The organism is Myxococcus sp. AM011 (assembly GCF_013372595.1).
Classification (GTDB): Bacteria; Myxococcota; Myxococcia; order Myxococcales; family Myxococcaceae; genus Myxococcus; species Myxococcus eversor.
On sequence record NZ_JABXEM010000007.1, the window covers coordinates 1 to 82,955 of the forward strand.

Sequence of the window (82,955 nt, forward strand, 5' to 3'; positions counted from 1 at the left end):
GACGTTGCTCGTCGTCGGCACGGGGGTGGGCGGCTTCTTCTTCGTGAAGCACCAGGAAGCGGAGCGCCGTCGGACGGAGGTGGTTCCGGTCGCTGCGATTCCCGAGGCCGTGCAGGCGGTGCTGCCTCGGTGGAAGCTGAAGTACCTGGAGCTGGAGGGCACCGGCGCGGAGCGGCTCGCGGAGGGTCAGAAGCAGCTCGCCCGTGACGAGCGCTTCGCCTATGCGGAAGCGGAGGAGTCCTTCCAGCAGGCGCTGCTCCTGGACCCGCGCAGCGACGAGGCCATCGCCGGCTATGTCCAGGCGCTGGCGCTGGGACGAGGCGCCGGGCTGGACGACTCCACCTTCGCGGAGGCGAGCGCGCTGGTCGAGGCCTCGGAGTCTCGCGCGGGGCGCACCCCGCTGCTGCTGCTGGCTCACGCCAACCTGCTCCTGACGCGCTCACGGCAGGCGGAGCCGCTCAAGCAGGCCAAGGAACTGGCGGACGAGTCGCTCAAGCAGGCGCAGGCGACGGACGCGCAGAAGGCCGAGGCCCACCTGGTGCTGGGCCGGTGTTTCCTGTCGTCCTCGGGGGCGCTGGCGCGCAATCACTTCGACTCCGCGGAGAAGCTGGCGCCCGAGCTCAAGCGCATCCAGTACTACCGCGCGCTCGCGCACGAGTCGGCCGGCGAGTACTCGCTCGCGCTGGACACGCTGCGCAAGCGACTGAAGGCGGACCCCAGGGACTGGGACAGCCTGTCGGCCACCTCGCGCATCTACCAGGAGGTGGGTGAGCCGGGCGAGGCGCGCAAGCTGTACGAGGCGCGCGTGAAGGCGGACCCCGGGGAGCTGCGGGCGCTGCTGCCGCTCGCGGTGTTGCGCTACCAGTCCGAGGGCAATCCCGCCGCGGGCGTGCGCGAGCTGCGCGCGCTCTTGAAGGCCCGCGAGCGCCATGGCGACCGCGACGTGGCGGAGGTGCTCGTGCACCTGGCCGCCGCGGAGCGCGCCGCGGGCAACAGCGAGGCGGGGGTGAAGTTCGCGGAGGAGGCGCTCGGGTTGGCGAAGGAGCTGCCCGAGGCACACCTCCAGGTCTTCCTCGTCGCCCTGGAGCAGCGCGACGCGGCGAAGGCCCGCAAGCACCTGGAGGGCTTCAAGGGACGGCTGGAAGACCGCGCCCTGGAGATGGTGCTGGAAGGCCGCGTGCTGCTGCTGGAGAAGAAGCCCGCGGAGGCGCTGGAGCGCTTCCAGGAGGCGGTGTCGCGGGATGAGCGCAGGCTGGACGCGCAGCTCCTGGCGGGCGTGGCGGCGGCGGGGGCGAAGCGGCGCGAGGATGCGTTCCGCGCGCTGAACCTGGCGCTGCGCGCGGACCCGATGCGGCTGGAGCCTCGGCCCCTGGTGACGCGCTTCTGGATGCGGCCGTCGGAGACGGTGAAGGGCGTGGAGGACGTCATCCTCTCGCTCGCGGTGAACGCGGACGACCCGGGGCCGTACCTCTACGAGGGCCTGCTGCGCTTCCACCAGGGAGAACTCGACGCGGCGGACCGACACTTCCGGGACGTGCTGGAGTCGGACGCGAACAATGCGGGTGCGCTGGCGTACCGGGCGCTCATCGCGCTGCGACGAGGGAACCTGAACGAGGCGCGTGCGCTGTCGACGCGCGCGGTGTCCGCGGGGCGGCAGTTGCCGGTGGCGCATCTGGCCCAGGGACTGGTGCTGGGGGAGAGCCGTCAGGTGGAACCCGCGAAGCGCTCCTTGCGTGAGGCGCTGGGGCTGTCTCCCACGCTGCTGTCGGCCAAGGCGCGGCTCGCGGAGCTGGAGGCGCCGCAGCGGCGTGCCGACGCGCGTGCTCAGTTGGTGAGCGTGGTGGGGTTGGACCCCGCGTACCTCCCGGCCAAGCGGATGCTCTACCTGTTGGAACGGTGAGGTGGATGTGAAGGTCCTGTTGCTGGGTTCCGGAGGCCGTGAGCACGCGCTGGCGTGGAAGCTCTCCCAGAGTCCCCGGCTCACGCGGTTGTTGTGCGCCCCGGGCAACCCGGGCACGGCGAAGCTCGCGACCAACGTGCCCGTGAAGGCCGACGCGCCGGACGAGGTCGTGGCGCTCGCCCGGCGGGAGCGGGTGGACCTGGTGGTGGTGGGGCCGGAGGCACCGCTGGTGGCGGGCGTGGCGGACGCGCTGGCGAAGGCGGGCATCCCCTGCTTCGGGCCGGTGGCGGGCGCGGCGCTCATCGAGGGCTCCAAGGCCTTCGCCAAGGAGATCATGGCCGAGGCGGGCGTTCCCACCGCGGCCTTCCGCACCTTCACCGACGCCGCCGAGGCGGAGGCCTACGCGGTGGCGCAGGGCCGCATCGTCGTCAAGGCGGACGGGCTGGCCGCGGGCAAGGGCGTCATCGTCGCGCACGACGTGGACTCCGCGCGCGAGGCGGTGCGAGCGGTGGCGGCGCTGGGCTCGTCGGGGCAGCGCATGGTGCTGGAGGAACTGCTGGAGGGCGAGGAGGTCTCCGCCATGGCGCTCTGTGACGGCGAGCGCTACGTCATGCTGCCGCTGTCTCAGGACCACAAGCGCGTGGGAGATGGAGACACCGGCCCCAACACCGGCGGCATGGGGGCCTACAGTCCCGCGCCGTTTCTCGACGAGGCGCAGCTGGCGGAGGTGGGGGAGAGCGTCATCGCCCCCACGCTGGCGGTGCTTCGCCGTCGTGGGCTTCCCTTCAAGGGCGTGCTGTACGCGGGGCTGATGCTCACGCGCGGCGGGCCCAAGGTGCTGGAATTCAACGCGCGCTTCGGAGACCCGGAGACGCAGGTGTTGATGATGCAGTTGGGCGAGGACCTGCTGCCGCTGGTGGATGCGTGCGCGCGCGGCCAGTTGGAGCCGCGTGTGCTGGTGACGGCGCCGGGCGCCTCGGTGGGCGTGGTGCTGGCGGCGCAGGGCTATCCGGACGCGCCTCGCAAGGGGCAGCGCATCGACGGGCTGGACGCGGTGCCGACGGACGCCACGGTGTTCGTCGCGGGCGCGGAGACGCGGGACGGCGCGCTGGTGACGAGCGGCGGGCGGGTGCTGACGGTGTGCGCGCGGGGCGAGGACCTGTCGCGCGCGCGGGAGCGGGCGTACGCGGCGGTGGAGGCGGTGCGCTTCGAGGGCATGCACTTCCGTCATGACATCGGCGCGAAGGGGATGAAGGCCGCGCCGTGACGCGCATCTCCCGCTATCTCCTCAGTGAGCTGCTGGTCCCCCTCGGTGTGTGGGTGGCCTTCATGTTCCTGCTGCTGTTCGTGATGCAGTTCCTGCGAGGCACGGACGTGCTCCTGGGCTCGTCGGTGACGGTGCTGGACCTGGGTCGGCTGGTGGCCTACCTCACGCCGCACTTCCTGATGATGGCGCTGCCCATTGCGTTCCTGCTCGCCATCCTGCTGGGGCTCGGGCGACTGGGAGAGGACCGCGAGCTGACGGCGCTCCAGGCGCTGGGTGTGGGCCCCACGCGCCTGCTCTTCGCTCCGATGGGCGTGGCGGTGGCGCTCAGCGTGTTGATGCTCATCATCACCTCCACCGCGCAACCCTGGGGCCTCACGGGCGTGAAGGAGCTGGTGAGCGAGGTCATCCGGAAGAACGTCGTCGGCGACGTGAAGTCCGGCACCTTCTACGAGGACCTGAGTGACTTGACGCTGTACGCGGAGCAGGTGTCCTCCCAGGATGGCAAGTGGACGAACGTGCTGTTGCACGATGACCGCGAGGCGAACTCACCCCTGCTGGTGCTGGCGCACCGGGGCCAGGTGGGCACGTCCAGCGGTGGAGAGGTGCTGCGCTTCGCCCTGGAGGATGGCGAGGTGCACCGCTCCGGTCGCGCGTCCGAGGACTACAGCGTCATCCACTTCGACCGGGCGGAGATCAGCGTGGGCGTGGGCGCGTCCATGGGCAAGCGGGGCCGCTTCACCTCCGCCAAGGAGGAGCTGACGCCGTCGGAGCTGCTCCAGGCCGCGAGCGAGGCGGAGGCGAGTGGTGGGGATGCGCGCGGCTTCAGGATGGCGCTGCACAGCCGCCTGGGGGGCGCGCTGGCGCCCATCGCCTTCGCGTTGCTCGGCACGCCGCTGGCCATCGGTCGCCGACAGGCGGGCCGCGCGTGGGGCTATCTCCTGACGCTGGGCGGTTACGTCCTGTACTACCTCTTGAGCCGCGCCTTCGAGCAGCTGGGCCAGCAGGGCAAGCTGCCGGCGCCGCTGGCGGGACAATTGGCGAACGTCATCTTCATGCTGGTGGGCGCGGTGGCCCTGTACCGGGTGAGCCGCTCGGGGACGGTCCGGTGAGACTGACGCTCTTCGGGTACGTGCTGAAGACGTACATCCGCTTCGCGCTGGGCATCCTCGGCGGGCTGGTGCTCGTCTTCGTGGTGGTGGACTTCGTCGACCGCGCGAAGACGTACACGGGGCCGGGCTGGGTGATGGATGCGGCGAAGCTCTACGGCTACAAGGCGCTGATGGCGGTGCAGCAGCTCGGGCCCGCCGCGCTGCTGCTGGCCGCGGGCACGACGGTGTCCGCGTTGCGCAAGCAGGGCGAGGTGACGGCCATCCGCGCGCTGACCTTCGGTCCCACGGCGCTGTACGCACCCGTGCTGGCCTTCGGACTCATGGCGTGCACGGGGCTCATCGCCTTCGACGAAGTCATCGCGACGCACGCGGGACGGCGCGTCGATGAAATCACCACACAGCGCTTCAATCGCTGGGGCGACTGGCGCTTCTACTACACGCCGAAGCAATGGTTCCGACGCGGCGACCACATCTTCTTCCTCCGCGCGGGCAGCGCGCAGGAGGGCTTCCAGGACGTGTCCATCTTCACCCTGTCGCGGGAGTTCAAGCTGGAGCGGCGGCTGGACGCATCGCGGATGGAGTGGCTGGACGGGACGCGCTGGCGGCTGACGGAGGTGGTGGAGCGCTCCTTCGCCGGAGAGAAGCACACGTCGGTGAAGAGCCTGGAAAGCGCCGAGTACGAGCTGGGCATCGCCGCCTCGGCCTTCCGCATCCGGCCAGGACGCCCGGAGCAGATGCGGGTGCGGGAGTTGCGCGAGCAGATTGTCGCGCGCCGCGAGGTGGGTCTGGCGACGAAGCAGTTCCAGCTCGCGCTGCACAATCGCTTCGCCTATCCGCTCGCGGCGCTGCCGGCGGCGCTCCTGGGGGTGGGGTTGGCGCTGCGCACCAATCGCCGGGGGCACCTCACCGCCGCCATCGTCGAGGGCCTGCTCGTCGCCGTGGCGATGTGGGGGTTGATGATGGTGTGCCGCACGTTGGTGCTCACCGAGCGATTGACCCCCCTGGTGGCGGCGTGGACTCCCCCCGTCCTGCTGGTGCTGGCGGCAGGGGCGCTGTGGCTGCGTCGCGAGGGCTTCCTCCACCTGCCCCGCCGTTGGCTCGCGGTGAGGTAGCGTGAGTCCATCCATGGACCATCCCTCCCAGCCCCGGCTGGAGATCTTCCTTCGTCGCGCCGTGGCTGGAGTCCTGCTCGTCTGGGCGGTGGGCCTGGTGCTGGCCGAAGTCGTGTTGCAGGTGGCCGCGTCCGCGGCGGTGCTGCTGGCACTGGTGCTGGCGGCGCGGCGTCAGCTGAAGCTGGCCTCCGACGTGCGCGCCTACGTGCTGGCCAGCGTGGCGCTGTGCGCGTGGCAGGTGGTGTCCCCCGGGCTGGCGCTGCTGACGGGCGCGGCGAGCGGGTGGCCTCGAAGCTCGCGCTACGGACAAGTCCTGGACTCGGTGGCGGGCGCCGCCGTGGCGTGCGTGGGCTCGGTGGGCGTGCCGTGGCTGGCGCTCGCGAGCACGGTGGCGGCGGGGTGGTTGTTCGACGCTGCGCTGGGCATGTTCCAGAACCGGGTGCGCTGGCCGTGGGAGCCCTTCGCGTTCCTCAAGCTGAATCCGGGCCGGCTGCACGAGAACTTCGGCACGGAGGCCTCTCCGCGCTACGCGGCCGGGGGCATCTTCTTCCACCGGCTGCGCTTCGCGCATGGCGCGATCGCCGCGCTGGGCCCCGCGCTCGCGGTGCTGGGCAGCTCCGAGGTGGCTCGGCGGCGCATGCTGGCGGGCGCGGTGGTGCTGGGTCTGCTGGTGTCCATCTACAACGCCTTCGCCCGCGCGGCGCTGGGCGCGGCGCTGCTGGTCAGCGTGGTGGCGCTGCTGCTGCTGGTGAGTGGCCTTGCGCGCAAGGCGGGCCTGGCGCTCATCGCGGTGCTGGTGGTGGTCGTCCTCACGTCACCTGCGTGGCGCGCGCGCCTGGAGAAGGCCGTGGGCAACATCTACGGCGGGGAGCGCGAGCTGGCCATGAAGGTGGGCTGGAGCCTGGTGCGCGAGCATCCGCTCCTGGGCGTGGGCTTCGGCAACCACAAGGCCGCCGTCCTCGCGAGGCAGGGGGAGTCTGGCATCACCGACTTGCTGGCCACCGACTCGCACAACCTCTGGTTGACGGTGTGGGCCGAGACGGGGCTGGTGGGCCTGCTGCTGACGCTGGCGGTGCACGGCCTGCTGGGCTGGGCTCTCATCCGTCGCTACCGCGCGGGCTCGCTGGCCGCCACGGGCGCGCTCTTGTCCTTCGTGGGCTTCCACATCCTCGCGATGGTGCACTACCTGCCGTTCCACTCCAGCGTGCACCTCTCCTTCGCCCTCATCTGGGGCCTGGGGCTGTGCGAGGGCAGTGACGTGCTGCGCGGGCGTCCGGCGCCGCGCTAGCGGGCCTGCGCTCCCTCCGGTTCAGCGAGGAGGCAGCGGGCGCGACTCGAGCACGCGCCGGTACACGGCAACCGTCTTGCGCGCGCATTCGTCCCAGGTGAAGCGCGCGGCGCGCTCCCGGCCCAGCTCCACCAGCTCCGTGCGCAGGCCGTCGTCTCGAAGCACTCTCAGCGTCGCCTCGCGCCAGGCCACCGCGTCGTCCGGTGGGAGCCTCAGCGCCGCGCCGCCCACCACTTCCGGGAGCGCCGTCGCGTCCGCGGCCAGCACGGGACAGCCCGCCGCCATCGCCTCCAACGCGGGCAGCCCGAAGCCCTCGTACTTCGACGGCAGGAGCAGCGCCGCCGCCGCCCCGTAGAAGAGCGCCATCTCCGATTCGGGCAGCTCCTCCAAATCAATCACGTTCTCGTGCAGCCCCAGTTCGTGCGCCACCGCGCCCTTGCCCGCGAGCAGGACGATGGGCACCGGCAGGTCCGCCGCGAAGTGCCGCAAGAGCTCCAGGTTCTTGAAGGGCTTCGCGTTGCCCACCGCCGCCACGTAGCGCGCGGGCAGCTCCTGTCGCTCCCGGAACTCGCGGGCCTCCGCGGCCGAGGGCGGCTGGAAGCGCGAGTCCACGCCATTGGGAATCACCTGCAGCCGGTAGGGCGACAGCTTGAGGTGCTTCGCCAATTCCTCGCGGGAGAATTCGGACACCGTCACCAGCGCGGAGGCCCGCCGGGCGCGAGGCCCCACCACCACGCGGTAGTACAGGCTCTGCGCGGGCGAGTACTGGTGCGAAAGCGCCATGTGGTTGGCGTCATGCAGCGTGGCCACCAGCGGGCCGCTCCAGAACAGGGGCAGGGCGAACGACGTGGCGTGGAAGACGTCGGGCGACAGCCGCGCCAGGTCCGCCGCCAGCGCGGGTTGCTCCACGGGAGAGAGGAACCCCGCGAGCGCGCGGTGCATGGGCAGGCGAGGCGCGAGCGCTCCCAGGTCCGAGGGCAGGCCCTCGGGGGGCACCAGCGCGGAGAAGCGCAGGTCCGGAGCGAGCGCGGGGACTCGCCGCGCCAGCTCGAGCGCATAGCGGGCAATCCCGTGCAGCCGGCCGCGCACCATGCGCAGGTCGAGGAGGACATGAGCCACGTCTCCCGCGTACCACACGCGCGGCCTTCATGGGGGCGGGCAGGCACCCGCTTCGTGTTGCTGTCGGCAGGAGGCACGCCCGATGCTAGAAGGCCGGCATCGTGAAGGTCGCCCTGGTCCACGACTGGCTCGTCACCCACCGCGGGGGGGAGCGTGTGCTCGACGCGCTCTGCGAAGCGCTGCCCGACGCGGACATCTACACGCTCATCCACCGGCCCGGCAGCCAGTCCCCGGCCATCGAATCCCGCCGCATCTTCACGTCCTTCCTCCAGCGGATTCCGGGCATCCACGAGCGCTACCGCCACTTCCTGCCCCTGATGCCCCGGGCCATCGAAGCGCTGCGCCTCCAGGACGACTACGACGTCGTGCTCTCCTCCAGTCACTGCGTGGCCAAGGGCCTGCCCGTGCCGTCGGGGGTGCCCCACCTGAGCTACGTGCACGCGCCCATGCGGTACATGTGGGACTTGTTCGACGACTACTTCGGCCCCGGGCGTGCCCGTCTGCCGGTGCGCGCCGCGGCCCATGCCGTGCGCCCCTGGCTCCAGCGGTGGGACCGCGCCTCGGCCCAGCGCGTGGACCACTTCGTCGCCAACAGCCACCACGTCGCCGGCAAGCTCCAGCGCTTCTGGGGCCGCGACGCCACCGTCGTCCATCCCCCCGTGGACCTGGAGCGCTTCACCCGGCTGCCCCTGGAGGGCGGAGGGCAGGGCGGCTACTTCCTGTGGCTCGGCGCCTTCGCCCCCTACAAGCGGCTGGACATCGCGGTGGAGGCGTTCCGCGCGCTGGGCGCTCCGTTGTGGGTGGTGGGCACGGGACAGGAGGCCGCGCGCCTCGCGTCGGTGGCTCCCTCGCCGCACGTGCGCTTCCTCGGCAACGTCTCGGACGACGCGCTGCCGTCCCTGTACCGGGATGCTCGCGCGCTCATCTTCACGCCCGAGGAGGACTTCGGAATCACGCCGCTGGAATCCCAGGCCACCGGCCGCCCCGTCATCGCCTTCGGAAGGGGCGGGGCGTTGGAGACGGTGAACAGCCGCACGGGACTCTTCTTCTCGGAGCAGACACCTGCCTCGCTGATGGACGCCGTGCGGCGCTTCGAGACGTGGGAGGTCGGCTTCAAGCCGGAGGATGCCCGCTCGCAGGCCGAGCGCTTCGGACGTGCTGTCTTCCAGCGCGCCATGTTGTCGGAGGTGGAGTCCGTCCTCAGGGTGTCGAGGAAATCCCCACGTCTCGCCACGGCGGTGTGACGCCGCTGTCATCCCGGGCCCGGTCTTTCACCGTCACGTCCTGTCCACCTCCTGTCACTGTCCCCCGGCGGCAGGGGTAACTCGTTGGTTTCACGGGATTTTCCGTGTTACGACGCCTGCGAGTCAGAGGGAGTCGGGCGGGACGCGTGCTCGTTGTACCGGGGTGCGAGTCTTGCAAAGGGGTGGCGCCCCGTTGACCAGGTTACAGGAGTCCAGGCGTGTTCAGTCGTCTCCAGCGCTTCTACACGTCCATCAAAGTCTTCGCGGACATGGTGATGCTCGCTGTGGCGTTCGCCTTGGCGTACGTCACGCGGTTCTCCGGCATCGTCCCCGTCACGGAGGGAATCCCTCCCTGGGAGGACTCGCTCGTCTCGCTGCTGATGGTGCTCGTCATCTTCCCGGCGGCCTTCAAGCAGTCGCGGCTGTACGCCACGAACCGCTCCCGGACGAACACGGGGGAGGTGTTCGAGGTCTTCAAGTCCACCATCACCGCGACGCTCATCCTGGTGGCGGCCACGTACTTCGCGCGGGAGCGGTACTCGCGCCTCACGCTGGTCATCTTCGTCGTCTATGCCTTCGTGCTGGTGACGTGCAGCCGGTTGGCGTTCCGCTACGTGCTGAGTGAAATCCGGCGCAGGGGACACAACCTCAAGTCCATCCTCGTCATCGGCGCGGGAGAGCTGGGCCAGCGCGTCGTGGAGACGGTGGAGGGCCACCGGGAGCTGGGCTTCCGGGTGACGGGCCTCTTGTCGCTGCGGCCGGAGAAGGTGGGCCAGTACGTCAACGGGGTGCGCATCATCGGCCACGTGGACGACGTGGAGCGCGTGCTGGACGCGCAGCCGGTGGACCAGGTCATCCTCGCGCTGCCGCTGCAGGACCAGGCGCACGTGAAGCGGCTGATGGAGCAACTGGCGCTGCGCACGGTGGACGTCAGGGTGGTGCCGGACCTCTACCAGTACATCACCCTGTACGGCGGGCTGGAGGAGTTCGGCGGCCTGCCCATCATCCGCCTCCAGGGCGACCCGATGGAGGGCTGGAGCCGGGTCTCCAAGCGCGCCTTCGACATCCTCTTCTCGCTGCTCGCCATCCTCGTCACCGCGCCGCTCATGGCGGCCACGGCGCTGGCGGTGCGACTGTCCAGCCGCGGGCCGCTGCTGTACCGACAGGAGCGCATGGGGATGGATGGCCGCACCTTCCACATCCTCAAGTTCCGCACCATGCGCGTGGACGCGGAGCACTCCGGCGCGATGATGGCGCGCAAGGATGACCCGCGCCGCACCGTCATCGGCACCGTGCTGCGCAAGTACTCGCTGGACGAGCTGCCGCAGTTCTTCAACGTGCTGACGGGCGACATGAGCCTCGTGGGCCCGCGCCCCGAACGCCCTGTCTTCATCGAGGAGTTCAAGCGGCAGATTCCGCGCTACCACCTGCGGCACAAGGTGAAGGCGGGCATCACCGGCTGGGCGCAGATCAACGGCCTGCGCGGTCAGACGTGCATCGAGAAGCGCATCGAGTACGACCTGTACTACATCGAGAACTGGTCGCTCTTGATGGACCTGAAGATTCTCGTGCGCACCGCGCTGGGCGGCTTCCTGTCGAAGAACGCCTACTGAGCGAGCAGGCGTGCCCGGGCCACGGATTTCCGTGGCCCAGGCCCCGTGTCCGGCACGGTTTTCCGTGAGCCCGACGCGAAGTGGAACGCGGCCTCTACTGGATGTTCCAGACGACGGTGCCGGTGCACGTCGTATTGCTGTAGCAGCCGGCGCGAACCTGCACGGCGCCGGACGTGGTGGCGGTGAAGCTCATGCTGGATCCGCGTCCGCCGCACGCGTCGTCATTCCCCGCGGCCTGGGTGGCGCCGGTGAAGAGGCGCAGGTACGTGTCTCCGGTGAAGGTCGCTCCCGAGGCGCCGCAGGTGCCCACGGTGAGGACCTGGCCCGCGGTGACGCTGATGTCGCGGTTGGTGGTCGCCTGCTGGGCGTGGTTGGTGTTGCTCCCGCTGAAGGTGAACGAGCCGGACTTCGCGGGCGGAGGCGGCAGGGAGGAGAGCTCCCAGACGACGGTGCCGCCGCAGCTCGCGCTCGAGTAGCAGCCGGCGCGCACCTCGTACTCGCCCGCGGTGGTGGCGGTGAGGGTGATGCTGGAGCCTCGTCCTCCGCATGCGTCGTCGTTGGCGGCGATGGAGGCCCCCGAGGGATTGAAGAGGCGCAGGTACGTGTCCCCTGTCGTCTTCGCGCCCGTCAGGCCACAGGTGGCCACGGTGAGCAGTTGGCCGGCGGCGAGGGTCAGCTTCTTGTTGGTGGTGTTCTGCTGCGCGCTGTTGGTGTTGGTGGCCGTGAACACGAAGGAGTTGGCAGGCGGAGGAGGCTCCTCCGGGGGCGGCTCGCCGTTGCCGTTGGGGTCGGGGCACCCCGCGGTGGGGAGCGCGCACGTGGGCAGGAGAGCGCCCAGATGACTGACGACGGCCTGGATGGGAACGCCCCGGTTGGGGCAGTTGGCGCAGTGGTGCAGCGAGACGACCAGGTGGTCCGAGTAGCCGACCACCGGCGAGCCCGAGGAGCCGCCCTGCGTGTCCGCGTAGTAGCCCACGTCGTTGGGACCGCCGGCCTGGCAGGCTGCTTCGTTCAGGCTGTAGACCTCCGCGAAGCCCGACTCGTCGCGCGAGTCCGTCGAGGTGACGGCGATCTTCTTGCCGTAGCCCGCCGGGTGCTGGGGAACGTAGATGCGCTCGTTCACCACCGCGCCCGCGCCGCGAAGCTGGAGGTAGCCGAAGCTGCGCGTTGGATTCACCGCGAGCCGCACCAGCGCGTAGTCGCGAGGCGCGTCCGCCTGGACCAGCGTGCCGCCAGCGATGACGTGGCCCGGACAGCCGAACCAGCTCCCGCAGCTCGTGGCACAGGTGGCGCCCTCGGCCATGAATTCGAAGTCGGTGTTCTGCGCATCGCTGGCGGTGCCGATGCAGTGCTGGTTCGTGAGCACGTGGCCCTGGCTTCCCACCAGCCAACCGGTGCACGCGCTGGAGCCGCCGATGAGCAGGCGCGCGACGGGACGGGCGCGGCCGTAGAGGGTCGGCTCGCTGGTGGCGTAGCAGGGCGCCCAGCCGGTGTCGTCCGGGCCGCACACGGCCTTGTCCAGCTCGGACGTGAAGCCCTTCTCCGCGTTGGTGTAGCCGCGCGCGAAGCGGTCGATGGTGTAGCCGTGTCGGTTCAGGATGCCTTGGCGCGCCTCGGAGTCCTTGCCGTGCAGCTCGATGATGGCCGTGTCACCGGGGATGTGCACGGCCCAGAAGCCGTCGCGCGCACCCGGGTGCGTTCCGTCATACCGCCGCGAGCGCGTGCCGTCCGGCGAGCGCACCACGACGAAGTCTCCTTCCTCCAGCTCCAGCCGCTCGAAGTGCGCGGCGATGTACGCGGCCCCCTCGTGGGTGATGACGTCGGTGTGGAGCGGCCCGCTCCGCGCGCGCAGTGAGGTCGACGCATAGGGATGCGCCGACTCGAATCGCCGGTACACGTCCTCGCCGACCTTCGTGGCGCGCTGGGAGGCGGGGGAGGCCGCCACCTCGCACACGGGGGCCGAGGCCAGCGCGGTCGGCACGCCGGATATCAGCGCGACGACGAGACCTGCGAGCTGGATTCGTTTCATCTGTTCTCCTGCGGGAATGGGACTGCGCAGCTCAGGCTGCACCGCCGGTTATACCGACCCTCTCCGTGGGCCCCGCGTCGCTGTTGTTAACTCGGTTGCAGGAACGAGAGGATGTGTGGGGCGGGTGGCGTTTGTGCTGGGGAAGGGTTGGGGATGCGGAAAGGACACCGCCTCGCGGGGAGGGCGGCCGGCGGAGGCCCGTCTGATTTCACACGGAGCGCGATTGTTGCCGCCGGGTTGTGTGCGAGCCGCCGGGGGGCCGGGCCGAAAATGACGCAAGGAGAGGCGGGGAGTCGGCCCCGAGTGGGGGCGAAGCCGTCTAGACTCCGGGGGGCATGGCGGAAAAGCTCGGAGCGATACTGGTCCGTAAGGGCCTCCTCACGCAGGCGCAGCTCGACGAGGCCCTGAAGGCCCAGCTCATCTACGGTGGGCGGCTGGGCTCCATCCTCGTCGAGCTGGAGTTCCTGGACATCGACACCCTGGCGATGGTGCTGGGGGAGCAGACGCGCTACCCGGTGGCCCAGGAGGCCGACTTCGAGGCCGTCACCGACGCGACGCTGACGTTGCTGCCGGCGGCGCTCGCGGAGAAGCACCTGGCCTTCCCGTTGGCCCAGGAGGGGCGCCGGCTGAAGGTGGCGATGGCGAGCCCCTTCGAAATCCAGCACACGGACGCGCTGGGGTTCATCACGGGCCTGCGCATCCTGCCGCACATCACTCCCGAGCTGCGGCTGTTCCAATACCAGGCGCAGCGCTACGGCATCCGCCGCGAGTCGCGCTCCATGAGCATGGGCATGGCGCGGCGCGCGGCGCAGCCTCGGGGCGCGGCGGCTCCTCCGGCACCGGCGCGCGGCGGGGTGATGGTTCCTCTGCCCGACGTGGCTCCGCCTCCGGCGCCCGTGCGTGCGGAGCCGGGGACGGAGGGAATCTTCGGGGGGCTGGCGCCCGGACAGTTCCTGAGCGACGACGCCGAGGACGTGGCGGCGGAGGACGTGCAGTGGAGCGCGTCGAGCGCGCCCGTGGCGGGGAATCCGGGTGATGGGTTGGTGCCTGGTGGGAGCGCTCGGCCCGATGCGGGGCCTCCGGTGCTGGCGCCCGCGGGGGCGGCGAAGCCCTCGGGGCCACCTCAGCTCGCCTCCGTGGACGCGGCGCGAGGGATGACGCGACCGGAGGGGCCGCCCCGGCTCGCGCCGGCGGGGCCTCCTCGGTTGGCGCCCCCCGTGATGTCTCCCTCGCAGGACGCTCCGGAGGAGATTGAACCCGAGGAGGAGTTCGAGGCGGCGGAGGAGATAGACCCCACCGAGGAACTGGAGTTGGTCGATTCCGAGGAGGAGGTGCTCGAGGGCGTCATGGAGGAGGTGGTGGAGCCTCCCGCGCCGCGCAGCCCGGTGTTCGCGGGCCCGGGAGCCTCGGTGGCGGACGGGGCCGGGGGGAGTCCCACGCAGCCGCCGGGAATGGTGTCGCGGCAGTGGTCTCCGCACCAACCGCCTGGGTTGAATCGGGCGCCAGGGGCGGGTGGTGGAGCGCCGCCTCCGCCTGGAAGCGCCGGAGCGAGGCCTCCTCCGTCGGTCGTGGGGCCGCCGGGTCTGGCTGGGGCGGTTCGGCCTGGCGTCGGTGATGCGTCGGTCGTGGGGGCTTCGGGTGGGCCTGGTGCATCGCGACCCGGCGTCGGTGATGCGTCGGTTGTCGGGGCTTCGGTTGTGTCTGGAGCGCCATCACTGGTGCCATCGGGTGCGCCTGCGAATGCCGGGGCCGCTCGGCCTGGGCAGTCCTTCGAGCAGGCTGCGCCCGTGTCGGGCGCGGTGCCTCCGGGGATGGTCGGCCCTGGTGGCAGGCCGCCTTCGGGGACGGGGGTGCCCTCGGTCCCGCAAGGCCCAGGTGCGAGGCCTCCTCCAGGAGCGGCCATGGCGCCGGCTCCAGGGCCGCAGGGAACGATGCCTCCGGCTGCGCGTCCACCGTCGGCCATGGGGACTCCTGTTGGCGCGGGACCCGTGCCGCCCGGAATGGTGAGCACGCGGCCTTCGAGTGCTGGCATGCCCCCGGTGCAGGGGTCGGTTCCGCCGGGAATGGCGGGGGCACGGCCTCCGTCGAGCGCGGGGATGCCGCCGGTGCAGGGCGCTTCGGGTCCTGCTGGTGCCCCCGTGGGGCCTGGGCCTCAGGGGCCCGTGCCGCCAGGGATGATGGGAGCACGGCCTCCGTCGAGCGCGGGGATGCCACCGGCACCGGGACTCACGAGCGCTCCTGGTGTGTCGGGTCCGCAAGGTTCCGTGCCGCCAGGGATGATGGGAGCACGGCCTCCGTCGAGCGCGGGGATGCCGTCGGTGCAGGGCCCTCCGGGGCCTGCTGGCGTGGGTGCTCCTGTGGGGCAAGGCCCGGTTCCTCCAGGGATGGCGGGGGCTCGTCTTCCGCCTGGTGCTCCCGTTGTTCCTGGTGGGCCGCCAGGGTTGGTTGGCGCGCAGGTTCCGCCAGGCATGCTGGGCGCGCGTCCTCCGTCGAGCACGGGCATACCGAGCGCACCGGGTGCTGTTGGCTCGAGTGGTCCCATGGCGTCGGGACCTCAAGGTCCTGTGCCGCCGGGGATGATGGGGACGCGGCCTCCGTCGAGCGCGGGAATGATTCCCTCGGTGCCGGGGCCGCAGGGGCCTGTTCCTCCGGGGATGGCGCGGCCTCTCTCGGGGCCAGGACCGCAAGGCGCGGTGCCGCCTGGCATACGGCCTTCGAGTTCGGGGCTGCCCGCGGTATCGGGTCCTCCTGGCGCGGTGCCTCCAGGGATGGCGGGAGCGAGGCCTCCCTCGGGAACGGGCCTTCCCGTCGCACCAGGTCCGCAGGGAGGACCTCCTGGGGCGAATGTGGCAGCGGGAGGGCGCCCGGCCTCGGCGGGGAGTGGTCCCATGGGGCAGCCACCTCCGGGCATGCAGCGTCCGCCGCAGGCTGGAGCTCCACCGCTCATGCAAGCGGGAGCCGTGCCTCAGGCTGGCGGCGCTGGGTTTCAACCGCCGGGCATGGCGCCGAAGGGCGTGCCTCCTGCAACGGGGGCGTCACCTGCGGCGGTGGCTCAGCCCAACACGGCACCGACGCCCCCGCGCGGGACCGACGTCGTCATTCCGGTGCCTCCCGGTGAGAGTTCTCTGCTCGATGCCGAGCGGCCTGGCGAATCGCGACTGGCAACGGAGTCTGTTCCTCGGGTGGAGGACACGACGTCTGGCCTCGCATCCGTCGCGGGTGAAGGAGCGGTCGGCCTTCCGTCGCCCTCTGGCTCGGACGCCAGACTTGCCGGGACGCGCGAAGTCCGCGTGACGGACGCGCCCGGGTCTTGGAGCGCGCTGAGTGAGGGAAGTACATTCGCTGCCGCCGCGGCGGTTGTCGCCGAGCGTGAAGGCAGTGCGGCGAGCGTGACGACGGGAGCATCAGCGTCTCCGAGCGTCGCGAGCGAAGTGGGTGCGCCCGAGGTCGCTGCATCGGCGGTTGCGCCGCGCGAGGACAACAAGGTCACGTCCACGTCGTGGAGCATCACCCGTGAAACGAGTGCGGATGAACTTGAAGCGCTGGCGGTTGCCGCGCGTGAAGCCGTGAAGAAGGCGTCCACGTCGTGGAGCATCGCGAGTGAAGCGGGTGCGGTTGATGCCGGCGCGTCGGTGGGTGCCTCGCGCGAAGCCGCGAAGCCCGCGTCCCCCATGTGGAGCATCATCCGTGAAGCGGGTGCGGCCGATGCCCCCGCGCCGAGGATTGCCGCGCGTGACGGCGGGGCGGAGGCGGCGACGTCAGGGAACATCGCCAGTGAGGCGGGCGCGCTCGATGTCGATGCCTCGATGGTTGCCTCGCCTGACGGCGTGACGGACGCGCCCTCCTCGGGGAGCCTCGCGAGCGAAGCCGCGCTACTCGATGTCGCGTCGTCAGTGCCCGCCACGACCGAAGGTTCTACCCCAGTCGTCGCGGCCGAGGCCTTCGTGTCGTCGGATGGCAGCGAGGGGCCTGCAACAGAAGGTGCTTTCGGGCTGCCAGAAGGGGTGCACGGAAGCGCTGCGTTCGAGAAGCCCGTCTCGACCGCATCCGCGACTGCACTCCCCGCCACCGAGCAGCACGTGGTGGTCGCGAATCCAGAAGTCCTGACGCCCGCGCTGGCTCATGAGGCAACCGCGGCGTCGGTCGCGAGTGACGCTCTCTCTCAGGCCGGTTTGCTCGCCGCCCCGGTGCCCCTCGCGACCTCAACCGAAGTCACCAGGTCCGAGACCGCGTCAACTCGCGGCGTGGATTCCTCCGAGACCACCCCGTCACGTGATGTCCTGGTCCCCACCGTCGAGACAGTCGCCGCCAGTGCGACCACAGGTGCCGTACCCGAAGAGCCCACCACGCTGCTGATTGCTTCGACCGAAGCGCCTCCATCCCAGACCGCGACCTTCGAGCCCGGCGCGTCGACCGGAGACGCCAGCGAGCACGTCTCGTCCGAGACAGCAGGGACCTCGTCCGACGTCGTGCTCGTCGCTCCTCAAGTGTCGCCCGAAGTCGCGGCCTCCGAAGGCGCGGCGCCCAGGGCTCCGGAACCAGACACCTCCACCGAACCGGCGTCCGCGCACGCAGGGCCACCGTCGGCAGTGGAGCAGGGCGAGGGACCGCTTCCATCAGGTCCACGAGGCTCGACGTCCACGGACCCTTGGGGCATGGCGGACTCGTCCGACGCGAATCCCTCCCCATCGAGCGAGCAGTCTCCCTCCGCCACGGAGGCGACGAGCGTCGCCTACCTGGACCTGGGCCTCGAATCAGCCTCGACGCTCGATGTCAGTCCCACGGGCTCCGTGGACTCCTCTCACGGCGCGCAAGACTCCAGCTCCACAATCGAGGGTGAGCCCTGGAAGCTCGTGAGGTCCGTGCCGAGCAACACGGGCCGTGCCCACGAACAGCACGAGCCCCCCACGTCGGACGCTGCCCTTCAGCCGAAGGTCATCACGGGCGATGAGGATATCAGCGAGTCGCTCGAGCTGGAGGCCGCCGGCAGCATGCTCGCGTCGCATGGCGAGCCGTCTTCACACGTCGGAGCCACGACTCAGCGCGGTGCCGACACATCGCTCACCACGGTGCTCCCCGATTCCGCGAGCAAGCCTTCCTCTGTCGCCGCCAGTGATTTGGAGACACCCGACCTCCAGCATTCCAGTGACCCCAGAGGCACGGAGTCCGGCTCCACCGCACGAGACGACGCCTCAAAAGAAGCCGGACCGTCATCCACCATCGCCATGGAGTCACAGGTGTCCACGGAGGCCACCGTCGTCTCACTGGACGCGGTCCGTGCGGCGAACGCGGAGTCCTCGGGGGCCCTCATCCCTGGGCCATCCGGGTCCGTGGAGCCCGTGCCCTCCACGCCGGCACTTCGTCCCGTTGCCACGCGGCGCGCGCCCATCGAGCTTGATGACCTGCCCGCCACGGATGACTCGCCCATGCAACTCGCCTCGACCTGGGAGTTCGTGGGGTGGCAGGGCTCCGATGGCAGCGGCACCATCGGTCATGTCGCGGAGAACACGTGGGATGACCGCGCGGTGGACCTCGACGGCGCGGTGCCTCGCGCGGCGCCGGCGGGAGCCTCCTCGAGTGAACTGCCCCTCGCCTCCGCCTGGGACTTCATCCAGCAGCCCTGGCAGCCCCAGGCCCGCGAGCAGTCGGAGGCGCTGACCGCGCTCCTGGCCGCGTCGGATGCTCCCACGGGGACGGGAAGCGAGGGCCCTACGGTGTCGGCGGAGCAGGTGCTCACGGCCCTGGAGGACGTGGGAACACAGGGCGTGCTCGGCAAGGTGCTGCTCGCGTACTGCGCCGGACGCTTCCAGCGGGCCTTCCTGCTGGGCGAGAGCTTCGGGCTCGTGCGCGTCGGGCATGCCTGGGGACCGGGAAGCGACAGCCCCCAGGTCTCCGCGCTCAAGGTGGACCTGGAGGCGCCCTCGCTCCTGATGTCCTCGCTGGGGCAGCTCGGGCCCAGCAGCTTCGACACGCCATCCTGCGTCCAGGACGAGGCCATCTTCTCCGCGCTCGGTGGCCCGTCGTCGCGCCTGCTCGTCATGCCCATCCGCGCTCGCGGGCGCCCCGTGGCCTTCGTCATCGCGGACTCGGGTGGCGAGCCCGTGGCCACCACGACGCTCGATGAATTGACGCGCGTGTCCGCCAAGGCGTCGGAGGTCTACGACCGTCTCCCCGCGTCACGCGCGGACTGAGCTTCGCGGTAGCGCCGCGCGAGGTCCGTCATCCACGGGCCTCGCGCTCACCCCCGCCACTCCCGACGAAGCGTTCATCCCGACACCGGGGCCCGCCGGCCATTGACCGGGGCGCGGGCTTCGCGCGGACGGGCGGCGAAAGACGGCGAGGGCCCCGGAACCATCGGCTCCGGAGCCCTCGTCACCGCGGATGTTCGTCTTCCGCGCTCAGCTGCAGCCGCTGGTGGCGCCGCAGTTGCCGCACTTATAGCAGGCGCCGCTGCGCACCATGATGGCGCCGCAGGTGTGGCAGGGCGGGGCGTCCGCCTGGTTGAGCCACGTCGCGCGGGTGTTCTGCGCGGGGAGCGACAGCGAGGCCACCTGCGCGGGCAGCGCGGGCTTCGTCGCCGGCGCGTCCGCCGGAGCGAGGATGGCGTCCTCCACCGCGTCCTCGTTCGGCAGGAACTTCAGCTCCAGCCACCGGAAGATGTAGTCGGTGATGGACTTGGCGATGGGGATGGCGGGGTTGCCCGTGAAGCCGCTCGGCTCGAAGCGCGTGTGGCTCAGCTTGTCGACCATCACCTTGAGCGGCACGCCGTACTGGAGCGCCAGGGAGATGCTGGTGGCGAAGCTGTCCATCAGCCCGCTGACCACCGAGCCCTCCTTCGCCATGACGATGAACAGCTCGCCCGGCGCCCCGTCCTCATACATGCCCACCGTGAGGTAACCCTCATGGCCGCCAATGGAGAACTTGTGGGTGATGGAGCGCCGCTCGTCCGGCAGCCGGCGCCGCACCGCGCGAGGCTCGGGCTTCACCGCGGGCTCGACGACGGCGGCGGCCACCGGGGCCTTGCGCGTGTCCTTCACCGACTCCTTCGACGTGTTCAACGGCTGCGTGCGCTTGCACCCGTCACGGTACACGGCCACCGCCTTCAGGCCGCGCTTCCACGACTCCATGTAGGCCTTCTCGATGTCCCCCACCGTGGAGTCCGACGGCATGTTCACCGTCTTGGAGATGGCGCCGGAGAGGAACGGCTGGCAGGCCTCCATCATCTGGATGTGGCCCATCCAGTGGATGCTGCGCGAGCCGTTCGCCGGCTTGAACGCGCAGTCGAACACCGACAGGTGCTCGGCCTTCAGATGGGGAGCGCCTTCAATCGTGTCCGCCTTGTCCAGGGCGCTGATGATGTCCTGCGCCTGCGTCTGCGGATAACCCAGCTTCTCCAGCGCCTGCGGCACCGTCTGGTTGACGATCTTCAACATCCCGCCGCCCACCAGCTTCTTGTACTTGATGAGCGCGATGTCGGGTTCGATGCCCGTGGTGTCGCAGTCCATCATGAAGCCGATGGTCCCCGTGGGCGCCAGCACCGTCACCTGGCTGTTGCGGAAGCCGTGCACCTCGCCGAGCGCCAGCGCCGCGTCCCACGCCGCCTTCTGCGCCGCGTGCAGCTCCGACGTCACGCCCTGCGAGGGGACGTTGTACGCCGCCTTGCGGTGCTTGCGGATGACGCCCAGCATCGGTTCCGCGTTCTTCGCGTAGCCGGCGAACGGGCCCTGCTTCTCCGCCATGCGCGCGCTCATCGCGTACGCCTCGCCGCACATCAGCGAGGTGATGGCCGCCGCGTAGTTGCGGCCCGCGTCGGAGTCATACGGCAGGCCGGACGCCATCAGCAGCGCGCCCAGGTTCGCGAAGCCCAGTCCCAGCGGCCGGTAGTCGTGGCTGTTCTTGCCGATGCGCTCGGTGGGGTAGCGCGAGAAGCCGACGATGATCTCCTGCGCGAGCAGGAGCACGTCCACCGCGTGCTTGAAGGCGGGCACGTCGAAGTCGCCGGCGATGTCGCGGAAGTGCATCAGGTTCAGCGACGCCAGGTTGCACGCCGAATCGTCCAGGAACATGTACTCCGAGCACGGGTTGGACGCGTTGATGCGCGCCGTGCCCGAGCACGTGTGCCAGTGGTTCACCGTCGTGTCGAACTGCATCCCCGGGTCGCCGCACAGGTGCGCGGCCTCGGCGATTTCGCGGAACACGGCCCGCGCCCGCAGGGTCTCCAGCGGCTGGCCATCCTTCACCGCGCGCGTCTGCCACGGCCCGTCGCTGACGACGGCCTTCATGAAGTCGTCGGTGACGCGCACCGAGTTGTTCGAGTTCTGGAAGAACACCGACGAGTACGCCTCGCCGTTGAAGGACGGGTCATACCCGGCCTCGATGAGCGCCCAGGCCTTCCTCTCCTCGTGGGACTTGCACCGGATGAACTCGAGCACGTCCGGGTGGTCCGCGTTGAGGATGACCATCTTCGCCGCGCGGCGCGTCTTGCCGCCGCTCTTGATGACCCCGGCGAAGGCGTCGAAGCCGCGCATGAACGACACCGGACCGGACGCGGTGCCACCGCCGGCCAACAGCTCCTTGCTGCCCCGGATGCTGGACAGGTTGCTGCCCGTGCCGCTGCCGTACTTGAAGAGCATGCCCTCCGTGCGCGCCAGCGTGAGGATGGACTCCATGGAGTCATCCACGCTGTTGATGAAACACGCCGAGCACTGCGGCTGCGCCTCCACGCCCACGTTGAACCAGACAGGCGAGTTGAACGACGCCTTCTGCCGCAGGAGCAGGTGCGTCAGCTCCGCGTGGAACGTCTCGCGGGCCGCCTCGGTGGAGAAGTAGCCCCCCTCCACGCCCCAGCGCGCCAGGGTGTCCACCACGCGCGCCACCAGCTTGCGCACGCTCGTCTCGCGCTCCGCCGTCCCCGGCGTGCCGCGGAAATACTTCGACGCCACGACGTTCGTCGCCAGCATCGACCAGGAGCGGGGGACCTCGATGTTCTTCTGCTCGAAGACCGCCTTGCCATCCTCACCGGTGATGCTCGCGCTGCGGTACTCCCACGCGAGCTCGTCCGCCGGGTCCACCCCAGGCGTCGTGAAGTAGCGCTCCACGCTCAGCCCCGTCGCGGCGACCTTCACCTTGCCGCGCCCGGCCCGCCGCTCCTTCCCGCTCACCATGGGCTTCGCACTCAGCTCCTTCTCCATGTCGCCACCCTCCGAATTCACTCTGGGTTGGAATGCAAAATTTTGCGAAACGCTAAGGGCGCGAGATTCCGAAGGTTCCAGGGACGTCACACGGACTGGCGTGGACGACTCCGGAGTGGACTCGCGAAGCGTTTCGTGGCGGGGCAGGGGCCCCGGACTCCAGATGGGGAGATTGCCTGGCCGCTGGCCGGGCGGCCGGATCAATACGTGTTTAGGCGCGAGTGATCAAGAACCGGACTGACCCTATTAGTAGTGCTGGGAAGTGTCGCACACACTACTAAATGGGGCTCTGCAGGCGAGCCTCGGTGCGGGGGAAAGGCGTAGCGGCCTGTAGCACGCGCGACCGCGAGGGCGAGATCTAAGGCCGCCGTCGCGCCATGTAAATAGGGGCTCTACCTTTACTGATAACAACTGGCGAGACATGTAGCGTCACTCCGGCGCAAACGAGCGTGATCACTGGGGGACGTTTGCTGAAAGTCTGTGCATCAGCCCTGTAGCTCGCTAGGGGCGGAGGTCCGATTCGTCATCTGGCCGCCTGTTCGGTGCGTTGTCCGGCGGACAGGTGGGGGTCGATTTCGGCGGACCGGCGCGTTAGGAGGCGCTCATGCCTCCTCCGTTCCAGAGCCACGTCTTTGTCTGCACCAACCGCCGCCCGGATGGGAATCCGAAGGGATGCTGCGCCTCCAAGGGCGCGGAGGAGGTGCGCGCGGCCTTCAAGGCGGAGCTGGACAAGCGCGGGGTGAAGGGGCGGATGCGCGCCAACGCGGCCGGGTGCCTCGACACCTGCTCCTTCGGCGTCTCCGTGGTCGTCTACCCGGAGGGCACCTGGTACGGCGGAGTGAAGGTGGAGGACGTGCCCGAAATCGTCGAGGAGCACCTCATGAATGGCCGCCCGGTGGCGCGGCTGGTGATGCCCTTCGCGCGAAAGGAGAAGGCGGAGAGCTGACGACTGTCGGCTCCCCGCCCTCGGGTGTCGCGAAGCTGGCTCAGGGCGACGTGATTGCGGACCTGCTCCGCTTCAGCGCACGAACTCCCACGCGTCGCCCCAGTGGCTGCCCGTGCCCGGCGCGTAGTACGGCGCCGAGCCCTGGCACCAGCCCGAGTAGGGGAAGGGCTTGCAGCGGTAGACGCTCCCGTTCGTCCCCTGGACGAGCGTTCCCGCCACGTAGTTGGAGATGCCATTGGGATACGTGTACTCCGCCGGGTCTCCACCGCCGCCGCCCGAGGGCTTCTCGATGTCCAACTGGAAGCTGTCGCTCGCCTCGCGCGAGTAGACGCGGTTGCCGGTGGCGCTGTTGACGGGGTTGACGACGCCGGTCGACTGCAGCTCACCCACCTGCACGCGGCTGGAGCTGGCGTTCACCCGCTGGGCCAGCAGGTACATCCACGTGGCCGCGGGCGTGGCCGAGTCGAGCTGGAGCGGGTGCGTCTCCGCGTCACTCCCGCCACTGTTGAACAGGCGCAGCGTCACCTTGCTCCGGGCCGGCAGGTCCTCGCGGGCCTGCACCGCGCCCAGCTCCTTCCATGACGTGGGCGGCGGCGGCGTGTTGCTGAACTTCACGTCGCTGCACGAGTAGAAGGCCTCCGGGCTGTCAGCGCGCTGCCAGATGGCATAGATGACGTGCTGCCCCGTGCGGCCCTGGGGGAAGGGACACGTGAAGCGGTAGCGGTTGTTCGACTGCAGCGCGTTCCCCGTCAGCGTGCAGAAGGGGGTGGCGTCCAGGTCGCTCCACTTCAGCGGCAGCGCCGGGTTGTAGCCCTCCTTCGTGACGTACAGGTGGAAGTAGGCCGTCGCGTGCAGCGCCGTCGCGTGGAAGATGAACTCGAAGCGGTTGCTGGCGTCGGGGGCGATGAGGGGCGCGGGCCAGTCCGTGCGCGCCAGGTCCAGGCCCTTGTGGCTCTCGTTGGCGGCGCTGCACAGCTTGCCGTCGGCGATGAGCTCACGGTGCCGGCCGTTGGCCGCGCCCTGCCGCACGCCGTTCCAATCATAGAGCGCCTGCGTGCCTCCGGATTGGATGGCGGCCTTGCACGCCGCGGACTTGGGCGACTCGGGACCCTCCTTGAAGCAGCTGTAGACGCGGCTGAGGGGGACCTCCATGGAGCCGTGCGCTGACGCCAGACTGGCGGACAGCAGGGACAGCACGACGAGTGATGACGCGAGGGGCCTGAACATTGTGGGTTTCCTCCGGTGCGGATGGATGGAGGAAGGAAGGCCGGAAATCGGGTCAACGCTTTGAAAACGAAAAAGCGGCGACGCGGTCCGCAGAGGGAACGCGCCGCCGCTTGCCCGGCGTTCGGCTGGAACTGTCGACTGGCCGACTACCGGCGGCGACCCATCAGCCGGAGGATGGCGAGGAACAGGTTGATGAAGTCCAGGTACAGCGTCAGCGCGCCGACGATGCTCACCGTGGCGGCGCTGCTGTAGCCGCTGTTGGCGTGCATCTCCCGCAGCTTCTGCGTGTCGTACGCCGTCAGGCCCGCGAAGACGAGGACGGAGGCGCAGGCGACGACGAAGGACATCATGTCACTGCGCATGAAGATGTTGACGACGCTCGCCAGCACCACGCCGATGAGGCCCATGAAGAGGAAGGTGCCCCACGCGCTCAGGTCCTTCTTGGTGATGGTGCCGTAGAGGGCCATGGCGCCGTAGACGCCCGCCGTCAGGAAGAACGCCTGCGCGATGCTGCCCGCCGTGTAGACGAGGAAGAGGATGGCGAACGTCATCCCCGTGAGCGCCGAGTAGCCGAGGAACATCGTCGCGGCCACCGGGCCGGACAGGCGCGGCGCGAGGAACGACAGCGCGAGCACCGCGCCCACCTGAGCGATCATGAAGCCCAGGCGCCAGTCGATGACCGTGCGCAAGAGCGTCTCGTTGCTCAGCGTCAGCAGGGCCATCACGCCCGTGACGAGCAGCCCCGCGAACATCCACCCATGTACACGCGTCATGAACGCGCGCTTCGACTCCTGCACCAGCACGGAGTGGGCCGAGTCGCTCTCGGCCGTCTGCCATCCGGAAGTTTCCCAGGCCATGAATCGTATCCTTTCGCGCCGGAGCTCCCGCCCGGCGGCGGCACTGCTTATAGCGTCTTCGTCCGGGGCGTGCCCGGACCCCGTTGGAACCTTCCCTTAAATCGCCTTCCACGCGAGCAAAAGCTTCGAGGCGACCTCGGTGGTGATGAGGGGCAACACGCCGCCGCCGCCCACGATATTCACGATTTCCGCCATGGAGCCCCGGCACACGCCCCCCCAGGCAGGCTGCTTCGCCAGCCCCACGGAGGCATATGCCGAGTAGTCGACGAAGAACGAGGTGGGAAGCACCGTCCCGTTCGGCTCGCAGAGCAGGTGGTCCTCCGGAGGCGAGTCGACAATCTGCTGCACCACGAAGCCACCACCCGTCGTGTCCGACGCGGCGCGAGCACACAGCTCCGGCCAGGCGAGCAGCTCGCCATACGCGGCCGTCACCCGCTCCGAGTAGGGCACCGTGCCCTCCGAGCGACCGAGGAATACCGCCTTGCCGCCGTAGTCCCAGGCCCGCTTGAGCACGAAGCGGGCGGGCGTCCGCGCGACTTCGGCGACCAGGTCGTCCAGTCGCCCACCATCCGGACCCGTGGCGGGCCCAGCGCGGAAGACCCGCGTCCACGGCACGGAGGTCCGCACCGCCTCCAGCTCGTCGTCGGTGAGGCCGGCGGCCTGGGCGAGCGCGGGCTCCGCGAGCGCCTGTGAGAGCCGGGCGAACGTCGACTTCGCCTCCACCTGCGACGCGGGTGGGTTGAGGAACACGGCCTTCTTGCCGGGCACGGTGGAGAGGAAGTCCTCCACCCACGGAGACGGCGACTGCTCCAGCCGCCGCACGAAGAGGTGGCGGTAGACGAGGTCGTACTTCTTGCCGCGCACCTCGAAGGCGTCGTCGCCGGAGACCTCGTCCGGATGGACCACGTCCGCGTCGGCGCCCATTTCACGGAAGCGCTCGCACAGCCAGCGCAGCTCGGAGATCTGCGCGTCGTTGCGGCGGCACAGCAGGGCCACCGTGTCGGGGAACTTTCCGGGCCGCTCGGCGGCGTAGCCATCCAGGAGCGCGCGGTACAGCGCCAGTGCGTTGCTGCCGTTGAGGGCCAGCAGCGAGGCCAGCGCCTTCTCCGGGTAGCGGAAGTGCCGGGCCACCACCTCGATGAACGAGCGGGCCGCGATGTCCGAGTAGCCCTGCATGGCCGGAATGGTCGCGTTGACTTCCAGCGCCCAGGGCTTGCCGCCCGACACGAAGTAGTCGACGCGCGTCGTGGCCAGCCGCTCGGACTGCCGCCAGGTGCGCTCCGCGAGCGTGCGCTCGAGCGGGGACAGCGCGCCCAGGAGCTCGTGTGCGTCGGGTCCGTCGAGCGTGGCGCGCGCCATCTTCACCGTGGCGGAGGACAGGCGCGCGGACAGCTCCGCGCGGCGGCGGATCTCCGCGGCATCCAGGATGACGGGCGTGGCGGTGATGGGGATGGGCCGGGTGGTGCCATCCAACTGCGTCACCGCCAACCCCCGCTTGTAGGCGAGCTGTGACAGCTCGGGCGCGAAGTGGCGTGCCTGGTGTCGCAGCACGTCGATGAGCTCTTGCACGGGTCTTTCTGTCCCTCGGCTTGCCCGGGACTCGCCCGGGAGCCGGTGAACCTATTCCCGGCGGCCCCCACCGTCCATCCGCGCGAATCCCCACGTCCCGCCCCAGGGCACGCCTCCTCGAGGTCTTGGCCGCCCGAGGCCTCGTCCATCACACCTGCCGTGTGTGTCCGCCTGGGGTGCGTCGTGCCGGCCGGAGGCGTGCGCTCACCTGGTCCGCCCATGGCCTGACATCGTCCCACCGCGCCGCGTGCGCTGGCATGTGTGTCATTCCATGTGACTTGCACGCGCGCTCCGTCTGGCTTACAACCGCATTGCGTTTACCGCTGGAAATCCCTCCCCCGTGAGCCGCTCCCTCCCTCCAACGTCTTCGTGTCTCGCCCGGTCTCGCCTGCTGGCGCTGCCGCTCGTGGCCGTGTGTGCGCTGGCGTACATGGGGAACGTGCTGCACTTCGCCCTGGTCCAGCACGCGACGTGCTTGGAGCACGGAGAGGTGGTCCACGTGGAGGAGGGTGGCTCGCACCTGGCGCCCGTCGTGGAGGAGTCCTTCGACGACGTGCGGCTGGCGTCCCGTGAGGATGCGCCCGCGAGTCATGGCGCCGAGGCGCATTGTCTTCACATGTTGATCCGCCGAGAGGCCCCGCCTCCGGTGGAGGGCACGTCTGTCCTTGCGCGCGTGCCCACCCGTTCCTCGCCGGCGCTGGCGGTGTTCCGCTTCCAAGCGGAGCCTGTCGCCCGGTTGCACCTGGCCCCCAAGGCCTCTCCGCCTCGCGCCTGAGACACCACCCAGGGTACGCGTCCGTCGCTCCCGGCACAGTCATGCCGTGAGGAGGCCGCGGTCCGTGGCCTCTGACTGACGTCCGGTTCCGCGAAAATGGAGCCGTGCGCCAGCCACCGCGCGACGCGCCGCCGGATGGCTCGTTTCCCCTGCGTGCACGCTCTCGCCCTCCGTGTCGCGCGCGTTCCGCGCGATTCCCACCCCGCCCCCGGTGTCCGTTCTGGCTCCGCCTCCCTGGGCGGGGTTCGTGGCGGCGTTGGTGGCTGGGGACCTGATGTCCATCCACGTGGAGCTACACACATGAACAAGAAGCTTCTGGCCGCCCTCCTGATGTCCACCGCGCTCCTGTCCGCCGCCTGCGGCGATGATGACGAGGCGCCCGAGGAGAATGTCGACGTCGAGGGGTGCGAGCACCTGCGCGAGGGCCCGGCCGTCGCCGTCCTCGCCACCCTCACGGGCACGCCTCCGACGGTGGCCAACAACCACCGCCGCTACGACATCACGCTGGTGGACGGCACGGGCGGCCGCTCTGGCTCGGTGTCGTTCGCCGCGTCGGAGGCCACGGACTACGTCTTCTTCACCAGCGCGGACGTCCCCGTGTCCATCACCGACAGCAGCGGCGCGGCGGTGGAGATCGAGGAGAGCACCAAGAGCTCCGAGACCTGCACCGAAATCAAGGGGCGGCACATCGTCCCGCTGACGGTCGGCACGCACACCCTCACCTTCGGTCCCACGTCGGCGGCGTCCGTCAACCTCGTCATCGAGGAGGCGTCGCACGAGGGCCACGAGCACTAGCCGCGAGCCCGGGGCGCGTTGCCCCGGCGCTTCACCCCGAATCCGGGGTCGGCCCTGGCGCCGGCCCCTCCTGGAGACGAAGAACATGGGAGCCTTTCAGCAGTTCCTGACCGAGAAGCAGATTGCCTCCGACACGCTGCTGCGCCTGTCGCGCCAGTTGGAGGCCCAGGCCGACACCGACCGCGCCTTGAAGCGCAAGCGCTCCGACAAGCGGCGCGACAAGGACACGCAGGGCAAGAGCTACGCGGAGCTGTCACTGGCCAAGCCGAAGAGTGGCAGGGGCGTGAGCGAGCAGCAGCTCCAGGCGGCGCTCGCGGACCTGCCGCTGCCGCGTCGCGTGCGCGGCAAGCTGGTGCGGGCCGTCAACGCGGTGCTCACCAAGAAGGGGAGTGGCGCGGTGGACCCCAAGGCGCTGTTCGGTGACGCGGCCGTTCGCGCCGGCCCCGCGAAGAAGTCCGCGAGCTGAGTCGGGAGGCCCACGTGTCATTCGCCGAAGCCCCACCGATTCTTCCTCGAGACGTCCTCCGGGACGCGGACCGTTTGTTCGACGTCTCCATGTGGTGCCTCGGGCAGGACGTGCGCTGCCCGGAGGGCAACCTCCTCATGCGTCGCGGCCTGGTCCGCCACGCGCGGCCCGAGGGGGTGGAAGGTCAAAGCGCGTACTGCGTCGCGTTGCCGGACGGAGGTCGGCTGTCGCTGTGGGGCTTCGGCGCGTTGTGCGAGTGCGGTCAGGCCGTCTTCGTCCCACGAGACGGCTTCACCCCTCGCTGGTTGGAGCGTGCTCCGGAGGGCCCCGCGTATCGGGCCTGTGAGCTGGGCACGTGGCGGGCTCCCGCCAGTGTGGAGGAGCGGCGCGAGGTCCGTCGGAGCCTGACGGGGCTCGCCGAGTGGTTCGCCGGGCACGAGGACTGGGTGGTCCGGGAAGTAGGGCTCGAGTGGAGGCGCGCCTGCGTGGCGGCTCGGCGCAAGGCGCCTCCTGTTCCACCGGAGACGCTGGCCGCCGCGTGGTGGCGGCTCGGCACGCGCATCCGCTCTCTGGATTTGGGTTTCAACGGCTGTGGCGCCTCGGGTTCCGAGGCACTGGGAGGACATCATGCTGTCGCGACTGCTGCGCAACGATGAGCCATCCGTCTACGTCCAGGCCGCATGGGAGGACGTCGAGGACGAGGCGCTTCCTCGTCCCTTGCTCCGTGAGGGGCTGGGTACATCTCACCTGAAGGTGAGCACGCGGGTGCCGCAGGCCCAGGCCTGGTTCGACCAGGGCTTGAGCCTGCTGCATCTGGGCTGGGGGCCGGAGGCGCGTCGCTCCTTCGCGGAGGCTGCCCGGTTGGACCCGGAGCTGGCCATGGCGTGGTGGGGCCTGGCGCTGACGCGAGGGCCTGGAGCGCGCTTCGCCAAGGCTCGGGCGGAGGCGATGACGCGCGCGCTCGCGCTGAGCGAGGGCCTGCCCGACGTGGAGCAGCGCTACATCGTCGCGGCCAGCCTGCTCGCGGAGAAGGGGCCTTCCAACGGGCGCCATGCCTTCGTGAGGGAGATGGAGGGGCTGGTCGACCGCTACCCCGAGGACGCGGAGGCAAGGCTGTTGCTGGCCGGTTTCCTCGCGGACGGGTACGAGCCGGACGGTCGCCCCGGACAGGGACAGCCCTACGCGCAGGCGCTGCTGAGGGAGTTGTTGCGCACGCATCCGGACCACGCGGGTGTCCACTTCGCGTGGGTGTGCACCATGCTCCCGAGCCTCCGGCCCGAGGCGGCGAGGGAGAGCGCGCTGCGGCTCCCGAAGCTCGCGCCTGGAGCCAGCTTCGCGCTGCTGGTGTCGGGGCGTCTGCTGGGCCGGCTGGGCGAGACGGATGCGGCCTACCGTGTGCTGGAGGCCGCGGTGGAAGCGGACGACGCGTACCTCGCGGCCGCGTCGCTGCCCACCGTCTTCGCGCCCTGCGCGGAGCTGGCCATGCGGCTCTTGAGCCAGGGCTGCGCGGAGGCGGGGCAGTACAGCGACGCGCAGACGTGGGCGCGGCGGCTGCGTCAGCGCGTGGAGTCCGCGGGCGGCGAGGCCCAGGCCGTGCTCTTCGCGGCGACCACGCTGGTGTCCACGCACCTGCGCTTCGGGTTCTGCCGTGCGGCGGCGGACGTGTCGCTGGAGCTCGCCGGCGAGCTGACCGTCGCCGAGCAGGCGCTGCGCGACGGGGTCCGGTTGTACACGCGGGGCATCAACGCGCTGGACGCGGGGCGACTGCCGGACGCGGAGCGCGCGTGCGCATCGCTCGAGCTGCTGCAGCCCGTGTTGTCCGAGGTGCGTCGCTCCGAGAACCGCGCCCTGTGCCCGCGCGATGTCTCCCGGGTGCTGGAGGTCGCGGAGAGCGAGTTGCGCGGCGCGCTGGAGTCGCGTCGTGGAGATGGCGGTCGCGCGGAGGCCACGTTGATTCGGGCGTGGCGCATGGAGCGCCGGCTTCGCGCGTCGGGCCCGGCGTCGTTCTCCCGGCCCGCGCGGGAGACGCTGGCTCGTGCCCGCATGCGGGGTGAGCGCGAGGAGAAGGCGTTGGAGCTGGCCCGGGCCCTCGTCGAGGAGCGCCCTGGTTGTGGCCACTTCCGGCTGCTGCTGGCCGAAGCGCGCGCGGCGCTGGGAGAGCGCGTGCTGGCGGTGCAGGACTTCAACGCGTTCCTCGACCGATGGCGTGACGCGGACTCGCACCTGCCGGAGCTGCGGCGCGCGAGGACGTACATCGACGGACGGGGCCGCGTTCTGCGCCTGGTCCACACGTCCGAGGCGCCGCTCCCGGTGACTCCTGGCTTCCGTCCCCTGGAGAAGGTGTCCTGTTGAGTTCTTTGGAACGAAGTCTCGCCGCGCCCTCGCGTTGGGATGGGGTGGGGCAGTTGCTCTCCGCGCTGTGTGTCGTCCACTGCGTGGTGCTTCCCGCCGTGCTTGGGCTCCTGCCCGCCGCGGCGGCGCGGTGGCTGAGCGGGGAACAGACGCATCAGGGGTTGCTGGCGCTGGCCCTGATGGGAGCGCTCGCGGCCTTCATTCCGGGATGGAGACTGCACCGTCGCCGGGTGGTGCCGGTGCTCGCCGTCAGCGGACTGACGATGCTGGCATCGGGGGCGTTCCTGGTGCCGGAGGGCGAGGGCTGGGAGCTGGGGCTCAATCTGGGGGGCGGGCTGTTGATGGCGGTGGCACACGGGCGCAACCGGGCCCTGTGCCGCGAGTGTTGCCCGCCCGAAGTCCACTGAGCGGAAGCGTCGGGCCTGGGGCGTCCGATGCGCCCACCGCTTGACGGGCCGGAGTCGTTCGCGCGAGGAGAGGGGGCATGCCCACCTTCCGTCTCACGCAGGACCAGGCCGCGTTGCTCGTCGTGGACATCCAGGAGCGCCTGTGCGCGGCCATGGACCGCGACGCGTTGGACAGGATGCTCGCGCGCACCAGCGCCGCCGTCGAAGGCGCCCGGGCGCTCGGCCTCCCCGTCATCATCACCGAGCAGTATCCCCAGGGCCTGGGGCCCACGCACTCGCTGCTGCGGCTGAAGCTGGGGAGCTTCAAGGCGGTGGAGAAGCTGGAGTTCAGCGCCGCCGTGCCGGACGTGCTCGCGCTGCTGGGGACTCGCAAGCAGGTGTTGCTGGCCGGCATGGAGACGCACATCTGTGTCTTCCAGACGGTGCGCGACCTGGCGGAGCGGGGCTACACGCCGGTTTTGCTGGCGGACGCGGTGATGTCGCGTTCGACGGAGGACCGGCGGGTGGGGTTGGACCTGTGCCGCGATGCGGGGGCGACGGTGGCCACGGTGGAGGCCGCGCTGTTCGATTTGCTCGGGCGCGCAGGCACGCCCGAGTTCAAGAAGGTCTCCGCCGCGGTCCGCTGACGCCTAGAACATGGGAGGTTTTTCTCCATCCCGGCGTGGCGGCAGCGGCGGGCGAACGGGCAGAGGCGCCTCCTGCTGCTTGGAGATGGCGGGGAGGGAAGGCGACAGCGCTCCGACGTAGAGCATGCCGTGGGTGCCCTCGGGCGTCGGCGTGTCGAAGGACGTGATGGACGGCGACAATCCGGGGAGTGCCGCCACCTTGCCCGAGGGCGTCGAGCCGATGAGCCCGCACTGGAGCTTCCCCTCGCGATCCAGGTCGCAGCCCCAGCGCGTTCCCTGGGCGTAGCTCATCTCCAGCACGACGAGGTGTCGGGACTTCAAGAGATGCGCCATGGGCGTGAAGTCCTGGTCCCAGGGAGTGCCGGCGATGGTGCGCGTATGCGTGTTGCCGGCGAGGATGACCTGGACTTCGGCCCGTTGTGCCTCGCGGCGCTGGTTCCAGAAAGCGGCCTGCAGACCATCGCGTTTGCTTCCGCCAGCCAGGTCGGTGTCATACGCCAGGAGCGTCACGCTCAGCCCGGCCATGCGCATGGCGCGGACACGGTCGATGAGGTCCATGATGGCGCGGCTGCTGCGGCCATCCTGGTAGGGCCGTTGCCAGAAGCGCCCTTCCAGGAGCGCATCCTGGTCGGAAGGAGCGCCCGCGCTCGCGAGGTAGCGGTCCACCCGTTCCTGCTCGGTGCGGGGAATGGACAACCCCAGTGCCACGGGTAGCCCCGCCTCGGCGACCTGGCACACCAACTCGCCCACCACCGCGGGAGCTTCACGCGAGCCGAGTTGTTCGCCCACCAGCAGCGTCAGTCCAAGGTCCAGTACTTCCGGGAGCCCGCGCATGGCTTCGCCGCAGGGGCCTGCTTCGGACGCCTCGTCTTTCCACCGCGTGAGGTAGAAGTCCGAGTCGCGCACGGCCTTGGGGCGCGGCTCCTCTCGCACGTTGCCGCTCACCACCTCCAACGAGGGGGTCGACTCCAGTCGCAGCGTCAACTCCCGCTCGAGGTCCAGGTCGCGCGTGCCGTTCGTCAGCGTGCGCAACTCGATGCGTTCGCCGCGCGCCATTCGGAGCGGTGGCCCCTGGTCGTTGAAGGGGCTCACGTCGTGGAGGACATAATAGATGTATTCGATTCTCCACCAGTTATCGACCTGGTTGACGTCGTTGCCCATCGCGTTGAAGGTCATCCGGAAGATGCGGACGACGGATTGCCGTGGGCCCACGGAGATGCCCGTCACCACGAAGCGCACGTAGCGGTCGTTCCCCGTGTCGCCCCTGTCGTGGGTCTTCCACTTCGTGAGGAACTGGGTCGGATCCGTCGTCTCCTCGATGGCGTATCCTCGAGAGGTGAACAGCTGCCGGGTGACGGCCAGTGCTTCTTCCAGGGGCTTCTGGAAGACGTGCTCGAACTTCGGCGTCTCGGACTCCACGGTGCGGGGCCCATGCGCGCAGCCCACGCAGGTGGCCCAGAACAGCCAGCACATCGCCAAGGCACGGAAGCTCATGTCGCGATCCCCTCCGGAAGCGCCTCGTCGCTATCGAGGCTGCTTCCGGTAACGCGATGTCACCGGACCCATATCGAGCCGGGTGGGAACCTCGTTCACCGTGCGCGCCGCGCGAGTTGGATGAGTGCGCGCGCACCCATGGCCAGGCCCACCAGCATCGCGGCGACCACGGTCTGCGAGCCACCCACCGGGAAGTCGAAGAAGTAGGCGAACATGTAGCCGCCCACGCCGGAGACGATGCCCGCGAGCGTGGCCACGAAGAAGGTCCACGGCAGTCGCAAGTCCAACATCAGCGCGGCGATGGCGGACAGCGTGGAGAAGGCGAACACCGGCAGCGCGCCGAGCGCCCGGGCGCACACGCCCACCATGACGCCGATGGACACCATCAGCACGCCATCCAACAGTCGGACGGGCAGGCCCTGCACCAGCGCGCCGATGCGGTCGAAGCTCGCGAAGGTGATGCCCCGGTACCACCACAGGTGGATGACCATGACCAGGATGCTGGCGATGGCCACGGTGCGAAGTTGCTCGGGTGTCACCAGCACGGCGGTGCCGAAGAGGATGCCCTGGATGTCGTGGGACTCCTGGGCGATGCGGTCGCCCACCAGCACGGCCGCGCCACCTGACAGGGCATAGGCGAGGCCCAGCAGGCTCTCCCGAGTCAGCCGCAGCCGGGTGGGGTCCATCATCAGCAGCATCGTCGCCAGGAGCGCGAGCGCGGTGGCGCCGATGACGGGCTCCACCTCGAAGCCCAGGTGGATGCCCATGTAGAAGGCCAGCGCCACGCCCAGGCCCGCGGACTGGGCCACCGCGGCGCTGACGAACACCATGCGCCGCAGCACCACGTAGACGCTCAGGAAGCCGAGCACGCCGCCGGCCAGGAGGGCGCACAGCAACGGGTCTCGAAATAGCTCGAACCCCTCGATGAACTGCTGCCACTGGGATGGTTCAGCGAGCATCGGATCCACGGTGGGGTCCCTCGGGGGCGCGGTGGCAGTACTCGTCGCCGTACTGGCGACGGAAGGCGGGGTGACAGAACACGGTGCGCGCGTCGCCCACGACGAAGGCGGACGTCTCCCGGTCCACGAAGAGCAACACGTCCGCGTGCTCGGCGGCGACCTCCAGGTCGTGGCACACCACCACCACGCCCAGTCCTCGTTGGCGCGCGAGCAAGCACAGCCGCTGCATCGTCTCGCGCTCCGCCACCGCGTCCATGGCGGCGGTGGGCTCGTCGAGCAGCACCATGTCCGCCTCGGTGGCGATGAGCCGGGCCAGGAGCGTGCGCTGCTTCTGGCCCTCGGACAGCTCGCGGTAGGGCCTGTTCGCGATGGCCTTGGCCCCGGCGGTCTCCAGGGCCACCTCCACCGCGTCGCGGTCCGCCTTGCGAGCGAACGGCCACAGGAAGCTCCAGTTGCGCAGCCGGCCCCAGGCGGTCAGCTCCCGCGCCCGCAGCGGCAGCAGCGAGTCGATGCCGGACGTCTGCGGCACATAGGCGCTGCGCATCTCCGGATGGCCTCGGGCGATGGTGCCCGACACGGGGTCGATCATCCCGAGCAGCGTCTTGAACCACGTGCTCTTGCCGGAGCCGTTGCGGCCCACGACGGCGACGAACTGGCCACGGCGGATGACCATGTTGATGGGCGGCAACATGGCCTTGTCGTTGTAGCCGATGACCAGCTCCGTGCAGGTGAGCAGCGGCTCGCCGAAGGTGAAGGTCGGCGGTACGGCGTGGCTCGCGGCGTCCGGGCTCACGGGTTCATCGGTCTTCACGTCGCACCTCCGCTTGGGGCTTCAATGCCGTGAGCTCCTCGAACAGGGCCTTGCGCGCCGCCTCGTTGGAGACGGTTCCCAGGTCCAGCACGCCATCCGCGCCGGGCGTCAACGCGGCCCAGTCCAGGCCGTCGAATACGGTGGGGGGAACCTCGAGCGTCAGCGCCAGCTTCACGCGGGGCTTGTGCTCGCGGTCCGATGGCACGTCCACCTCGCCCGCCAACGTGAAGAGCGGCGTGGCCTCCTCGCCCTCCGCGCCACCCTCGGACACCACCGTCATGCGGAACGGTGTCTCCGCGAGTCGTGGCGTGGCGCGCGAGTCCCGCACGACGCCCGTCAGCGTCACCGACGTCACTTCCCAGACGCCTCGGGAGATGGCGGTGCGAGACAGCTCGCAGTCCGGCTCGCACTCCACCGGCGTGGTCTCCGGGGTCAGCAAGTTGAACTCGCCGTCCACGTGCAGCGCGGCGACGAGCGTGGAGGAGGAGCCACCTCCGCCCAGCTCGGCTTCGATGTCCTCGTAGTCCACGAGCGCGCCACCGTCGCTGTGACAGTGGCCGTTGTGGCACAGGCTGTAACCCGGTGGCGGATTGGCGGGGTCGAACGTCGTCGGCCCTCCGCCTCCCGCGCCACCCACCAGCTCCACGTGGGAGATGCCCAGCGCGGCCGAGCCCAGGCTCACCTGATAGTCCGACGCGAGGCGCTGGAAGCCATTGCCCGCGTCGCGCGAGGCCACGGGCACGTAGCTGGCGGTGACGGTGGGCTCCAGCACCGCGAAGCCCTCACCCGAGTCCAGCGCGCAGCCGGACAGCAGCAAGAAGGGGAGCAGCAGTCGGGTCCGCATGACTCAGCCGCCCTTTCCGCCGGCGAGCCCCTTCTCCAGGCTGCCGACCAGCTCGTTGATGTGCTGGACGTACGTCTCACCCGAGCGGAAGTCCGTGCCGCCATGGAGGATGACGAGCGGCGCCGGAATCATGCCCGCGAGCATCTTCGCCTCCCGGTCGTTGTAGTAGCTCTCGATGAGCACCATGCGGGCCTTGCGCTGCCGGGCGAGCACGAGGACTCCGGCCACGTGGGACGGATTGGGTGGGATTCCCGGCTTGGGCTCGAGGAACGCGATGGGCTCGAAGCCCAGCCAGTCCGCGAGATACGCCGTCGTCCGGTGGAACGCGATGATGGGCGCGCCGCGCAGGCCGGCCAGCCGCTTCTCCCAGCCGACGCGCGCGGCATCCAGCTCGGCGGTCAGCTTCGCCGCGTTGGCGCGGTAGGTCGCCGCGTTCTTCGCGTCGAGCTGCGCCAGTCGCTCGGCGATGCCGCGAGCCACCGCCGCGCCCTGTCGCGGGTCATAGAGGTAGTGGGGGTTGCCGCCGGGGTGCACGTCGCCCTCGCTGCGGTCCACCTTGGTGGCGGGGACCTCCAGCAGGCGGACGAACTGCGAGGCATTGAGGAAGCCGGGGTTTCCCACCTGGATGCGCGGGTTGCGCGAGCCCGTCTGGAGGTTCGGCAGCCAGCCGATCTCCAAATCCAGGCCCACGCTGATGAGCAGGTCCGCGTTCCTCAGCGCGAGCGCGAGGCTGGGCTTCGCGTCCACGCGGTGCGGGTCCTGGCTTCCCAGCGCCATGGACTGCACCTGGACCAGGTCTCCGCCCACCGCCTTGGTGATGGCGGCGAGGTCCGGAAGGGTGGTGACGACATTGACGGCCGCGCGCGCGGGTGCGGCGGCGAAGAGGCAGAGGGCGGCGCACAGGGCCGCGACGAAACGAAAGTGGCGCATGGGGCAGGGCTCCCGTGAAAGAGGTTCAGAACGCATGGGCGCCGTGGGCGCCCGTCACCAGTTCGAGCGCGAGGAAGACGGAGTAGTCCGCCTCATCGCGCCAACGGGCCCGGTCTCTCGCGGCCTGCACGCGCAGGCGGGAGAACTCGGTGGGCCAGAAGGTGAGGTTGGCGGAGATCCGGTCCCGGTTCTTGGTCCACTCCGGGTCCAGCGGATCCAACGCCACCTCGCCGCCTTCGCCCTTCGCCGGCGTGCCCAGTTCGTAGCGCGCGGCGGCGGCCCAGCGCTGGGAGAAGCGCCACGCGAGCTGGGCATAGGTGTTGATGTCTGTCAGCACGTCGTCGGGCACCTGCCGTCGCCGGTACAGGGCCTCCACCTGGAGGGTGACGAGCGTGTTGCTGGCCTCGGTGATGGGCCGGTAGCGCAGGTACACGTCGGTGCCGAAGACATCCGTGCGGTTGCGATAGCCGGTGGGATTGGGGCCGGTGGCGGCGGACAGTCCCCACATCAAGGACAGGTCATCCGACAGGGGGAAGAACTGCTTGAGGATGCCCGTGGCCTGGAGGTCCAGCGGTGAGAGGACGCGGTCATTCGACGCGCCCAGGAAGCTGCGCGCGGTGGCTTCTCCCGTGGCATCGGTGAGGCTTCCGGTCAGCTCCACGTACCAGGGCAGCGGCGTCAGCCAGGACAACTCCACGCCCAGGCCACGGTTGCCCTCCGCGCCGAAGACGCGGCTCATGGCGAAGGGTTGATCCACGAAGTCCCACGCGTGCGGGTGCGTGGCATTCAGCCGACCGAAGCGCGTGAGGAACTGGCCCGCGCGCGCCTGGAGGCTGCCAGGGAGGGCCAGCGTGGTGCCGTAGGCCTCCTCGATTTCGACGCCGAACTGGCTGTAGACGATGTTCGCGTCGAAGCGGAAGTACGGGTCCACCACCGAGCCGATGGACAGCTCCAACTGCTGGAGGTTGAAGCCGTTGCGCGTGGGGTCGTGCGCACCGCCCTGGAGCGGCTCCTTGGACGTGAAGGCCGCGGCGGCGATATCCAGGATGAAGCTCATGTCCAGGAAGTTGGTGCCGCTGGTCCCTCCTGGAATCGACAGCGGCAGGCCGCCTCCGGGCGTGGAGTCCGGCGCGGAGGACGTGCCGGCGGGAACCCCCTGCTGGGTGTCGCCACCGAAGGCCTTCTCGATTTCGGCCATCTCCTCGGGCGTGAGGCCCGCGGGGACTTCTTCGGGTGGACCCGCGTCGGCGCCGACTTCCGACTCGGGGACTCCCGCATCGGGAGGAAGGGGAGGAGAGGATTCCTGCGCCGAGGCGGACGCCGCGGAGAACAGGGCTGCGATGGACACGGCGATGAAGGCGCCGTGCAGACGAACGAAGACGGATGACACCGGGAATGCTCCTCGAAACCGGGACGCACGCGTACGCGTGCACCTCACTGCGAGACCTGACCACACCTGCTGGACGCGACTCAGGCGTGCGCGGGTGGCGAGGACTTGGGCGCGGTGTCGAGGACGGAGAGCGGAGGGGCGACGCGCGGAGGCGCGGTGGAGGGACGGCTGACCGCGAGCCGGGGCAGCGTCCACGACGACGGCGAGGTGAAGAACAGCTCGTCCCGCGTGCTCGACGTCAGCAGCGGGCACGCCTCATGGGTCAGCCGTGTCGCGTCGAGGTTCGACGAGGGGAGGGCGGACAGCTGCGCCAGCTTCTCGGGCGCAAGCCGTGCCTGGATGGAGCCGGTGCCCCGGGCCGTCTCCTCGAACGTCTGATGCTCGGGGCAGAAGCGGTGGGCGTGCGCCTCCCGGACGTGGAGCAGGGCCCCCAGCGGCTGCAACGCCCACAGCGCGACGAGCAGCGTCGCGATGCCACGGACGAAGGTATGTGCGCGCTGGATCATCGGAAGAGAGGACGGTTCAGGTGCTCTACTGACGGCACCTGGGAGAGTCAAGGCAGGCTAGCACGGCGGTGGGACGGACACCTCTGTCACCGCATTCACCGGGATGGTCCTCGGTGCCCGGGCGGTTGGAGACACCTGTATGGATGAAGGACAGCCGGACGGACGATTCATTCCGGTGGCTCGGCTCGCCGCGTTGGACGCACGCGGTCGCGCCGTGGTCCAGGTGGGAGACACCCGGGTGGCGCTCGTCCGGGTGGACGGGCGGCTCCATGCCTTGAGCGACACCTGTCCTCACCGAGGCGGCTCGCTGCACGAGGGGGAGCTGGACGGGCACCTGCTCCATTGTCCCTTGCACGCCTGGCCCTTCGATGTGCGGACGGGGCGCTGCCCCTGGCGTCCCGACGCGAGCGTTCGCATCTACGAGGTTCGGGTGCGAGGTGAGGAGATCCTCGTCGCGGCATCGGATAGCGTCCCTCCCGCTGAACGCCCGCCCCTGTAGGAGTCCTTGCCCCCGTGACTTCGTCCAAAGCTCGCACCCGCAACGCCCCCGTCCCGCCGCCCGCCACAAGCGTGCCGGACCCCGCCGCCATGGCTCGCGCGGTGGAGGCCTTCCTGCACGCCGCCGGGCTGCCGTTGGACGACGCGAACCTGGTGGACACCCCGCAGCGCGTGGCCGACGCCTGGAGCCGTGAGTTCCTGGATGGCTACGCGAAGACGCCCGAGGAGGTGCTGGGCAAGACGTTCCCCACGCCGAAGGGCTCATCGCGAGAGCTGGTGGTCGTCACTCACCTGCGCTTCGTCTCCATGTGCCCGCACCACCTGCTGCCGGTGACGGGGCTCGCGCATGTCGCGTATGTGCCGGGCAAGCGGATGGCGGGCTTCGGCAGGCTGTCCTCGCTGGTGGACTGCTTCGCGCACCGGCTCATCCTCCAGGAGGACCTGGCGCGTCAGGTGGCCAGCTCCCTGGCCCGCGTGCTCGGCAGTCCCGCCACCGCGTGCATCATCGAAGCGGAGCAGTCGTGCTTGCGCATGCGAGGCGCCAGACAGCACGACGCCATCACCCACGCGGAGGCCTATGAGGGCGAGCTGCGGCGGGATGGCTCGCTCCGCCGCGAACTGTGGGCACGCCTGGGGACGCGGCGATGAGTGGCCCTTCCGCGCGGACGGACCGCGTGGAGCCGGAGCGGGTGGAGCGGGTGTGTGAAGCCCTCGCGAGCATCCTCGTGGAGGGGCAACTGCGGCGCGACGCGGACACGCTCGCGGCCTATGGGCGGGACGAGTCCGACAGCGGCGTCTTCCCACCGGACGTGGTGGTGTTTCCGGAGAGCACCGCCCAGGTGTCCGCCATCTTCAAGGCCTGCGTGGCGCACGGGGTGCCCTTCACGCCGTGTGGCGCGCGCAGCGGGAAGAGCGGGGGCTCGCTGCCCCTGAACGGTGGCGTGGCGGTCAGCCTGGAGCGGATGAATCGCATCCACTCCATCTCCGCGGAGGACCTCACGGCGGTGGTGGGACCGGGCGTGGTGACGGGCGACCTGATGAAGGCCGTGGAGGCACAGGGCCTCTTCTATCCACCGGATCCGAACTCCTGGGAGTTCTGCACGCTGGGCGGCAACGTCGCGGAGAACGCGGGCGGTCCTCGCGCGCTCAAGTACGGCGTCACGCGCGACTATGTCATCGGCCTGGAGTGGGTGCTTCCGGATGGAGAGGTGCTGCGGGTCGGCCGCCGGACAATCAAAGGCGTGGCCGGCTATGACCTCGTGGGCCTCTTCGTGGGCTCCGAAGGGACGCTCGGGGTCGCCACCGAAATCACGCTGCAGCTCATTCCGCTGCCACGAAAAGTGCTGACCGCCCTGGTCGTCTTTCCGTCCGTGCTGGACGCGGCGCGGGGCGTCTCCTCCGTACTGGCCGCGGGCATCCTTCCGCGCTGCCTGGAGCTCATCGACGACGTGGCCCTGCGCGCGGTGGACGGCCGGGGCTTCCAGTTCCCGGAAGGGGCGGGCTCGGCCGTCATCGCCGAGGTCGACGGGTACAATGAAGAGGGGCTGCTGGAGGAGCTGTCACGGCTCGGCGACATCTGCGCACAGCAAGGCGCCACGCAGACCCTCGTCGCCCGGGACGAGGGCCAGCGGGAGAAGCTGTGGGCCGTGCGGCGGGTCATCTCTCCAGCCCTGCGCGCGCTCAAGCCCCACAAAATTTCGGAGGACATCGTCGTCCCCCGTTCGAAAATTCCCGAAATCATCTCGCGCCTGAAATCGATGGGCGAAGAGCTGGGACTCACCGTGGCCACCTACGGCCACGCGGGCGACGGAAACCTCCACGCCAACATCCTCTATGAAGGGCCGCACCAGCGCGCCCTGGTGGATGAAGCCCTGCGCCGCATGTTGGTGATGACGGTGGAACTGGGCGGCACGATCACAGGCGAGCATGGTGTGGGCCTCGCGAAGCGGGAATTTCTCGCGCTGGAACAAGGCCCCGCGCTGCTCGAACTGCAGCGGCGGCTCAAGGCCTTCTTCGACCCATCAGGGCTGCTCAATCCCCAGAAAATCTTCCCCGCGCTCAAGCGTTCTACGTGAGTAGCCGTAGCGTGACCATCGCCGGGGGAGTTCGCGCTCCTCAACCATGCAAGTCAGCGGAAGCGCGAGCCTCTCGTCCGCCACGGGCCGGCGTTCGACAGTCGAAATGACTTTCGGCGATGGAATGAGAAACCCTTTCGCTCGTTGGGCGTCCTAGAGACAGGTGGACGCGAGTCGGCGGGGACAGCGCGTCCGGCATCGAACGGAGGACGGGAAATCATGGCCAACTCGACGAAGTTTGCGGCGGAGGGCCTGTCGCAATACCTGCGTCACCTGGGGGGACATCACCAACTGACGCGCGAGCAGGAATACGAGCTCGCGGGTCGTGCTCGCAAGGGCGATGAGTCCGCGCGACAGACGCTCGCGACCTCCAATCTGGCCTTCGTTGTCGCCGTGGCGAAGAAGTTCGCCAATCGCGGCGCGCGCCTGGATGACCTCATCCAGGAAGGCAACGTGGGCTTGATGAAGGCGATTGAGCACTTCGACCCGAAGAAGAACGTGCGCTTCGCGACGTATGCGGTGTGGTGGATTCGCGCCTACATCACCCGCTACCTGAAGGATAACCGCAGCCAGGTCCGCGGTGGCGAGGCCGAGCGGGGCAGCATGGTGGACTTCTCGCTCGACGCCTCCATCGACGAGGAAGGGGAGACCACCTTCCTGGATCGCCTGGAGGACAACGGGCCGTCGCCCCAGGACGTGTTCCTCTCCAATGAGCAGGACACGGAGATCCAGGACGCGCTCACCAAGGTGCGCAAGCGGATTGGCGACCTGGGCTGGGACATCCTCACGGAGCGCCTGACGCAGGACAAGCCGCTGACCCTGGAGGAGCTGGGACAGCGGTGGGGCGTGTCGCGCGAGCGTGTGCGCCAGGTGGAGCTCAAGACGAAGACGTTCCTGGAGCGCTACCTGTCCGCCTTCAACGAGAACGAGGAGCAGGCCGCCGCCGACGCGGCGTGAGCCGACCTCCTCCTCCCCACCTGGGGAGATGTGCGGACTGAGCGGGACTGGCGGGGTCTTCCACCCTTGCCGGCCCCGCTCTTGTTTTTTGCCCGAAAGGCTGCCTGCGTGGTTTGCGTGCGGCCGAGCGTGCGTGGTAAGCCCACCGCCCATGCGCCTGATTTTACTTGCCTTGTGCATGCTCGTTGCCTCTTCGGCACGGGCGGCGGACGCCGAGGTGTTGACCCGCCTGGATGACCTGCACGCCAGGCGTGCGGACGCCGCGGTGGTGAAGGAGCTGGAGGCGGAGTTCAAGAAGACGCTGGCGGCGACGCCGGACGACTTCGAGGTGCTGTGGCGCCAGGCACGCCTCCTCCAGTGGCAGGCGGACGGGGCTGGCAGCGAGAAGCTCAAGAAGGTGCTCGGACGCCAGACGTGGGACGTCGCCGAGAGGGCCCTCAAGCTGGCCCCCGCCCGGGTGGAGGGCCACTACTACGCGGCGACGGGCATCGGCGCCTACTCTCAAGCAGTGGGGGTGGTGAAGGCGCTGGGCGAGGGGCTGGAGGGCAAGTTCAATGAGCGCGCGGACGCGGCCATCAAGATTGATCCGGCCTTCAACTGGAGCGCTCCGTTGCTCGTGAAGGGCCGCTACTTCTACGAGCTGCCCTGGCCGAAGCGAGATTTGAAGAAGTCCGCCGAGTATTACGAGAAGGCCATCAAGAAGAACCCGGAGATGCTGCGCGCGCATTACTTCCTCGCCGAGACGCTCCTCAAGGACGACAAGGCCAAGGAGGCGCGTGACGCCATCCAGAAGGTGAAGCAGGGAAGCGTCGCGTATGACCCTCCAGAGGGTCAGCGCATCCAGGAGTGGGCGAAGAAGGTCGAAGCCGACATCGAGGAGGAGCTCAAGTGAGAGCAGAGAATCAGGTAGCACCTTCGGCGTCGGCCGCCGGAGCGCAAGAGGGAAACCTGGTCCAGTTGCTGATCCAGCGCGCGCAGAACGCCTCCAAGGCGGGTGTGACGCACAAGAAGGACGGCCGCTGGCAGGACGTGACGTTCGGCCAGGTGCTGGACGACGTGAAGGCGCTGTCCGCGGGCCTGGTGGCCCAGGGCGTGAAGCCTGGAGACCGGGTGGCGCTGTTCGCCAACACCAGCCTCCAGTGGATCATCGCGGACCTGGCCATCACCGCGGCGCAGGCGATCACCGTGCCCATCTACTCGTCCAACCTTCCGGACGAGTTCCGCTATGTCATCAAGCACTCGGAGACGTCGTTCGTCTTCGTGGACAATGACGAGAAGGATGCCAAGCAGGCGGGCCGGCTGACGCGCGTTCGGCAGAAGCTGGCCGAGTGTCCCACCGTCACCAAGGTCATCGTGTTCGAGGGCGCGGTGGCGGGCGGCCAGGAAGTCTCCCTGGCGGACGTCATGGCCCAGGGCCGCGAGGCGCACCAGGCCAACCCGGGCGCCTTCGAGGAGCGCGTGGCCTCCGTGAAGTCGGAGGACACCAACTGCCTCATCTACACCTCCGGCACCACGGGTGATCCGAAGGGCGCCATCCTCACCCACGGCAACTGGACGTACCAGGCGCACGCGGTGCAGGCCATCGGCATGATGGAGCCGACGGACGCCGTCATGCTGTTCCTGCCGCTGGCGCACGTCTTCGCCCAGGTGGTGAAGGCGGCGTGGCTGAGCATGGGCTTCCGGCTCATCGTCGCGGAGTCGGTGGACAAGCTGATGGCGAACATCGTGGAGACGCGTCCCACGGTGCTGCCGTCGGTGCCGCGCGTCTTCGAGAAGGTCTACAACACCGTGGTGTCCAACGGCACGTCGGCTCCGGGCCTCAAGGGCCGGCTGACCCGCTGGGCCTTCAAGCTCTTCGACGAGTACGTGGATGCGATGCAGCAGGGCCGGCCGTACGACACGTTCGCCTTCACCCTGGCGAAGAAGCTGGTGTTCACCAAGGTGCGCGGCACCCTGGACGAGAAGCTGGGCGGCAACATGCGCCTGTTCGTCTCCGGTGGCGCGCCGCTGTCCCGGAAGATCGGCTACTTCTTCGACCTGCTCGGCTTCAAGGTGGTGGAGGGCTACGGCCTGACGGAGACGGCCGCTCCCACCAACGCCAACCGCCCGAACAAGATCAAGATTGGCTCCGTGGGGCCAGCGATGCCGGGCACCGAGGTGAAGATCGCCGCGGATGGAGAGGTGCTCGCCCGTGGCCCCTGCATCATGAAGGGCTACTACAAGAACGACACGGCCACCGCCGAGGTCATCGAGCCGGACGGCTGGTTCCACACGGGTGACATCGGCGAGCTGGATGCCGACGGCTACCTGCGCATCACCGACCGCAAGAAGGACATCATCGTCACGGCGGGCGGGAAGAACGTGGCGCCTCAGAACATCGAGAACACGCTCAAGACGTTCCCCATCCTGAGCCAGGCCATGGTGTACGGCGACAAGCGCCCGTACCTGGTGGCCCTCATCACCGTGGCGGAAGACGCGGCCAAGAAGCTGCTGGAGGAGAAGGGCGCCCCGGTGGGCAGCTACGCGGACAACGCGAAGCGGCCCGAGGTCCACGCGGCGGTGAAGGCGGTGCTGGACAAGATGAACGCGGATTCGCCGCCGTACGCCACCATCAAGCGCTTCACGGTGATGCCCGCGGACTTCACCCAGGAGTCCGGTGAGCTGACGCCCACCCTGAAGGTCAAGCGCAAGGTCTGCAGCACGAAGTACAAGGCGCAGATCGACGCCATGTACGACAACGTGGCCGTCATCGACTGAGCGTTCGGCTCCTCGCCCCCGGTGCGGTCGACCGGGGGTGTGCCCCGCAATGTCAACGCCCGCTCGGCCCCATGAAGATGGGGTGGAGCGGGCGTCGTGCTTTCCGGCGGGAACTCCCCGGAGCGGGACTACGCGTGGGTGCTGGGCGTGGAGGACTTCACGTCCTTGTCCACGTTGCCGCCGCCGGCGAGCGTCCCGGTGCCCTTCTTGTCGGCGCCGGGGGTACCGGTCTCCTCCTCACCGCCGAAGCCGCGCTTGAAGTTGCGAATCGCGCTGCCCAGGGACGAGCCGAGCTGCGGCAGCCGCGTGGCCCCGAAGAGGAGCAGCAGCACAAACAGGATGAGAAGAAGTTCCATCGGCTTCAGCCCCAGCATCACGGCTCCTTCGCGAAAACGGGGCGAGCATAGCGGGGGGAGACGTGGACCGCCAGCAAGAGCGGAGGCCTCATGCCTGGAGGGCCGCTGGAGTGCCAAGCATGGCGCCCGGCACCGCGGTGAGGGTGATGAAGAGGGCGCTACCGGACGGATCCGTCTCCACGCCCACGCTTCCCCCGTGCGCCTCCACCTCCTGGCGGGCCAGGTAGACGCGCAGGGGATCCTCCAGCTTCTTCTCGCGGAAGGCCCGCTCCTCGCGGCGGAAGACGACGGAGGCGTCCTCGTCGGAGAGGGGGACGCCCTCCCGGCGCACCTCCACCCGCACCCTGGGCGCCCCTGGGTAGATGCGCAGGTAGATGACCTCGCCGGGCTGGGAGCGGGAGAGCTGGTACAGGATGAAGGCCTCCACGGCATGTTGGATTCGCGCTCCGTCCACGGCCACATCGGGCGGGGCCACGCGCGGGTCCAGGTCCAGGACGAGCGCCACGTTGGCCGCGGTGGCCGCCGCGCGCTGGCGCTCCACGGCCGCGTCCAGCAGGGGGATGAGCGACTGGCGCTCCGGCTCACAGGCGAGCGAGCCCAGGTCGGCGCGGCTGGAGTCGAAGAAGTCCTGCGAGAAGGACAGCGAGCGGTCCGCGTTGCGAAGAATCGTCTCCAGCCCGCGTTGCACCTTGGGCTCCAGCGGGTTGCGGCCGTTGAGCAGCAGCGCGGCATAGGAGCGGATGTTGGCCAGTGAGCCGCGCAAGTCGTGGGATGCCATGCCCAGGTAGCGCACCCTGCGGCGCGCGTCGGACTCGTTCCAGCTCACCGGGAAGGTCCACAGGAGCCGCCCTCCGTCGCCCAGGAGCTCTTCTCCCGCGAGGACGACGAGGTCTCCCTGCTCCCAGACGCGCATGTCGCCGGCGCGGCGGTGGAAGCCCGCGGCGCCCAGCAGGGCCTCCACGGACGTGGCGCCCTGAGGCAACTCCTGGATGCCCAGATGCTCGAGGACCAGGCCGCCCAGCAGGCGTGGAGGCCCTTGCGTGGGGACGAGGACGAGGCCAGGCGCTTCCGCCGTGCTGCCAGCTCCCATCTCCCCAGGGCTCCTCACGTTTTCCACCTCCTGTCCAGCAGGTCACGGAAAGGGTGGGGCGTCACTGTCGGTTTTGCAACGTGCACCCCGCTCGTATGCGGGGAGCGCACTTTCTTGCGCCGCTGCATGGGAGGATGGTGGAAGAATCCCCAGCGTCGCACCGAGGGAGACTGCCCTGACTCCGCCTAACACACAGCCTGATGGTGCCCCCGTCGTCCTCGTCGTGGACGACGACCCTGACATCCTCGAAGCCCTCTCCGAAATCCTGGAGGCCGAGGGGTTCGTCATCCGTCGTGCCCGCAACGGGAAGGAGGCGCTGGAGCGCCTCGAGCCTGATCCACCCCACCTCATCCTGCTGGACTTGATGATGCCGGTGATGGACGGCTGGGAGTTCGCCCAGCGCATGCGCCAGAAGCCGCCGGCCATCGCGGGCATCCCCCTCATCGTCCTCAGCGCGGACCGCAACGTGGGCAGCAAGGCCCAGGACATTGGCGCCGTGGGCCACCTGGCCAAGCCCTTCGAACTGAATGACTTGCTGGAGATGGTGCGCCGCTCGCTGAACCCGTCCACGGTGAGCAGCACCAGCGCGTGATGAACACCTCGTATCGCGCTGCTTGACCTGTCAGGGGGGCGCCATTACGGTCCCCTCCACCCGTCTTGATTCTTCAATCAACGACCAGGCCAAGGAGCGCGTCATGACCGCGAAGGACATCATCGAGACCCAGATTCCGGAAGTTCTCACCGCGAAGCCGGAGCTGGCGAAGGACATCAACGCCATCATCCACTTCGACATCTCCGGCGAGGGTGGCGGGAAGTGGACGCTGGACCTGACCAAGGCCGACGGCTGGGTCACCTCGGGCATCGAGGGCGCGTCCAAGATGACCATCCTGGTGAGCAACGAAGACTTCGTGAAGATCCGCGAGAAGAAGCTCAACGCCCAGATGGCGGCCATGCAGGGCAAGCTGAAGTTCAAGCCCATGGACATGGGCCTCGCGATGAAGCTGGCGAAGCTGCTGTCGTAGTTCCCTCGGAGCGCGGGGGTGGGCCCTGGCGCTGACCCTCGCTCCGACTCGCGCGGCGCGTTCCCACCTCGGGGGCGCGCCGCACGTCGTTTCAGGCCCCCCTCGTCTCGTTCGACTCCTGGAGAACCGCCATGTCGTCGCTGCCACTCACGGGTCTTCGCGTGCTGGATTTGTCGCGCCTGTTGCCCGGCCCCTACGCCACGCTGGTGCTCGCGGACCTGGGCGCGACGGTGGTGAAGGTGGAGGAGCCGGAGGGCGGAGACTACGTCCGGGCGATGCCGCCCTCGCGCGACGACGTGGGCGCGCTGTTCTACGGCCTCAACCGGAACAAGCGCTCACTCACGCTGAACCTCAAGACGCCCGAGGGGCGCGACGCGCTCAAGCGACTGGCGCGCACGCACGACGTGCTGGTGGAGAGCTTCCGGCCCGGTGTCATGGACAAGCTGGGCGTGGGCGAGTCGGTGCTGCGGGCGGAGAACCCCCGGCTCATCTACTGCGCCATCTCCGGCTATGGGCAGACGGGGCCGGATCGGCTCAAGGCGGGGCATGACCTGAACTACGTGGCCCGCGCGGGTCTCCTGGGCTACGGAGGTGAGGCGGGTGGGGCTCCGGCCTTTCCCGGCGTGCAGATGGGAGACATCGGCGGAGGGAGTCTCTTCGCGCTGGTGGGAATCCTCGCCGCGCTGCATGAGCGCGAGCGCACGGGGAAGGGCCGCCTCGTCGACGTGTCCATGACGGACGGGGCCACGGCCTTCCTGCACATGCACCTGGCCGCGCGGCTCTTCATGGGCGAGCAGGGGGCCCCGCTGGAGCGCGGACGCGAGGCGCTCAATGGCGGCTACGCGTGCTACGGCCTGTACCGCACGGCCGATGACCGGTGGCTGGCGGTGGGCGCGCTGGAACCCAAGTTCTTCGCGGGGGTGTGCGAGCGGCTGGGACGGCCGGAGCTGCTCGAGGACGCCTATATGCCGGGCGAGGCGGGCGCGCGGGTGAAGGCGGAGCTGACGCGCCTGTTCGCGGAGCAGCCGCTGGCGTACTGGGCGGAGAAGTTCGCGGGCTCCGACTTGTGCGTGGAGCCGGTGGCGGAGGGGGACGAGGTGTTGGCGGACGCGCAGCTTCGCGCGCGGGGCCTCTTCGTCGAGGCGGAGGATGCGCGACTGGGCCGTAAGGTGACGCACCTGCTCACTCCGCTGCGCATGGGGCCGACGCCGCTGCGCGAGCCTCCCGAGCTGGGCCAGCACTCGCGTGAGGTGCTCGTGGAAGCGGGCTTCACGGAGGAGGAGATGGCGCGACTCGGCGTCTGAGTCAGTCGCCCGATGTTCCTGAACGAGTCAGGGGCAGCGCGGAAGCAGGCAAGGCGCCCGGAACTCGTCGCCACCTGCTTGGCGAGTCGGGCTGGCCTGCGGAGAGGGTGTCGGAGCTGCTCGTGATGGAGTCCGTCCGGAGGATGGGCGACTCCAGAGCGCTTCACCGTGTGCCGCGTGGCAGGTGTCACCCACCAGGTCCAACGCGAGCTGTCGATTCCGTGTGGCGACGGATGCGGGGGCCGCGAGCAGTCCCGTCTCGTCCATCCTCCGCAGCGTGTTCTCCAGATATCCGCGCGCCCGTTCCACGGTCTCTTGCTGGACGGCGGTGGGGCGCCAGCCGGTGTCGTCGCGGAAGCGTCCGAGTGTCTCGAGGAAGTGCCCCTGGAACTTCAGCATCTGCGCCAGTACCAATTCGCGCTGCGTGGGTACCGAGGCCCAGGCCGTCTCGTACTGCCGCATCTCCGAGTCCAGCCGGTACAGCAGCACGTCCACCTGCGCCGCCAGCCGTTGCTTCCACGCCGCGCGCACGGTCGGGTGGCGCGCCCAGCCCGCCACGGCCTGGAAGTAGTGCAGGCCCCCGCAGGGGTGCGCGTAGATGCCCTGGCCCCGCTTGGGCACCTCGGGTCGCCCTGCCTTCATGCCCGAAGCGAGCTCGGCCTGCTCCGCCTCCAGCGTGGCGAGCGCGCGCTCCATCACCGCGTTCACGCCCACCTGTCGCCCCGTGCCATCGCGGAACGTGTCACCGGGACGAGAGGCCAGCGAGAGGACATCGAGCATCCAGGCACTCTCGGCCGAGGCCACCTGGTCCATCCGGAAGTCGCGCTTCACGTCCTCCACCAGCTCGCGCAGCGTCACCGCGCCCCATGACGCCGTGAAGCGCCGGGACAGCGGCAGCCCCGCGGCCAGCAACGTCTTCACCTGAAGGGCGGGGTGGGGCTCCACCGGGGTGCTGTTGTCGGAGGTGAATGGTTCGAAGAAGAGGTCGGCCCGCTTCGAAGGCGCGTCTTCGAGCGCGGGCGCCCGGCGCAGGAAGTCGGACACCACCACGTCGGAGGCGAGCCGGCCGTCGCTCGCGCGGAAGGCGCGGCCTTCCAGCACGACACCATGCGCGAGTGCCCAGGGATTGCGCGCGTCCGAGGCCCAGGCGCGGCACCGTCCGGCCAGCTCCTGGCCTGTCGGTGTGGCGCCCGCCGCCGTCGTCGCGAGCACGGAGATGACGAGGAGCAGTGGCTTCTGGAAACAACGGAGCGCGCGCCGGGCGGAGTTCGCCACCGGCGCGCGCTCTTGCATCCTAGACCGCCTGTTCGGAGGTGGTGCCTCCGAGCCGCTTCAGCATCCGCTCCAGCAGGCCGAAGAGGGCCTCCTGGTCATCGGGCGGAAGCAGGTCCAGCATGCGTCGCAGGCCCTGGTCGACGCTGCGACTGATGAGGTTGAAGAGCTTGGCGCCCTCCTGGGTGAGCTGCGCGACGACGGCGCGCCGGTCCTCGGCGTCCCTCGTGCGCTCCACCAGCTTCATGGCCTCCAGCCGGTCCACCACTCCGGTGATGGTCTTCTTGGTGATGCCGACACGCTGGGCAAGGACTCCCACGTGCGTGGGGCCGTCATTGCCCAGCCACATCAGCGCGTGGATCTGCGTGGGGGTGAGCTGGTTGCTCTCGCAGATGCCATGGAGCGGGTCTCGCAAGGAGCGGTACCGCCCGAGCTGGATGATGAGCTCGTGCAGCCGCCGTGACGCGGGCGTGGGAGCGTCTCCCTCGGCCTCGGAGGGCAGGGTGTCGCCCTCATCGGTGAGCTCGAGCTCCTCCTCGCCTGCGCCGGACGGCTGCACGCGGAGGGCCGGTCTGTTGGCCGGCACTCGCATCAGGCCGTCTCCACTCGCGCGGCGGCCGCCACCGCGGGCTTCTCGCCGTGAACCGCGTGCGGCGTGCCGTGGTCCGGGGCGGTGCCCGGGCCCTTGCGCCGCTTGAACTTCTCGGTGAGTTGATCCAGCAGCGAGTACACCACCGGCACCACGCCGAGCGTCAGCACGGTGGAGGTGATGAGGCCGCCGATGATGGTGATGGCCATGGGCGCGCGCGTCTCCGCGCCATCACCCCGGGCGATGGCCACCGGAATCATGCCGGCGATCATCGCGATGGTCGTCATGAGAATCGGACGCAGACGAACCGGAGCCGCGCCCAGCAGGGCCTCCGTGGCGCTCTTGCCTTCCTCACGCAACTGCAGCGTGAAGTCGACCAGGAGGATGCCGTTCTTCACCACCAGACCCATGAGCATGATGACGCCGATGAGGGCGAACATCGACATGGCCTGGCCGGTGACGAGCAGCGCGCCGATGGCGCCGATGAAGGCGAAGGGCAGCGACAACATGATGGTGAACGGGTGGACGAGGCTCTCGAACTGCGCCGCCAGGATCATGTACACGAGGATGATGCCGAGCAGCAGCGCGGCGCCGAACGAGGCCACCGCCTTGCCCATCTCCTTCGCGTTGCCCTCGAAGTCGTAGATGATCCCCTTGGGCACTTCCTTCTCCGCCGTCGTGTTCATGAAGGCCACGGCGTCACCCAACTGGTAGCCGGAGGCCAGGTTGGCGAGCAGGGTGATCTGCCGCTTCTGGGACTCACGGTCGATCTGCACCGGGCCATCCGCCGGAGTGACGGAGGCCAGGTTGCGCAGCTCCACGAGCTGCCCGCTGGGAGCACGCACCGTGAGCTTGCCGAGTGCATCGGCGGAGGCCAGGGTCTCCGGCGGCAGCCGCAGCTTCACCTCGTACGTCTCGCCGCCCTCGCGGTAGTCCGCGAACTTGTCGCGGCCGAGGAAGGCGCGCAGCGTGGAGCCCAGTGAGGCGGCCGGGACGCCGAGGCTGGCGGCGCGCTCGCGGTCCACCACCACGTCGTACTGGGGCTTGCCGGAGCGGTACGTGGAGTCGATGTCCACCAGACCCTTGTTGGTCCTCATTGCCACCTTCATCTTCTCCGAGGTGGTGATGAGCTCCTGCCAGTTGTCGCCGCGAAGGTTGAACTGCACCTGCTGCGAGCGCGAACCACCGCCGGCGATGCCGGTGACGTCCTGCACCGTGACGGACACGCCCGGACGGGGCTTGATGGCGCCGCGCAGATACGTCTTGAGCTCTCCCTGGGGATAGCTGCGCTCCTTGATGGGCACCAGGTTGATGAGCAGCTCGCCCTTGTGCACTTCCTCCTGCACGCCGCCGCCGACGGTGGCGAAGGTGGAGGCGATGCCGGGCAGCCCGCGCACCTGCGCGTCGAGCTGGTCGATCTCCGCCTGCGTCTCGCCGAGCGTCGAGCCGATGGGGAGCTCCACCGCCAGCTTGATGTTCCCGTTGTCGGACTCCGGGATGAACGTGAACTTGAGGAAGCGGGCCAGGCCGAAGGTCGCGAAGAGCACCACCACCGCCACCACCATCGTCACCAGGCGGCGACGGAGGATGGTCGCCAGGATCTTCCGGTAGCCGTTCTCCATGCCCACCAGCACCTTCTCCACCGCCGCGGACACGCCCGTGGGCTGACCGTGGTGGCGCAGCATGCGCGAGGACAGCATGGGCGTGAGCGTCATGGACACGGCGTAGGAGATGAGCGTCGCCACCGCCACCGTGACACCGAACTGGTAGAAGAACATGCCCATGATGCCGTCCATGAACGCCACGGGGATGAACACCGCGACGATGGCCAGCGTCACCGCGAGCACGGCGAGGGCAATCTGCCCGGCGCCGTCCAGCGCGGCCTGCATGGGCGTCTTTCCCTCTTCCATGTGACGGACGATGTTCTCGATGACCACGATGGCGTCGTCGATGAGCAGACCGATGGAGAGCGTCAGCGCCAGCATCGTGATCATGTTGAAGGTGAAGCCCAGCGCCGCCATCACCGCGAACGTTCCGACGACGGACACCGGCAGGGCCACGGCCGCGACGATGGTGGAGTTCAGGTTGCGCAGGAACAGCAGCACGATGACCACGGCGAGGATTCCGCCGAGCACCATGTCGAACTGCACCGAGGCGATGGACGAGCGGATGAAGCGCGCGTTGTCCGACACCATGTCCACGGTGATTCCCTCGGGCAGCCGGCTGTTGATCTCGCTCAGGGATTCCTTGACGAGCGAGGCCACCTGCACCGTGTTGGAGCCGGACTGCTTGCGCACCACCAGCGCCACCGCGCTGCGGTCGCCGTTCTTCGCGGCGCCACGCGCTTCCTCGGGGCCGTCCACCACGTCGGCGATGTCCCGCACGCGCACCGGCGCGCCGTTGGGGCTGGCGATGATGATGTTGCGGATTTCATCCACGCTCTTCGCCTCGGACGTCAGGCGCAGCACGCGCTCGCGACCGCCGTCCATGGTGCGGCCACCCGGGACGTCCAGGCTCTGCGCGCGCACCGCCTGGCTCACGTCGCTGATGGCCAGCCCGAAGCCGCGCAGGCGGTCCGGGTCGACGACGAGCTGGATCTCCCGCTCACGGCCGCCGATGACGTCGATGCTGCCCACGCCCTTCTGGCGCTGCAGCGCGGGCTTGATGATGTCCTCCGCCGTGCGCGTCAGCTCTTCAATCGGCAGCGCGCCGGACAGCGACAGGGTGATGATGGGGGCCGCGCCGATGTCGAACTTCTCGACGACGGGCGTGTCGATTTCATCCGGCAGCTTGCTCAGCGTGGCCTGCACGCGATCACGCACGTCCTGCGCGGCCACGTCCACCTTGCTGGCCAGGGTGAAGCGCACGACGATTTGCGACACGCTCTCCATGTTGATGGAGCGCAGCTGCTCCACGCCGTTGAGCGTGTTGAGCGCCTCTTCCAGCGGATCACTGACGTTCTTCTCGATGGTCTCCGGGTCAGCGCCGGGGAGCACCGTCGTCACGGTGACGACAGGGAAGTCGACGTCGGGGAACTGATCGACGCCGATGCGCGGGTACGCGTTGATGCCGAACACGACCACCGCCATCATCAACATGGCGGTGAAGATGGGTCGTGAAATGAATGTCTTGAGAGGGCTCATTCAGGAGCTCCAAAGGTAAGGGGGAGGGCAGGCGTCACTGCACAACGCGGACGGCCGTGCCCTCCTTCACGTCCAGGGAAGAGTCGGCGAGCACGCGCTCGTCGGCGGCCAGGCCCTGGAGAATGCGGACGTAGCCAGGGAGCACGCGCTCCACGCGCACGTCGCGCTTGCGCACGGTGCCGTCCTGCACCACCCACACGAAGCCCTGCTGGCCTCGCGAGCTGACGGCCTGCGTCGGCAGGAAGAGGCCCTTGTCGTCGGACTGGCCCGCCACGTTGGAGAAGTCCAGGTCCACCAGCGCGCCCGGGCGCAGCGGCGACGCCGTCTCACCCACCACGTCCGCCAGCACCTCCACCGTGCGGTTGGTGGTGTCGACGGTGGAACCCACCATGGAGACCGTCACCTCGAAGCGCATGCCGCTGGGGCTCACCGTGCCCTGCGTCTTGGTGCCCGGCTTGACCTTGTCCACCACGGACTCGGGGACCAGCGCGCGCACTTCCAGGCCGCTGGTGTCCACCAGCGTGAAGACGGACGTGGGCGGCGTCATCGCCACCGTGTCGCCCAGGCTCTTCATTCGCGCGGTGATGACCCCGTCGAAGGGGGCGAGAATCGACATGTCCCGCAGGTTCTCCTCCGCCATGCGCAGCGTGGCGGCGGCCTGGGCGGCCTGGGCGGCGGCCTGCTTCGTGCCGATCTCCGCCTGATCCAACCCCGCCGCGGCGATGCCACCCGACTCCGCCACCTTGCGGGTGCGCTCCAGGTTGTTCGTCGCCAGCTGCAGCGCCGCGTCCGCCGCCGCCTTCACCGCGCGCGCCTGCTCCACGCCGATGGCGACGTTGGACGTGTCCAGCACGGCCAGGACCTGGCCCTTCTTCACCTTGTCGCCCACCTTCACCAGCATCTTCGCGATGGTGCCGGTCGCCTGGGGGCTCAGCGTCGCCTCCTGCTTGGAGCGGACCTGACCCGTCACGCGCGTCACGCTGGCCTCCAGCTCCGTCGCCGGAGCAATGGCCTTCACGCCCAGCGCCGACGAGCCCTGCTGCGCCGGAAGGGCCGGCGCGGCGCCACCCTTGCCGCAGCCCGTCATCATCACCGCCGCCAGCACCGCGGCCACCCACATGCGTCGAATCACGGTCGTCCTGCTCCTGCCAGCTCGCGGGCCCCGGACCCCTCCAGGGCACTCCACGCCGGCTCAAACCTTTGGAAATTCTGCGGCCCGGAAACTACAGTCCCTGAACTGTCTGTCAAGGGGATACTCCGCGATGCGGACTATCTCCCGCCGGGCCTACTTAATGCCCGCCTGCCTGGCAAGCAGGACTTTCTTCGAGGGCTGCACCAGAGGGCGGGGCGCTGGTTCGCCCTCGACGTCCGCTCTGGAGCCCATCGGATACCGCGCTGCGTCAGCATACCTCAACCACCCCGGTGATGGCACGCCGCGTCACGCGCGGGGCACTGGCGGTCCTTGTTGCTTCTCGGAGGCGCCTGTTATTGATTCGAAAATCAATCTTGTTGTCCCCCCGCCAATGAGGAGAGTGCATGCCGAACCCGTTCACCGAGGAGCACGAGGCCTTCCGCAGGACGGTGCGAGCCTTCGTCGAGAAGGAGATGGCGCCGTACGGGTTGGAGTGGGACCGGGCCGGCATCTTCCCGCGTGAGCTGTTCAAGAAGTGCGCGGAGCTGGGCTTCCTCGGCATCAACCATGACCCGAAGTTCGGCGGCAGCGGGCTGGACTACTGGTACGTGACGGCGTTCTGCGAGGAGCTGAGCTACAGCCGCAACGCGGGCGTGAACATGGCGCTGCTGGTGCAGAGCCAGATGGCCACGCCCATCATCAACGAGATTGGCACCGACGAGCAGAAGCGGGAGTTCCTGGAGCCCGCGCTCAAGGGCGAGAAGATCGCCGCGCTGGGCGTGAGCGAGCCGGGGTGCGGCTCGGACGTGGCGAGCATCAAGACGACGGCGCGCCGGGACGGGGATGACTACGTCATCAACGGCTCGAAGATGTGGATCACCAACGGCACGCGCGCGGACTTCATCACCCTGGCGGTGCGCACCGGTGGTGAGGGCTACGGCGGCATCTCCCTGGTGACGTTCCCCACGGACGTGAAGGGGTTTGGCGTCTCCAAGAAGCTGGACAAGATTGGCAACCTGTCCTCGGACACGGCCATCCTCTACTTCGAGGACTGCCGCATCCCCGCCCGCTACGTGCTGGGCGAGGAGAACGAGGGCTTCTACCACATCATGACCAACTTCCAGGGCGAGCGCCTGGTCGGCGCCATCACCACCGTGGCCGGCATGGAGCGGATGATGGAGGACGCCATCCAGTACGGCAACGAGCGCGAGGCGTTCGGCCGGCCCCTGATGAAGTTCCAGGTGTGGCGCCACAAGTTCGTGGAGCACCTGACGGCCATCGAAGCGGCGAAGCGGCTGACGTACCACGCGGTGGACCTCTTCGACCGGAAGGAGAGCCCCGTGAAGGAGGTCTCCATGGCGAAGCTGTTCGCGGGCGACCTGGCCCAGCGCGTGGCCTACGACACGCAGCAGTTCTTCGGCGGCATGGGCTACATCGAGGAGACGCCCATCGCCCGCATGTGGCGCGACGTGCGCCTCATCACCATCGGCGGCGGGACCTCCGAGGTGATGAAGGAGATCATCTCGAAGCTCTACGGCTTCTAGCGCCGCGCATGGCGGGCGGGTCTGAAGAGGCCCGCCCGTCGTCGTTCCACCGCCGCACGCGCCCGCGACGAGCCGGGGCCTACCGGATGCCCTGCTGCTGTTGCGCGTAGGTGCCGCTGAACTGCTCCTCCTCGAGCACCTGGATGGCCGCGCTGCCCGCCGCCGCCGCGCCAGCGCCCACGGGCGTGCCCTCCGCGGGACGCGGCTGACACACGCACCCGGCGGAGCTGCGGATGACGACCACCGCGCCCAGGTCCATGTCCAGGTCGGTGCAGATCTGCTTGCACTCGGTGGCCCGCTCCTTGGGCACGGCGTAGTTGGTGGCCCCGATGGTGGTGCAGCCAGTCAGGCACAGCAGCGCGGACAGGACGAGGAGGTTCCGGTTCATCTCCCGCCGTTTAGCATGGGCCGCGCGGTCGGCTAGGGTGTCGCCCTGGAGGTGGTGATGGCACCCGTGATTCCGGCGAGCGTGGCGTGGTACGTGACGGGCCGTTTCTACCTGTCGTCGGAGGACGCGACGCTCCAGGACCTGGGCTTCTTCCTCCACCTGGAGGGACTGCACGGGCCGCTGCTCGAGGACCCCACCGGGAAGGTGGCCGAGGCCACCGCGCTCCTGACCTTCCGCTCCACGCCGTTCAAGTCCGTGTCCGTCGACAACGGAGGGCTGTCGCTGAGCGTGGACCCCGTGGGGGACTTCACCGTCTACCTCAAGGAGCCGGGCCATGCGCGCGCCCACTTCGACGACCCGGCGTCGTTCTCCGAAGGGTGTCCCATCGCCACGTTCCGCCGGGCAAGCCTCGTCGTGGGCGGCGCGTTCAGCGGGCCCGCGAGCACCGGCCGCTCGCTGTCGATGAACGTCTTCACGGCCCGCCTCGTGTGGAGCACCGCCTTCGAGCTGCACGGCGAACGCTACGACTTGAAGGACCTGCTGCCCCACGGAATCACGCAGTGGGGCGAGTCCGGTCCCCTCGCGCTGGCGAGTCCGCCGCCGGGCTTCTCCAAGGTCGTCCCGTTCGTGGGTTCGGCGGTGGCCGTGGGCCCGGGACTCGCGCGCTGAATCGCCGCGTCAGCGCTTCCTGAACAAGGCCTCGGCGGCGCTCATCAGCGCGTCGCGGCTGGCCTTCGCGTGCAGGCCGCCTTCGCCCACCTGGAACAGCTCGCAGAAGTTGGCGCCGTCCTTGTCGGAGGGCACTTCGGCGAAGGGCTCCTTGCACTCCTTGGCGACGCTCGGTTCGAAGTGCCGACAGTTGCGGCACGAGCGCACGTCCTCTTCACAGTGCGGACAGGTGTCGCCGCGTCCCACCTGATTGCCGATGATGTCGAGCGTGTGTCCACAGTGCGCACAGCCGGGCATGGCCACCTCCGCGAGAGCAGGGGCGCCATTGTGCCAGCGTGCGAAGGTCCTCGGGAGTCCTACCGTTGAAGGCTGGACACGAGTGCTCCCGTGGGCTCCGAGGGAGCGGCCGACGGGGGCGGGGTGGGGCGCAAATCGCCCAGGGCATCCAGGAGCTGGTCATCCAGGCGCTTGAGCAGGAACAGGACGTAGGCGCCCACCAGGGCCATGGCCGCGGCCAGGACACCGAGCATCATGCCCCGCTCCCACAGGTGGGCCTTCTCCAGCACGCCGCGCCGCTCGGCGAAGGTCTTGAGCTGGGCGTCCGCGGCCTTGCCGTCCAGCCGGTTCGCGTACTCCTCGGCCTGGGCGGTGCCGCGTTCCATCAGCCACTGGCCCTGGACCTGGAGTGCGTCCGCCCGGGTGTAGCAGTAGACCGCTCCACCCGCCGACAACAGGGTGAAACACAGCGCAGCCGTCAAGCCCCGGGTGCCCATCGCAACGTCCTCCGGAATCGCCATTGCGCGGGCCTGCACACCCACGACTGCTCCGGCTTCCCGAAGACAGTAGCGGATGGTAGGGAGCCCCTCTGACATGGGCAAGCCCTACCGTCCTAAAGACCACTATTTCCAGAAAGCCAAGCAGGAGGGCCTGCGGGCTCGTTCCGCCTTCAAGGTGGACGAGCTCATCAAGCGCTTCCCCATGGTGAAGAAGGGCCACGTGGTCCTCGACCTGGGGGCCGCGCCCGGAGGGTTCCTCCAGATTCTCGCGGAGGCCGTGGGCGTGGCGGGCCAGGTGATTGGCGTGGACATCGTCGCCATCCGTCCCTTCACGCAGCGGCACGTGCGCACCGCGGTGCTGGACGTGCTCGCGGACGACTTCGACGCGAAGCTGACGGCGCTGCATGACGGTCCGTTCGACGCCGTGATTTCCGACATGGCGCCGAAGACGAGCGGCATCAAGGCCACCGACGAGGCGCGCAGTTTGCGGCTGGCGGGCAAGGCGCTGGAGCTGGCCGCGACGCGCGGTCGGCCGGGCTCGTCCTTCGTGGCGAAGGTGTTCATGGGGGGCGACTTCGAGGACTTCCGCAACCAGGTGCGCGCCCTCTTCGAGGAGGTGAAGGTGGTTCGCCCAGAAGCAACGCGCGGCGCCAGCATGGAGGTCTATCTGGTGGGCCTGCGTCGCAAGGCGCCGGGGGGCGAGGCGGGAGCGACACCCACTTCCTGAGGAGCATTGTGGAACGCTCGGTCGGCCTCATGTGTCTAGAGTGCCGACCATGCACCACACCCTCCGGACCTGGACATCCGCTGTAGCGCTGGCGCTCTTGTCCCTGTTGCTGCTCGCCACGCCCGTGGCCCGAGCGGCGCAGGCCAAGGCGCTCTCTTCGTGGAAGGACATCGACGCGCTGGTGTCGAACCAGAAGGTGGAGGCCGCCGCGCAGGCCGCGGAGGCCCGCCTCAATCAGGCGCGCAACGGCGCGGACGAGTCCGAGTGGACGCGCGCGCTGATTCGCACCGTGCAGCTGCGCTCGGCGCTGCACGGCTACGAGACGACGGTGCGCTTCCTTCGCGAGCAGCCCTGGCCGAAGGGGGCGCTGGCTCGCGCGACGCTGAACCTCTACTACGCCAACGCGCTCGTCACCTATGCGCAGGTGTACAGCTGGGAGGTGCGCAAGCGCGAGCTGGTGGCGTCCACGGGGCCGGTGGACCTGAAGGCATGGACGTACGAGCAGATCCTCACCGAGGCGCAGCGCGCGTACGAGGACGTCTGGAAGCAGCGGCAGTCGCTGGGCGCGGAGCCGGTGAAGGTGCTGTCCGAGTACGTCGAGCCGAACACCTACCCCGAGGGCATCCGCTCCACGCTGCGCGACGCCGTCTCGTACCTGTGGGTGGGGCTGCTGGCGGACAGCACGCACTGGCGGGCGGAGCAGGCCAACGAGGTGTTCCGGTTGGACCTGGGCTCGCTGCTGGAGGGCTCGCCCACGGTGGACCTGACGGATGCCAACATCCACCCGCTGGTGAAGGTGGCCGCGGTGCTGGGGGATTTGGAGGCGTGGCACCGGACGGGCGGGCGTCGTGAGGCGGCGCTGGAGGCGCGGATGCGGCGCTACGAGGTGCTGTACCAGCACTTCTCCGAGGCGGAGGACCGCGCGCGCATCCGTCAGCATCTGGCCGCGTACCTGAATGCGTTCCGGGATGTGCCCTGGTGGTCCATGGGGCAGGGCCTGCTCGCGGAGCAGGAGAACGCAGCGGGCCACGCGGTGCGCGCGCATGGTCTGGCGAAGGCCTGCATGCAGGCCTACCCGAAGTCGCTGGGGGCCTCGCGTTGCCGCACGCTGGTGGAGTCGCTGGAGGCGCCGGATTTCCGCGTCACCTCCATGCAATCGGATGGCGCGGACCGCCGCTCCATCGAGGTGACCCACCGCAACGTGCCGGTGCTCTACTTCCGCGCGTTCGTGCTCGACGTCGAGGCGCGGCTGAAGAAGGTGGAGGACTACAACGTCCTGCCCTACGGCGACGAGCTGATGCGCTACGTCCGGGGCCGCAAGCCCGCGGCGACGTGGTCCACGCAGCTCCCCGCGACGCCCGACTTCCAACTGCACCGCACCTACGTCACGCCTCCGCTGAAGGAGAAGGGCACGTACGTCATCATGTCCTCCGCGCACGAGGACTTCCGCGAGAAGGGCAACCGCATCGAGGCCACCTTCCTGGCCGTGACGCCGTGGGTGGCCCTCACCCGGAACGCGGAGGGCACGTCGGTGGAGGCGCGCATCCTGATGGGCGAGACGGGCAAGCCCGCCTCGGAAGTGTTGGTGCGGCTCATCCAGATGGACTACCGCTCGGGCTTCCGCGAGGCGGCCCGTGCCCGGACCAACCCCCAGGGCGACGTGTCCTTTCCCGCGCTGCCGGGACAGGGCTATCGCACGTACCTGATGGTGGTGGGCGAGGGACGCGGGGCCTTGCTGCTGCCCAATGGCCTGGCCTTCTACAACCGCGTCTCGCCCAGCGAGCAGACGTCATCCCTGGTCTTCACGGACCGGAGCGTCTACCGGCCGTTGCAGAAGGTGCAGTGGAAGGTGGTGGCCTACTCGGGGCGAGGAGACCAGGCGCGCTACCAGACGCAGGGGCAGCAGGGCCTGGTGGTGAGGTTGATCGACCCGAACCACCAGGAGGTGGAGCGGCGTCAGGCGCGCACCAATGACTTCGGCTCCGTCGCGGGCGAGTTCACCATCCCCACCGGCCGACTGCTGGGCGTGTGGACGGTGCAGGTGGAGTCCGGGGGCTCGTCCTCGATTCGCGTGGAGGAGTACAAGCGGCCGACCTTCGAGGTGACGCTGAAGGACCCGGACGCGCCGCTGCGGTTGAACCGCCCGGCCACCTTCAAGGGCGAGGCGCGCTACTACTTCGGGCTGCCCGTGGCGTCGGGCACGGTGCGCTGGCGCGCGTACCGTGAGCCGGTGCTGCCCTGGTGGTGGTGGTACGACTCCAGCTTCATCTCGCGGCAGCGGCAGCTCGTGGCCGCGGGCTCGTCGTCGGTGGAGGAGGACGGCGGCTTCAAGGTGACCTTCACCCCGGAGGCGGATGAGCGCTCCGCGCGCACGCCAGGCCTCACGTGGCGCTACCTCGTGGAGGCGGATGCCACGGACGAAGGGGGCGAGACGCGCTCGGCCAGTCGGGGCTTCCGCCTGGGGTTCGTCGCGGTGGAGGCGCGCGTGGACACGGACACGGGCTTCCTTCGCGAAGGCGCGCAGGCCGAGGTCCAGTTGGTGCGCTCCACGCTGAACGGCGCGCCGCAGCCCGGTGCGGGACGCTGGCGACTGGTGGCGTTGAAGCAGCCCGCGCAGCCGTTGATGCCGGCGGACGAGCCGCAGCCCAAGCCCCCGTTCATGGAGGCGGACCCGGACGCGGTGAGCACGCCGACTCCGGGCGATGCGCTCCAGCCGAGGTGGCTGCAGAACTACAATCCGCAGTCCGTGCTGGCGCGCTGGGCGGATGGCGCTGAGCAGACGAAGGGCATCGTGCAGCACGGCGCGGACGGCGTCGCGCGCGTGAAGCTGCCGTCGCTGAAGGCGGGCGCCTACCGGCTGCACTACGAGACGACGGACGCCTTCGGGCAGACGTTCACCGTGGCGCGGGAGCTGCTGGTCGCGGGCGACCGCGCGCCCGTCTCGCTGGCATCGACGCTGGTGGTGGAGAGATCGAGCGTGCGCGTGGGTGAAGTGGCGCGCCTGCTGGCCGTCTCCGGCTTCGAGGGTCAGCCGATGCTGCTGGACCTGTATCAGGGGGACACGCGCGTCCTGCGCAAGTCGCTGGTGGGCGGCCAGACGCCCGCGGTGGTGGAGGTGCCGGTGACGGAGGCGCTGCGTGGAGGTTTCACCGCCGTGCTGACGCTCGTGCGCGACTGGCAGTGGGTCCGGTTCTCCGAGAACGTGTTCGTCCCGTGGGACAACAAGGAGCTGAGCCTGGAGTTCGCCACCTTCCGCGACAAGATCCGCCCGGGCGCGAAGGAGACCTTCCGCGTGACGGTGAAGGGCCCCAAGGGCGCGAAGGTGGAGGCGGGCGCGGCCGAGCTGCTCGCGTATATGTACGACCAGTCGTTGGACCTGTTCGCGCCGCACTCGCCGCCGAGTGTCTCGTCGCTCTACCCGCCGCGCATGTCATCGGTGGATATCCAGTCGTCCCTGGCGGTGGGTCAGACGCAGTGGCTCGTGTCCCATGGCTACGGCGCGGTCTACCAGTGGGAGCCCCCGTCCTCGGACCGGCTCAAGTTCGAGGACAACTACGGCCTGGGTGGCCCCGGGTACAGGCGCTACCGGAATGGGAACACCCGGTCCATGGAGTCCTTCGGCGGTGTCTCCGCGCCGCGTCCCGCGCCGGTGGCTCGCTCTGAATCGAGGGCGATGCGGGAGTCCGATGCGGCGCCGCCGCCTCCTCCTGGCGCGCCGCCGATGGAGGAGAAGGCCAAGGCCTCGGACAAGCTGCAGGCTCAGGCTGGCGGCCCCGCGCAGGCCGAGGCCGCCCCGGCCGCGCTGCGCTCCAACTTCGCCGAGACGGCGTTCTGGGTGCCGCAGCTCCTCACGGGGGCTGACGGGTCCGCGACGTTGGAGTTCACCGTGCCGGACTCGGTGACGGCGTGGAGCGTGTGGGTCCACGGCCTGACGCGTGACCTGGAAGGTGGCTCGGTGCAGCGCACCACCCGCAGCGTGAAGGAGTTGATGGTGCGGCCCTACGTGCCGCGCTTCCTGCGCGAGGGAGACCGCGCGGTGCTGGAGGTGGTGGTGAACAATGCGTCGGAGCAGGCGCGTCAGGGCACGCTCACGCTGGACATCATCGACCCGGAGACGAAGAAGAGCCTGCTGTCGGAGTTCGGAGTGAAGGGCGCGTCGCAGAACTTCACGGTGGCGCCGGGGAAGGGGACGAACCTGCGCTTCCCGCTCACCACGCCCGCGCGCGTGGGCACCGTGGCCTTCCGCGTGGAGGCCCGTGCGGGCAACTTGAGCGATGGCGAGCTGCGGCCGTTGCCCGTGCTGCCAGGCCGCATGCATCTGGCGCAGTCGCGCTTCGTCACGTTGAAGGGGCCCGGCTCCAAGACGATGCGCTTCGACGACTTGAAGAAGGGGGGAGACCCGACGCGAGTGAACGAGCAGCTCGTCGTCACCGTGGATACGCAGTTGTTCTACGCGGCGCTCCAGTCGCTGCCGTACCTGGTGAACTACCCCTACGAGTGCTCGGAGCAGACGCTCAACCGCTTCGTGTCCTCCGGCATCCTCGCCAGTCTCTACGCGAAGTATCCGGCCGTGGCGAAGATGGCGAAGGAGATGAGCCAGCGTCCCACGCGCTTCGAGACGTGGGACTCGGTGGACCCGAACCGGAAGATGACGCTGGAGGAGACGCCCTGGCTGGAGATGGCCAAGGGCGGCGCGGATTCGGACCAGGACCTGGTGAAGGTGTTGGACCCGAAGGTGGCCCGCGCGGAGCGCGACGCGGCCATGGGCAAGCTGCGCAAGGCGCAGACGTCCAGCGGTGGTTTCCCCTGGTGGCCGGGTGGTCCGCCGTCACCGTACATGACGCTCTACATCGTCCACGGCCTGTCGCGCGCCATGGAGTACGGAGTGGAGGTGCCGCAGGACATGACGCGCGACGCGTGGGGCTACCTGGCCCGGCACTACCGCGAGGAGTACGCGCCGAAGCTGGCGAAGAAGGGCCAGAGCTGGGAGTTCATCACCTTCCTCAACTACGTGGCCTCCGCATACCCGGATGCGAGCTACACGGGCGAGGCGCTGACCGCGGACGAGCGCAAGGAGATGCTCGCGTTCAGCTTCACGCATTGGAAGCAGCACTCGCCCTATCTCAAGGGCTACCTGGCGCTGACGCTGAAGCGCGCGGGACGCCAGACGGATGCGCTGAAGGTCTGGGACAGTGTGATGGACTCGGCGAAGACGACGGAGGAGCTGGGCACGTACTGGGCCCCCGAGGACCGGAGCTGGCTCTGGTACAACGACACCACGGAGACGCAGGCCTTCGCCCTGCGCGTGCTGACGGAGCTGAAGCCGAAGGACGAGCGGCGTGAGGGGCTGGTGCAGTGGTTGCTCCTCGACAAGAAGCTCAACCACTGGAAGTCCACGCGCGCCACGGCCGAGGCGCTCTACGCGCTGGTGAAGTACCTGGAGGCGGAAGGCGCGCTGGGCATCCGTGAGGACGCGAAGGTGACGGTGGGCCCGCGCGTGGTCCAGATGGAGTTCGCTCCGGACGTGTACACGGGGAAGAAGAACCAGGTGGTGGTGCCGGGGCCGGAGCTCCAGCCGGAGACGATGAGCTCCGTGGTGGTGGAGAAGACGACGAAGGGCTTCGCCTTCGCCTCGGCCACGTGGCACTTCTCCACGGAGAAGCTGCCGGACGAGGACCGGGGAGACTTCTTCCAGGTCTCCCGTCGCTACTTCCGCCGCGAACGCGAGGGCCGCGAGGCCGTGCTCCAGCCGCTCGCCGAAGGGACGGTGCTCAATCCAGGTGATGAGGTGGAGGTGCAGATTTCGCTGCGCACGAAGCACGCGGCGGAGTACGTCCACTTGAGAGACCCACGCGCGGCGGGCCTGGAGCCGGAGAACGCGCAGTCCCGCCACAAGTATGACCTGGGCATCGTCTGGTACGAGGAGACGCGCGACTCGGGCACCAACTTCTTCTTCGAGTGGCTGCCCGCGGGTGAGTACACCTTCAAGTACCGGGTGCGCGCGAACATGGCGGGCACCTTCCGTGTGGGGCCGGCCACCGTGCAGTCCATGTACGCGCCGGAGTTCACCGCGTACTCGACGGGCGCGATGCTCACCGTGGGGCCGGCGAAGTAGCGAGGACGCAGCGGCGGCAGGCGGAGTTTCGATTCAGGGCCCGACTCGGATGCACGAGCGGGCCCTGGTCGTTTTCGGGGGGCGCGTCACACCCTGGCTTTGCTTCGACGCGGTGGCTCGCGCTTCGTCTGCCTCGGCGGGTGCGGAGGAGGGAAGGGCAAGCCCGGTATGCATGTGCCCCCTACGGCAAGGAGAAGGGCTCGTGCTCACTCGCCGCAGGTGGCGGCGTCGTCGGTGGGGTGGAGCGTGGCGATACCGTAGGTGCCGTTGCGCGTGCCGCACCAGACCTGCCAGCGCGTGCCGCCCAGGTCCTTCGCGCTGTAGACGCCGCCTTCCTTCTTCGCGCCGTCACGGGCGCAGCACCGCGCGAAGGCCCGCGTGCCAATCGACATCAGGCCCACCGCGTCCGGTGATTCGGAGAAGCCGCCAATTCGCTTCTCCCCACAAGACCAGGGAGCCACACCCTGGAACCGGATGAGGTACTGGTCCTGCGTCTTCGCGGAGCCCCCTCGCACCGGGCCGCCGTAGCAGAGCTTTCCCTCGGCCTCGAGCTGCGCATAACGCGGCAGGAAGTGCAGGCCGCCGATGGGGCCTCGGTCCCAATCATCTCCGCAGAACACGTGCGTGAAGGCGTTGCGCGGGCCCGTGCTCACCCACAGGCTGGTCAGCCAGTCGATGTTCGCCTGCTTCTTGCCCGGACGCCCCGCCGCGGACAGGGCCAGTTGGAGGCGCGGGTCATCGTAGTAACGGGTGATGAAGCGCCGCACGTCGTTCGCGCTCACGCTCACATCCGGGCGCGCGGGGCACAACGCGAGCACTTCCTTGTCCATCGCGGACAGCGTGGGGCGCTTGTCGAAGAGCGGCTTCCTGGAGCACGTCGTCGCGCAGCCCGTGGCGGCCTTCCACGTCACCGCCACCGTCGAGGGGGGCGCGCTCGCGGCCGGGGCAGCTCCCTCGTAACGCGGGGCCGCGCCGCTGGGCGCCGAGACGACGACGGGCTCGGCACTCTCCTCGTCCGACTCATCCGCGCGGGCCGCGAACATCTGCTCGCGTGCCTTCGCGCGCTGCGCCGCGTCCGCCCGGTCCGCCGCCGCCAGCAACGTCGAACTCGGCGCCGCCTGCACCGTGGTCTCCTGGGCGCCCTCGCACAACACCCAGCCCTCGGTGGAGACGCCGCGCAGCTTGCACCAGGCCCTGCCGGGTCCGCCCTTCTTGAGCAGGGGATACGTTGTCCCGGCCTCCACGGTGAAGACGACCTTGGACGACTCGGGCTGCTCCACCGCGTCCACGGAGACGTCGGACACGAACGCGCCGGGGCCCGCCAGCGCGGGAAGGGCGGTCAGCAGCAGGCCGAGGCTCAGGGCGGGAAAACGCATGGCGCGTGACTCTATCCCAATCCCACCCCGCCCCTCGAAACAGGGGCGGGTGGAGGGCTCCTCGGGCACCAGGGACGGAGGGCCGTCCCCGGGAATTCACGCCAGCTTGACGCGGGCCGCCTTCAGCTTGCCCACCTGCACGGTGTACTCGCCGGGGCCCAGGTCCGCCTTGACGTCCTGAACCTTCTCGCCGTTCACCTTGACGCCGCCCTGGGTGATCATCTTCCGCCCCTCGGTCGAGGAGGCCACCAGCTTCGCCTCGGCCAGCACCTTCGTCACCGGCATCGTCGCCGCGCCGGCCAAGGAGAGTTCCACCTGCGGCAGGTCCTCCGCCGACAGCTGCTCCTTCTTGGCGAAGCGCTTCTCGAAGTCCTCCTCCGCCTTGCGGCCCGCCTCGGCGCCGTGGAAGCGCGCCGTCATCTCCCGCGCGAAGCCCACCTTGGCGGCCTTGGGGTGCACCTCGCCGCGGGCGACCTTGGCCTGCAGCTCCCCCAGCTCGGTGAGCGTCAGCGACGACAGGAGCTGGTAGTAGCGCCACATCAGGTCGTCGGTGATGCTCATCAGCTTGCCGAACATCATGTCCGGCGGCTCGCTGACGCCCACGTAGTTGTCCAGGCTCTTGGACATCTTGTCGCCGACGATCTTGCCGTCGACGAGCGTCGCCTTGAGTCCCTCCAGGATGGGGCCCGTCATGATGACCTGTGGCGCCAGGTTCTCCTCGCGCATCAGCTGCCGGCCCACCAGCAGGTTGAAGAGCTGGTCCGTCGCGCCCAGCTCCACGTCCGACTTCAGCGCCACGGAGTCGTAGCCCTGCAGGAGCGGGTAGAGCATCTCGTGGATGGCGATGGAGACCTGCTCCCGGAAGCGCTTCTTGAAGTCGTCCCGCTCCAGCATCCGCTGCAGCGAGTAGCGCGACGCCAGGCGAATCATTCCCTCGGTGCCGAGCTTGTCCAACCACTCGGAGTTGAAGCGCACCGTCGTCTTCGCCTCGTCGAGCACCTTGAAGACCTGCTGCTTGTACGTCTCCGCGTTGGCCTTCACCTCGTCGCGGGTGAGGGCGGGGCGCGTGGCGTTGCGGCCCGTGGGGTCTCCAATCAGCGCGGTGAAGTCGCCGATGAGGAACACCACCGAGTGCCCGAAGTCCTGGAAGCGGCGCATGCGCGTGAGCAGCAGCGAGTGCCCCAGGTGCAGGTCCGGCCGGCTCGGGTCGAACCCCGCCTTGATGACCAGGGGCTTGCCCGAGTCATACGAGTACTTGAGCTTCTTCTTCAGGTCCTCGGGCGAGTGGAGATCCACCGTGCCTCGGGTGACTTCTTCGAACTGCTCCTCGGGGGTCGCCTTGCGCAGCGCGTCCGGATTCATGGGCGGCGGACCTTAGCCGAAAGCGGGCCTGCGCGAACGGCCCTTCCACCGCGACTTTCAGGTGCCCGGAAGGTGCACTCGGACACGCTCGATGCTCTTGCCGCGTCCGGAGGCATCGTCGATGTCCACCACCACACCCTGGAGATAGACGAGCCGCTCGGCGACTTCATAGGGCGCGTGCTTCTGCCCCAGGAACCGCGCCAGGGACTGCTCCTTCTTCATCCCGATGACCGAGTCGAGCGGGCCGCACATGCCCACGTCGGTGATGAAGGCCGTGCCGCCGGGGAGGATGCGCTCATCCGCCGTCTGCACGTGGGTATGGGTGCCCACGACGACGGACACCCGCCCGTCCAGGTGCGCCCCCATGGCGTTCTTCTCGCTGGAGGCCTCGCAGTGCATGTCCACGAGGATGCACGGCGTGCGCGCGCGCAATTCCTCCACCAGCCCCTGCACCACCTCGAAGGGGTTGTCGTGCGCGCGCATGAAGACGCGGCCCTCCAGGTTGATGACGCCCAGCGCGCGCCCGTCCGGGAGCGTCACCACGCCATGGCCTCGTCCTGGAGTGTCCTTGGGGTAGTTGGCCGGCCGCAGCAGCTTGTCCGGATGGGCCGTCACCCAGGGGATGATGGCCTTCTTGGACCAGAAGTGGTTGCCGCTGGTCAGCAGATTCACTCCCGCGGAGAGCAGGGTGTCGGCCGTCTCCGGAGAGATGCCGGCACCCTGGTCGCTGTTCTCCGCGTTGGCGATGGTGATGTCCACGCCATGGGTGGCCTTCAGACGTGGCAGGAGCGCTCGGACGGCCTGAAGCCCCGGACGACCCACCACGTCTCCCATGAACAGGACCTTCACGTATTCAGGAAGCTAGGCCACGTACTCGGGAAGTTCGCCTCGCGGGACAGGCCGCGGCAGGACTCGGACTCCGTGACGATGAGGTCCATGTCCACGTCGTCCCCTGTCGTAGGCAGGGACTCGACGAGCTGATCACTGAAGGCCAACCCCACCCGGCGACTGCGATCATCCGCCGAGCGCAGGGTGGCGTCGTAGTAGCCGCCTCCGCGTCCCAGTCGCTTGCCGTCCCGAGTGAAGCCCAGACCGGGAACGACGAAGAGGTGGATATCCTTCACATCGACCAGGTCCGCGCTGTTTGTCGGCTCCCGGACACCCAGCCGCCCAGGCTCCAGCTCCGCCTCGGACTTGATGGCCCGGAAGGAGAGGATGCGCCCGTGCACATGGGACAGCGGGTAACAGACGATCTTCCCGTCTTGCAGCGCCGCGATGAGGATGTCCCGAGTGGGCACCTCACCCCTGATGGGCGCGTAGAGCGCCACTGTCTTCGCATTTTGGTAATACTGGGTCGCCAGGAACCGAGACTGCACCTTGAGACCCCGCGAATCGACGATTTCAGGCGTCATCGCCTTGCGGCGCGCCGTCAATTCGTCTCGCTGAGTCTGCTTCCTCGCCGCCGCCGCCTCTTCCACCACAGTCTCGCTCACCGCCGCCGCTCCGCAGAAAAAGTCCCCCGCCGCATGGCCGTGTGCCCAGCGTCCATTGAACCCTAAAAGCCAGGTGGGGACCGAAATCATGCCTCCGCAGGCTTCCCTCATCCCTCGTGAGAGGGGAGGGCTTGCACATGGAAGCCGAAACGGACCCCGGAACGGACGTATCGGTTCGAATTTCTGCTGAGCATCACGCGCCCCGCAGGGGACAGCCCTTGAAACAAAGCTACAGTGCCACCAAGGCCTCGAAATAACTGAGAAATCTCGCGACCACCTTCTGAAATGATAAGGATGGGAAGCGTCGCGGTCAAGGCATCCTCGCGCGTTTACAAGGCAAGCACGGCCCCCCTATGATGGGAGCCCCCCACACCCCGCACATGCCGCTCTCGCTTCTAAACAAGGCACTCGTGACGGCTCTTTCCGTCACCTCCGGCCTCGCCTGGGCGGGACCGAAGCTCGCAGGCCCCTATGTGGGGGATACCTACGGGCAGGTCGACCTGCACATGGAGGGCGAGCGCCTGGTCGGCACGTCCGCCGGTTCTGGAGGTGGCTGCAAGTTCCCTCCGGGCACCGAGGTCCTCTCCGGTGAGTTCCAGGGCAACGTCCTGGTCGCCACGATGCAGGTGTGCCTGTCCGGGGTGCCTGAGTGCGTGGGCGCCCGGAGCTTCCCGGTGCTGGCCATCTACAACCCGCAGACCTCGGTGCTCACCGGGCGCTTCCGGCTCCCGTCGGGGTGTCACTCGCCCGGCTTGAAGGACTCGCAGCTGCTCCTGCGGGGCCAGGGTGGGGTGCCGGACGAGCGGGAGGACGAGGCGCTGAAGGAGTCCGCGACCGAGGCCGAGGAGGGCGAGCCGGAGCCCGCCGCCGCGCCGGCGGCAGAGGCCGCCGCGGCACCCAAGGGCGGCGCGGAGGCAAAGGCCGCCCAGGCCCAGCCCCCCATGGTGACGACGGGCCATGTGAGCGAGGGGCTCAAGTGGCTCGCGTTGAGCAAGTGGGAGATTGCCCGCCCGCGCTTCGAGGCCGCGCTCAAGGAAGATGGGCGCAGCGTGGATGCGCTGGTGGGAATGGCCGCCTGCAGCCTGGGGGCGAACAACGCCAGCAAGGCGCTGGAGTGGCTGGGCCGGATTTCGCCGGTGCCCGCTGGACGTCCGGATGTCTACGCGTGGCAGGCGTACGCGCACAACATGGTGGGCAACAAGGGCCGCGTCGCGCCCCTGCTGAGAAGGGCGCTGGACCAGGGCTGGACGCCCGAGGAGCCCAAGGCCTGGGAGCGCGCGCTGGTGAATGCGCTGGGGAGTGACATCGAGCAGGTGAAGAACCGCAAGCGCGCGCCGGTGGGATCCGGAAGCACGAGCCCGTGACTCAGACGCCCTCGCCCCCCAAGACCCAGCGGGTCTTCGGCCACTACGAGATTCTCTCCGTGCTGGGCAAGGGCGGCATGGCGGAGGTGTACCGGGCGCGGGTGTTGTCCGGGTCTCGCGAGGGTTGGACCGTCGCGCTCAAGCGGCTCTTGCCGGCGCTGACGGCGGATCCCGAGTCGGTGTCGCTGTTCTCGCGCGAGGCGCAGCTCTCCAAGCAACTGCACCACCCCAACATCGTGACGGTGCTGGATGCTGGCGAACTGGAGGGCATCTACTTCATCGTCATGGAGCTGGTGGATGGCCGGGACCTTGGCCAGATTCTCCGCCGCTGCAAGGTGCGAGGAATCCCCCTGCCGTTGGACTTCGCGGTGTACCTGGGCAAGGTGCTGCTGGAGGCGCTCGCATACGCGCACGCCGCCACCGGACCGCAGGGTGAGCCGCTGGGCATCGTCCACTGTGACGTGTCCCCCTCCAACCTCTTCATCTCCCGCGTGGGGGAGATCAAGCTGCGCGACTTCGGCGTCTCCCGCGTGCTCGTCGACGGCAAGCTCCAGGAGGGCGAGGTGCTGGGCAAGCCGTACTACCTCTCTCCGGAGTCGCTGCTCGGCCAGGTGAGTCCAGAGGCCGACCTCTGGGCGGCGACGGTGGTGCTCTACGAGCTGTTGACGCTGGAGCGCCCCTTCACCGGCGCCACGCCGGACGAGGTGTTCCAGGCCATCCGCTCCCGGCGCTACCGGCCGTTGCGCGAGCTGCGCCCGGACGTCCCGGAGGCGCTCGAGGACGTGGTTCGACGCGCCTTCTCGGAGCGCCCCGAGGACCGCTTCACCTCCGCCGAGTCCTTCGCCCAGGCGCTCGCGCCGCACTACGACGAGCGCGTGGGGACGCCCCTGGCCATCGCCGCCGTGGTGCGAGGCCTGTTCGGCGCCAGTGACGAAGCGCCCGCGAGCACGCCTCCGGCGGCGCCCACCGGCACCTCGCGCGTGGAGTAGACGAGCGGGCACGTGCCTGCCCGGTGCGTCGCGTCCCCCAGTCCCCTCCGGCCAGGGGGATGGCGAGATTTCCTGTCGAGCGCGCAGGTCCGCGCCCCCGAGGAATCGCCATGGCCACCCAGCCTCAGCCACCGAAGCCCCAGCCCGAAGAGCCCGCCCCCGAGCGCAAGACGCGCGAGGACCTGCCCCAGCGGCTTCCTCCCAAGCCGGAGGAACCTCGCGAGGATGGAATGCCGGGCTACGGACAGCCGGACGAAGAGGTCCGGGAGAAGTCACTCCCCGACCAGCATTGGTAGGGGTTCTTCGTCCGGGTCGTCTCCCGGGGTGACGCGCACGGAGTTCTTTTCGAAGCCGTAGGGCGTGAGCCGTTCGCGCCAGGCCGTGAAGTCGCCGTCGGACAGGAGCCCGAAGGCGCTGAACCTTCCGGTGGCGCCCTCGTAGCGGTTGCGGTCCATCCGAAGGCCGGGGCGGGCGGTGTCGCGGCCCAGCTTCACGAAGCTGCGCATGTCCCGCAGCGTGTTGTCGAGGACCGTGAGATTCGTGACGACGAGAGGCTCATCCGCGGCCAGCCGCAGGCCCGAGTCCACGGTGCGCTCGATGAGGTTGCCGAGCACGCGCACCCCATGCGCCCTCGCGATGCGGATGCCCTGGCCGTTGCCCCGATTCGCGAAGTTGTAGATGTCCGTCACGACGTTGCCCTGCACCAGCACGTTGACGGGGGTGTCCACCAGGGCCAGCCCTCCGATGGAGATGCCGCGGCCGGCCTGGAAGACGAGGTTGCCGACAATCTGGATGTTCGTCGCGTCCTCGTGGACCAGCACCGCCTCGGCGGCGGACGTCGTGGCCTGCCACGGGTAGCGCTCCAGGTTGGGGAAGCCGAAGAGCACGTTCTCGTGGATGGCGACGTCGTCGCAGGCCTTCACGTCGATGCCGTTCTCCCCGCAGTCGTACATCTGGTTGCGCTCGATGAAGACGGTGGACGGCCTGCCCAGGTTGGGCTGGCACTGCACTCCGTCACCCGAGGCATCGTGGATGTTGTTCTCCGTGATGAAGACTTCGCGTGAGACGCCCTTCACCGCGACGCCGTGGGAGTCGAGGCCCGTCCTGGAGAAGTCGAATATCGAATTGCCGTCGATGAGCACCCGGCTCGCGTCACTGACGACGACGCCTCCGCCCGCCCTGCCTCCATGGAGCACGGAGTCGGTCAGCTGCGAGCACGTGGTGCTGTCCTCGAAGAGCGCGGCGAAGGAGGGGCGCTCCTCCACGTCCACCTCGACGGCCTGGACAATCCAGTAGGGCTGGCTCACCACCAGCAAGCTGCCCACGTCGGTGGAGGAGGGGACGATGCGGGGGCGGCGGTACTGCTCTCCACGCAGGACGATGGGCGCCGTGGCCGTGCCGGGGCGCGCCTTCAGCGGATTGATGGCGACCTGCTCGGGATAGGTCCCCTCGCGGACCTGGATGACGTAACCCGGCTGCGCCACCTTCACCGCCGCCATGATGGTGAAGAAGGGGTTGGCCACGGAGCCCAGCGGGGCCTCGAAATCCCGCGGTCCGGTGTTCGCGACGTACAGCGTGGGCCCTTGCGCATCGTCCGCGGAGGGGCAGCGCTGCCGGAAACGCTCCTCCGCGTTGAGCGGCGTCATCTGCTCCTCCCACAGCACCGAGCCCCCGGCAGTGGTGCTCGTGCTCGCGTCACCTGGATGTGACAGGGCTCGCGTTGAGCCCGACTCCGTGGACTCGGGCCGCGCGTCATCGCCACCGCGCTCCTGAGGGCTGGGGCCGCATGCCAGCGCGAGCCCGTACACGAGCACCGCGAACCGATTCCTCAAAAACCCCAGCCCCTTCGAACCCTGACCCATGTGCAGCCCCCCTCGGGTGTGTCGGCAGTGGGGGAGATGCTTTCCACCGGAGGTGGCTTCATCAAGCGCTCATGCCCCCAAGGGGGACGCGGCATTCACAGGAGGATGCTCGGGGTTCGGCGGGCGCGGCCTTCCGTCAAGTGCACCCGGCGTACGTAGCGGCGCGGGCCGGAACGGGCTTCAGCCCGCGAGGGCGCGAACCCGGGGGAGGTGATGACGGAGTGCGTCGACGACGCGGCGCACATCGTCCTCGCGGGTGTCGGGCCCCAGGCTGAAGCGGAGGCTTCCACGCGCCTGGGCCGCGGACAGGCCCATGGCTCGGAGCACGTGCGAGGGGGTCAACGTTCCGGACGCGCAGGCCGCGCCCATCGACACGCAGATGCCATCCAGGTCCAGCGCGATGAGCAGCGCCTCGCCCTCCGCGCCGTCGAAGCGCAGGTTGCTGGTGTTGGGCACGCGGGGCACCCCCGCACCGTTCACCGTCACGCCCGTCACCGCCTCCAGCACCGCGCGCTCGAAGTCGTCCCGCAGCGCGCCGACTCGCGCCTCCAACGCGGGCTGCTCCCGCGTCGCCAGCTCCAACGCGAGCGCGAGCGCCTCCGCGTAGGGGATGTTCTGCGTTCCCCCCCGCCGCCCCCCTTCCTGGTGTCCGGGCGTGAGGGCCCGCACGTCCACGCCCTTGCGCACCACCAGCACGCCCACGCCCGCGGGCCCGCCGAACTTGTGCGCCGACAACGAGAGCAGGTCCGCGTCCACCTCGCGCAGCGACAGCGGCACCTTGCCCGCCGCCTGCACCGCGTCCGTGTGGAAGAGCACGCCCTGCTTGCGGCACGCCCGAGCGACTTCCGCCACGGGCTGCACCACGCCCGTCTCGTTGTTGGCCCACATCAGCGAGCACAGCGCCGTGTCCGGCGTCAGCGCCGCGAGCACGTCCTCCACGCGCACGCGGCCCTCCGGACCGGGTGCCACGCGCACCACCTGCGCGCCTTCCCGCTCGAGCTGCGCCGCCGCGCCCAGCAGGGCAGGGTGCTCGATGGTGGAGGTCACCACTCGTCGTCGCTCCGGCGAGGGACGCGCATGCCACGCGCCCACCAGGGCCAGCGCGTCCGCCTCGCTGCCCGACGCGGTGAACGTCACTTCCTTCGGCTCGCAGCCCAGCACCCGCGCCACCCGGGCTCGCGCGGCGTCCAGCCGGGCGCGGGCCTCACGTCCGGCGGCGTGCACGCTGGAGGCATTGCCATGGCCACCGTGCACGAGCGCGCGCGCCAGCTCAGTCAGGACTTCCGAGCGCACCGGCGCGGCGGCGTTGTAGTCCCAGTAGATCACGAGTCCTGCGCGGAGAGCAGCGACACGGGCCGCTCGTCCGAGACGCCGAACGCCTCCAGGAAGCGACTCACCAGCTCACGCTTGAGCGCCTTGCGCTGCGCGGCCTTGCCCGACAGCGGAAGCCTCGCGCCCGCCATGCTGCCGTGGCCTCCGGACGAGCCGCCGTAGTCCTCGAAGATTTCGCGGATGAGCCGGCCCGCGTTCATCCGCCGGTCCTTCACGCGCAGGCTGAAGTAGAGCTGGTTGCGGTACGTGCCGAAGGCCAGCGACCACTTCGTGCCCTCCAGGAACATCAGCCGCTCGGCGACCTCCGCCACCATGTCCGGGGAGTAGACCTCCTCCAGGTCGGTGACGATGGCGGTGCCGTAGACTTTCGCCCGCTCGAAGGCCGTGTGGTAGAGCTGGAAGTAGCGCGCCGGCAGCTCCGGGTGCTCGATCTGCGCGAGCATCGACTTGTCCATGCGCGGGAACAGCCACAGGTAGCTGTCGATGTCCGTCTGGGTCGTCTCGCGGCCCAAGTCCCGCGTGTCCGCCTTGATTCCGTAGAACAGCGCGGTGGCCACTTCGACGGAGGGCTCCACGCGCGCGGCGCGCAGGTACTCCACCAGCATCGTGGACGTCGCTCCAAAGTCACCGCCCACGTCCGCGAAGGGCGACGCCAGGCTCTCCTCACGCAGCGGGTGGTGGTCCACCACGAGGTGCGCCTCCAGCCGAGCGGGCAGCGAGTGATTGCCCACCTTCGGCTGCGTATCCACCAGGCCGAAGAGGTCGTACTCGTCGAAGTCGATCTGCGACACGTGCGAAATCGGCAGCCGCAGCACCTTCACGAAGGCGATGTTCTCCGCCCGGCCGATGATGCCCCCGTAGCCCACGTGGGCCTCCACGTCCGCTCGGCGCTCCAGCAGGTGGGCGAGTGCCACCGCGGCGGCCAGCGAGTCCGGGTCCGGGTTGTCGTGCGTGAGGATGAGCGCCTTGCGGTGCCCCTTGGCCACCTGGAGCAGCCGGTCCAGCTTGTCGCGAGCGGACAGCTGGGCCAGGCGTGGTGGCGGAGGCTCCGTCAGCTCGCCCCCGAGGGTTGCCTGGGCACGGCGGCTGTTGAAGGACTGGGTCACGGGCATGGAGAGTCTTCTTTACTTCCTCCGGCCTCGGGTTTCGAGATGCCGGATGTTGTCTGCTCGACATCGAGGGCGCGGTGTCACCCGCACACCAATGGTGCAAACGCCCCCTCCGACGTTCACGGAGGGGCGGAAGGCCGTGTGCCCGGACGCCTTCCTGCCCCCTTGGGTTCCAACTTGAGGAGGTCCAACTAGTTGTTGATGGCCTTGTACTTGCGGCCGAGGTCCCTGAAGTACTTCACCCCGTTGTCGAGCGAGTTCTCCATGGCGTCCATCAGCACCGTGCGGAACTGCGCCACGGGGCCGCGGAAGCACTCGTAGTAGCGCTGCCGGTCGATGGAGTGGATGACGGCGGGCATGTAGCCGTTGCGCAGCAGGATGAGGTTGCTGCACATGCGCCCCACCTTCCCGCTGTGCTCGGTGAAGGGGAAGATCTGCAGGAAGCTGTGCTGCACGGTGGCGGCCTGCTTTATCGGATGGAACTCGCGGAACTCGGCGCTGGCCGTGTAGTCCACGAGCTTCTCCAGCGCCGGTTGGATCTTCACGGGCTGGTGGATGTCGTGGAAGTACGTGCGGTGCAGCGGCATGTCCTTGCGCAGTCCCGAGCGCTCGCGCTCCTTGGCGAGCTCCTTCTCCGTGCGCTCCCGTCGCTCCATGCGCGCGCGCTCGGCCAGTGCCTCCGGGGTGTTCCCCAGGAAGAGGTCGTGCATCCGCTTGATGGTGGTGAGGGTGATCTGCGCCTGCTTCTTGGCGCCCGCGGCTTCTTCGCGAAGGAAGTCGCAGACCGCCTTGTGATTCCGAATCTCAAGCACCACCGGAATCATGGAGGCCTCGGCGCTGGCCCGTCCGGGGAACAGCGCCGCCTTCAGTTCCTGATGGGTGTAGACCACGCCTTCCAGCGCGGCGTCGTGGTAGATCCACGACATCTCGAACTGCTCGAGGAACTCACGCGCGGGCTGCTTGTCCTTGTAGATGTCGAGGTACTCGCGCAGCGCCTCGTTCTTCTCGTCGATGTCCTGGTAGCGTTCCTTCACGGACTGCGGCTCCTTCTTGCGTCGTATCTTCGCGAGCGAAGACCGAAGCGTGCGGCCGAGCGATACAACGGCATGCGGATTCTAGAAATTCCGCACGGTTGTAACAACGAAATCCACTAGAGATTGACGAGGAAGACCTCGCACGCCTGGTCGAGCAGGTCCTTGGACAGGGCCGGCGGTATCTGCCGGTACCGGGCCGCGTCCTTGATGAGCCCCACCAAATCGCGGGGATGGCACGCGCGAAGCTGCATCGTCCGGGGCTTGTAGTAGTGCTCGACAAGGTACGTGACGGCCTGGTCCACATAGGGGATGCCCGCCGCCTCGCACACCCGGCGGAAGATCTCCCGGTAGGACTCTTCGTCGGGATTGCCCACCTCGATTTTGTACTTGATGCGGCGCAGGAACGCCTCGTCGACCAGCTCCTTGGGGTCCAAATTCGTGGAAAAGACGAGAAGCTGATCAAACGGGATTTCGAACTTCTTGCCGGTGTGGAGGGTGAGGAAGTCCACCCGCTTTTCGAGGGGAACGATCCACCGGTTGAGAAGGTCTGTCGGGTGGACCTTCTGGCGGCCGAAGTCGTCGATGAGGAGCATGCCGCCGTTGGCCTTCACCTGGAACGGGGCTTCGTAGAAGCGGGTGCTCTCCGAGTAGATGAGGTCCAGCGTCTCCAGCGTGAGCTCGCCACCGACGACGACGGCGGGGCGGCGGCAGAGCATCCACCGGTTGTCCATCTCGAAGGACTGTCGGCGGCCGGACGCATCTCCGCCCATCTCCAGCTTGACGGGGGTGTGGATGAGGTGGTCGTGCACCTGGATGATCTGATTGCCGATCTCCAGGCAGTGCGGCACGAAGACCTCGCCGCCGAACATGTGTGAGACGGCCTCCGCGAGGCTCGTCTTGCCGTTGCCAGGGGGACCGTAGAGGAAGAGCGAGCGCCCGGAGTTCACCGCGGGGCCCAGCTTGTCCATCAGCTCCGCGGGGACGGTGAGGTGGCTGAGCGCCATCACCAGCTCCTCCTGGCTGACGACGGGCGTCTCCTCGGTCTGGCTGGTGATGAGCGCGTTGTACTGCTCAATCGGCACGGGTGCGGGGCCCACGTACGTCGTGCGGGTGAGCGCGTCGCGCGCGTACTCGCGGCCCTTCTCCGTGAGGATGAACTCCACGGAGGCGCGGCCGAAGCCCTTGCCGCCACGCAGGTCCACCAGCTTCTCCGTGGCGATGAAGTCCACCACGTGCTCGATGACGCCCGACCACGGCAGGCGCATCTCGTCCGCGATGACCATGCCGGTGCCGGTGCCGGTGTAATAGAGGAACTTCAGCGCGATGTCCGCGAGCAGTCCCATCTTGAGCCCCGTCTCCTCCACCGACTTCGGCTCGGCGGGAGCGATGTCGAGGATGGACGGGTTCTCGAGCTTGAACGGATTGTCGTCGTAGGCGTGTCCGGCGGGAGCCATCGGGGCCCTTTCTAGCCCAAAACCCGTCCTGGGAGGGCAGAAGGGATGGTCATTCCCGGGAGACCCGAGGGGCGAGGAGGCAGGCTCCCCACCCCGGGGGCGCCGGAGACCCGGCGCGTAGGGGCATCAGTCGACGTAGGTGAGCCACTCGGCGTAGCGCGGCTCCTGGCCCCGGACGGTGCGGAAGTACATCTCCTGCACGAAGGTGCCGATGGGGCCGGGCTTGCCGGTGCCGACGGCGCGGTCGTCCACTTCGCGCACGGGGGTGATTTCCGCGGCGGTGCCGGTGAAGAAGATCTCGTTGGAGATGTAGAGCGCGTCGCGGGTGAAGGTGACCTCCTCCACGGCGCGGCCGCTGTCGCGCAGAATCTTCAGGACGGTGTCGCGGGTGATGCCGTCGAGGATGGGCGAGGAGAGGGGCGGCGTCTTGATGATGCCCTTCTTGTTCACCATGAAGAGGTTCTCTCCGGACGCTTCCGCCACGAAGCCGCTGATGTCCAGGAGGATGGCCTCGTCGTAGCCCGCCATCACCACCTCGCGCTTGGCGAGGATGGAGTTGACGTACTGGCCGGAAATCTTGCCGCGCACCATGTTGACGTTGACGTGCATGCGCGTGAAGGAACTCACCTTGGCGCGGATGCCCTCGCGGATGCCCTTGTCGCCCAGGTACGCGCCCCAATCCCACGCCGTCACGGCCACGCGTGTGGGGTTCACCGCGCCCAGGCCCATGGCGCCGTCGCCCATGAAGGCCACCGGCCGCAGGTACGCGCCGTTGGCGAACTGCGCCTTCTGCTTGCGCAAGAGGTCCAGGCACGCCTCGACGAGCTCGTCCTCGGAGTACGGCATCTTCAACATGATGATGTGCGCCGAGTCGAGCAGCCGGCGGATGTGCTCGCGCAGGCGGAACACCGCGAGCCGGCCATCATGCGTCTTGTAGGCGCGGATGCCCTCGAAGACGCCCAGCCCGTAGTGGAGGGCGTGCGTCATCACATGCACCTGGCCCTCGTCCCATTTCACCAATTTGCCGTCGAGCCATATCTGGTCGGCACGCAAAACACTGGTCGAGGTCGAGCTCATGCGGGGGTTCCTTCGGCCTGTAAGAAGTGGGACTGCCCGCCCCTTCTAGCCACAGGTCCCTATGAGGTCAAAGCGTGAAAGCCACTTCAGGGAAATCAGAGCACGTGTGGCAGTGGGGCCAGCATGCGTCGAAGGAATGGCAGGTCCTCGGCGAGTGCCTTGCGACCCAAGTGCAGCGCCTTGGAGGCAAGCTCCACGGAGGGCACGACATCCAGTGGTGACAGCGTGCGCGAGAAGCGCTTGATGTGATGCGCGTAGGGCAGGTTGGGCGCCACCGTCATGGCGGCCAGGCGTTGGAGCGGAAGCCAGAACGGCGTGGTGAGCCGGGGCGCGAAGCCATCCAACGCGAGGATGAGCGTGTTGCGCGTGCCGATGCGTCCGCGCGCGACGGCCTTCCACGCGGCCTTCGCCGGCAGGTTGTCCACGAGGCCCCCGTCGATGAGGCGCGCCACGCCGTGGTGGGCGAGCATCCCGTCCAGGAGCGAGTGCATGCGAGGGTCCTCGCGCAGCACGTCGTAGTGGATGACGCCGGGCAGGGCGGAGGAGAAGCCCGCGGCGTCCAGCGCGTCGAATTCGCCGGTGGCGTCGTCTGCGCCCAGGTGCAGGCGCACGGTGATTTCGGGGCGGGTGAACAGCTCTCCAATCGCGCCCATGGCGGCCTGGATTCTGCGCGCCACGCCCGCGGGGTTGAGCAGGCCCAGGGGGCTGGTGCCCAGCAGGCGCTCGTAATACTCGAGCGGGCGGGGGAGCATGCCTCGGCGGATGCCGCCCACGGTGATGATGGTGGGCACCGGAAGGTCCTTGAGGCGCATGCCGCTGCCCTCGGGCCCCGCGCCGAAGAAGCGTCCCAGACCCGCGCGCAGGAACAGGCGCAGCGCCGCGGGCAGGCCGTAGCGGCTCTCCGTGGAGATGAAGCGGAAGAGCTTCCGGAAGGACAGCCCCCGGACGATGTTGGTCATCTCCGTGGGGTCGAAGCGGGCCATGCGCGAGCGCATGATGGCGAGGATGGCGCCCATGGACGCGCCCGCGAGCAGCTTCGGCTCCAGGCCGTGCTCGGCCAGAAGGCTCATCACCCCCAGGTACACGAAGGCGGTGCCGCCGCCGCCGCCCGTCACCATCACCAGCTCCTTGTGACGCAGCTCGCGGTCCAACGCCTCGGGTGGCACGCGTCCGCGCAGCCTCGCCACCACTCCGTCACGCGCCTTCGCGGCGTGCTCGCGCAAGTCCCTCACGTGGGGCACCAGCCTGTCTCTCGTCGGAGGCCGGAGTCCTCCCAGCACGGGCGTGAGGCGGCGCTCCACCTCTTCGCGGAACGGCGTGAGCAGCGCGCCCACGCCCACGTCGAGTCCTCCGTGCTGAACCTTGTAGAGCCGGGCGAGGGACAGCGCCGTGCGAAGGATGGCCTCCTCGCGCGCGTCGAGCAGGCCGGGGGACGCCAGGGAGGCGCGCACGAGCGACAGCTCCAGCTCCTCGAGCGGCCGGGTGATCTGGAAGCGTTCCTTCAGGAGCACGGGTGGGCCAGGGCCTCGGTGGGCGCGAACCCCGAGCATACACCGCGCGTCGGACCTCCTCCCGCCGCCCTCGGGAGGGCGGGCGTCATGAAGGACCTCACGCCTGGGCGATCTGCGGCAGGTTGGCGCGGGCCTTCTCGATGTCGCCCTCGTACTTGAGGACGAGATTGAGCGTGGAGGCCACGACGTCCGAGGTGAGCTGCTCCGCGTTGAGCAGCACCAGGCTCTGCGCCCAGTCCAGCGTCTCGCTGATGGAGGGCGCCTTCTTCAAGTCGAGCGCGCGGATGGCGGCGACGGCTTCCACCACCTGCTCGGCCAGCACCTGCGGCACGTGGGGCAGCCGCGAGCGGACGATGCGCAGCTCCCGCTCCCGGTCCGGGAAGTCGATGTGCAGGTGCAGGCAGCGGCGCTTGAGCGCGTCGGACAGCTCGCGCGCGTTGTTGGACGTCAGCAGCACCCGGGGGATGTGCTTCGCGTGGAAGGTGCCCAGCTCGGGGATGGTGACGGCGTTGTCGGAGAGGACCTCCAGCAGGAAGGCCTCGAACTCCGGGTCCGCCTTGTCGATTTCGTCCACCAGCAGCAGGGCGGGGCGCTCGGAGAGCTGGGCGCGGAGGATGGGACGCGGCAGGAGGAAGCGCTCGGAGAAGAAGACGGCGTCGCTCGAGGCCAGCCGGTCCGCCGCCTCCGACAGCGTGGACGTGCCCTGCACCATCTCCCCAATCTTGTCCTTGAGGAGCTGGGTGTAGAGCAGCTGCTTGGCGTACTCCCACTCGTAGAGAGCCTTGGCCTCGTCCAGGCCCTCGTAGCACTGGAGGCGGATGAGTTCGCGGCCCAGCGCCGTGGCCATGGCCCGCGCCAGCTCCGTCTTGCCCACGCCCGCGGGTCCTTCGACGAGGATGGGCTTGTCCATCCGGTCGGCCAGGAAGGCCGCCGTGGCGATCTCCGGGGAGGGCAGGTATCCCACCTGCTCCAGTTGTTTCTCCGCGTCCGCCACGCTGGTGAAGGCGCGGATTTCTTCCGTCGAAGGGGGGCTCACCCGGCTGAACTTAACCGACGGCCCCCCAGGCGACTGCGGCAAAAATGCCAGGGTCCGTGGACCCGGTCCCCAACCTTCCTGCCTCGCTGCCCTCCAACCCTGCGGAAAAACGCGGGGAAACTATTTGCGCACCGTGGGCACACGTCATGCATCTCTACGGCGCAACTCACGAAGGAAAGCAGCGAGGTCCGTGGTCATGGTGTGGGCGTGGATGAGGATGGTGATGGCGGTGGCAATCATCCTGTTGCCGGGTGGTTTCCCCCTGCTGTTGTCGTACATCGCCGTGCGGACGCTGGTGAGCCGCTGGCGGGAGGCGCAATCGCAGGCGCACAGCGTCGGCCGCGAGGCTTCCCTCCGCGACGTCCTCGCCACGCTGCACTTCAAGGAGCTGGTGCGCGACGCGCGCGCCGCCCTCTGAGTTTTCCGCCTCGGTAGGGCATGGATGTCGCGGCCGGACGGCTCGCGACCCTGCTCGAGGCACCCCGGCCCCGTGCCGGCCTTCCGGCGGGTGCCGGGATTCCAGACAGCACGAGGTGGGGATTTCCGGCGAGGGCCGCCACCGTGGCGGCGGCCCCGGGCAGCGGGCTACTTGTCCAGCTCGTCCACCAGCGCCGTCCAGTCGTCGTCTTCCTTCACGCCGCCGACGGGGATCTGCATGACCATGGTGCGGTCGGTGGGCTCCGACTCGTCGCCACCCAGTGGTGCGGGGGCGGGGG

General features: G+C 69.1%; 67 protein-coding genes and 1 other RNA gene. 33 read left to right on the forward strand and 35 right to left on the reverse strand.

The annotated features are described in order from the left end of the window. The 5 genes from HUW62_RS02640 to HUW62_RS02660 form a co-directional block, all read left to right on the forward strand. The coding region (locus tag HUW62_RS02640; RefSeq protein WP_176433466.1) for a tetratricopeptide repeat protein at window positions 1-1,900 on the forward strand (1,900 nt) is incomplete at its 5' end. A gap of 1 nt (window position 1,901) precedes the next feature. Further along, window positions 1,902-3,167, forward strand: a complete 1,266-nt coding sequence (gene purD / locus HUW62_RS02645) for a phosphoribosylamine--glycine ligase (RefSeq protein ID WP_176433467.1) — start codon at window positions 1,902-1,904, stop codon at window positions 3,165-3,167. After that, entirely contained in the window at window positions 3,164-4,276 is a 1,113-nt protein-coding gene (locus HUW62_RS02650) for an LptF/LptG family permease (protein ID WP_163865660.1), read from the forward strand. The genes purD and HUW62_RS02650 overlap by 4 nt, the downstream gene beginning before the upstream one ends. Next, window positions 4,273-5,388 carry an LptF/LptG family permease gene (locus tag HUW62_RS02655; protein WP_163865659.1) on the forward strand — a complete coding sequence of 372 codons (1,116 nt, stop codon included), beginning with the start codon at window positions 4,273-4,275 and terminating at the stop codon, window positions 5,386-5,388. Before HUW62_RS02650 ends, HUW62_RS02655 begins: the two co-directional genes overlap by 4 nt. Before the next feature lie 13 nt (window positions 5,389-5,401). Next, window positions 5,402-6,676 carry an O-antigen ligase family protein gene (locus HUW62_RS02660; RefSeq protein WP_163865658.1) on the forward strand — a complete coding sequence of 425 codons (1,275 nt, stop codon included), beginning with the start codon at window positions 5,402-5,404 and terminating at the stop codon, window positions 6,674-6,676. 21 nt (window positions 6,677-6,697) lie between these two features. On the opposite strand, the gene HUW62_RS02665 is transcribed toward HUW62_RS02660, so the two are convergent. Then, window positions 6,698-7,813, reverse strand: coding sequence for a glycosyltransferase family 1 protein (locus HUW62_RS02665; protein WP_163865657.1), 1,116 nt, complete (start codon window positions 7,811-7,813; stop codon window positions 6,698-6,700). Between the two features lie 83 nt (window positions 7,814-7,896). Between HUW62_RS02665 and HUW62_RS02670 the strand changes: the two genes are divergently transcribed. Both HUW62_RS02670 and HUW62_RS02675 read left to right on the forward strand, forming a co-directional pair. Further along, on the forward strand, window positions 7,897-9,039 hold the full coding sequence (locus HUW62_RS02670) for a glycosyltransferase (protein ID WP_176433468.1): 1,143 nt from the start codon (window positions 7,897-7,899) through the stop codon (window positions 9,037-9,039). 218 nt (window positions 9,040-9,257) lie between these two features. Beyond that, window positions 9,258-10,652 (forward strand): undecaprenyl-phosphate glucose phosphotransferase, encoded by a 1,395-nt coding sequence (locus HUW62_RS02675; protein ID WP_176433469.1) that lies wholly within the window; start codon window positions 9,258-9,260, stop codon window positions 10,650-10,652. Between the two features lie 94 nt (window positions 10,653-10,746). On the opposite strand, the gene HUW62_RS02680 is transcribed toward HUW62_RS02675, so the two are convergent. Further along, the gene (locus tag HUW62_RS02680; protein ID WP_176433470.1) at window positions 10,747-12,681 is read right to left on the reverse strand and encodes a serine protease; all 1,935 of its coding nucleotides are present in this window, start codon (window positions 12,679-12,681) and stop codon (window positions 10,747-10,749) included. Window positions 12,682-13,016: 335 nt separating this feature from the next. Here HUW62_RS02680 and HUW62_RS02685 point away from each other — a divergent pair, with 335 nt between their 5' ends. Beyond that, entirely contained in the window at window positions 13,017-18,872 is a 5,856-nt protein-coding gene (locus HUW62_RS02685; protein ID WP_176433471.1) for a hypothetical protein, read from the forward strand. 207 nt (window positions 18,873-19,079) lie between these two features. On the opposite strand, the gene HUW62_RS02690 is transcribed toward HUW62_RS02685, so the two are convergent. Continuing rightward, complete coding sequence (locus tag HUW62_RS02690; protein WP_176433472.1) at window positions 19,080-21,872, reverse strand: vitamin B12-dependent ribonucleotide reductase; 2,793 nt, start codon at window positions 21,870-21,872, stop codon at window positions 19,080-19,082. 604 nt (window positions 21,873-22,476) lie between these two features. Between HUW62_RS02690 and HUW62_RS02695 the strand changes: the two genes are divergently transcribed. Then, the gene (locus tag HUW62_RS02695) at window positions 22,477-22,818 is read left to right on the forward strand and encodes a ferredoxin (RefSeq protein ID WP_163865651.1); all 342 of its coding nucleotides are present in this window, start codon (window positions 22,477-22,479) and stop codon (window positions 22,816-22,818) included. 72 nt (window positions 22,819-22,890) lie between these two features. Here the strand turns inward: HUW62_RS02695 and HUW62_RS02700 are convergent, their stop codons facing one another. The 3 genes from HUW62_RS02700 to HUW62_RS02710 form a co-directional block, all read right to left on the reverse strand. Then, window positions 22,891-24,045, reverse strand: a complete 1,155-nt coding sequence (locus tag HUW62_RS02700; RefSeq protein WP_176433473.1) for a lytic polysaccharide monooxygenase — start codon at window positions 24,043-24,045, stop codon at window positions 22,891-22,893. Window positions 24,046-24,191: 146 nt separating this feature from the next. Next, window positions 24,192-24,902, reverse strand: a complete 711-nt coding sequence (locus tag HUW62_RS02705) for a Bax inhibitor-1/YccA family protein (protein WP_163865649.1) — start codon at window positions 24,900-24,902, stop codon at window positions 24,192-24,194. Between the two features lie 96 nt (window positions 24,903-24,998). Further along, window positions 24,999-26,471 (reverse strand): hypothetical protein, encoded by a 1,473-nt coding sequence (locus HUW62_RS02710; RefSeq protein WP_176433474.1) that lies wholly within the window; start codon window positions 26,469-26,471, stop codon window positions 24,999-25,001. Window positions 26,472-26,811: 340 nt separating this feature from the next. On the opposite strand from HUW62_RS02710, the gene HUW62_RS02715 reads away from it, so the two are divergent. The 7 genes from HUW62_RS02715 (at window position 26,812) to HUW62_RS02745 (ending at window position 31,892) form a co-directional block, all read left to right on the forward strand. Next, complete coding sequence (locus HUW62_RS02715; protein WP_163865647.1) at window positions 26,812-27,246, forward strand: hypothetical protein; 435 nt, start codon at window positions 26,812-26,814, stop codon at window positions 27,244-27,246. A 300-nt stretch (window positions 27,247-27,546) separates the two neighbouring features. Then, the gene (locus tag HUW62_RS02720) at window positions 27,547-28,041 is read left to right on the forward strand and encodes a hypothetical protein (RefSeq protein ID WP_163865646.1); all 495 of its coding nucleotides are present in this window, start codon (window positions 27,547-27,549) and stop codon (window positions 28,039-28,041) included. A gap of 85 nt (window positions 28,042-28,126) precedes the next feature. After that, on the forward strand, window positions 28,127-28,507 hold the full coding sequence (locus HUW62_RS02725; RefSeq protein WP_163865645.1) for a hypothetical protein: 381 nt from the start codon (window positions 28,127-28,129) through the stop codon (window positions 28,505-28,507). A 14-nt stretch (window positions 28,508-28,521) separates the two neighbouring features. After that, complete coding sequence (locus HUW62_RS02730) at window positions 28,522-29,163, forward strand: hypothetical protein (protein ID WP_176433475.1); 642 nt, start codon at window positions 28,522-28,524, stop codon at window positions 29,161-29,163. Then, window positions 29,135-30,859, forward strand: coding sequence for a hypothetical protein (locus HUW62_RS02735; RefSeq protein WP_176433476.1), 1,725 nt, complete (start codon window positions 29,135-29,137; stop codon window positions 30,857-30,859). The genes HUW62_RS02730 and HUW62_RS02735 overlap by 29 nt, the downstream gene beginning before the upstream one ends. Then, window positions 30,856-31,266 (forward strand): MerC domain-containing protein, encoded by a 411-nt coding sequence (locus tag HUW62_RS02740; RefSeq protein WP_163865642.1) that lies wholly within the window; start codon window positions 30,856-30,858, stop codon window positions 31,264-31,266. Before HUW62_RS02735 ends, HUW62_RS02740 begins: the two co-directional genes overlap by 4 nt. A 77-nt stretch (window positions 31,267-31,343) precedes the next feature. After that, window positions 31,344-31,892 (forward strand): isochorismatase family protein, encoded by a 549-nt coding sequence (locus HUW62_RS02745; RefSeq protein WP_163865641.1) that lies wholly within the window; start codon window positions 31,344-31,346, stop codon window positions 31,890-31,892. Between the two features lie 3 nt (window positions 31,893-31,895). On the opposite strand, the gene HUW62_RS02750 is transcribed toward HUW62_RS02745, so the two are convergent. From HUW62_RS02750 to HUW62_RS02780, 7 genes are all read right to left on the reverse strand, one after another. Next, window positions 31,896-33,386, reverse strand: a complete 1,491-nt coding sequence (locus HUW62_RS02750) for a hypothetical protein (protein ID WP_176433477.1) — start codon at window positions 33,384-33,386, stop codon at window positions 31,896-31,898. A 95-nt stretch (window positions 33,387-33,481) separates the two neighbouring features. Further along, the gene (locus HUW62_RS02755; protein WP_176433478.1) at window positions 33,482-34,354 is read right to left on the reverse strand and encodes a metal ABC transporter permease; all 873 of its coding nucleotides are present in this window, start codon (window positions 34,352-34,354) and stop codon (window positions 33,482-33,484) included. After that, window positions 34,335-35,156, reverse strand: coding sequence for a metal ABC transporter ATP-binding protein (locus tag HUW62_RS02760; protein WP_163865638.1), 822 nt, complete (start codon window positions 35,154-35,156; stop codon window positions 34,335-34,337). The genes HUW62_RS02755 and HUW62_RS02760 overlap by 20 nt, the downstream gene beginning before the upstream one ends. Further along, a complete protein-coding gene (locus tag HUW62_RS02765; RefSeq protein ID WP_176433479.1) occupies window positions 35,143-36,000 on the reverse strand; it encodes a hypothetical protein in 858 nt (285 codons plus the stop codon). Before HUW62_RS02765 ends, HUW62_RS02760 begins: the two co-directional genes overlap by 14 nt. Before the next feature lie 3 nt (window positions 36,001-36,003). Further along, complete coding sequence (locus HUW62_RS02770) at window positions 36,004-36,930, reverse strand: metal ABC transporter substrate-binding protein (RefSeq protein WP_176433480.1); 927 nt, start codon at window positions 36,928-36,930, stop codon at window positions 36,004-36,006. 25 nt (window positions 36,931-36,955) lie between these two features. Next, a complete protein-coding gene (locus HUW62_RS02775) occupies window positions 36,956-38,320 on the reverse strand; it encodes a zinc-regulated TonB-dependent outer membrane receptor (protein ID WP_176433481.1) in 1,365 nt (454 codons plus the stop codon). An 80-nt stretch (window positions 38,321-38,400) separates the two neighbouring features. Continuing rightward, complete coding sequence (locus tag HUW62_RS02780; protein WP_176433482.1) at window positions 38,401-38,826, reverse strand: hypothetical protein; 426 nt, start codon at window positions 38,824-38,826, stop codon at window positions 38,401-38,403. Between the two features lie 139 nt (window positions 38,827-38,965). Between HUW62_RS02780 and HUW62_RS02785 the strand changes: the two genes are divergently transcribed. The 6 genes from HUW62_RS02785 to HUW62_RS02810 all read left to right on the forward strand — a co-directional run bounded on the left by HUW62_RS02785 (window position 38,966) and on the right by HUW62_RS02810 (window position 45,113). After that, complete coding sequence (locus HUW62_RS02785; RefSeq protein ID WP_163865633.1) at window positions 38,966-39,325, forward strand: Rieske 2Fe-2S domain-containing protein; 360 nt, start codon at window positions 38,966-38,968, stop codon at window positions 39,323-39,325. A gap of 89 nt (window positions 39,326-39,414) precedes the next feature. Continuing rightward, window positions 39,415-39,972, forward strand: a complete 558-nt coding sequence (gene folE / locus HUW62_RS02790; RefSeq protein WP_217911073.1) for a GTP cyclohydrolase I — start codon at window positions 39,415-39,417, stop codon at window positions 39,970-39,972. Further along, window positions 39,969-41,399: an FAD-binding oxidoreductase gene (locus tag HUW62_RS02795; RefSeq protein ID WP_176433483.1), complete on the forward strand. Its 1,431-nt coding sequence runs from the start codon at window positions 39,969-39,971 to the stop codon at window positions 41,397-41,399. The genes folE and HUW62_RS02795 overlap by 4 nt, the downstream gene beginning before the upstream one ends. Window positions 41,400-41,618: 219 nt before the next feature. Beyond that, entirely contained in the window at window positions 41,619-42,356 is a 738-nt protein-coding gene (locus tag HUW62_RS02800; protein ID WP_163865630.1) for an RNA polymerase sigma factor RpoD/SigA, read from the forward strand. A gap of 151 nt (window positions 42,357-42,507) precedes the next feature. Then, window positions 42,508-43,248, forward strand: a complete 741-nt coding sequence (locus HUW62_RS02805) for a tetratricopeptide repeat protein (protein WP_176433484.1) — start codon at window positions 42,508-42,510, stop codon at window positions 43,246-43,248. Further along, window positions 43,245-45,113, forward strand: a complete 1,869-nt coding sequence (locus HUW62_RS02810) for a long-chain fatty acid--CoA ligase (protein WP_163865628.1) — start codon at window positions 43,245-43,247, stop codon at window positions 45,111-45,113. Before HUW62_RS02805 ends, HUW62_RS02810 begins: the two co-directional genes overlap by 4 nt. A 128-nt stretch (window positions 45,114-45,241) precedes the next feature. Here HUW62_RS02810 and tatA read toward each other — a convergent pair whose 3' ends face one another. Both tatA and HUW62_RS02820 read right to left on the reverse strand, forming a co-directional pair. Next, entirely contained in the window at window positions 45,242-45,487 is a 246-nt protein-coding gene (gene tatA / locus HUW62_RS02815; protein WP_176433485.1) for a twin-arginine translocase TatA/TatE family subunit, read from the reverse strand. A 70-nt stretch (window positions 45,488-45,557) separates the two neighbouring features. After that, window positions 45,558-46,586, reverse strand: coding sequence for a HAMP domain-containing sensor histidine kinase (locus HUW62_RS02820; protein WP_176433486.1), 1,029 nt, complete (start codon window positions 46,584-46,586; stop codon window positions 45,558-45,560). A gap of 196 nt (window positions 46,587-46,782) precedes the next feature. On the opposite strand from HUW62_RS02820, the gene HUW62_RS02825 reads away from it, so the two are divergent. From HUW62_RS02825 to HUW62_RS02835, 3 genes are all read left to right on the forward strand, one after another. Further along, window positions 46,783-47,151: a response regulator gene (locus tag HUW62_RS02825; protein ID WP_176433487.1), complete on the forward strand. Its 369-nt coding sequence runs from the start codon at window positions 46,783-46,785 to the stop codon at window positions 47,149-47,151. Window positions 47,152-47,254: 103 nt separating this feature from the next. Beyond that, window positions 47,255-47,581 (forward strand): SCP2 sterol-binding domain-containing protein, encoded by a 327-nt coding sequence (locus HUW62_RS02830; RefSeq protein WP_163865626.1) that lies wholly within the window; start codon window positions 47,255-47,257, stop codon window positions 47,579-47,581. 131 nt (window positions 47,582-47,712) lie between these two features. Continuing rightward, entirely contained in the window at window positions 47,713-48,885 is a 1,173-nt protein-coding gene (locus HUW62_RS02835) for a CaiB/BaiF CoA-transferase family protein (protein ID WP_163865625.1), read from the forward strand. Between the two features lie 27 nt (window positions 48,886-48,912). Here HUW62_RS02835 and HUW62_RS02840 read toward each other — a convergent pair whose 3' ends face one another. Genes HUW62_RS02840 through HUW62_RS02855 form a run of 4 tightly spaced genes read right to left on the reverse strand, consistent with a single transcriptional unit; the run spans window position 48,913 to window position 55,021 of the window. Further along, entirely contained in the window at window positions 48,913-50,178 is a 1,266-nt protein-coding gene (locus tag HUW62_RS02840; RefSeq protein WP_255203185.1) for a hypothetical protein, read from the reverse strand. A 1-nt stretch (window position 50,179) separates the two neighbouring features. Further along, complete coding sequence (locus tag HUW62_RS02845) at window positions 50,180-50,749, reverse strand: MarR family winged helix-turn-helix transcriptional regulator (RefSeq protein ID WP_176433488.1); 570 nt, start codon at window positions 50,747-50,749, stop codon at window positions 50,180-50,182. Next, window positions 50,749-53,889 carry an efflux RND transporter permease subunit gene (locus HUW62_RS02850; protein ID WP_163865623.1) on the reverse strand — a complete coding sequence of 1,047 codons (3,141 nt, stop codon included), beginning with the start codon at window positions 53,887-53,889 and terminating at the stop codon, window positions 50,749-50,751. The genes HUW62_RS02845 and HUW62_RS02850 overlap by 1 nt, the downstream gene beginning before the upstream one ends. Before the next feature lie 34 nt (window positions 53,890-53,923). After that, entirely contained in the window at window positions 53,924-55,021 is a 1,098-nt protein-coding gene (locus tag HUW62_RS02855; RefSeq protein WP_240356351.1) for an efflux RND transporter periplasmic adaptor subunit, read from the reverse strand. 404 nt (window positions 55,022-55,425) lie between these two features. On the opposite strand from HUW62_RS02855, the gene HUW62_RS02860 reads away from it, so the two are divergent. Continuing rightward, window positions 55,426-56,565: an acyl-CoA dehydrogenase family protein gene (locus tag HUW62_RS02860; RefSeq protein ID WP_163865622.1), complete on the forward strand. Its 1,140-nt coding sequence runs from the start codon at window positions 55,426-55,428 to the stop codon at window positions 56,563-56,565. Window positions 56,566-56,644: 79 nt separating this feature from the next. Here HUW62_RS02860 and HUW62_RS02865 read toward each other — a convergent pair whose 3' ends face one another. Further along, window positions 56,645-56,953, reverse strand: coding sequence for a hypothetical protein (locus tag HUW62_RS02865; RefSeq protein ID WP_163865621.1), 309 nt, complete (start codon window positions 56,951-56,953; stop codon window positions 56,645-56,647). A 57-nt stretch (window positions 56,954-57,010) separates the two neighbouring features. Here HUW62_RS02865 and HUW62_RS02870 point away from each other — a divergent pair, with 57 nt between their 5' ends. After that, complete coding sequence (locus HUW62_RS02870; RefSeq protein WP_176433489.1) at window positions 57,011-57,622, forward strand: hypothetical protein; 612 nt, start codon at window positions 57,011-57,013, stop codon at window positions 57,620-57,622. A 9-nt stretch (window positions 57,623-57,631) separates the two neighbouring features. Here HUW62_RS02870 and HUW62_RS02875 read toward each other — a convergent pair whose 3' ends face one another. Both HUW62_RS02875 and HUW62_RS02880 read right to left on the reverse strand, forming a co-directional pair. Then, window positions 57,632-57,919: a hypothetical protein gene (locus HUW62_RS02875; RefSeq protein WP_176433490.1), complete on the reverse strand. Its 288-nt coding sequence runs from the start codon at window positions 57,917-57,919 to the stop codon at window positions 57,632-57,634. A gap of 59 nt (window positions 57,920-57,978) precedes the next feature. Beyond that, complete coding sequence (locus tag HUW62_RS02880; protein ID WP_176433491.1) at window positions 57,979-58,395, reverse strand: hypothetical protein; 417 nt, start codon at window positions 58,393-58,395, stop codon at window positions 57,979-57,981. 76 nt (window positions 58,396-58,471) lie between these two features. Here HUW62_RS02880 and HUW62_RS02885 point away from each other — a divergent pair, with 76 nt between their 5' ends. Then, window positions 58,472-59,125, forward strand: coding sequence for an RlmE family RNA methyltransferase (locus HUW62_RS02885; RefSeq protein ID WP_176433492.1), 654 nt, complete (start codon window positions 58,472-58,474; stop codon window positions 59,123-59,125). Between the two features lie 49 nt (window positions 59,126-59,174). Then, entirely contained in the window at window positions 59,175-65,240 is a 6,066-nt protein-coding gene (locus HUW62_RS02890; protein WP_176433493.1) for an alpha-2-macroglobulin, read from the forward strand. Window positions 65,241-65,446: 206 nt separating this feature from the next. Here the strand turns inward: HUW62_RS02890 and HUW62_RS02895 are convergent, their stop codons facing one another. The 5 genes from HUW62_RS02895 to ssrS form a co-directional block, all read right to left on the reverse strand. Further along, window positions 65,447-66,616 carry an EndoU domain-containing protein gene (locus HUW62_RS02895; RefSeq protein ID WP_176433494.1) on the reverse strand — a complete coding sequence of 390 codons (1,170 nt, stop codon included), beginning with the start codon at window positions 66,614-66,616 and terminating at the stop codon, window positions 65,447-65,449. Between the two features lie 96 nt (window positions 66,617-66,712). Continuing rightward, entirely contained in the window at window positions 66,713-67,978 is a 1,266-nt protein-coding gene (gene tyrS / locus HUW62_RS02900) for a tyrosine--tRNA ligase (protein ID WP_176433495.1), read from the reverse strand. Between the two features lie 57 nt (window positions 67,979-68,035). Further along, window positions 68,036-68,827: a TIGR00282 family metallophosphoesterase gene (locus HUW62_RS02905; protein ID WP_163865866.1), complete on the reverse strand. Its 792-nt coding sequence runs from the start codon at window positions 68,825-68,827 to the stop codon at window positions 68,036-68,038. Further along, window positions 68,824-69,471, reverse strand: a complete 648-nt coding sequence (locus HUW62_RS02910; RefSeq protein WP_163865613.1) for a 5-formyltetrahydrofolate cyclo-ligase — start codon at window positions 69,469-69,471, stop codon at window positions 68,824-68,826. Before HUW62_RS02910 ends, HUW62_RS02905 begins: the two co-directional genes overlap by 4 nt. A gap of 19 nt (window positions 69,472-69,490) precedes the next feature. Continuing rightward, window positions 69,491-69,685, reverse strand: a non-coding RNA gene (gene ssrS, locus HUW62_RS02915) — 6S RNA. Between the two features lie 196 nt (window positions 69,686-69,881). Here ssrS and HUW62_RS02920 point away from each other — a divergent pair. The 3 genes from HUW62_RS02920 to HUW62_RS02930 all read left to right on the forward strand — a co-directional run bounded on the left by HUW62_RS02920 (window position 69,882) and on the right by HUW62_RS02930 (window position 72,120). Further along, window positions 69,882-70,835, forward strand: coding sequence for a M48 family metallopeptidase (locus HUW62_RS02920; RefSeq protein ID WP_163865612.1), 954 nt, complete (start codon window positions 69,882-69,884; stop codon window positions 70,833-70,835). Then, window positions 70,832-71,824: a serine/threonine-protein kinase gene (locus tag HUW62_RS02925; RefSeq protein ID WP_176433496.1), complete on the forward strand. Its 993-nt coding sequence runs from the start codon at window positions 70,832-70,834 to the stop codon at window positions 71,822-71,824. The genes HUW62_RS02920 and HUW62_RS02925 overlap by 4 nt, the downstream gene beginning before the upstream one ends. A 110-nt stretch (window positions 71,825-71,934) precedes the next feature. Beyond that, window positions 71,935-72,120: a hypothetical protein gene (locus tag HUW62_RS02930; RefSeq protein ID WP_176433497.1), complete on the forward strand. Its 186-nt coding sequence runs from the start codon at window positions 71,935-71,937 to the stop codon at window positions 72,118-72,120. On the opposite strand, the gene HUW62_RS02935 is transcribed toward HUW62_RS02930, so the two are convergent. From HUW62_RS02935 to HUW62_RS02970, 8 genes are all read right to left on the reverse strand, one after another. After that, window positions 72,097-73,686: a right-handed parallel beta-helix repeat-containing protein gene (locus HUW62_RS02935; RefSeq protein WP_163865609.1), complete on the reverse strand. Its 1,590-nt coding sequence runs from the start codon at window positions 73,684-73,686 to the stop codon at window positions 72,097-72,099. The two genes, HUW62_RS02930 and HUW62_RS02935, sit on opposite strands and share 24 nt — an antisense overlap. 180 nt (window positions 73,687-73,866) lie before the next feature. After that, window positions 73,867-75,012 (reverse strand): cysteine desulfurase family protein, encoded by a 1,146-nt coding sequence (locus HUW62_RS02940; protein WP_176433498.1) that lies wholly within the window; start codon window positions 75,010-75,012, stop codon window positions 73,867-73,869. Then, window positions 75,009-76,130, reverse strand: a complete 1,122-nt coding sequence (locus HUW62_RS02945) for a bifunctional oligoribonuclease/PAP phosphatase NrnA (protein WP_163865607.1) — start codon at window positions 76,128-76,130, stop codon at window positions 75,009-75,011. Before HUW62_RS02945 ends, HUW62_RS02940 begins: the two co-directional genes overlap by 4 nt. A 188-nt stretch (window positions 76,131-76,318) precedes the next feature. Then, window positions 76,319-77,161 (reverse strand): Fic family protein, encoded by an 843-nt coding sequence (locus tag HUW62_RS02950; RefSeq protein ID WP_163865606.1) that lies wholly within the window; start codon window positions 77,159-77,161, stop codon window positions 76,319-76,321. Between the two features lie 116 nt (window positions 77,162-77,277). Next, the gene (locus HUW62_RS02955; RefSeq protein ID WP_163865605.1) at window positions 77,278-78,615 is read right to left on the reverse strand and encodes an AAA family ATPase; all 1,338 of its coding nucleotides are present in this window, start codon (window positions 78,613-78,615) and stop codon (window positions 77,278-77,280) included. A 126-nt stretch (window positions 78,616-78,741) separates the two neighbouring features. Beyond that, window positions 78,742-79,692, reverse strand: a complete 951-nt coding sequence (locus tag HUW62_RS02960; RefSeq protein WP_163865604.1) for a branched-chain amino acid transaminase — start codon at window positions 79,690-79,692, stop codon at window positions 78,742-78,744. A 95-nt stretch (window positions 79,693-79,787) separates the two neighbouring features. Further along, complete coding sequence (locus HUW62_RS02965) at window positions 79,788-81,203, reverse strand: patatin-like phospholipase family protein (RefSeq protein WP_240356350.1); 1,416 nt, start codon at window positions 81,201-81,203, stop codon at window positions 79,788-79,790. Between the two features lie 97 nt (window positions 81,204-81,300). After that, window positions 81,301-82,239: a MoxR family ATPase gene (locus HUW62_RS02970; protein ID WP_176433499.1), complete on the reverse strand. Its 939-nt coding sequence runs from the start codon at window positions 82,237-82,239 to the stop codon at window positions 81,301-81,303. Between the two features lie 196 nt (window positions 82,240-82,435). Here HUW62_RS02970 and HUW62_RS02975 point away from each other — a divergent pair, with 196 nt between their 5' ends. Then, complete coding sequence (locus HUW62_RS02975; protein WP_163865865.1) at window positions 82,436-82,657, forward strand: hypothetical protein; 222 nt, start codon at window positions 82,436-82,438, stop codon at window positions 82,655-82,657. Window positions 82,658-82,955 lie beyond the last annotated feature (298 nt).

Coding starts and splice junctions, on each gene's coding strand:
- HUW62_RS02660 (WP_163865658.1), top strand. CDS start 5,402: ATGGACCATCCCTCCCAGCCCCGGCTGGAGATCTTCCTTCGTCGCGCC.
- HUW62_RS02680 (WP_176433470.1), bottom strand. CDS start 12,681: ATGAAACGAATCCAGCTCGCAGGTCTCGTCGTCGCGCTGATATCCGGC.
- HUW62_RS02685 (WP_176433471.1), top strand. CDS start 13,017: ATGGCGGAAAAGCTCGGAGCGATACTGGTCCGTAAGGGCCTCCTCACG.
- HUW62_RS02690 (WP_176433472.1), bottom strand. CDS start 21,872: ATGGAGAAGGAGCTGAGTGCGAAGCCCATGGTGAGCGGGAAGGAGCGG.
- HUW62_RS02695 (WP_163865651.1), top strand. CDS start 22,477: ATGCCTCCTCCGTTCCAGAGCCACGTCTTTGTCTGCACCAACCGCCGC.
- HUW62_RS02700 (WP_176433473.1), bottom strand. CDS start 24,045: ATGTTCAGGCCCCTCGCGTCATCACTCGTCGTGCTGTCCCTGCTGTCC.
- HUW62_RS02705 (WP_163865649.1), bottom strand. CDS start 24,902: ATGGCCTGGGAAACTTCCGGATGGCAGACGGCCGAGAGCGACTCGGCC.
- HUW62_RS02720 (WP_163865646.1), top strand. CDS start 27,547: ATGAACAAGAAGCTTCTGGCCGCCCTCCTGATGTCCACCGCGCTCCTG.
- HUW62_RS02725 (WP_163865645.1), top strand. CDS start 28,127: ATGGGAGCCTTTCAGCAGTTCCTGACCGAGAAGCAGATTGCCTCCGAC.
- HUW62_RS02735 (WP_176433476.1), top strand. CDS start 29,135: ATGCTGTCGCGACTGCTGCGCAACGATGAGCCATCCGTCTACGTCCAG.
- HUW62_RS02745 (WP_163865641.1), top strand. CDS start 31,344: ATGCCCACCTTCCGTCTCACGCAGGACCAGGCCGCGTTGCTCGTCGTG.
- HUW62_RS02750 (WP_176433477.1), bottom strand. CDS start 33,386: ATGAGCTTCCGTGCCTTGGCGATGTGCTGGCTGTTCTGGGCCACCTGC.
- HUW62_RS02765 (WP_176433479.1), bottom strand. CDS start 36,000: ATGCGGACCCGACTGCTGCTCCCCTTCTTGCTGCTGTCCGGCTGCGCG.
- HUW62_RS02770 (WP_176433480.1), bottom strand. CDS start 36,930: ATGCGCCACTTTCGTTTCGTCGCGGCCCTGTGCGCCGCCCTCTGCCTC.
- HUW62_RS02780 (WP_176433482.1), bottom strand. CDS start 38,826: ATGATCCAGCGCGCACATACCTTCGTCCGTGGCATCGCGACGCTGCTC.
- HUW62_RS02785 (WP_163865633.1), top strand. CDS start 38,966: ATGGATGAAGGACAGCCGGACGGACGATTCATTCCGGTGGCTCGGCTC.
- folE (WP_217911073.1), top strand. CDS start 39,415: ATGGCTCGCGCGGTGGAGGCCTTCCTGCACGCCGCCGGGCTGCCGTTG.
- HUW62_RS02795 (WP_176433483.1), top strand. CDS start 39,969: ATGAGTGGCCCTTCCGCGCGGACGGACCGCGTGGAGCCGGAGCGGGTG.
- HUW62_RS02800 (WP_163865630.1), top strand. CDS start 41,619: ATGGCCAACTCGACGAAGTTTGCGGCGGAGGGCCTGTCGCAATACCTG.
- HUW62_RS02805 (WP_176433484.1), top strand. CDS start 42,508: ATGCGCCTGATTTTACTTGCCTTGTGCATGCTCGTTGCCTCTTCGGCA.
- tatA (WP_176433485.1), bottom strand. CDS start 45,487: ATGCTGGGGCTGAAGCCGATGGAACTTCTTCTCATCCTGTTTGTGCTG.
- HUW62_RS02830 (WP_163865626.1), top strand. CDS start 47,255: ATGACCGCGAAGGACATCATCGAGACCCAGATTCCGGAAGTTCTCACC.
- HUW62_RS02835 (WP_163865625.1), top strand. CDS start 47,713: ATGTCGTCGCTGCCACTCACGGGTCTTCGCGTGCTGGATTTGTCGCGC.
- HUW62_RS02840 (WP_255203185.1), bottom strand. CDS start 50,178: ATGCAAGAGCGCGCGCCGGTGGCGAACTCCGCCCGGCGCGCGCTCCGT.
- HUW62_RS02845 (WP_176433488.1), bottom strand. CDS start 50,749: ATGCGAGTGCCGGCCAACAGACCGGCCCTCCGCGTGCAGCCGTCCGGC.
- HUW62_RS02850 (WP_163865623.1), bottom strand. CDS start 53,889: ATGAGCCCTCTCAAGACATTCATTTCACGACCCATCTTCACCGCCATG.
- HUW62_RS02860 (WP_163865622.1), top strand. CDS start 55,426: ATGCCGAACCCGTTCACCGAGGAGCACGAGGCCTTCCGCAGGACGGTG.
- HUW62_RS02865 (WP_163865621.1), bottom strand. CDS start 56,953: ATGAACCGGAACCTCCTCGTCCTGTCCGCGCTGCTGTGCCTGACTGGC.
- HUW62_RS02870 (WP_176433489.1), top strand. CDS start 57,011: ATGGCACCCGTGATTCCGGCGAGCGTGGCGTGGTACGTGACGGGCCGT.
- HUW62_RS02875 (WP_176433490.1), bottom strand. CDS start 57,919: ATGCCCGGCTGTGCGCACTGTGGACACACGCTCGACATCATCGGCAAT.
- HUW62_RS02880 (WP_176433491.1), bottom strand. CDS start 58,395: ATGGGCACCCGGGGCTTGACGGCTGCGCTGTGTTTCACCCTGTTGTCG.
- HUW62_RS02885 (WP_176433492.1), top strand. CDS start 58,472: ATGGTAGGGAGCCCCTCTGACATGGGCAAGCCCTACCGTCCTAAAGAC.
- HUW62_RS02890 (WP_176433493.1), top strand. CDS start 59,175: ATGCACCACACCCTCCGGACCTGGACATCCGCTGTAGCGCTGGCGCTC.
- HUW62_RS02895 (WP_176433494.1), bottom strand. CDS start 66,616: ATGCGTTTTCCCGCCCTGAGCCTCGGCCTGCTGCTGACCGCCCTTCCC.
- tyrS (WP_176433495.1), bottom strand. CDS start 67,978: ATGAATCCGGACGCGCTGCGCAAGGCGACCCCCGAGGAGCAGTTCGAA.
- HUW62_RS02930 (WP_176433497.1), top strand. CDS start 71,935: ATGGCCACCCAGCCTCAGCCACCGAAGCCCCAGCCCGAAGAGCCCGCC.
- HUW62_RS02935 (WP_163865609.1), bottom strand. CDS start 73,686: ATGGGTCAGGGTTCGAAGGGGCTGGGGTTTTTGAGGAATCGGTTCGCG.
- HUW62_RS02945 (WP_163865607.1), bottom strand. CDS start 76,130: ATGCCCGTGACCCAGTCCTTCAACAGCCGCCGTGCCCAGGCAACCCTC.
- HUW62_RS02955 (WP_163865605.1), bottom strand. CDS start 78,615: ATGGCTCCCGCCGGACACGCCTACGACGACAATCCGTTCAAGCTCGAG.
- HUW62_RS02960 (WP_163865604.1), bottom strand. CDS start 79,692: ATGAGCTCGACCTCGACCAGTGTTTTGCGTGCCGACCAGATATGGCTC.
- HUW62_RS02975 (WP_163865865.1), top strand. CDS start 82,436: ATGGTGTGGGCGTGGATGAGGATGGTGATGGCGGTGGCAATCATCCTG.